This is a genomic window from Nocardioides proteolyticus, from assembly GCF_051280635.3.
In the GTDB taxonomy this organism is placed as follows: domain Bacteria; phylum Actinomycetota; class Actinomycetes; order Propionibacteriales; family Nocardioidaceae; genus Nocardioides.
Genome location: NZ_JBNBPO030000018.1, coordinates 1 through 90,147 on the forward strand (window position 1 = coordinate 1; position 90,147 = coordinate 90,147).

At 73.0% G+C, this 90,147-nt stretch carries 82 protein-coding genes and 1 tRNA gene; 50 read left to right on the forward strand and 33 right to left on the reverse strand.

The features are described from left to right. Positions 1-85: 85 nt before the first annotated feature. Both ACPOLA_RS11905 and ACPOLA_RS11910 read right to left on the reverse strand, forming a co-directional pair. On the reverse strand, positions 86-367 hold the full coding sequence (locus tag ACPOLA_RS11905) for a hypothetical protein (RefSeq protein ID WP_435770652.1): 282 nt from the start codon (positions 365-367) through the stop codon (positions 86-88). Positions 368-498: 131 nt separating this feature from the next. Continuing rightward, a complete protein-coding gene (locus tag ACPOLA_RS11910) occupies positions 499-1,263 on the reverse strand; it encodes a helical backbone metal receptor (RefSeq protein ID WP_435770653.1) in 765 nt (254 codons plus the stop codon). A 78-nt stretch (positions 1,264-1,341) separates the two neighbouring features. Here ACPOLA_RS11910 and ACPOLA_RS11915 point away from each other — a divergent pair, with 78 nt between their 5' ends. From ACPOLA_RS11915 to ACPOLA_RS11925, 3 genes are read left to right on the forward strand one after another with little or no spacing between them, the layout of a single operon-like run. Next, entirely contained in the window at positions 1,342-1,617 is a 276-nt protein-coding gene (locus ACPOLA_RS11915) for a ferritin family protein (RefSeq protein WP_435770654.1), read from the forward strand. A gap of 49 nt (positions 1,618-1,666) precedes the next feature. Next, entirely contained in the window at positions 1,667-2,014 is a 348-nt protein-coding gene (locus ACPOLA_RS11920; protein ID WP_435770655.1) for a DUF2568 domain-containing protein, read from the forward strand. Between the two features lie 31 nt (positions 2,015-2,045). Beyond that, positions 2,046-3,254, forward strand: coding sequence for a DNA polymerase IV (locus tag ACPOLA_RS11925; protein WP_435770656.1), 1,209 nt, complete (start codon positions 2,046-2,048; stop codon positions 3,252-3,254). Here the strand turns inward: ACPOLA_RS11925 and ACPOLA_RS11930 are convergent. Genes ACPOLA_RS11930 through ACPOLA_RS11940 form a run of 3 tightly spaced genes read right to left on the reverse strand, consistent with a single transcriptional unit; the run spans position 3,152 to position 4,777 of the window. Continuing rightward, positions 3,152-3,652, reverse strand: a complete 501-nt coding sequence (locus ACPOLA_RS11930; RefSeq protein WP_435770657.1) for a low molecular weight protein-tyrosine-phosphatase — start codon at positions 3,650-3,652, stop codon at positions 3,152-3,154. The genes ACPOLA_RS11925 and ACPOLA_RS11930 overlap by 103 nt on opposite strands. A gap of 10 nt (positions 3,653-3,662) precedes the next feature. Beyond that, entirely contained in the window at positions 3,663-4,058 is a 396-nt protein-coding gene (locus ACPOLA_RS11935; protein WP_435770658.1) for a phage holin family protein, read from the reverse strand. Positions 4,059-4,081: 23 nt separating this feature from the next. Then, positions 4,082-4,777, reverse strand: a complete 696-nt coding sequence (locus ACPOLA_RS11940) for a GntR family transcriptional regulator (RefSeq protein WP_435770659.1) — start codon at positions 4,775-4,777, stop codon at positions 4,082-4,084. 122 nt (positions 4,778-4,899) lie between these two features. Here ACPOLA_RS11940 and ACPOLA_RS11945 point away from each other — a divergent pair, with 122 nt between their 5' ends. The 13 genes from ACPOLA_RS11945 to ACPOLA_RS12005 all read left to right on the forward strand — a co-directional run bounded on the left by ACPOLA_RS11945 (position 4,900) and on the right by ACPOLA_RS12005 (position 17,795). Continuing rightward, on the forward strand, positions 4,900-5,838 hold the full coding sequence (locus ACPOLA_RS11945; RefSeq protein ID WP_435770660.1) for a dimethylarginine dimethylaminohydrolase family protein: 939 nt from the start codon (positions 4,900-4,902) through the stop codon (positions 5,836-5,838). Positions 5,839-5,921: 83 nt separating this feature from the next. Continuing rightward, positions 5,922-6,413: a hypothetical protein gene (locus ACPOLA_RS11950; RefSeq protein WP_435770661.1), complete on the forward strand. Its 492-nt coding sequence runs from the start codon at positions 5,922-5,924 to the stop codon at positions 6,411-6,413. Positions 6,414-6,578: 165 nt separating this feature from the next. After that, positions 6,579-7,334: a nuclear transport factor 2 family protein gene (locus ACPOLA_RS11955; protein ID WP_435770662.1), complete on the forward strand. Its 756-nt coding sequence runs from the start codon at positions 6,579-6,581 to the stop codon at positions 7,332-7,334. Between the two features lie 85 nt (positions 7,335-7,419). Then, the gene (locus tag ACPOLA_RS11960) at positions 7,420-7,755 is read left to right on the forward strand and encodes a hypothetical protein (protein WP_435770663.1); all 336 of its coding nucleotides are present in this window, start codon (positions 7,420-7,422) and stop codon (positions 7,753-7,755) included. 200 nt (positions 7,756-7,955) lie between these two features. Then, positions 7,956-8,873: a DUF2510 domain-containing protein gene (locus ACPOLA_RS11965; protein ID WP_435770664.1), complete on the forward strand. Its 918-nt coding sequence runs from the start codon at positions 7,956-7,958 to the stop codon at positions 8,871-8,873. Between the two features lie 6 nt (positions 8,874-8,879). Further along, on the forward strand, positions 8,880-9,767 hold the full coding sequence (locus ACPOLA_RS11970; RefSeq protein WP_435770665.1) for a hypothetical protein: 888 nt from the start codon (positions 8,880-8,882) through the stop codon (positions 9,765-9,767). 10 nt (positions 9,768-9,777) lie between these two features. After that, complete coding sequence (locus ACPOLA_RS11975) at positions 9,778-10,593, forward strand: hypothetical protein (RefSeq protein WP_435770666.1); 816 nt, start codon at positions 9,778-9,780, stop codon at positions 10,591-10,593. 179 nt (positions 10,594-10,772) lie between these two features. Further along, positions 10,773-11,711, forward strand: a complete 939-nt coding sequence (locus tag ACPOLA_RS11980) for a glutathione S-transferase family protein (protein ID WP_435770667.1) — start codon at positions 10,773-10,775, stop codon at positions 11,709-11,711. Between the two features lie 70 nt (positions 11,712-11,781). Further along, positions 11,782-12,699 (forward strand): cation diffusion facilitator family transporter, encoded by a 918-nt coding sequence (locus ACPOLA_RS11985; RefSeq protein ID WP_435770668.1) that lies wholly within the window; start codon positions 11,782-11,784, stop codon positions 12,697-12,699. Positions 12,700-12,843: 144 nt separating this feature from the next. Beyond that, positions 12,844-13,986, forward strand: coding sequence for a pyruvate dehydrogenase (acetyl-transferring) E1 component subunit alpha (pdhA, locus tag ACPOLA_RS11990; RefSeq protein ID WP_435770669.1), 1,143 nt, complete (start codon positions 12,844-12,846; stop codon positions 13,984-13,986). Beyond that, positions 13,983-14,960, forward strand: coding sequence for an alpha-ketoacid dehydrogenase subunit beta (locus ACPOLA_RS11995; RefSeq protein WP_435770670.1), 978 nt, complete (start codon positions 13,983-13,985; stop codon positions 14,958-14,960). Before pdhA ends, ACPOLA_RS11995 begins: the two co-directional genes overlap by 4 nt. An 11-nt stretch (positions 14,961-14,971) precedes the next feature. Then, positions 14,972-16,411 (forward strand): dihydrolipoamide acetyltransferase family protein, encoded by a 1,440-nt coding sequence (locus ACPOLA_RS12000; protein WP_435770671.1) that lies wholly within the window; start codon positions 14,972-14,974, stop codon positions 16,409-16,411. 85 nt (positions 16,412-16,496) lie between these two features. Beyond that, complete coding sequence (locus ACPOLA_RS12005; protein ID WP_435770672.1) at positions 16,497-17,795, forward strand: serine/threonine-protein kinase; 1,299 nt, start codon at positions 16,497-16,499, stop codon at positions 17,793-17,795. Positions 17,796-17,798: 3 nt separating this feature from the next. Here the strand turns inward: ACPOLA_RS12005 and ACPOLA_RS12010 are convergent, their stop codons facing one another. Further along, a complete protein-coding gene (locus tag ACPOLA_RS12010; protein ID WP_435770673.1) occupies positions 17,799-19,343 on the reverse strand; it encodes a hypothetical protein in 1,545 nt (514 codons plus the stop codon). 54 nt (positions 19,344-19,397) lie between these two features. Continuing rightward, complete coding sequence (locus ACPOLA_RS12015) at positions 19,398-20,918, reverse strand: M1 family metallopeptidase (RefSeq protein WP_435770674.1); 1,521 nt, start codon at positions 20,916-20,918, stop codon at positions 19,398-19,400. 55 nt (positions 20,919-20,973) lie between these two features. Between ACPOLA_RS12015 and ACPOLA_RS12020 the strand changes: the two genes are divergently transcribed. From ACPOLA_RS12020 to ACPOLA_RS12030, 3 genes are all read left to right on the forward strand, one after another. Further along, positions 20,974-23,568 carry a hypothetical protein gene (locus tag ACPOLA_RS12020; protein ID WP_435770675.1) on the forward strand — a complete coding sequence of 865 codons (2,595 nt, stop codon included), beginning with the start codon at positions 20,974-20,976 and terminating at the stop codon, positions 23,566-23,568. 188 nt (positions 23,569-23,756) lie between these two features. Continuing rightward, the gene (locus ACPOLA_RS12025) at positions 23,757-27,035 is read left to right on the forward strand and encodes a (Fe-S)-binding protein (protein WP_435770676.1); all 3,279 of its coding nucleotides are present in this window, start codon (positions 23,757-23,759) and stop codon (positions 27,033-27,035) included. Positions 27,036-27,355: 320 nt separating this feature from the next. Next, positions 27,356-29,287, forward strand: coding sequence for a CocE/NonD family hydrolase (locus ACPOLA_RS12030; protein WP_435770677.1), 1,932 nt, complete (start codon positions 27,356-27,358; stop codon positions 29,285-29,287). Positions 29,288-29,309: 22 nt separating this feature from the next. Here the strand turns inward: ACPOLA_RS12030 and ACPOLA_RS12035 are convergent, their stop codons facing one another. Together ACPOLA_RS12035 and dcd are read right to left on the reverse strand one after the other, a co-directional pair. Beyond that, a complete protein-coding gene (locus ACPOLA_RS12035) occupies positions 29,310-30,305 on the reverse strand; it encodes a siderophore-interacting protein (RefSeq protein ID WP_435770678.1) in 996 nt (331 codons plus the stop codon). Between the two features lie 75 nt (positions 30,306-30,380). Continuing rightward, complete coding sequence (gene dcd, locus ACPOLA_RS12040) at positions 30,381-30,956, reverse strand: dCTP deaminase (protein WP_435770679.1); 576 nt, start codon at positions 30,954-30,956, stop codon at positions 30,381-30,383. A 52-nt stretch (positions 30,957-31,008) separates the two neighbouring features. On the opposite strand from dcd, the gene ACPOLA_RS12045 reads away from it, so the two are divergent. From ACPOLA_RS12045 to ACPOLA_RS12055, 3 genes are all read left to right on the forward strand, one after another. Continuing rightward, complete coding sequence (locus ACPOLA_RS12045) at positions 31,009-31,794, forward strand: SGNH/GDSL hydrolase family protein (protein ID WP_435770680.1); 786 nt, start codon at positions 31,009-31,011, stop codon at positions 31,792-31,794. Positions 31,795-31,824: 30 nt separating this feature from the next. Further along, positions 31,825-31,897 (forward strand) — tRNA-Gly (locus ACPOLA_RS12050). Between the two features lie 63 nt (positions 31,898-31,960). Continuing rightward, a complete protein-coding gene (locus ACPOLA_RS12055) occupies positions 31,961-32,590 on the forward strand; it encodes a DUF2461 domain-containing protein (RefSeq protein ID WP_435770681.1) in 630 nt (209 codons plus the stop codon). Positions 32,591-32,702: 112 nt separating this feature from the next. Here the strand turns inward: ACPOLA_RS12055 and ACPOLA_RS12060 are convergent, their stop codons facing one another. After that, positions 32,703-33,155 carry a nuclear transport factor 2 family protein gene (locus tag ACPOLA_RS12060; RefSeq protein WP_435770682.1) on the reverse strand — a complete coding sequence of 151 codons (453 nt, stop codon included), beginning with the start codon at positions 33,153-33,155 and terminating at the stop codon, positions 32,703-32,705. Between the two features lie 265 nt (positions 33,156-33,420). On the opposite strand from ACPOLA_RS12060, the gene ACPOLA_RS12065 reads away from it, so the two are divergent. Next, a complete protein-coding gene (locus ACPOLA_RS12065) occupies positions 33,421-34,089 on the forward strand; it encodes a hypothetical protein (protein ID WP_435770683.1) in 669 nt (222 codons plus the stop codon). 21 nt (positions 34,090-34,110) lie between these two features. On the opposite strand, the gene ACPOLA_RS12070 is transcribed toward ACPOLA_RS12065, so the two are convergent. Further along, positions 34,111-36,723: a hypothetical protein gene (locus ACPOLA_RS12070; RefSeq protein ID WP_435770684.1), complete on the reverse strand. Its 2,613-nt coding sequence runs from the start codon at positions 36,721-36,723 to the stop codon at positions 34,111-34,113. Positions 36,724-36,865: 142 nt separating this feature from the next. Next, on the reverse strand, positions 36,866-37,324 hold the full coding sequence (locus ACPOLA_RS12075) for an RrF2 family transcriptional regulator (protein ID WP_435770685.1): 459 nt from the start codon (positions 37,322-37,324) through the stop codon (positions 36,866-36,868). 184 nt (positions 37,325-37,508) lie between these two features. On the opposite strand from ACPOLA_RS12075, the gene ACPOLA_RS12080 reads away from it, so the two are divergent. The 8 genes from ACPOLA_RS12080 to ACPOLA_RS12115 all read left to right on the forward strand — a co-directional run bounded on the left by ACPOLA_RS12080 (position 37,509) and on the right by ACPOLA_RS12115 (position 48,715). Then, positions 37,509-39,374, forward strand: a complete 1,866-nt coding sequence (locus ACPOLA_RS12080; protein ID WP_435770686.1) for an acyl-CoA dehydrogenase — start codon at positions 37,509-37,511, stop codon at positions 39,372-39,374. Positions 39,375-39,518: 144 nt separating this feature from the next. Beyond that, entirely contained in the window at positions 39,519-40,583 is a 1,065-nt protein-coding gene (locus ACPOLA_RS12085; protein ID WP_435770687.1) for a family 43 glycosylhydrolase, read from the forward strand. A gap of 85 nt (positions 40,584-40,668) precedes the next feature. Beyond that, complete coding sequence (locus ACPOLA_RS12090; RefSeq protein ID WP_435770688.1) at positions 40,669-41,331, forward strand: hypothetical protein; 663 nt, start codon at positions 40,669-40,671, stop codon at positions 41,329-41,331. Between the two features lie 26 nt (positions 41,332-41,357). Continuing rightward, the gene (locus ACPOLA_RS12095; protein ID WP_435770689.1) at positions 41,358-42,173 is read left to right on the forward strand and encodes a maleylpyruvate isomerase family mycothiol-dependent enzyme; all 816 of its coding nucleotides are present in this window, start codon (positions 41,358-41,360) and stop codon (positions 42,171-42,173) included. Positions 42,174-42,181: 8 nt separating this feature from the next. Then, positions 42,182-43,105, forward strand: a complete 924-nt coding sequence (locus ACPOLA_RS12100; protein WP_435770690.1) for an oxidoreductase — start codon at positions 42,182-42,184, stop codon at positions 43,103-43,105. 236 nt (positions 43,106-43,341) lie between these two features. After that, the gene (locus ACPOLA_RS12105) at positions 43,342-45,102 is read left to right on the forward strand and encodes a S8 family serine peptidase (RefSeq protein WP_435770691.1); all 1,761 of its coding nucleotides are present in this window, start codon (positions 43,342-43,344) and stop codon (positions 45,100-45,102) included. Between the two features lie 4 nt (positions 45,103-45,106). Next, positions 45,107-47,833, forward strand: a complete 2,727-nt coding sequence (locus ACPOLA_RS12110) for a putative bifunctional diguanylate cyclase/phosphodiesterase (protein WP_435770692.1) — start codon at positions 45,107-45,109, stop codon at positions 47,831-47,833. 147 nt (positions 47,834-47,980) lie between these two features. Continuing rightward, the gene (locus tag ACPOLA_RS12115) at positions 47,981-48,715 is read left to right on the forward strand and encodes an SDR family NAD(P)-dependent oxidoreductase (protein WP_435770693.1); all 735 of its coding nucleotides are present in this window, start codon (positions 47,981-47,983) and stop codon (positions 48,713-48,715) included. A 42-nt stretch (positions 48,716-48,757) separates the two neighbouring features. On the opposite strand, the gene ACPOLA_RS12120 is transcribed toward ACPOLA_RS12115, so the two are convergent. Then, positions 48,758-49,636, reverse strand: a complete 879-nt coding sequence (locus ACPOLA_RS12120) for an SGNH/GDSL hydrolase family protein (protein ID WP_435770694.1) — start codon at positions 49,634-49,636, stop codon at positions 48,758-48,760. A gap of 147 nt (positions 49,637-49,783) precedes the next feature. Here ACPOLA_RS12120 and ACPOLA_RS12125 point away from each other — a divergent pair, with 147 nt between their 5' ends. Continuing rightward, the gene (locus ACPOLA_RS12125) at positions 49,784-51,358 is read left to right on the forward strand and encodes an FMN-binding glutamate synthase family protein (protein WP_435770695.1); all 1,575 of its coding nucleotides are present in this window, start codon (positions 49,784-49,786) and stop codon (positions 51,356-51,358) included. A 35-nt stretch (positions 51,359-51,393) separates the two neighbouring features. On the opposite strand, the gene ACPOLA_RS12130 is transcribed toward ACPOLA_RS12125, so the two are convergent. Next, complete coding sequence (locus ACPOLA_RS12130; RefSeq protein ID WP_435770696.1) at positions 51,394-52,269, reverse strand: alpha/beta fold hydrolase; 876 nt, start codon at positions 52,267-52,269, stop codon at positions 51,394-51,396. A gap of 59 nt (positions 52,270-52,328) precedes the next feature. On the opposite strand from ACPOLA_RS12130, the gene ACPOLA_RS12135 reads away from it, so the two are divergent. Next, the gene (locus ACPOLA_RS12135) at positions 52,329-52,928 is read left to right on the forward strand and encodes a TetR/AcrR family transcriptional regulator (protein WP_435770697.1); all 600 of its coding nucleotides are present in this window, start codon (positions 52,329-52,331) and stop codon (positions 52,926-52,928) included. A gap of 20 nt (positions 52,929-52,948) precedes the next feature. Here ACPOLA_RS12135 and ACPOLA_RS12140 read toward each other — a convergent pair whose 3' ends face one another. Together ACPOLA_RS12140 and ACPOLA_RS12145 are read right to left on the reverse strand one after the other, a co-directional pair. Then, positions 52,949-54,046, reverse strand: a complete 1,098-nt coding sequence (locus ACPOLA_RS12140) for a sensor histidine kinase (RefSeq protein ID WP_435770698.1) — start codon at positions 54,044-54,046, stop codon at positions 52,949-52,951. Positions 54,047-54,062: 16 nt separating this feature from the next. Next, on the reverse strand, positions 54,063-54,758 hold the full coding sequence (locus ACPOLA_RS12145) for a response regulator transcription factor (RefSeq protein WP_435770699.1): 696 nt from the start codon (positions 54,756-54,758) through the stop codon (positions 54,063-54,065). A gap of 78 nt (positions 54,759-54,836) precedes the next feature. Between ACPOLA_RS12145 and ACPOLA_RS12150 the strand changes: the two genes are divergently transcribed. From ACPOLA_RS12150 to vanX, 4 genes are all read left to right on the forward strand, one after another. Next, positions 54,837-55,475, forward strand: coding sequence for a M15 family metallopeptidase (locus tag ACPOLA_RS12150; protein WP_435770700.1), 639 nt, complete (start codon positions 54,837-54,839; stop codon positions 55,473-55,475). Between the two features lie 91 nt (positions 55,476-55,566). Continuing rightward, positions 55,567-56,547 carry an NAD(P)-dependent oxidoreductase gene (locus tag ACPOLA_RS12155; protein ID WP_435770701.1) on the forward strand — a complete coding sequence of 327 codons (981 nt, stop codon included), beginning with the start codon at positions 55,567-55,569 and terminating at the stop codon, positions 56,545-56,547. Next, on the forward strand, positions 56,544-57,584 hold the full coding sequence (vanA, locus tag ACPOLA_RS12160) for a D-alanine--(R)-lactate ligase (protein ID WP_435770702.1): 1,041 nt from the start codon (positions 56,544-56,546) through the stop codon (positions 57,582-57,584). The genes ACPOLA_RS12155 and vanA overlap by 4 nt, the downstream gene beginning before the upstream one ends. Beyond that, positions 57,581-58,219, forward strand: coding sequence for a D-Ala-D-Ala dipeptidase VanX (gene vanX / locus ACPOLA_RS12165; RefSeq protein WP_435770703.1), 639 nt, complete (start codon positions 57,581-57,583; stop codon positions 58,217-58,219). The genes vanA and vanX overlap by 4 nt, the downstream gene beginning before the upstream one ends. Positions 58,220-58,222: 3 nt before the next feature. Here the strand turns inward: vanX and ACPOLA_RS12170 are convergent, their stop codons facing one another. Further along, positions 58,223-59,110, reverse strand: a complete 888-nt coding sequence (locus ACPOLA_RS12170) for an SGNH/GDSL hydrolase family protein (RefSeq protein ID WP_435770704.1) — start codon at positions 59,108-59,110, stop codon at positions 58,223-58,225. A gap of 4 nt (positions 59,111-59,114) precedes the next feature. Then, positions 59,115-60,299: a PucR family transcriptional regulator gene (locus tag ACPOLA_RS12175; protein ID WP_435770705.1), complete on the reverse strand. Its 1,185-nt coding sequence runs from the start codon at positions 60,297-60,299 to the stop codon at positions 59,115-59,117. 123 nt (positions 60,300-60,422) lie between these two features. Here ACPOLA_RS12175 and ACPOLA_RS12180 point away from each other — a divergent pair, with 123 nt between their 5' ends. Continuing rightward, complete coding sequence (locus ACPOLA_RS12180) at positions 60,423-61,601, forward strand: ferredoxin reductase (protein ID WP_435770706.1); 1,179 nt, start codon at positions 60,423-60,425, stop codon at positions 61,599-61,601. Positions 61,602-61,651: 50 nt separating this feature from the next. Then, a complete protein-coding gene (locus ACPOLA_RS12185) occupies positions 61,652-62,893 on the forward strand; it encodes a fatty acid desaturase family protein (protein ID WP_435770707.1) in 1,242 nt (413 codons plus the stop codon). Between the two features lie 16 nt (positions 62,894-62,909). Here the strand turns inward: ACPOLA_RS12185 and ACPOLA_RS12190 are convergent, their stop codons facing one another. Continuing rightward, positions 62,910-63,359 (reverse strand): VOC family protein, encoded by a 450-nt coding sequence (locus ACPOLA_RS12190; RefSeq protein WP_435770708.1) that lies wholly within the window; start codon positions 63,357-63,359, stop codon positions 62,910-62,912. A gap of 93 nt (positions 63,360-63,452) precedes the next feature. Here ACPOLA_RS12190 and ACPOLA_RS12195 point away from each other — a divergent pair, with 93 nt between their 5' ends. Then, the gene (locus ACPOLA_RS12195; protein WP_435770709.1) at positions 63,453-64,247 is read left to right on the forward strand and encodes a crotonase/enoyl-CoA hydratase family protein; all 795 of its coding nucleotides are present in this window, start codon (positions 63,453-63,455) and stop codon (positions 64,245-64,247) included. Here the strand turns inward: ACPOLA_RS12195 and ACPOLA_RS12200 are convergent. Together ACPOLA_RS12200 and ACPOLA_RS12205 are read right to left on the reverse strand one after the other, a co-directional pair. Further along, a complete protein-coding gene (locus tag ACPOLA_RS12200) occupies positions 64,207-66,075 on the reverse strand; it encodes a cyclic di-GMP-binding domain-containing protein, MshE-related (protein WP_435770710.1) in 1,869 nt (622 codons plus the stop codon). The two genes, ACPOLA_RS12195 and ACPOLA_RS12200, sit on opposite strands and share 41 nt — an antisense overlap. 192 nt (positions 66,076-66,267) lie before the next feature. Continuing rightward, complete coding sequence (locus tag ACPOLA_RS12205) at positions 66,268-66,480, reverse strand: hypervirulence associated TUDOR domain-containing protein (protein ID WP_435770711.1); 213 nt, start codon at positions 66,478-66,480, stop codon at positions 66,268-66,270. A gap of 101 nt (positions 66,481-66,581) precedes the next feature. Between ACPOLA_RS12205 and ACPOLA_RS12210 the strand changes: the two genes are divergently transcribed. Further along, a complete protein-coding gene (locus ACPOLA_RS12210) occupies positions 66,582-67,388 on the forward strand; it encodes a GTPase domain-containing protein (RefSeq protein ID WP_435770712.1) in 807 nt (268 codons plus the stop codon). On the opposite strand, the gene ACPOLA_RS12215 is transcribed toward ACPOLA_RS12210, so the two are convergent. Beyond that, positions 67,372-68,433, reverse strand: a complete 1,062-nt coding sequence (locus ACPOLA_RS12215) for an alpha/beta fold hydrolase (protein WP_435770713.1) — start codon at positions 68,431-68,433, stop codon at positions 67,372-67,374. The two genes, ACPOLA_RS12210 and ACPOLA_RS12215, sit on opposite strands and share 17 nt — an antisense overlap. A gap of 175 nt (positions 68,434-68,608) precedes the next feature. Here ACPOLA_RS12215 and ACPOLA_RS12220 point away from each other — a divergent pair, with 175 nt between their 5' ends. Further along, positions 68,609-69,211 carry an antibiotic biosynthesis monooxygenase family protein gene (locus ACPOLA_RS12220; RefSeq protein ID WP_435770714.1) on the forward strand — a complete coding sequence of 201 codons (603 nt, stop codon included), beginning with the start codon at positions 68,609-68,611 and terminating at the stop codon, positions 69,209-69,211. A gap of 17 nt (positions 69,212-69,228) precedes the next feature. Here ACPOLA_RS12220 and ACPOLA_RS12225 read toward each other — a convergent pair whose 3' ends face one another. Further along, the gene (locus tag ACPOLA_RS12225) at positions 69,229-69,585 is read right to left on the reverse strand and encodes a hypothetical protein (protein ID WP_435770715.1); all 357 of its coding nucleotides are present in this window, start codon (positions 69,583-69,585) and stop codon (positions 69,229-69,231) included. Positions 69,586-69,620: 35 nt separating this feature from the next. Beyond that, on the reverse strand, positions 69,621-71,405 hold the full coding sequence (locus ACPOLA_RS12230) for a DUF429 domain-containing protein (protein WP_435770716.1): 1,785 nt from the start codon (positions 71,403-71,405) through the stop codon (positions 69,621-69,623). Between the two features lie 68 nt (positions 71,406-71,473). On the opposite strand from ACPOLA_RS12230, the gene ACPOLA_RS12235 reads away from it, so the two are divergent. The 3 genes from ACPOLA_RS12235 to ACPOLA_RS12245 all read left to right on the forward strand — a co-directional run bounded on the left by ACPOLA_RS12235 (position 71,474) and on the right by ACPOLA_RS12245 (position 74,917). Next, complete coding sequence (locus tag ACPOLA_RS12235) at positions 71,474-72,034, forward strand: metallophosphoesterase family protein (protein ID WP_435770717.1); 561 nt, start codon at positions 71,474-71,476, stop codon at positions 72,032-72,034. 9 nt (positions 72,035-72,043) lie between these two features. Next, complete coding sequence (malQ, locus tag ACPOLA_RS12240) at positions 72,044-73,477, forward strand: 4-alpha-glucanotransferase (RefSeq protein ID WP_435770718.1); 1,434 nt, start codon at positions 72,044-72,046, stop codon at positions 73,475-73,477. A 99-nt stretch (positions 73,478-73,576) separates the two neighbouring features. Further along, positions 73,577-74,917: a DUF2254 domain-containing protein gene (locus ACPOLA_RS12245; protein WP_435770719.1), complete on the forward strand. Its 1,341-nt coding sequence runs from the start codon at positions 73,577-73,579 to the stop codon at positions 74,915-74,917. On the opposite strand, the gene ACPOLA_RS12250 is transcribed toward ACPOLA_RS12245, so the two are convergent. Further along, positions 74,918-75,190 (reverse strand): hypothetical protein, encoded by a 273-nt coding sequence (locus tag ACPOLA_RS12250; protein WP_435770720.1) that lies wholly within the window; start codon positions 75,188-75,190, stop codon positions 74,918-74,920. Next, positions 75,190-75,567, reverse strand: coding sequence for a DUF1622 domain-containing protein (locus ACPOLA_RS12255; protein ID WP_435770721.1), 378 nt, complete (start codon positions 75,565-75,567; stop codon positions 75,190-75,192). Before ACPOLA_RS12255 ends, ACPOLA_RS12250 begins: the two co-directional genes overlap by 1 nt. A 77-nt stretch (positions 75,568-75,644) precedes the next feature. Here ACPOLA_RS12255 and ACPOLA_RS12260 point away from each other — a divergent pair, with 77 nt between their 5' ends. Continuing rightward, entirely contained in the window at positions 75,645-76,718 is a 1,074-nt protein-coding gene (locus ACPOLA_RS12260; RefSeq protein ID WP_435770722.1) for a spore photoproduct lyase family protein, read from the forward strand. Positions 76,719-76,860: 142 nt separating this feature from the next. Beyond that, complete coding sequence (locus ACPOLA_RS12265; RefSeq protein ID WP_435770723.1) at positions 76,861-77,502, forward strand: hypothetical protein; 642 nt, start codon at positions 76,861-76,863, stop codon at positions 77,500-77,502. 93 nt (positions 77,503-77,595) lie between these two features. On the opposite strand, the gene ACPOLA_RS12270 is transcribed toward ACPOLA_RS12265, so the two are convergent. The 5 genes from ACPOLA_RS12270 to ACPOLA_RS12290 form a co-directional block, all read right to left on the reverse strand. After that, a complete protein-coding gene (locus tag ACPOLA_RS12270; RefSeq protein WP_435770724.1) occupies positions 77,596-78,768 on the reverse strand; it encodes a fatty acid desaturase family protein in 1,173 nt (390 codons plus the stop codon). Between the two features lie 162 nt (positions 78,769-78,930). Beyond that, positions 78,931-80,415 (reverse strand): amidohydrolase, encoded by a 1,485-nt coding sequence (locus ACPOLA_RS12275; RefSeq protein ID WP_435770725.1) that lies wholly within the window; start codon positions 80,413-80,415, stop codon positions 78,931-78,933. A gap of 87 nt (positions 80,416-80,502) precedes the next feature. Continuing rightward, complete coding sequence (locus ACPOLA_RS12280) at positions 80,503-81,375, reverse strand: HpcH/HpaI aldolase/citrate lyase family protein (RefSeq protein WP_435770726.1); 873 nt, start codon at positions 81,373-81,375, stop codon at positions 80,503-80,505. Between the two features lie 3 nt (positions 81,376-81,378). Beyond that, positions 81,379-82,479, reverse strand: coding sequence for an HpcH/HpaI aldolase/citrate lyase family protein (locus ACPOLA_RS12285; RefSeq protein WP_435770727.1), 1,101 nt, complete (start codon positions 82,477-82,479; stop codon positions 81,379-81,381). 106 nt (positions 82,480-82,585) lie between these two features. Then, positions 82,586-83,131, reverse strand: a complete 546-nt coding sequence (locus ACPOLA_RS12290; RefSeq protein WP_435770733.1) for a DnaJ family domain-containing protein — start codon at positions 83,129-83,131, stop codon at positions 82,586-82,588. Positions 83,132-83,216: 85 nt separating this feature from the next. On the opposite strand from ACPOLA_RS12290, the gene ACPOLA_RS12295 reads away from it, so the two are divergent. After that, positions 83,217-84,104, forward strand: coding sequence for an NAD(P)-dependent oxidoreductase (locus tag ACPOLA_RS12295; protein WP_435770728.1), 888 nt, complete (start codon positions 83,217-83,219; stop codon positions 84,102-84,104). On the opposite strand, the gene ACPOLA_RS12300 is transcribed toward ACPOLA_RS12295, so the two are convergent. Next, positions 84,101-86,020 (reverse strand): ABC transporter ATP-binding protein, encoded by a 1,920-nt coding sequence (locus tag ACPOLA_RS12300; protein WP_435770729.1) that lies wholly within the window; start codon positions 86,018-86,020, stop codon positions 84,101-84,103. The genes ACPOLA_RS12295 and ACPOLA_RS12300 overlap by 4 nt on opposite strands. Further along, positions 86,011-86,682 carry a nitroreductase family protein gene (locus ACPOLA_RS12305; RefSeq protein ID WP_435770730.1) on the reverse strand — a complete coding sequence of 224 codons (672 nt, stop codon included), beginning with the start codon at positions 86,680-86,682 and terminating at the stop codon, positions 86,011-86,013. Before ACPOLA_RS12305 ends, ACPOLA_RS12300 begins: the two co-directional genes overlap by 10 nt. Before the next feature lie 107 nt (positions 86,683-86,789). Between ACPOLA_RS12305 and ACPOLA_RS12310 the strand changes: the two genes are divergently transcribed. Both ACPOLA_RS12310 and ACPOLA_RS12315 read left to right on the forward strand, forming a co-directional pair. Continuing rightward, positions 86,790-86,945, forward strand: coding sequence for a hypothetical protein (locus tag ACPOLA_RS12310; RefSeq protein ID WP_435770731.1), 156 nt, complete (start codon positions 86,790-86,792; stop codon positions 86,943-86,945). Positions 86,946-87,012: 67 nt separating this feature from the next. Then, entirely contained in the window at positions 87,013-89,958 is a 2,946-nt protein-coding gene (locus ACPOLA_RS12315; protein ID WP_435770732.1) for a helix-turn-helix transcriptional regulator, read from the forward strand. Positions 89,959-90,147: the final 189 nt, after the last annotated feature.

Sequence of the window (90,147 nt, forward strand, 5' to 3'; positions counted from 1 at the left end):
CCCCCCCCCCCCCCCCCCCCCCCCCCGGCGGGCTGGGCGACGCGGGCGTGCCGCGGGCGGGTGGGCCCGCCCACGGCGGCCGCGGTCAGGCGGTCCAGCGGATGGCGTCGTCGACGAAGTCGGCGAGCGGGTGCACGCCGCGCAGGTCGCGGCGCTGGTCCATCAGCGTCGCCAGGCGCTGGGCGTGACGGTCGCGCAGCCGCGCGCGCCGGGCGAGGCTGGTGTCGGGGCCGTCGGGGCCGTCGGGGCCGTCGGGGCCGTCGGTGGCGGTCCGGTGCGCGGCCGTGCTCTCGGTGCTGTCCGTGGTGGGGACGCTGTCGAGGTGACGGCCGGCGGACTGGGTTGCAGCAGGGGTCGTCGTGTCCATGACACCATCGTGGAGTGGTGAGGTCGCCACAAGGTTGCCCGGCGGTTACGTCCCGGTGTCCGGCCGCGTGACGCGCCGCACACCGGCGGGGCGCGAGCAGCGCCGACGTACGCGTGCTCGGGGGAGCGGGCTCACGCCTGGGTCGGCGCGAGGGCGTCGTACGCCTCGACCATCGCCGGTCCGTACCAGGTGAGCAACCGGCCCGACACCAGCCGGGTCGGCACCCGGGCGAACGCCTCGGGGCCGTCCTCGGCGCTGAACTCGTACGGCTCGTCGGGGAGCAGCACCAGGTCGATTTCCGGCCGGTCCAGCTTCGCCAGCCCCACCTTGGGGTAGCGCTCCTCGCCCGTCCCGAACACGTTGTCCCAGCCCAGCCGCCGGAGCAGGTCGGTGGTGTAGGTCCGCGGCCCGACCACCATCCACGGGTCCCGCCAGATCGGTACGGCCACCCGGGCCCGCACCGGCGGCGGCGGCCGGTCCCACCGGGCCCGGGCGTCGCGCAGCCACCGCGGCCGGGCGGCGCCCAGCGCCTCGCGGTAGAGCCGGTCGAGCGAGTCGAGCGCCTGCGGCACGGTCTCGATGTCGGTCACCCACACCGGGACGCCCGACTCGCGCAGCCGCCGCACGTCGAGCTCCCGGTTCTCCTCCTTGTTGGCCACGACCAGGTCGGGCGCCAGGGCGCGGACCGCGGCGAGATCGGGGTTCTTGGTGCCGCGGACGCGGGCGACCGGATGCCCCAGCGCGTCGAGGTCGGGATGTGTGCACCAGTCCGTCGCTCCGACCAGGCGCTCCGGGGCGTCGGTGGCCAGCGCCTCGGTGATGGAGGGCACCAGCGACACGATCCGCTGCGGCGGCCGCGGCAGGGCGACGGGGTGGCCGAGGTCGTCGGATCGCACGGGCCCAGCCTAGGAGTGCCGCCCCCGGGCATGGGTACCGCGATCGGGTACGACGACCGACGACGAAGGGAGCCCCCGATGGCAACCGGTGAGACCGGATTCGACGACGTGACCTACGACCTGATCTCGGTGCAGTATCACGCGCTGAAGGGCGGGCACGACTACGGCCAGTACGTCCGCGACGCGGAGAACGCCGGGCGCGACGACATCGCCTCCTTCTTCAAGGAGGTCATGGAGCAGGACAGCCGGCGCGCGCAGCGATGCCACGAGTTCCTGCGCGAGCTCGGCGGCACCGACAACACCAGCCCCCAGGGCGACGTGTCCGGAGGCGCGGACCCCAACCGGACCGCCTGAGCCGCGCCGCGACCCGGGTCGGCGCCCGCGCTTCGGGCATGATCGAGGCGTGGGTGCCGTGCTGGGCTGGTTCGTGCTGTTCCTCGTCTTCGTCGACGAAGTGCTCGCCGTGGTGGCCCTCGGCGTGTGGGGGTGGTCGCACGAGCCGCGCTGGCTCCTCGTGTGGCTGCCGCCTCTCGTCGCGATGACGGTGTGGTTCCTCCTCGCCTCCCCGAAGGCGCCGTACGGCGGCCCGGTGGTCCGCCCGGTGACGAAGGTCGTCGTGTTCGGCCTCGCGAGCCTCGCCCTCTGGGACGCCGGCCACCCGGGGTGGGCGGCCGCGCTGCTGGCGTTCTCGGTGGTCGTCAACGCGCTGGCCATGCCGCCGGGCGTCCGGTTCCTCACCGAGGACACCTGACCGCCGGCCTGCTCCGTGGCACGCTCGCGGGGTGAGCACAAGGGCGGACGACGGCGGGTCCCCGCGGTGGGTCCTCCACGTCGACCTCGACCAGTTCATCGCGGCGGTGGAGGTGCTCCGCCGTCCGGAGCTGGCCGGCCGGCCGGTCGTGGTGGGCGGGCGCGGTGACCCGACCGAGCGCGGCGTGGTCGCCACCGCCTCCTACGAGGCCCGCGCGTTCGGGGTCGGGTCCGGGATGCCGCTGCGGGTAGCGGCACGGCGGTGCCCCGGCGCGGTCTTCCTCCCCGTCGACAAGCCGGCGTACGACGCCGCCTCGGCGGAGGTGATGGCCACCCTGCGCTCGCTGAGCTGGGACGGGTCGCCGGTCGTGGTGCAGGTCCTGGGCTGGGACGAGGCGTTCGTCGCGCCAGGCACCGTCGGCGGCGCGCTGCCGGTGCGGACGGAGGCGGACGCGGTCGCGTTCGCGCACCAGGTCCGGTCGTCGGTGCTCGGGGCCACCCGCCTGCGGTGCTCGGTCGGCATCGGCAACAACAAGCTCCAGGCCAAGATCGCGACCGACCTCGGCAAGCCCGACCCGGGCATCCACGTGATCACCGACGAGAGCTGGTTCGCGCAGCTGGGCGACCGGCCCACGCGGGCGCTGTGGGGGATCGGGCCGCGCACGGCCGCCCGGCTGGAGGCGCTCGGGATCCGCACCGTCCGCGACGTCGCCTCCGCCGATGCCGGTGCCCTCGCCGCCGCACTCGGGCCGACGACGGGCCCGTGGTGCCGCCGGCTCGGCCGCGGTGTCGATGACAGCCCCGTCGACCCGACGCCCTGGGTGCCCCGGGCGCACGGCCGGGAGGAGACGTTCCAGCAAGACCTCGAGGACTGGACCGAGGTGGAGGCGGCGGTCCGCCGGATCACGCGCCGGGCGCTCGAGGACATCGAGCGCGAGGGTCGCCCGGCGGCGCGGGTCGGGCTCAAGCTGCGCTACCGGCCGTTCAGCACGGTGAGCCGGAGCTCCACGCTGGCGCAGCCGACCTTCGACGCCGACGTCCTGGCCGACGCGGCGGTGGCCCTGCTCGACCGGGTCGAGCGGGACCGGCCGGTCCGGTTGCTGGGCGTCCGGCTCGAGATGGTGCCGCCGGAGGGTGGCTACGACCGGGACAGGGCGGCGGCCACCTCGGAGACCAGCGCCGAGGACGTCCGCTCCACCATCGCGAGCACGTCGGCGAAGCCCGCGTCGCCGCCGAAGTAGGGGTCGGGCACCTCGCCGCCCGGGTCCTGCGGGTCGTAGTCGCGGAACAGCCTGACCCGGCCGCCCTCGACAGGTCCGAGGGCTCGCAGGTCACGCAGGTTGGCGCGGTCCATCGCCAGCAGCAGGTCGGCAGTGGCCAGCCAGGACGCGTCGACCTGCTGGGCGCGGTGCCGCGCGGCGTCGTACCCCTGGGTGGTGAGGAGTGCGGCGGCCCGCCGGTCCATCGGCTCGCCCACGTGCCAGTCGCCGGTGCCGGCGCTGACGACCTCGACCACGTCGGCGAGACCGGCCTCCTCGACCCGCGCGCTCAGCACCACGTCGGCCATCGGTGAGCGACAGATGTTGCCCAGGCAGATCACTGCGATCCGGTAGCGGCCCGGCGACCGGGGGGCCGGCACGTCGACCACCTCAGTCGTCCTCCACGCCCACGACGGCGTCCAGCACCCAGGTGGTGAGGCTGATGATGACCGCGCCACCGACGGCCGGCCAGAACCCCTCGACGTGGAACCCGATGTCGAGCAGCCCCGCCAGCCAGGCGGTCAGGTGCAGGAGTAGGGCGTTGAGCACGATCAGGAACAGTCCGAGCGTCAGCAGGATGAACGGGATGGAGAGCAGCGTCAGCACCGGCTTGACGACCGCTGTCACGGCGCAGGAGATCAGCGCGACCAGCACCAGCGGCAGGATTTTGTCCTCCAGCTCGGCCCGGCCGGCGTCGGCGCCGCTGAACCAGATGCCCTCGATCAGCTGCGCGGCCAGGGCGAGGGCCGCGGCCGTGATCGCCCAGCGGGAGAGGAAGGCCAGCATGGTCCCAGTCTGCCCGGGCGGTGCTACTCCAGGTCCAGGGCCTCGATGATCTCCACCTCGGCGTCGTCGATGTGCCTGCGGAGGAACTCGTAGGCGCCGTCGGGCCCGTCGAGCGCGCCGGCCTCCAGCAGCTTCACCAGGCCCTCGTGGGACTCGGCCTCGTCGTGGGCGTTGCGCTTGATCCGGTCGACCTGGGCCAGGGCGAGCTTGAGCTCGTCCATAAGCGCCTCGGCCATCTGCACCAGACGGGGACTCCCGGTGAGCTCCACGAGCGAGACGTGGAACGCCAGGTGGCTCTCGTTGAGCGCCTCGTAGGTGGCGGCGCCGTCGTGCACGGCGGAGAGGTAGGCGGCGAGGGTGTCGCGGACCCGCTGGCGCCGCTCGGCATCCGCGGTCGCCCACGCCTGGACGCCGGCTCCCTCGAGGACCCACCGCGCCCGGCACACGTCGCGGACCGACTCGGCCCGCGGCGTGGCGACCGTGACGCCGCGGTGCGGCTCGCGCGTGGCGAGACCCTCGGCGACCAGCACGGTCAGCGCCTCGCGCACCGTCGGCCGGGAGACGCCCAGGGACTCCGCGAGGGCGAGCTCGCGCAGCGCGGTCCCGCTCTCCAGCTCGCCCTCGAAGACGGCGCGGCGCAGCTCCGCGGCGACCCGCTCGACGGTCGAGGCGTGCTCCACGCTGAGCGTCGCGAACGGGGCCTTGGCCGGGGCGGGCATGACGCCATTGTGCCGTGAGTGGCGCGGAGGAGGGAAAGAGCGCTATGGTCCGCGTTGTCAGATTGTCTGACAATATTCGTTGCCTCGATCCACGTCGGGGCCAGGACGAGGGAGGGGCCGGGATGACCGCTGCCGCCATCCGGTGGGGCCGCCGCTACGCGATGGTCGAGCCGTCGTACTTCCGCATCGACTACGCCATCAACCCCTTCATGGATCCGGCGGTCCAGCCCGACCCGGTCCGTGCTCGCCGCCAGTGGGAGGAGCTGCGCGACGTGCTCCGCGGGCTGGGAGCGGTGCTCGAGGTGATCCCGGCGCTGCCCGAGGCGCCGGACATGGTCTACGCGATGAACCTCGGCCTGGCCGTCGTCCGGCCGGACGCGCCCGGAGCGCCCGGAGCGCCCGGAGCGGTCGGCCGGTCGGTCGTGCTCTCCCACATGCGCTACGCCCAGCGACGGGTCGAGACGCCCGCGGCGCGGGCCTGGTTCGAGGCGGACGGGCACGCGGTGGCCTACGTCGGGCGGGACGGGGTGGGCGCCCACTTCGAGGCCGGGGACGCCTTCCCCTTCCGGGGTGAGCTGGTCGTCGGCCACGGTCCGCGCACCGAGGATCTCGCGCTGAAGCACCTCGCCACCGAGCTCGGCGTTCCCGTGCGGGGCGTGCAGATCACCCATCCGGGCATGTACCACCTCGACCTGGCCTTCTGTCCGCTGGACGACGAGCACGCGCTGGTGTGCCCGTCGGCGTTCGACGAGCGGTCGGCGGCCGCCCTGCTCGAGCTGGTGCCGCGGCCGATCGTGCTCAGCGAGGCGGAGGCGATCGGCACCTGGTGCGCCAACTCGGTCGTGGTCGGCCGCACGGTGGTGATGCCCGACTGTCCGGCGCGGGTGCGGACCGAGCTCGAGGCGCTCGGCTTCGAGGTCGTCGTGGTCGACGTCTCCGAGTTCCACCTCGGGGGCGGCTCCATCCGGTGCCTGACCAACCCGCTCGACATCGCGCTCGGACGCGACCTCGAGCAGGTGAGCGGCGGCCGGGTCCTCGGCGGCGGAGCGGTCGCGGCCTGAGGCTGGGGCGGCGGCGGGCGCGGCCTGCGGCTACGGTGGCCCCGACCTGCCATCCGCCCCGCTCCCCACCCGCAGGAGGCTCGGTGCCCGGACGTCCCCCCGTCCCGCCGGACGACGGTGCCTCGGACGAGCCGCACGTGCCGGTCCCCGATGAGCAGGACGAGCAGGGCCCGGGCGGGCAGGACGGCGACGGGGCCTCCGACCTGCAGCCTCCGTCCGGTCAGGGCGTCTGGGCGACCCTCGGGGTGATCGTGCTGATCGCGGTGGTCGTCGGCGGAGCGCTGCTGCTGTCCGAGCGGACCGCGGACGACGCGGACCGCTCCGAGGCGCCGGTCAGCACGCCCGCCTCGAGCACGACGCCGACCGGAGACGACGGCTCGACGAACGCCCCGACCGGACCGCCGACCGAGATCCCCACCGACCTGCCGACGATCCCGACCGGTGACTCCACCGGCACCGCCCCGACCGGGCCGCCGACGGAGTTCACCAACCTCCCTCCGGAGTTCACCGAGCTGCCGAGCCGGATCGGGCCCTCCTCGGAGCCTTCCGACATCGACTCGCTCTTCCCGCAGTAGTCCGCCGTAGCGCGCAGCAGCGCGCCGTCGCCGGTGTCCCGGGGCGCTACGGTGTCCTGGACCTGCCACCCCCCGTCCCGCAGGAGAGCCGGTGACCCGTCATCCGTCCGTTCAACCCGTCGACGGTCCGGTCGGCGCACCCACCGAGATGGAGCAGATGAGCCCGTGAGCGACGAAGACCGGCCCTACGGCGCAGTTCCTCCCGCGGGCGGTCCACCGGGTGAGCCGCCGGGTCAGAACCCTGGCCATCCACCGGGGTATCCACCGCCCGGCAGCGCCGGTGGCCCGCCCGGCTTCCCGCCGCTGCCTCCTCCCGGTGGCGGTGACGACCGCGGCAAGGGCCTGTGGATCGCGCTCGCGCTGCTCGGTGTGCTCGCGCTCGCCGGGGTGGTGACGGCGCTCGTGCTCCTCGTGGCGGCCGACGACGACGGCGACGGCGACGGCGAGGACCGCGCGACCGACGCACCCACCGCGTCGGCGGTCACGTCGGAGGGGGCCAGCGCGCCGCCGACCACCGGCTCGACCTCCGCGCCGCCGCTCACCGACCCCCCGTCGACCGACCGCGGCACCGATCCACCGCGCACGTCGGGTGCGCCCGGAGGCACCAGCACCGCCGACCAGGTGGCCAACGACCCCGAGTCGGTCGTCGCTGCCTTCATCGACTCCGTCCTCTCCGGCGACTGCGCGACAGCGGAGGACCTGGTGACGAAGGACTACCTCGCGGACGAGGGCGACTGCAGCGAGGGGATGGTGCCCACCGAGCTCGGCGACGAGATCGAGACCGAGGTCGGCACCGCCCGGGTGAACGGCGACAAGGCCACCGTCCCGGTGACGATCACCGCGTACGGCCAGAGCGAGAAGGGCGAGTTCTACCTGACCCGGGTCGGCGATCGTTGGCTGGTCAGCGGCACCAGCGAGTGATCCCGGCCGGCCCGCCCGGCCCGAGCAGTGCGCGGAATCGGCGGAATCGGTGGAGCGCCGCCGCGGGCACTTCTAGGCTGTCGCCATGACTCAGCCGCCGCCGTACGGCGTCCCGCCGCAGCAGGGCCAACCGCAGGGCTACCCCCAGCAGCCGCCGCAGCCGGTCTACGGCCAGCAGCCGGGGCAGGGGGCGCCTCCGCCGCCCTACCTCGGAGGCGCACCCGCTCCGGCCGCCCACCCGGCGGGTGCGGGCGCTCCCGGACCGGCGCCGGCGGCGTACGGGGGCGGCTTCGGCGGGCAGGGCCTGCCTCCCGCGCCGCCGAGCAAGCCGCGGACCGTCGGCCTCGTCGTGGGCCTGATCACCACCTTCCTCCTGGTCGCCTTCGTGGCGCTGGTCGCGATCATCAGCATCGCCAACTGAGCGCCCGGCCGAGCGTCCGGTAGTGCGCCCGATCGAGCGCCCGGCCGAGCGCCACCGCGCTCGGCGGCCGCTGCGGACAGGTCGTCCGGCCCGTCGGGTGACGCCCGCTGTGGCACCGTCTGCCGGGCCGTGGGTCCGTGACATGATGCCGCCCAGTTCGAGCGGAGCCCCCACTCGTGTGCCCTGAGGAGAGATCGCGGATGTCCGACCCCAACCAGCCCTCGACGCCTCCCGGTTGGTATCCCGACGGCCAGGGCAGTCAGCGGTGGTGGGACGGCACGCAGTGGACCGAGCACACCCAGCCGCAGCAGGACGCCGGGCCGCAGGGCCCCGAGGCGCCGCAGGCTCCCCAGGTGCCGGGTGCCGACCAGGCCACCGTCGTGGCGCCCAACCGCGCTGGCGGCCAGCCGCAGTACGGCCAGTCCGGCCAGCCCGGCCAGCCCGGCCAGCAGCCCGGCCAGCCGGTGTACGGCGCTCCCGCCGGCCAGCAGCAGTACGGCCAGCAGCAGTACGGCCAGCAGCAGTACGGCCAGCCCTCGTACGGCCAGCCGGGCGGCTACGGCACTGGCGGCGCGGGCGGTGCAGGTGGTGGGAGCAAGAAGCTGCTCCTGATCGCCGGAGGCGCGGTGGGCGGCCTGGTGGTGCTGCTCCTGCTCGTCGTCGTCCTGGTGAAGGTCGTGGGCGGCGGCAGCCCGGAGGACGTGACGCGGGACTTCCTGGCCGCCCAGTTCGAGGGCGACTACGAGAAGGAGTGCGAGCTCCGCTCCGAGGACTACCAGGACAACCTGCTCAGCGAGTACGACGTCGACGACTGCGCCGAGTACGCCGAGGAGCGCGCGGAGCGCGACGAGGAGGAGAGCGAGGAGTACGAGGACGAGTACGACATCTCGCTCGACGACATCCGCGGCAACTTCGACTACGAGATCGAGGTGACCGACGTCGACGAGAAGGGCGACGACGAGGCCGTCGTGGAGGTGAAGGAGAGCTACGAGTACACCGAGGACGACGAGTTCCTCGAGCAGGCGCTGGGCGGCGACGAGCGCAACTCCGAGACGACCGAGTACCGGCTGGTGAAGGAAGACGGCGACTGGAAGGTCGACGGCACGGGCGGCGAGTAGGCCTCGGTGCGCGCCACGACCGCCTTCCTGCTCGTCGTCGTCGCGACGCTGCTGGCGCCGCTGGCCATCGCCGCGACCTGGGTGACCGCCCGCGTGGACGACCGTGAGTCGTACGTCGCGACGGTGGCCCCGCTCGCCGAGGACCCCGAGGTGCGGCGGCTCCTGGCCGATGCCGCCGCCGACGCGACCGTCCAGGCGCTCGAGCAGCACGTCCCCGTCGGGCTGCCCGCCTCGGTGGACGACTGGGCCGCCGCGGCCGCTGCGACGGTGGTGGCCAGCCCGGCCTTCCCGGAGTTCTGGCGGGAGGCGAACGCGCAGCTGCACGCCGACGTCCTGGCCCTCGTCGAGGACCCGGACGCGCGGGCCGAGGGCTACGTGATGGTCGACGCCAGCCCGCTGGTCGGCCAGGTGCTCCTCTCCCTGGAGGAGCGGGGCCTTCCCGTCGGGCTGCTGCCGGAGATCCCGCTCAACGTCCCGGTGGCGCCGGAGTCGCGCCTGGTGGCGGTCAGCGACCGCTACCGGCTGGTCCAGACCGCCGCGCGCTGGCTTCCCGTCATCTGGCTGGCGCTCGTCGGCTGCGCGGTGCTGGTGGCCACCGGCTGGCGCGGACGGGTGCGGACCCTCGGGCTGGCCCTGCTCGGGGTCGCGGCCGCCGCCGTCGTGGTGCTCCTCGCCGCGGACCCGCTCGCGGAGCTCGCGGTCGAGCAGGCCGAGGTGGGGCGGGAGCGGCTCGCCGGCGTGATGCTCGACACGGTGCTGGAGTCGCTGTCGCCGTACGCGCGCGGATTCCTGCTGGCAGCGCCGGCGGGTCTGTTGCTGGTCGCCGCCTCGTTGTGGCCCAGGCCTCGCGAGGATTCTCCGATTCCGCGTACGGACGGGCGACTCGCTCAATAGGCTTCCGCTCGTGAGTCACCAGTACCCCAGCCCCGGACAGCCGGGCGAGCAGCCCCCGACCCAAGTCGCCCCGCAGGGCGGCCAGGCGCCGGGAGCCCCGCAGTACGGCACGCCCGGCGGCTACCCGCAGCAGGGCGGCTACCAGCAGAGCGGCTACCCGCAGCAGGGCGGCCCCGGCGGCTACCCCGGTGGCGGGGGCGGCTACCCGGGCGGTCCTGGTGGCCCCGGAGGGTTCCAGGCTCCGCCGACGGGCGGTGGCGGCAGCAAGAAGGGCCTGATCATCGGCATCGTGGCCGCCGTCGTGGTCCTCGTGCTGGCGGTCGGCGCCGTGCTGTTCTTCGTCCTCGGCGATGACGACGACGACAACAAGACCGCGAAGGACGACGAGACGTCGCAGTCGGCCAGCAGCTCGCCCACCAGCGAGTCGCCGACCACGGAGGCGCCGCCGACCACCGAGGTGCCCCCGACCACCGAGACCACCACCGACGGTGGCCAGACGCCCACCGACTCGCCGACGATCGCCTCGCAGGCGTTCCTCGACTCGCTGCTGGAGGGCGACTGCCTCGCCGTCGAGGGCCTGAGCACCCCGGAGTACTTCAAGCGCGAGTTCGGCGACCAGGCCGGCTGCAAGGCCAACGCCGGCAACCTGGAGATGTCCAACGCGGAGTACACCTTCGACGACCCGGTGATCACCAACACCACCGCGCTCGTCACCGGTGACGTCTACGCCCCCAACACGGGCAAGACGCTCAACTCGATCTGGACCCTGCAGGCCAGCGGCGGGCAGTGGCTGGTCGACGGCTTCACCTACACCGAGGGCGGCTGACGGCCCGCTTCTCGTGAGCTCCGGGGGCAACTGACCCCACAACAGCTGCCCTCGGACGGTCGGGCCGCGGTGACCGTGTGTCGCCGCGGCCCGACTCGCATCTCCAGGCCCCCGGCGCGCCGAGTGCGTCGGTGCGTCGGGAGGAGGCTGGCCCACCACCGCGCTCCTACGCTGGGTCCATGGCTGAGCCGACGAAGGCGTTCGAGCGCGACATGAACTATGTGCCCGACCGGATCACCCGCGACGGCCGGACGCCGGAGTTCGGCCCGGTGCACGGCGAGCTGTGGCCGGTGGAGCCCGGTCGCTACCGGCTGGTGGCCGCTGCAGCGTGCCCGTGGGCCAACCGCTCGATCATCGTCAGGAAGCTGCTGGGCCTCGAGGACGTCATCTCCCTCGGGATGCCGGGCCCCACCCACGACGAGCGGAGCTGGACCTTCGACCTCGACCCCGGCGGCAGGGACCCGGTACTGGGCATCGAGCGGCTCCAGGAGGCGTACTTCGCGCGCTTCCCCGGCTACGAGCGGGGCATCACGGTGCCGGCGGTGGTGGAGGAGGCCACCGGCAAGCTGGTCACCAACGACTTCCCGTGGATCACCCACGACCTCTTCCACGAGTGGCGCGACTTCCACAAGGAGGGTGCGCCCGACCTGTGGCCCCGCCGGCTCCGCGAGGAGATGGAGGAGGTGATGCAGCGCGTGTTCACCGAGGTCAACAACGGCGTGTACCGCTGCGGCTTCGCCAAGTCGCAGGAGGCCTACGAGGAGGCCTACGACCGGCTCTTCGTCGCGCTCGACTGGCTGGAGGAGCGGCTGACGCACCAGCGGTACCTGATGGGTGACGCCATCACCGAGGCCGACGTCCGGCTGTTCACCACTCTCGCCCGGTTCGACCCGGTCTACCACGGCCACTTCAAGTGCAACCGGCAGAAGCTGACCGAGCTGCCGGCGCTCTGGGGCTATGCCCGCGACCTGTTCCAGACGCCCGGGTTCGGCGAGACGATCGACTTCGAGCAGATCAAGCAGCACTACTACGTGGTGCACGCCGACATCAACCCCACGCAGGTCGTGCCGAAGGGGCCGGACACCGACGGCTGGCTGTCCCCGCACGGTCGGGGCTGACCCCCGGGTCCGCCTGCCCGCCCCGCCCGCCCCGTCCGGCAGGCGCCGGGCCGGTCGCTACGGTGGACCGGTGGGTGCAGGTCACGGTCATGGGCATGCCGCGAGCAGGGCCGCCGACCGCTCGCGACTCCGCAGGGTGCTCGCCGTCACGGCGGCGATCCTCGGCGTGGAGCTGGTCGGCGCGTGGCTGACCGGCTCGCTGGCGCTGCTCGCCGACGCCGGCCACATGGCGACCGACGCCGGAGCGGTGGTGCTCGCGCTGGGAGCGTCGTACGTCGCCTCGCGGCCCGGCCGTGGTCCCTCGACGTTCGGCTACCACCGGATCGAGGTGATGGCCGCGCTCGTCAACGGCGCGGTGCTGCTCGGGGTCTGCGGCTACCTGGCTTGGGCGGGGGTCTCGCGGCTGGCCGATCCGCAGCCGGTGGAGGCCGGCGCGATGGTGCTCTTCGCCCTGGTCGGGCTGTCCGCGAACGCGGTGTCGATGCTGATCCTGCGGCGGGCCGACGCGTCGTCGCTCAACATCCGAGGGGCGGTCAACGAGGTCCTCGCCGACCTGCTCGGCTCGCTGCTGGCCGTCGTCGCGGGCGTGGTGGTGCTGCTGTGGGGCTGGCACCGGGCCGACCCGGTCGCCTCGCTGCTGATCGCCGCGCTGGTGCTGCCCCGCGCCGTCCTGCTGATCCGCGACGCGGGACGGGTGCTGCTGGAGATGGCGCCGGCCGACCTCGACCTGGCGGCGGTGCGGCACCACCTGCTCCACGCCCCCGGAGTCGTGGACGTGCACGACCTCCATGCCTGGACGATCACCAGCGGCATGACCAGCCTCTCGGCGCACGTCTCGGTCACCGACGAGATGCTCGCCCAAGGCGTCGGCGAGGTGCTCGACGCCCTCTGTGACTGCGTGGCGGCGCACTTCGGCGTCGAGCACACGACCTTCCAGGTGGAGCCCGTCGGGCACCGGAGCCACGAGCACCTGGGGGAGATGCACTGAACCGGGCGAGGAGCGCTATCGTGTGAGATGCGTGTGGGCCGCATCACAGTCACGCCACCCCTGTGACCGTGCCGGACCACCCAGATGACCCCGACCCATCCCGCGGAGACCCCGTCGGGGGTGGAGGCAAGGAGTGGTGTGGCGATGACCGACCCCGTGTTCGGACCGGCCCCGGCGGCCGCCGACCCCGAGCTGGTGCAGCTCCTGACGCCCGAGGGCGAGCGCGTCCAGCACCCGGAGTTCGACCTCGAGGTCACTCCCGACCAGCTGCGGGGCTTCTACCGCGACATGACGCTGGCGCGGCGCCTCGACACCGAGGCGACGGCCCTCCAGCGGCACGGCGAGCTCGGGCTGTGGGCCCAGCTGCTCGGCCAGGAGGCGGCACAGGTCGGCGCCGGTCGCGCCCTCGCGCCGCAGGACTTCGTCTTCCCGACCTACCGCGAGCACGCCGTCGCGTGGTGCCGCGGCGTCGACCCGGTCCAGCTGCTCAGCCTGTTCCGCGGCGTCGACCACGGCGGGTGGGACCCGATCGAGCATCGGTTCAACCTCTACACGATCGTGATCGGGGCGCAGACCCTGCACGCCACCGGCTATGCGATGGGCGTGCAGCGCGACGGGCTGGTCGGCACCGGCGACCCCGACCGCGACACCGCGGTGGTCGCCCACTTCGGTGACGGCGCCTCCTCCCAGGGCGACGTGAACGAGGCGTTCGTGTTCGCGGCGTCCTACAACGCGCCCGTGGTGTTCTTCTGCCAGAACAACCAGTGGGCGATCTCCGAGCCGATCGAGCGGCAGTCCCGGATCCCGCTCTACCGCCGGGCCCACGGGTTCGGCTTCCCCGGCGTGCGGGTCGACGGCAACGACGTCCTGGCGACGTACGCCGTCACGCAGGCCGCGCTGCAGCGCGCCCGCGACGGGCAGGGCCCCACCCTGATCGAGGCCTACACCTACCGGATGGGCGCGCACACGACCACCGACGACCCGACCCGCTACCGGCTGAGCGAGGACGTCGAGCACTGGAAGCTCAAGGACCCGATCGCGCGGGTCGAGGTCCACCTGCGCCGCAACGGGCTCGCCGATGAGTCGTTCTTCGAGGAGGTCGCCGCCGAGGCCGACCAGCTCGGCGAGCGGATGCGGCGCGAGTGCCACGCCCTGCCGGATCCGTCCCCGCTGGGCATCTTCGACCTGGTCCACGCCGAGAAGACGCCGGAGCTCCAGGAGCAGCAGGAGGGGTACGCCGCCTACCTCGCGTCCTTCTCCGACGAGGCCGAGGAGGTGCCGGCATGACCACGATGACGCTCGCGAAGGCGCTCAACGCCGGCCTCCGCCGCGCCATGGAGGACGACGGCAAGGTCGTCGTGATGGGCGAGGACGTCGGCACGCTCGGCGGCGTCTTCCGGATCACCGACGGGCTGCAGAAGGACTTCGGTCCGGACCGGGTGATCGACACCCCGCTCGCCGAGTCCGGCATCGTGGGCACCGCCGTCGGCCTGGCCATGCGCGGCTACCGGCCGGTCGTGGAGATCCAGTTCGACGGCTTCGTCTACCCCGCCTACGACCAGATCGTGTGCCAGGTGGCCAAGCTGCACTTCCGCAGCAAGGGCCGGATCAAGGTGCCGATGGTCATCCGGATCCCGTTCGGCGGCGGCATCGGCGCGGTGGAGCACCACAGCGAGTCGCCGGAGGCGCAGTTCGCGCACACGCCGGGGCTCAAGGTCGTCGCCTGCTCCAATCCGGCCGACGCCTACGGCATGATCCAGCAGGCGATCGCCAGCGACGATCCGGTCGTCTTCCTCGAGCCCAAGCGGCTCTACCACTCCGCGAAGGGCGACGTGGACGAGTCCGCGGCCCCGCCGCCGCTGTGGGAGTCGCGCGTGGTGCGCCCCGGCTCCGACGTGACGCTGGTCGGCTACGGGCCGACCGTGTCGACCTGCCTGGACGCCGCCGCGGTCGCCGGCGAGGAGGACCGCTCCGTCGAGGTCATCGACCTGCGCACCCTGTCGCCGCTCGACCTCGGCCCGGTGGTGCAGTCGGTGCAGCGCACCGGGCGGCTGGTGGTGGTCCACGAGGCGCACGTCAACCTCGGCATGGGCGCCGAGATCGCGGCGCGGGTGACCGAGCAGTGCTTCCACCACCTCGAGTCGCCGGTGCTGCGGGTCGGCGGCTTCGACACCCCCTACCCGCCGGCGCGGATCGAGGAGGCGTTCCTGCCCGACCTCGACCGGGTGCTGGATGCCGTCGACCGGACCTTCGGGTTCTGAGGAGGCTTCGAGTGACTGCGAACGAGTACAAGCTTCCCGACGTCGGGGAGGGCCTCACCGAGGCCGAGATCGTGGCCTGGCGGGTGAAGGAGGGCGACGTCGTCGCCGTCAACGACGTGATCGTCGAGATCGAGACCGCGAAGTCCGTCGTCGAGCTCCCCTCGCCCTATGCCGGGGAGATCGTCGCCCTGCTGGTGAAGGAGGGCGACACGGTCGAGGTCGGCACGCCGATCGTCCGGATCGCCGAGCCGGGGGCGGCCCGCGCAGCCGCACCCGAGGCCGCCCCCGCCGCCCCGGCACCCGCGGAGGCCCCGCGCCGCACGGAGGTGATCGACACCAACATCCCGCCCGCGGGCAACGCCACGCTGGTCGGCTACGGCCCCAAGCAGCGCTCCCTCAAGCGGCGCCCCCGCAAGGGCACTGCCCCCACCGAGCCCGCCCCGGCCGGGTCCGCCTCAGCCGCGCCGGTCGAGCCGGTCCAGCCGGTCGCGCAGGCCCGGTCGGCCGCGCCGCCCGTCGAGGAGGTCGCCTCGCGGCCGTCGCCCGACCCCGCCCAGGCACGTGCCCTGGCCAAGCCGCTGGTCCGGCGCCTCGCGCGTGACCTCGGCGTCGACCTCACGGCGGTGACGCCCACCGGCCCCAAGGGGACGGTGAGCAAGGAGGACGTGCTGGCGGCCGTCGACGGCGCCGGCGCGCGGGTCGAGGAGGTCGCCCACCCGTCGCGCGACCGCGGCGCGGAGCGCCCCGACGGCGCCCGGGAGACCCGGGAGCCGGTCAAGAGCGTGCGCAAGCAGATGGCGGCGGCGATGGTGCAGTCGGCGTTCACCGCGCCGCACGTCACCGAGTGGGTGACGATCGATGCCACCGCCACGGTCGACCTGGTGGAGCGCCTCCGCCAGCACCGCGAGCTCCGAGAGGTCAGGATCAGCCCCCTGCTGGTCGTCGCCCGCGCGGCGCTGCTCGCGCTGCGTCGTACGCCGCTGGTCAACTCGAGCTGGGACGAGGCGGCGCAGGAGGTCGTCGTCAAGCATTACGTCAACCTCGGCATCGCGGCCGCGACCCCGCGCGGGCTGGTGGTCCCCAACGTCAAGGACGCGCACGACCTGTCGCTGGCGGACCTCGCGCGCGAGCTCGAGGCGCTCACCACGACCGCCCGGGAGGGCCGCACCCAGCCGGCCGCGCTCGCGGGCGGCACGTTCACGATCACCAACGTCGGCGTCTTCGGCGTCGACGGCGGCACGCCGATCATCAACCCCGGCGAGTCCGCCATCCTCTGCGTGGGTGCGATCAAGCCGCAGCCGTGGGTCGTCGGCAACCAGGTGGTGCCGCGTCAGGTGATGACGCTGTCGCTCTCCTTCGACCACCGGCACATCGACGGCGCCACCGGCTCGCAGTTCCTGGCCGACGTCGCGTCGATCGTGGGCGACCCCGCCACGGCGCTGCTGTTCTGAGCACGCGGGCGGACCGCCCGGACCCGCAGGCGCGGGCTGGGGACGACGGTTCGCCCGCGTCCGCTCCGGCGGGTAGAACGGCCGGGTGGCCTCCGCTCCGCAGCACCACGTCCTCGCGCCCGGTGACACGCTCGGCGGCTACCGGATCGTGCGCCGGCTCGGCGCGGGCGGGATGGGGACGGTCTTCGAGGCGGTCGACACCACCCTCGGTCGCCGGGTGGCGCTCAAGGTGATCGCCGGCGAGCGCCTCGGCCACGCGGGCGTCCTGCGCGAGGCACAGGCGCAGGCGTCGCTGGACTCCCCGCACGTGGTGCCGGTCTTCGCGCACGGCGAGGCCGGCGGGCGGCTCTACATCGCCAGCCAGCTCATTCCCGACGGCGACCTCGACGCGATGCTCCGTCGCCAGGGCCCGCCGCCGGCCGCGCAGGCGATCGACCTGGTCGCCCAGGTGGCCGACGGGCTGGCCGAGGCGCACCGGGTGGGTCTCGTGCACCGCGACATCAAGCCGGCCAACGTGCTGCTCCGCAACCGGGGCACCCATCTGGTGGCCTATCTCGCCGACTTCGGGATCGCCGCCCCGGCGGACGCGGGCACCGGCCCGGCCGGGCGCGGACCGGTCGGCACACCGGCCTACCTGGCCCCCGAGCTGCATGCGGGCGACCGGGCCGACGCGCGCAGCGACGTCTACTCCCTCGGCTGCCTGCTCTGGGCGACGCTGACCGGCGCGGCGCCGTACGCCGGCAGGGGTGAGCAGGTGGCGTCGGCACACCGGTCCGCGCCGGTGCCGCAGCTGCCCGGGCGCACCGCCCTCGACCGCGAGGTCAACCGGGTGCTCCGCACGGCCCTGGCCAAGCAGGCGAGCGACCGCTACCCGTCGGCCGCGGTCATGCGCGACGACCTCCGAGCCCTGCTCCGCAGCGCCGGCCGGGCGGGGCCGCGGCGGCTGGGCCGGCTGGGCCGGCTGGTCGGGCGAGGGGGTGGGGTGGCGGCCACTGCAGCGGTCGCTGTGGTGGTGCTGGTCGCGGTGGCGCTGCTGCTGGTCGCCGGTGGTGGGAAGGCGCCGGCGCCGCGCTCGCAGCCGACACCCAGCCCGGTGCGCGCCTCGGGCATCCCCGACCAGCACCCGGCGGACGAGGCGGTCGTCGTCGCCGGCCTCGCCCGAGGCCTGCGCGTCCACGGCGGCCTGGATGCGGCGAGTGCGGAGTGCACAGCCCTGCGGCTGGTGGGCGAGCGCGGGGTCGACCGGCTCGTGCGCGACGGCGTCCTCGACGGGGACCTGGCGCTCGCCACGGGTCGGCGAGGCACGGTGGCACCGCCGGTCCTCGCCGACGTGTTCGCGGCGGCCTTCGGCTGCCTGTGGCCTCCCTCGGCGGCACCGCGCTGACGGCTACCCGTCGGCCATCCGGATCAGGCCGGCGACGGTCGCGACGTAGAGGGCGCCGTCCGGACCGAGGTAGATGGACGCGTAGTGGTTGTTCCACTGCGGGCCGGTGCCGGTGAGCCGGCTCCAGGCCGTCCGGCCGGTGCGGATGTCGATCGCGGTGACGTACCAGGCGTCGATCAGGTCCGCGCGCGGCGGCTTGGTGTAGGCGTAGACGAGGCCGTTGCCGAGCGACGCCTTCGGCACCGACGTCGGCGCCACCGACGGGTTGGTCCAGGCCACCCGGCACCCGTCGGGCTCGATCAGCACCCGGGAGAGCCCCGGCGTGGTCGAGCGGCCGAGCAGGGTCGACTGGAACCCCTCGTAGCCGTAGTTGTTCTCGATGATCAGTGAGTCACCGGCGGCCACGAGGCTGTTCTCGGTCGTGCTCGCGCCGCTGGGCAGCACCGGCACGCGGCAGTGCTCCCGGCCGCCGACGCCGCGGCGCCGGTCGTAGACGATCACGTGGCTGCGCGGGTCCGCGTTGTCGGCGATCGCGATCCAGCGCCGGCCGATCAGCGTGGGAGAGGTGCCGGACCCCTGCGAGAGCATGCCGGGCTTCACCCGGCTGCCGCGGTCGTACTCCTCGCTCCAGGTGATCTCCGGCTGGCCTGACTCGCCGACGTCGAGCCGGTAGAGGCGGTGGGTGGTGACGACGTACATCGCGCCGGTCTCGTCGCCGGAGATCGAGTTGAAGATGCCCTCGCCCTCGCCGAGCCGGATCTTCCGCACCTCGCCGGTCTCCCGCGACAGGGTGCCGGCGAGGCCCTGCTGGCTGAACCACCACAGCCGCCCGGACCAGTCCACGCCGGTGGCCACCAGGCAGTCGCCCTCGCCGAGATGGGGAGCGAGGGGCCACCGTCGGCCGGGCTGGAGGCCGCCGTCGGGCGTGACGGTGACCTCGGCGATGGCGGAGTCGGTCGTCGTCGCGTAGGCGCGATCGTCGGGGTCCAGGAAGAAGTACGTCCCGCCGCAGATGTCGGTGAACGGGTTGGCGCCCTTGGTGAGGTCGCGCTGCGAGAGCTGCCGCTGCGAGATCGCACGCAGGGTGACCGGGTCGATCACCATCATGGTGAAGCCCTCGAGCCCGCCGCACAGGCCCACCAGCCGGTCGCGGGAGTCGAAGGCGACGGTGGCGCACTCCCGCACGCCGTACGACGCGGTGCGGACGCGCAGCGAGCGGCCGGTCGGTCCGGAGACGTCGTAGGCATCGGTGCTGTAGGGGTCGTTGTGCATGCTGCTGCGGCCGTTGCGCGCGAGGTGGGGGTTCTGCGGGACCTCCGGTGCGGCGAGCGGCTGCGGAGCCACCGGTGCGCCGACGAAGCCCGGGACCAGCAGGTCCGTCGGCAGCGACGGGATGGGCAGCCCCGGCACGGTGGGGAGGGCGGACAGCCCGGGAAGGCCGGGCAGGGCCGGGTCCTCGCCGGCCACGGCGGGGGCGGGGGCGGTGTCGAGCGCGGCCGCGAGCACGGCGGCCGTGCCGACGACCCCCAGGGAGCGGAGGAGGCGCATCCTCGGAGAGTAGAACCAGTTCTAGTCCCCGGGAAGGCCCGGGCGGGCAAAGCCTCAGCGCGGGGGCGTCCGCTTGCCGAGCAGCCAGTCCTCGAAGAACGCGGTGAGCTCCTCGCCGGTGTGCTCCTCGACCCAGGTCCAGTACTCGTCGCGGTCGGCGGTGCCGTTCTCCTGCTGCTCGGGCCAGGCGCGCATCATCGCGAAGAACCTCCGGTCGCCGATCCGTTCCCGGAGCTCCTGCCACATCAGGGCGGGGCCGTAGTAGATGTTGCCGGAGCCGAAGTGCTGCGGGTGGTAGGCCCCCGGCGGGCCGGCGGTCTCCCGCTCGTGGCCCTCGAACTGGGCCCACTGGTCCATCTTCTGGGCGACGGTGATGCCCTCCTGCTCGGCCTCCCACATCCCCTGGAGGTACATCGTCATGCCCTCGTTCATCCACACCTCCGACCAGTCGGCGGGAGACACCGTGTCGCCGTACCAGTGGTGGGCCGTCTCGTGCACGACGACGGCGGCGGACAGGCTGTACTCGGTGTCGCCGAGGGTGACCATGGTCTGGGTCTCCATGCCGCTCTCGTTGTCGACGACCACGATCCCGAAGCTGTCGAACGGGTAGGGGCCGAGGATCTCCTCGAGCCAGTCGATCGCCTTCGGCGCGTACTCGGTCTCGCCGGGCAGCGGGTCGCCGTCGGCGTCGGTCCAGATCTGGATCGGGACGCCGCTCTCGGACCTCAGGTCGGTGTGCTGGAAGTCGCCGAACGCGACGGTGACCAGGTACGACGACGCGGGCTCGGCCAGGTGCCACACGTTGGTGCGCATCCCGTCGCTCTCCGAGGAGTCGGTGAGCTGCCCGTTGGCCACGCCCTGCCAGGGGGCCGGGACGGTGAGCGTGAAGTCGTAGAGCGCCTTGTCGGCCGGCTGGTCGTTGACGGCGTACCAGGTGTGGGCGCCGTACGGCTCCTGGAGCGTCCAGGTCTCGTGCTCGTCGGTGATGCTCCAGCCGAGGCCGCCGGCGAAGTCCGAGCGCTGGCTCGGCGCCGGGGTCGGCCGGGGCGTGCCGGCGTAGGAGATCGCCACCTCGTACTGCTCGTCGGCCACCACCTCGTGGGCGATGGTGAGGTCGTTGCCGGACACGTCGAACTCCGCGGCCCGGCCGTCGACGGTGATCTCCGAGATCGCCAGGTCGTCGTTGAAGTCCAGCGGCACCCGCGGTGCGTCGGCGGTGGCGCGGAAGGTGAGCACCTGCCGGCCGGTCAGCTCGTCCTCGGCCGGGTCCCAGGTCAGGCCCAGGTCGTAGTGCAGGGCGTCGACCAGCGGGTCGCCGACGTCGGGGTAGACGGAGTCCTCGCGGGTCTCGCTCCGTGCGACCGACAGGTCGTCCGGCGTGCGCGCGTCCGGCCCGTCCGGGTCGGCGACCGTGCTCCCGGTCGCCGACGGCGGTGCCGAGCTGCTGCGGTCGGCGTCGGGACCGGTGCCGCCGCCCTGGCCGCAGGCGGCGACGCCCAGGCAGGCGGCGAGCCCGATGACCGGCCCGATGACCGGCCCGATGGCCGGGGCGAGAAGGCGGCGAGGTCGCGGCATGGGGACATCATGCCGTCCACCGTCACCTGGAACAGGTTCTTGTCGTTGCTCCCTCGTGCAGCCGAATCGGGAGCCGCAAGCCGTACGACGCCTCGGGGTCGCCGGCGCGCTCGCCCTGGCGCTGCTCGGGGTCGCCCTCGTCCTCCCCGGTGGCGCCGGCGGGACGGGCGGGTCGGGTGGGACGGCGACCCTGGAGGTCGCGGCCGAGGCGGAGAAGTCCGCCGCCGGCGTGCCGCACGACGACTCGCTGCTCGACCCGCACAGCCACGACCACGGCGACCCGGCCACGAAGAACGAGATCTCTCGGGGCCTCGCCGTCGGGGAGGACGTGGCCGACCCCACCGGCGCGGCGGAGCGGCGGGCGGCCGAGCGCTACGTGGATCGCGAGCGCGCGCTGCCCGACCCCACCCTCACCACGGTGCCCGCCTACGCCCCGCGCTCCGCGGTGCCGGGTGACCGCTACGCGATGGCCGGCGGCTGCTACACCCTCCAGGAGGCGGCCACCGGGCGCTTCGTGACCCGCTCCGGCACCAGCCTCGCGGTGGCGGCGGTGCCGCGCGGGTCCGCGGCGGCGTTCTACTTCAAGGCGACCCGGCTCGGCGGCTACCTGCTCCACACCGACGCCGGCGAGGTCGCGCTGGGTTCGGACGGCGCGGTCGGGATCGCTGCCGAGCCGAGCAGGCAGGCGGACTGGACGGCGCGGCAGTCGGGCGCGGGGCTCACCTTCGAGCTGGCGCCCGGGCGAGGCATCCGGGTCGTCGACGGCGGCCGGCTCCGCGGCGGCGTACCGACCCCGTTCCGGCTTCGCGTGGCCGGCGCGTGCCCGGCGTATCCCGAGGCCGAGGTCAACGTGACCGGTGACCCCCACGCTGGCGTGACGTCCTACCAGGAGGTGCGCGGCTTCGTCGACGCCCACACCCACGGCATGGCCTTCGAGTTCCTCGGCGGCCAGGTGCACTGCGGTCGCCCGTGGCACGAGTACGGCGCGCCGTACGCACTGCAGGACTGTGCCGACCACAAGCTCACCGGGGGCAAGGGGGCGCTGCTGGAGGCGGCACTCTCCGGGGAGCTGTCGCACGACCCGGTCGGCTGGCCGACCTTCAAGGACTGGCCGGCGCCGGAGTCGCTGACCCACGAGGGCACCTACTGGAAGTGGCTCGAGCGGGCGTGGCGCGGCGGGCAGCGGCTCTTCGTGAACCTGCTGGTCGAGAACAACAAGCTCTGCCAGATCTACCCGCTCAAGCGGAACTCCTGCGACGACATGGACTCGATCCGGCTGCAGGCCAAGCAGATGTTCGCGCTGCAGGACTACATCGACGCGCAGTTCGGCGGGCCCGGGAAGGGCTTCTACCGGATCGTGCGCGACCCGTTCGAGGCGCGGCGCGTCGTCAACGCCGGGAAGATGGCCGTGGTGATGGGCATCGAGACCTCGGTGCCGTTCGGCTGCACGTTCAAGGCCGTCCTCGGGACAGACGTCCCCGCCTGCACAGCGGCCGAGATCGACGCGAACCTCGACGAGATGCACGCCCTCGGCGTGCGCCAGATGGAGCTGGTCAACAAGTTCGACAACGCGCTCGCCGGTGTCGCCGGCGACGCCGGCGAGGTCGGCCTGGTGGTCAACGCGGCGAACTTCCTCGAGACCGGCACCTTCTGGGCGATGCGCCACTGCGAGCCGGCCGACGGCGAGTCGGCCGACAACCCGCAGATCGCCCTCCCCGACGTGGGCGGGCAGCAGCAGGACGCGCTGTTCGGCGCCATCGGCGAGGTCTTCGGCGGCCTGCTGCCTGCGATCCCGCTCTACGGACCGCCGGCCCACTGCAACAAGCGGGGCCTGACCGCGCTGGGCGAGCACACGGTGCGCGGGCTCGCCGAGCGGCGGATGATCTTCGACCCCGACCACCTCTCGGTCAAGGCGCGGGTCGCGGCGATGGACCTGATCGAGGAGCTGCGCTACCCGGGCGTCATCTCCAGCCATTCCTGGTCCACGCCCGACGCCTACCCGCGGATCTACGAGGCCGGTGGCTTCATCACTCCCTACGCCGGCGACTCCACCGGCTTCGTCGACAAGTGGCGCCGGCACCTCGGTTGGGCCGACCCCCGCTACTACTTCGGCTTCGGCTTCGGCGCCGACATCAACGGCCTCGGCGCCCAGGGCGACCCGCGCGGCGCCGCCGTACCGAACCCGGTGCAGTACCCCTTCCGGGGCCTCGGCGGGGTCACCGTCGACCGGCAGCGCGCCGGCGAGCGGGTCTGGGACATCAACGTGGACGGCGTCGCGCAGTACGGCCTCTACCCCGACTGGGTCGAGGACCTGCGCAAGGTGGCCGATGCCACGAACCCCGGGGACGGGCCCAAGATCGTCGACGACATGGCGCGCGGCACGGAGGCCTACCTCCAGATGTGGGAGCGGGCCGTCGGCGTCGCGCCGGACAGCTGCCGCAACCCCGAGCTGCGCAGGAGCGTGGTGAGCGTGCGCCGGCTGGTGACCCCGGGGATGACCACCCGGCAGGTGCTCGGCGTCGTCGGTCAGCCGCACCAGCGCCTCGGTGCCTCCTACCGGTTCTGCGCGAAGACCGCGACGCGGGCGAAGGTGCCGGTGACCGTGCGGTTCACCGCCGCCGGGCGGGTCTCCTCGGTGTCATTCGCCTGAGACGCGCTGAGGCGAGCGTCACCCTCCACCCGAAGTTACCAGTGGGTAGGATCGCCGGACGCCTGTTGCTCCTCCACCGCCCGGGTAAGGCATGCCTGCCCCGCCCGGAACCGTGCGCTGGCAATAGGCTCGACGCGCGCACCGCCGTGTGCGCACCCTGACTCCCTGCGGATGAGGAGCTGTTGGAGATGTTGCAGACCGTCCTGATCGTGGTCTCGCTCGGTCTCACCGCCGTCACCATCGCGGTGGTCGGCAAGGCCGTGATGTCGATGCTCGGCGTCCTCCGGCGGGGTCAGGCCGCCCCCGGGCGGGCCGAGAACCCGGGGGCCCGCACGCTCACCATGCTCAAGGAGACGTTCGGGCACACCCGGATGCTCCAGTGGACGTGGGTCGGCATCATGCACTGGTTCGTCTTCATGGCGTTCATCTTCCTGAGCACCGCCGTCGCCGCCGCCTACTTCCAGCTCTTCGACCCCGAGTTCGTGTGGCCGTTCGTCGGCCACTGGTACCCCTACGAGTGGTTCAGCGAGGTCATCGGCCTGCTGTCGACCATCGGCGTCGTCGTACTGATCGTCTACCGGCAGAAGCACCACCCCCGGACCGAGGGACGCGACAGCCGCTTCTACGGCTCGCGGATGTGGCAGGCCTACTTCGTCGAGTTCCTCGCCCTCTTCGAGGGCGCGGCGATCCTGTTCGTGCGGGCGGCGGAGTACAACCTGCTCGACGCGACCGGGCACACCGAGCACGCCACCCGCGCGCACTTCCCGATCGCGTCCTGGCTGGGCGACGTGCTCTACCCGAGCGGTGCCGACTCGGTCGGCACCCTCGAGAACATCATCTACGCGATCGCGACCTTCAAGATCGTGCTCGCCATGGTCTGGCTGCTCGTGGTGGCCCGCAACCTCACCATGGGCATCGCCTGGCACCGCTTCACCGCCTGGTTCAACATCTGGTTCAAGCGCGAGCCCGACGGTCGGCAGGCGATCGGCGCGGTCAAGCCGCTGACCTCCGGCGGGAAGCCGATCACCCTCGACGACATCGACGACCTCGACGAGGACTCGTCGCTGGGCGCCGGCACCATCTGGGACTTCTCCTGGAAGGACATCCTCGACTTCACCACCTGCACCGAGTGCGGCCGATGCCAGTCGCAGTGCCCGGCCTGGAACACCGAGAAGCCGCTCTCGCCCAAGCTGATGATCATGGCCCTGCGCGAGGAGGCCTTCGCCGCCGCGGGCGGGTCCGAGCAGCGGGCGCTGGTCGGCAAGACCGAGCACGAGCAGGCCGACGGGGTCGACGACTACTTCTACTACCCCGAGGGCGGCGACTTCGTCGTCGACGCCGACGCCCTCTGGTCCTGCACCAACTGCGGCGCCTGCGTCCAGCAGTGCCCGGTCGACATCGAGCACGTCGACCACTTCGTCGACATGCGCCGCTACCAGGTGCTCGTCGAGTCGAACTTCCCCTCCGAGCTCAACGGGCTGTTCAAGGGCCTGGAGAACAAGGGCAACCCGTGGAACATGTCGCCCAACGCCCGCCTCGACTGGGCCAAGGGCCTGCCGTTCGAGGTCAAGGTCGTGGGCGAGTCGATCGAGTCGCTCGACGAGGTCGACTGGCTGTTCTGGGTCGGCTGCGCCGGTGCCTACGAGGACCGGGCGAAGAAGACGACCCGCGCCGTGGCCGAGCTGCTCGACCACGCGGGCGTGTCGTTCGGCGTACTCGGCAACGGGGAGACGTGCTCGGGCGACCCGGCGCGACGGGCCGGCAACGAGTTCGTGTTCCAGGGCCTCGCCCAGCAGAACATCGAGGTGCTCACCGAGGCGAAGGCGAAGCGGGTGGTCTCCACCTGCCCGCACTGCATGAACACGCTGAAGAACGAGTACAAGCACCTCGGCATCGAGCTCGAGGTCATCCACCACACGCAGCTGCTCAACCGCCTGGTCCGCGACGGCAAGCTGACGCCCGTCACCGACGGTGCCGGCGCCCACCAGCGCAAGATCACCTACCACGACCCGTGCTTCCTGGGCCGGCACAACCAGGTCTACACCCCGCCCCGCGAGCTGCTGCAGATCATGCCCGGCGCCAAGTTCGCCGAGATGGAGCGCAACTCCGAGCGCTCGTTCTGCTGCGGTGCGGGCGGTGCGCGGATGTGGATGGAGGAGACGATCGGCGAGCGGATCAACCTCAACCGCACCAACGAGGCGGTCGAGACGGGCGCCGACCAGATCGCGGTCGGCTGTCCCTTCTGCCGCGTGATGCTCTCCGACGGGCTGACGAAGATGCAGGCCGACGGCTCGGCCCGCGAGGAGGTCGAGGTCCTCGACGTCGCGCAGATGCTGCTGGCGTCGGTGAAGGGCGAGATGGCCACCAAGCTGGCGCCGGGCTCCGGCACCGTCGCCGCGCCCGCCGCGAAGCAGGGCGCGGACGAGCCCGCTGGGCAGTCGGCCGGGCAGTCGGCTGGGCAGTCGGTGGAGACGAAGGCGGAGCCCGAGCCGGGCGACGTCACGGTCACCGAGAACACGGTGGTGGAGACCGAGGACGCCGGGGCCGCCGCCAAGGCCTCCACGGCCGGAGGATCCTCGCTGTTCGACGACCCGGGCTCGATGCTCGACGACTCTGCCGCGCCGGCCGAGGCGAAGGCGAAGTCGGCGGAGGAGGAGCCGGCGGCGAAGCCGGAGTCGGGTGGCTCGCTGTTCGACGAGGGCGGCGGATCGCTCTTCGACACCCCCGCCGATGCGGCGCCGGCGGCGGAGAAGCCGGCGGACAAGCCGGCGGACAAGCCGGCGGACAAGCCGGCGGACAAGCCGGCAGACGCCATGGGCTCGGGTGGCTCGCTCTTCGACATCGGCGGGAACGAGACCCCGGCTGCCGCCGAGCCCGCTGCGGAGAAGCCGGCCGCCGAGGAGAAGCCGGTCGCCGAGGAGAAGCCGGCCGCCGAGGAGAAGCCGGTGGCCGACCTGTCGGGCGGCTCGTTGTTCGACATCCCTGCCCAGGAGACGCCTGCGAAGGCCGAGCCTGACAACAAGGCCGAGCCTGAGGGGAAGGCCGAGCCTGAGGGGAAGGCCGAGCCCGCTGCCGACAAGGAGCCTGCACCGCGGCCCGCCGAGGAGCAGGTCGTCGAGGCGGAGGTCGAGGGCGGTGTCGCCGCCGCGGCTCCGCGCGCGGAGATCCCCGAGGGCGGCTCGCTCTTCGACATCGCTGCTCCGGAGGAGCCGCCGGGGAGCGCTGCCGCGGCGGCCGAGCCCGCCGACGCGCCCGTCCCCGGCCCCACCCCGGAGGACGAGCCCGTCGACGACGACGCCCGCGACGAGGAGGCGGCGACCGTCGGCGACGCCCCCGCCGCCGAGCCCGTGGACCAGCCTGAGGTCGAGGACAAGAAGCCGGCTCCCGCCCCGAAGCCCTCCGGCGACACCCACCAGCCGAAGACGGGCGTGGACATCAACGAGTCGGACTCCCTCTTCGACCTCTGAGACACCCACGAGGTGGGAGGTTTCGGCGCGCGAGGTGGCAGGTTTTGTGCCACGTCGTACGCCGGAATCTCCCACCTCGTACGCCGAAACCTGCCGCCTCGCGCGCCGGGACCTGCCACGTCGTACGCCGGAACCTCCCACTTCGCGCGCCAAAACCCGCCACTTCGCGCGCCGGAACCTCCCACTTCGCGCGCCGAAACCTGCCACCTCGCGCGCCCGAACCTGCCACTTCGTGCGTGACGTGGCGTGGAACACGTTGCACTGAGCCGTGACGGTGGTCACCCTTCCGTCGTTGGCAGCGCAGGGAGAGAGGGAGACCCATGAACCAGCGCACCCCCCGCCTGGCCGTCGCGCTCGCCAGCGTGACGGCCGTCGTGTCCACCGCTCTGCTGCTGCCGACGCCGGTGGCCGAGGCCGTCTCCGTGCCACCGACGCGGAATGCGCCAGCAGCGCCCCAGGTCGCCGCCGCCGAGCCCCGGGCGAAGTCGGACCCGGCGCCGTGGCGCCCCCGCGGCGAGCAGTACGACGCCACGGTGTCGACCACCGACATCCCGATCCGGATGGACGACGGCGTGGTGCTCCGCGCCGACCTGGTGCGCCCCGTCCGCGCCGACGGGCAGCCCGTGGGTCGCCGGCTGCCGGTGATCGTCACCATCACCGCCTACAACAAGACGGTGCTGGCGAGTGGCGGTGAGGCCGTGCTCTCCGGCGGTGACAGCAACTATCTCGTGAAGCGCGGCTACGCCCAGCTCACGGTCGACGCCCGCGGCACCGGCACGTCGGAGGGGCGCTGGGCGGCGTTCAGCGCGCGCGAGGGCAAGGACGCCGGCGCGGTGGTCGAGTGGGCGGCCCGCCAGCCGTGGAGCAACGGCAGCGTCGGGATGAGCGGCGCGTCGTACATGGGGATCTCGCAGCTGTTCGCCGCAGCCCACCAGCCGACGGGGCTCAAGGCGATCTTCCCGCAGGTGCCCGCGGCGGACGTGTACCGGGACGTCGTGGCCTCGGGCGGCCAGATCGACGTCGGCTTCATCCCGCTGTGGATGGGGCTGGTCACGGGGACCGGCGTCCTCCCGCCCGCCTACGGCCCGAAGGAGCCGGCGGCCGGCTTCAAGATGCTCACCGACCACCTGGCCGGTGCGACCGGGTTCACCCTGCCGCTGATGCTCCAGGCGATCCTCGGCGGCGACCCGGCCTTCGACGGGCCCTTCTACCGCGAGCGGTCGCCCATCGCCGTGCTCGACAACGTGCGGGTGCCGACCTTCCTCATCGGCGGCGAGTTCGACCTCTTCCAGCGCGGCACGCCGCTGGTCTTCGAGCGGCTCCAGCGCAACGGCGTGCCGACCAGGCTGATCTTCGGGCCGTGGGACCACCTGCAGGGCTCGTCGGGGGCCGAGGTCGGGAAGGCCGGCTACGGCTCGCTCAACGAGCTGCAGCTGCGCTGGTTCGACCACTACCTCAGCGGCCGCGACGGCCGGCTCGACCAGATCGCACCGCTGACCTACTACGAGCAGGGCTCGGGCCGGTGGGTCCGCAAGAACGAGTGGCTGGCGTCCGACCTGGCGGCGAAGAAGTACAGGCTGTCCGGGTCCGCGACCGTCGGCGGCCGGGCCGGCCGGCTGACGAGTACGACGACGCCGGTGACCGGGCGCTCGGTCGTGCCGCCGCTGCCGGTCACCGGGCTGTGCACCCGCTCGGCGAGCCAGTGGACGGCGGGGCTGCCGGCGGCGATCCTCCCCGACCTGCCGTGCTTCCACGACAACCGGCTCAACGACCTCGGCGGTGTCACCTTCGACACTGCCGCGGTACGGCGGCCGATCCGGTTCCAGGGTCCGGTCAACGCGCGGCTCTACGTCTCCAGCCCCACCGGCGACGGAATGCTCTCCGTCGCGATCGAGAGCGTCGCCCCCGACGGCAAGGTCACCCGGCTCACGGGCGGGTGGCAGGTGATCTCCCACCGGGCGCTCGACACGGCGCGGTCGCGCTACCTCGACGGCAAGCTGCTGCAGCCCCACCACCCGTTCACCCGGGCGGCCAAGCGGAACGCCGGCCCGGGACAGGTCGTGCCCGTGGACGTCGAGGTGTTCCCGACCGGCGCGATGGTGCGGAAGGGACACCGGCTGCGGATCTCGGTGCAGGCCTTCGACGTGCCGCACCTGCTCTCGCCGCTGCCCGACCTGCTCGACCAGCTGGTGCCGCTCACCGTGCACACCGGGAAGGCGCATCCCTCGGCGATCACGCTGGCGGTGCGCTGACCGGCGTCGCGCGGCGGCCTGGTCAGGACCGCATGGCGACGCCCTCGCGCCAGTACCCCATGAAGGCGACCTGGCCGCGGTCGAGGCCGAGGTCGTTGACCAGCTTGCGGCGCAGGCCGGTCACCACCTTGGACTCGCCGGCGATCCACGCGTAGAGACCGGCGTACGGCGTGCCGGCCTCGGGCACCGCCGTCGACGCGAGCACCTCGTCGCCGGCGGAGGAGTGCACCGGCGTCTCCCACAGGTTGGGGTCGACCTCGGTGTCGTCGACCGTCGGCAGCGCCTCGGCGGGCGGCGTCGACCCCGTGAGGTGCGCCAGTACGGCGGCATGCAGGTCGACGCCGCGCGGGCGGCCGTTGCGGGGGAGCCAGGTGACCTGCACGCCCGCCGGGGCCGTGACGTCGTCGAGCACGTCGGCGTCGTACGGCACCTCGACGAAGGCGGCCCCGACCGCGTCGGCGGGCAGGTCGCGGAGCACGCCGCGGATGGCCGGCACGGCCGTCTCGTCGCCCACGAGGAGCAGCCGGGTCGCCGTACCGGGGGACCACTCGATGCCGCCGTAGGCGTGCCCGCGCCGGGGAGCCAGGATGACCAGCCGGTCGCCCGGTCGCGCCTGCAGGGCCCAGCGGTTGCCCGGCCCGTCGAGGGGATCCGTGCTCGGGTGGTCGTCCTCGTGGACCACGATGTCGACGACCAGCCGGGTGCCGGCCCCGTCGCCGAGCACGTCGCGGACGGTGTAGGTGCGCATGGAGCCGCGCTCCGCCTCCGGGATCTGCAGCCAGGTGGTCCACCACGACTCGTCCATCCCGGCGAACGACGGCAGCTCGCCGGCGAGGTTGGGGAACACCAGCTTGATCCGCTGGTCGTAGACCGGCCCGTCGACGCCGAACTCGGCCAGTGCCGACCCGCCGAGCTGGACCCGGACGAAGGAGGGTGAGACGCGCTGGACGTCGACCACCTCGACCTCGTCGAGGATCATGGGGAGGCTGGCGACGTACTCGTTCCGGGTGGCGGTCATAAGGGCAGCCTAACCTGACCTAGCGCCGACTGCCGAGCCCCGGGGCAGCGTGCGCCGAGCGGTCGGGCCCGGGGGTCAGATCCGGGTGCGGTGGAAGTTCTGGAACGAGCGCGACGGAGTGGGGCCGCGCTGTCCCTGGTAGCGGGAGCCGTACTTCTCCGAGCCGTACGGGTGCTCGCTCGGCGAGGTCAGCCGGAAGAAGCAGAACTGACCGATCTTCATCCCCGGGTACAGCTTGATCGGCAGGGTGGCGACGTTCGCGAGCTCGAGCGTGACGTGGCCGGAGAAGCCCGGGTCGACGAAGCCGGCGGTCGCATGGGTCAGCAGCCCGAGCCGGCCCAGGGACGACTTGCCCTCGACCCGCGCAGCGACGTCGTCGGGCAGGGTGACGACCTCGTAGGTGCTGCCCAGGACGAACTCGCCGGGGTGGAGGATGAACGGCTCGTCCCCGGTCGTCTCGATCACCCGGGTGAGGTCCGACTGGTCCGCCGCGGGGTCGATCGAGGGGTACTTGTGGTTGTCGAAGACGCGGAAGAAGCGGTCGAGCCGCACGTCGATCGACGACGGCTGGAGCATGGCGGGGTCCCACGGGTCCAGGGCGATCCGCCCCCCGTCGATCTCGGCGAGAATGTCGCGGTCGCTCAGCAGCACGGACGGCACCCTACCTGTCGGCCGGCGCCGGCGACCGCGCGACAATGGCGCGATGAGCACCCCCCAGCCCTTCCAGAGGTACGTCGCGCTCGGCGACTCGTTCACCGAGGGGGTCGGTGACCCCGACCCGAGCCGCCCCAACGGCCTGCGTGGCTGGGCCGACCGGGTCGCGGAGGTCCTGGCCGTGGTGGCGGCGCGCGAGGGGGCCGAGCTCGGCTACGCCAACCTGGCGATCCGGGGCCGCAAGCTCCCCCAGATCATCGACGAGCAGCTGGAGCCCGGGCTGGCGCTCCAGCCGGACCTGGTGACCGTCCACGGCGGCGGCAACGACGTGCTCCGGCCCAAGGTCGACATCGACCGGCTCGCGGCGTCGTACGACGAGGCCGTCGGTCGGCTGCGGGCGGGCGGCGCGCACGTCGTGGTGTTCACCATCGCCGACCCCGGGATCAACCCGGTGTTCCGGATGATCCGCGGTCGCACCGCCGTCTTCAACGAGTGGGTCCGCGAGATCGCCGACAACCACGGCGCCACGCTGGTCGACATGTGGCGGATGCGCGGCTGGAAGGTCGCGGAGGTGATGGACGAGGACCGGCTGCACCTCAACGCCGTCGGCCACCAGGCCATCGCGATCGCCGTACTCGACGCGCTCGGCGTGCCGCACGACCTCGAGCACCTGCCGCCCGCGGAGGTGCCCGTGCTCACTCCGCGCGAGGCGCGCCGCCAGAACCTCGCCTGGGCCCGCACCCACGCGGTGCCGTGGGTGCACCGCCGCGTCACCGGGCGGTCCTCGGGCGACGGGGTGGAGCCGAAGCGACCCGTGCTCAGCCCGATCGGGTAGCATCCTCCACGCTCCGGGAGACCGGCGCATGCGGGCGTAGCTCAGTTGGTAGAGCGCGACCTTCCCAAGGTCGATGTCGCGAGTTCGAGTCTCGTCGCCCGCTCTCATCCGGCCAGGCGTGGGCCGCCCGGGACGCCGGCCGACCGGACGCCCCTAGGCTGCTCGGGTGGACTTCACAGGCTTCCCCGTCGCCGCCCTGGACTTCTACGACGACCTCGAGGTCGACAACACCAAGTCGTTCTGGGAGGCCAACAAGGGTGTGTACGCCGAGCAGGTGCGCGCGCCGATGGTGGCGCTGACCGACGCCCTGGCGAAGGAGTTCGGCGAGGCGAAGGTGTTCCGGCCCTATCGCGACGTGCGGTTCGCGAAGGACAAGACGCCGTACAAGACCCACCAGGGGGCCTTCGTCGGCGTCGGACCGGCGACCGGCTGGTACGTCGAGGTGGCCGCTCCGGGCGTGCGGGTCGGCGGTGGGATCTACGAGGCGTCCGGCGAGCGGCTGCACGCCCTCCGGGAGGCGATGGCCGACGACCGCACGGGGCCGCTGCTCGAGCGGATTCTGCGCGACCTCGAGCGCGCCGGCTTCGAGCTGGGCGGCGAGCGGCTCAAGAGCACGCCGCGGGGCTACGACAAGGACCACCCGCGCATCGAGCTGCTGCGGATGCGGACCGTGCTGGGCATGCGGTCCTACGGCTTCGAGCCGGTCATCCACACTGCCGAGCTGGTCGACCGGGTGCGCGCCGACTGGCGCAGGCTGCGCCCGCTGGTCGGCTGGATCGCCGAGGCGACCGGCTGACTGCCGTCGTACCTGATCTGCGGGTGGGTGGGTCGTCGTACCTGACCTGTGCGTTGGTCCTGAGCGGCAGACCCAACGCATTCCTCAGGTACGACGCCCGGCCGCGCCGGCCTCAGCCCTTGGTGAAGCTGGCCATGGTCCGCTCGGGCTCCCAGAACGCCTTCATCGACTTCACTCGGCCGTCGTCGTCGACGACGTAGACCATGATCAGGTCGGTCACGGTGGAGGAGCCGTCGGGGAACGAGGTGCGGATCCGGCCGATGTTGGCGCAGGTGTTGGACTCGGGATTGGCGAAGGAGTCCTCGATGGTGAACTCGAACCTGTCGATCGGCGCGATCGCCTTCTCCCAGAACGCCGAGATGCCCTCGTGGCCGTGGTGGCCGGTGCCCTCGGGATCGAACATGGATCGTCCCACCGGGTCCTCGAGCACGCAGTCCTCGGCATAGACGGTCAGCCACTCGGCGAGGTCGCCCTTGGCGACGGCGGAGTAGGAGCGCTGGGAGGCGGCCCGTGCCGGATGCGGGTCGTCGGGCGCGTTCCAGACGATGGCGTCGGAGGTGATCATGCTGGCATCGTAGGGCGGATCTAGAACGTGTTCTAGGGTGCGGCCACCTTGCGCGGCCCGCCCTTCCCTTTCACCTCGTGCGCCGAATCCCGCCACTTCGCGCGCCATATCCCGCCACCTCGTGCGCCGAATCCCGCCACTTCGCGCGCCATATCCCGCCACTTCGCGCGCCGAATCCCCCCACCTCGTGCGCTGCGGGCGGGCTTTCGCGGGGGCGTCACGCCGGGTTCACCGGCTGCTCACCGGCGCGGGTCACGGTGGGGGCATGGCGAAGAAGCGGAAGGTGTGGCTTCACGTCGGGGTGACCGGTGCCGGGGACGTCCTCGAGGCGGCCCTGGCCCACCACCACGACGCCCTGGTCGAGCTGGGGGTCGCGTCGGTCGCGCGGACGACGGCCGAGGGGTTCTGCGCGGCGGTGGAGGTGATGCGGACCCACAAGGAGTGGGGACTGCGTCGCTCCGACGTCGAGGGGGAGTGGGCCCGGCTGGTCCGCCGCGCGGAGAAGTCGCGCGCCGACCTCGCGTTCAGCCAGCCACTGCTCTCGGCCGCCACCCCCGAGCAGATCGACCTCCTCGTCGACGCGCTGACCGGCCACCAGGTGCACGTGGTGGTCACGACCGGCGCGGACGACGAGGCGGACACCGTCGAGCGCTGGGGCCGCGCGGTGCGCAAGCCCGAGCGGCTGCACGTGATCGAGACCGACGGCATGGACCAGGCCGACGTGTGGAAGGCCTTCGGCAAGCTGGTCGGGTTCGGTACGGCGTCGCTGCGCCTCGACGCCGTGCCCCGGCCGGTGCCGGCGTGCCAGTCGCTGCCGGAGGCCATGCGGGAGCTGGAGCGGCTGGCGCGCCGGACCGCGTCGCTGGAGGTCCGGCTCGAGGAGCTGGACCGCAAACGCCGCAAGCTCAAGCGCCGGCTGCGCCAGGCCGCCTGACCGCTCCGCCGACCGCCGGGATCACCCCACGTTCACCGTGAGCGGCGCGGCCTCGCTGTCGGCATGCCCGGGCACGCCGACCATCGCGACCGTCCAGGTCCCGGTGCTGCGCGGATAGACCCGCAGCGCGTAGGTCCCGGTCGCCGTGGTCGTGGCGTAGCCGACCACCGTGGACGTGCTGGCGCCGCTCGCCCGGAACAGCACCCGGACCCGCAGCCTCGGTGCCGGCTCGGTGGTTCCCTGGTAGGTGCGGGTGACCGAGCCGGACAGGGTGAGCGCGGCACCCGGGGACACCGAGGCGGCCGACGCCCGCGAGGTCACCGTCGTGCTCCAGGTGCCGGCCGTCACGGCGCCGAGGTCGACGCTCGCCGCGGGCTGCCCGGCCGCGCCGGCGTAGCGCACCGAGAGCGCCCCGCTGAGCCGGAGCGGCACCGCGGCGACGTACGTGCCGTCGGTGGCGGTCGTGGCCGCCCCGACGCGGACCGGCGCCTTGCCGGGGACGGTCACGAAGACGCCGACCGACCTGCGCGACAGCGCGGTCACGATGGTGCCGGCGACCCGCTCCAGCCTGCCGGTGACGCGCACCGTGCCGCCGTAGCCGACGTCGGTCCGGTCGGCGGCGGCCGTCAGGGTGGTCTGCGGCAGCGAGACCGTCACCTGGCCCGCCGCGGCGGTGGCGGCGAGGTAGCCCGTGGAGGCCGCCAGGGCGACGGAGACGGTCCCGGACGCGGTCGGCCGGGTCACCAGCGAGTACGACCCGTCGGCGGCCGTGCGCACCGTGCCGAGGGCCAGCACCTTCCCGGCGGGCGTGGTGAGCCGCACCGTCAGGGAGAGCCCACCGGCGACCACGCTCGCGCCGCCGGCGGTGGCGGTGAGCCGGCCGGACACGGTGACCGGGTCGGCGTAGAAGACCGACGTCCGGTCGGTGGTCGCGGTCAGTGCCGTCGCGCACCGCGTCGGTACGGCGACCAGCGAGGTCGGCGTGGCGGCGGCGTACACCTTGCCGGCCGCGGTCCGGCCGCGGTAGGTCGTCGACACCTTGACGATCTGCTTGGACGTGGCCACGCCGTCGGCGCCGGTGAGCGGCGCGCCGGCACTGGTGGGCGACGTCATCGTCGCGGTCTGCTTGGTCAGCGCGGTCGACAGTCCCTTCACGGGCTGGCCGCTGGCGACGTCGACCACCGTGGCCGTGAGCGGGAACCCGGCGCCCGTGCAGACGTTGGCGGTGCCGCCGTCCGCCGGCGCCTGTCCGGCGGCGCCGAGGCGCAGCGTCACCGGCCGGGCGGTCCCGGTCGCGAAGGTCAGCGGGCTGGTCACCGTCTTGGTGGCGCCCGAGGAGTCGACGAGGGTCGCGGTGACCGTGGTGGGCAGCGCGGCCGCCGCCGAGCAGGTCACGTCGGTCTGCAGCTCGGTGGGGGCGCTGAACGAGCAGTCGGCCCGCGCCGACTTCCACCGGACCGAGGTGACGGTGCGGCCGGCCGGCAGCGACGGCGCCACCGACGCCTGGGTCGCCAGGCCGGGCACCGCCGGGTTGTTCACGGCGATGGTCGCGCCGAGCACCGTCGGTGTGCCCGGGGTCCCGCCGCCGGACCCGTCGCCGCCGCCGATGAGGAAGCGGGAGTCGGCGGCGTTCCAGTGGCCGTCGAGCCAGCTGCCGGGGTCGGCGAAGGTCGAGAAGTAGTCGTCGTTGTTGCAGTCGAGGAGGTACTCCTGCTGCGGCGCGCAGATCTGCTGCATCGCGAAGCCACCGCCGTCGGCGTAGCACATGGTGTCCGACTCGTCCCAGCAGTGGCCGGCGCGGGTGCCGTGCGGCGCCGTGCTCATCACGCCGCCGAGGGTGTGCAGGAGCTCGTGGGCCTCGACGGAGTGCTGGGCCGCCCCGTCGCCGAACCCCCAGCAGCCCGCGTCGATCCGGGCGTACTGCGCGTAGCTCCCGTTGTTCGGGTTGGCCTGCGTCTCGCCGTCGTTGGGATACATCGAGGCGACGCCGCAGAGCACCGTCGCGTCGGTCCACATCAGGTACTTGCGGGCCGGGTCGGTGTAGCCGAGCGCCTGCACCGCGGAGATGGTGGCGTTGAAGGAGCTCATCGAGCCGGCGGGCACCGTCACGTTGAGCACCTTGGCCAGGCAGGTGCTGCCGTCGGTCTGGGTGACGAACCGGACGCGGCGCACGCCTCCGGTCAGCGCGGCGGAGCGGTTCACCACGTCGTCGACCCCGGCCGCCCACAGTTGGAGGCTGGACTGGAGGGCGGCGAACCGGTTGGTCTTCCCCGCCTCGACGACGTACATGGCCTGGGTCCGGTAGCCGCTGGTCCCGTCGCCCTCGCAGGTCACGGCGGGGGAGGTGGCCGCGGCCGTGGTCGGTGCGGGCACGCCGAGGTCCTCGGCCGCCGCGTAGGCCGCCTCGCTGCCGCCCTCCCGTGCGCGGAGCTCGGTCGTGCTGACCGGCTCGGTGGGGTCGACGCCGGGTGGCGCCTCGTCGACGTGCGCGCAGGCTCCGGGCAGCACCAGCGCGAGGTCGGGTCCCTCCGCGCAGCGCTCGGGATAGGTCGGCGAGTCCGACAGGGTCAGCCCCGCCGGTACGACGATGAGGATCCCGAGCGCGAACGAGACGAGCATGCGGCGCAACGCCATCTGCGTCACCTTCCTGGCAACGGGCCATCCGGGCGTCCTGCTCCGGCGGGTCCCCGCGGGACCCACGGCCGATGTCCCGACGTTCGGCCCCGCGCCGCGCTGCCTGAGGCACCCGCGCAGAGTCAGGCGGGGGTCCCAGCGGTCAGTGCGGCTGCCAGGCGTCCTCGTCGGCGGTGCGGGAGGTGACCGCGTCGGGCAGACGCCCGTCGGCGAGGTCCTGGATGGTGACGTCCTCGAACACCTCGCGCAGCGCCCGCCGCGCGGCGATCCAGACGTGCTGCAGCACCTCGGCGCTCTCGTTGTAGCTGACCGACTCCGGGCGCAGGCCGTAGACGGAGACCAGCGGCCCGTCCGCGGCCCGGATGACGTCGGCGACCGACACCGCGTCGGCCGGGCGCGCCATCCGCCATCCGCCGGCCTGGCCGCGCTGGGACAGCACGATGCCGGCGCGGCGAAGGTCGGCGAGGATGGCCTGGAGGAAGCCGTGCGGGATCTCCTGGAGCCGGCCGAGCTCCTCGGCGCTGATCGCCTTCGCGTCGGGCCGGCTCGCCATCGCGATCAGCGCGCGGAGCGCGTAGTCGGACTTGGCGGAGACTCGCATGGGTCCAGTGTCTCAGACGAGTCGATCGACTCACTCGACCTAGGTGCGCGTGCTCTGCCGGGTGTGAGGGATCCCCTCCGCCGTCTGCTTGCAGCGGCTAGCACCCCGCCGTATGATTAAGTTACCGACGAGTAGCACACAGCCGCGCTCGTCCCGGTCCGGCAACCTAGGAAGCGGTGGAACAGTGAGCCACTACAAGAGCAACCTGCGCGACATCGAGTTCAACCTGTTCGAGCTCTTCAACGTGCAGGAGTACCTCGGCACCGGCATCTACGAGGAGATGGACGCGGACACCGCCCGCGAGATCCTCGCCGAGGTCGAGCGGGTCGCGCGCGAGGACCTCGCCGCGTCGTTCGTCGACTCCGACCGCAACCCGCCCGTCTTCGACCCGAAGACCAACACCGCGCCGCTCCCCGAGTCGTTCAAGAAGTCCTACGACACCTGGATGGAGTCCGGCTTCTGGGCGCTCGGCCTCCCGGAGGAGATCGGCGGCACCACGGCGCCGCCGTCCCTGGTGTGGACGACCGGCGAGATGGTGCTCGGCGCGCACGCCCCGATCTGGATGTACTGCACCGGCCCCTCGATGGGCTCGGTCGTGTTCAAGAACGCCAACGGCGTGGAGCGCGACATCAAGATCTCCAAGATCATGGTCGAGCGCCAGTGGGGCGCCACCATGGTGCTCACCGAGCCCGACGCGGGCTCCGACGTGGGCGCCGGCAAGACCTTCGCCACGCCCAACGAGGACGGCACCTGGAACATCTCCGGCGTCAAGCGCTTCATCACCAGCGCCGAGTCGGACCTCCAGGAGAACATCATGCACCTGGTGCTGGCCCGCCCGAAGGGCGTCGAGGGCGCCGGCGGCCCCGGCACCAAGGGCCTCTCGCTCTTCCTCGTGCCGAAGTACCACTTCGACGTCGAGACCGGTGAGCTCACCGGTGAGCGCAACGGCGTCTACGTGACCAACGTGGAGCACAAGATGGGCATCAAGGTGTCCAACACCTGCGAGCTCACCTTCGGCGACCCCCAGGTCGGTGGCGGCGAGCCGGCCCGCGGCTGGCTGCTCGGCGAGGTCCACGACGGCATCCGCCAGATGTTCGACGTCATCGAGAACGCCCGGATGATGGTCGGCACCAAGGCCATCGCCACCCTCTCCAGCGGCTACCTCAACGCCCTCGAGTACGCCAAGGAGCGCGTCCAGGGCGCCGACCTCACCCAGTCGGCCGACAAGACCGCCCCGCGCGTCACCATCACCCACCACCCCGACGTGCGTCGCTCGCTGATGACGCAGAAGGCGTTCGCCGAGGCGATGCGCTCGCTGGTCGTCTACACCGCGACCTGGCAGGACAAGGTCCAACTGGCCAAGGCCGGCGGCGAGCACGACAAGCTGGCCGAGGCGGTCAACGACCTGCTGCTGCCGATCGTGAAGGGCTACGGCTCCGAGCGCTCGTGGGTGCTCCTCGGCACCGAGTCGCTGCAGACCTTCGGTGGCTCCGGCTTCCTCCAGGAGTACCCCGTCGAGCAGTACGTCCGCGACGCCAAGATCGACACCCTCTACGAGGGCACGACCGCGATCCAGGGCCAGGACTTCTTCTTCCGCAAGATCGTCAAGGACCAGGGCAAGGCGCTGGGCCACCTCGCCGGCGAGATCAAGGCGTTCATCGAGGCGGAGGCCGGCAACGGTCGCCTCAAGAACGAGCGCGAGCTGCTCGCCACCGCCCTCGCCGACGCCGAGGCGATGGTCGGGATGATGATCAACGACCTGATGTCGGCGCAGGAGGAGATCCGCAACATCTACAAGGTCGGGCTCAACACCACCCGCCTGCTGATGGCGCTGGGCGACGTGGTCTGCGGCTGGCTGCTGCTGCGCGGTGCCGAGGTCGCGCTGGAGAAGCTGTCCTCCGACGCGGGTGCCGACAAGGCCTTCTACGAGGGCAAGATCGCCGCGGCGCAGTGGTTCGCGCAGCTCAACCTCCCGCGGGTCTCGGCCGAGCTCCGGATCGCCGAGGCGACCGACCTCGCGGTGATGGATCTCGACGAGGCGGCGTTCTGACCACGGGCTGACCCCGGCTGAGACGCACGACGGCCGCTCCGGTGCTCCGGAGCGGCCGTCGTCGTACGTCGGCGGGGGACACGCCGGCGATCGGGGATCGGTGATCGACGGGCGCCGCCGTCGCGGGCGACCTACCCTGCCCGGGTGACCCATTCCGGCGCCCGGCGCGCCCTGCTCGCCGCCCTGCTGCTCGGACTGGTGGCGGCGCTGCCGGGTCCGCCGTCGGCGGGCGCCGCGCAGGTCGCCGTCGACCGTCCCCGGCCGCTGCTGTGGTCAGGCGCGGTGGGCGATCCGAGCGTGGTCCGTGTCGGCGACCGCCGGGTCGTGGTCGCCACCGGGCCCGACGTCACCCGCGCCTACAAGGACCCGGGGCGCGGCTGGCGCTGGACGGGTCAGGCGCTGGCCCGCCGCCCCGCTTGGGCACGTGCCCGGGGCGACATCTGGGCCGCGGACCTCGCCCGCATCGGGACCCGCTGGGTCATGTACTACTCCGTGCCGGTGGCCGGTCTCGGCCGCCACGGCAGGTGCATCGGCGTCGCCGTGGCCCGCCGCGCGCTCGACGCCTTCCGTCCGGTCGGGACCCGGCCGCTGGTGTGCCCGGCCCGTGCCGACACGCCGCGGGCCGCCGACGCCATCCACGCGCCCGGGCTCCCGCGCACCGGCGCGATCGACCCGTCGTACTTCACGCAGGGAGGGCGGCGCTACCTGCTCTACAAGACCGACGGCGTGCCCTCGTCGATCCGGCTGCTGCCGCTGAGCAGCGGCGGCCTGCACGTGCGGCGCAGCGCGGACCCCGACCGGCCGAGCCGTGAGCTCGTGCGCTCGGACGGGGTGATCGAGAACCCGGTGCTGCTGCGGCGGGACGCCGACTACTACCTGTTCACCTCCGAGGGCGACTTCGCCCGGTGCAGCTACCGTCAGATGTGGCGCCGCTCGACGTCGCTGACGGCGTGGGACGGCGTCCCGGGCGGCTACCTGCTGACCCGGCACCGCACCGGGGGCCTGTGCGGTCCCGCGGGTGGCGACGTGCTGGTCGACGGCAGCTCCACGACGATCTACTTCCACGGCTGGGTGCGCACCGGGACGACGACGCCGCCGGGCCGCAGCTTCTGGGCGTGGGAGGGCAAGACCGATGCCATCCGGGCGCTCTACGCCGCCCGGCTCCGGTTCCCCGGCAAGGTGCCGACCGTCGCCCGCTACCTGGGCTGAGTCGTCGTCGACCGGCGGGCCGGCCCCGGGCCGGCGCGCGCACCCGGTGGGGTTGCCGCGCGGGGCCGGCGGGTAGGAAGGTGCCGTGACTCAGCCTCCCGACCAGCCCCCGAACCACAGCGGCTCCGGCGAGCATCGCGGGTTCCGCCCGCCGGCGGCCGGCCCCACGGCTCCCTATCCCGGCGGGGGCGGGTACCCGCCGTACGGCGGTGCTCCTGGGGCTCCCGGCTCCCACGGGCCCGCGCCGTCGCCGTACCAGCCACCGAGGGGCAGCACCGGCAGGACGGTCGCCATCGTGGTCTCCGTCGTGGTCGTCGTCCTGCTCGCCATCTGCGGCGGCGTCGTCGGACTGGTGGTGTGGGCGGTGAACAACGTCGGCGACGCCCTCGACGAGTACGACCCCGAGCGCGCCGGCGGACGGGACAACCCGATCAGCGTGGAGGTGGGGGAGGCCTTCGAGATCGACGGGGTCGAGTACGCCGACGGCTGGCGGGTCCAGCCGTCGACGGACACCGCCTCGGGCACCACGATCGTCGGCCTCCGTGGCGAGAACGACCGGGACGACGGGTCGAGCGAGACCGTCTACCTCAACTTCACCTTCGTCGGGGACGGTGACACCGAGGTCGGGCGCGTCACCTGCACGTCGAGCGGTTTCATCGCGCACGGCAACACCGAGGAGCTGGAGTGCCAGGGGTACGACGAGATCCCCGAGTCCTTCGACCACATCGAGGTCGCGGCCTCGCTCTGAGCGCACGAGCCCCTACCATCGGCGACATGAGCGACCGCGAGCTGCTGGCCGGCTACGTCGAGACCTGGTGGTCGGCCGTGAACGACCTCGTCGCACTCCTGGAGGAGCTGTCGCCCGACGACTGGACGAGGGCCACCGACCTGCCCGGGTGGGACGTGAAGGCGGTCGCCTCGCACACGGCGCACCTGGAGTCGGTGCTCGCCGGCGCGGGCGAGGAGACCGCCGACGTGGGGGAGCCCGCCCACGTGACGACGCTGATGGGCGCCTACACCGAGATCGGCGTGGTCAACCGTCGCGACCGGGCGCCTGCGGAGATTCTCGACGAGATCCGCACCGCGACGGCGAAGCGGTACGCCGCTCTGCAGGCCGACATGCCCACCGACGGCAGCGCGAAGCCGGACGTCGTCTTCGGCGGCGTGCCGTGGGACTGGCGCACCCTCCTGCGCAACCGTCCGCTCGACGTGTGGATGCACGAGCAGGACGTACGACGGGCCACCGACCGCCCGGGCGGCATGGACACGCCCGCGGCCCAGCACACGGTCGACTACATGTGCGAGGCGTTCGGCTACGTCGTCGGCAAGCGCGTCGCGCCGCCCGCCGGCACCACGGCGGTGCTGTCGGTGGAGGGGAGCACGCCGGTCGCGGTGGAGGTCGGCGAGGATCGCCGCGCGCGCCGGCTCACGGTGGAGCCGGACGCCCCCACCGTGCGGGTGGTGATGGACCGCGCCAGCTATGTCGTGGTCGCCGGCGGCCGCCGCGCGCCCGAGCCCGGCTCGATCACCCTCGAGGGCGATCGGGAGCTGGGCCAGCAGATCCTCGACCAGCTCGCCACCACCCCCTGAGGCCCACCATGAACTGGAACGTCGCAGACCTGCCCGACCAGACCGGCAGGACCGTCGTCGTGACCGGCCCGACCCTCGGCGGTCTCGGTCACCACACCGCCCTCGAGCTGGCCCGCCACGGCGCGCGCGTCGTGCTCGCCGGGCGCAATCCGGAGAAGGTCGCGCAGACCGTCGCGGCGATCACCGACGAGGTGCCGAAGGCGGAGCTCGAGACGCTCCACCTCGACCTCGCCAGCCTGGCGTCGGTGCGCCACGCGGCGGCCGCGGCCGCGCGGATCGGCGCGATCGACGTGCTGGTCAACAACGCGGGCGTGATGGGGACGGCGTACTCCCGGACGGCCGACGGCCTCGAGCTGCAGATGGCCACCAACCACTTCGGCCCCTTCCTGCTGACCGGCCTGCTGCTGCCCCAGCTCGTGCAGAGTGCGGACGGCCGGGTGGTGACCGTCTCCTCGATGTTCCACAACTGGGCGGGCAAGGCGCCGCTGGGGGACCCGCGCGAGCAGACCGGCCGCTACAGCAGGTGGCGGGTCTACGGACAGACCAAGCTGGCCAACCTGCTCTTCACCGCAGAGCTCGACCGTCGCCTCCGCGAGGCGCAGCTGCCGGTCACCGCGCTCGCTGCCCACCCGGGCTTCGCCGGCACCCACCTCGCCGCCAACGGCCAGTACGGGCGGGCGTCGGGTGGCATCGCCTCGGTCCTCGACGCGGGCATCCGGCTCGTCTCCCAGTCCGCGGCGGCGGGAGCGTGGCCGACCCTGATGGCGGCGACCGACGACCTCCCGGGCAACACCTTCGTCGGCCCCAGCGGTCTGCAGCAGATGGCCGGGACGCCTCGGGTGGTGGGCCGCAGCAGGCTGGCGCGCGACGAGGCCTCAGCGCGCCGGCTGTGGGAGATCAGCGAAGAGGTCGTGGACCTGCGCTATCCCTGAGCCCTCGGTGGGCTGGGCCTGAGCCGTCTCGGGCCGTCGCCCGGCCGACTCGGTGCGGCCACACCACCGCCGTGGGAGCCGGTGCCGCGATTCCGCTCAGGACGGGCCTCGCGGTGCCGATCAGGACCAGGACGTGTTGGTGCGGCCCGCCGATCCGGCGGCCGAGCAGCCAGGGCGTCGGTCGTCCGACCACCGTCGCCGCCCCGATGGTGCCCGACAGAAGAGTGGATCCCCCCATGAGCTCTCGCTCGAACCGGCTGAAGATGGCCGTCGCCTCGCTGCTCACCGCAGTGGCCTCCGTCGCGGCCGCGCCGATGCTCGGCGCCCCCGCACCCACCGCCGCGCACGTCCCCGCGGTCGCCCACGTCGCGAGCGACGCGGACACCCGCGCAGGCACCCAGCCGGTGCTCGTCACCGGCTCCCGCGCCGCCGTGCGGGACGGGCAGGCGCTGGTCCGGGAGGCCGACGGCTTCGTGAGCCTGCCCCTGATCGGTGGCTTCGCGGCAGAGGTCACCCGTCAGCAGGCCGACGCCCTCGTCGGGCAGGGCCTCCGGGTGTCGCCCAACGCGCCCGTCGCCGTCACCGACGCGGACTGGGGAGCCGACAGCCACGTGGCGTCCGCGATCTACCCGCAGGTCGACGGAGCCCCGAGCGCCTGGGCGGCCGGACTCGACGGCAAGGGCGTCGGCGTCGCCGTGGTCGACACCGGCATCAGCAACACCGGAGACCTCGACGGCAAGGTCGTCGCCGGTCGTGACTTCTCCGGGGAGGGCGACCACACCGCCGACAGCTTCGGCCACGGCACGTTCGTCAGCGGCATCATCGCCGGCTCGGGCTCCGCCTCCGGCGGGGCCGTCAAGGGCGTCGCGCCCGGGGTGCACCTGGTCTCCCTCAAGGTGGCCGGCGCCGACGGCTCCAGCGACGTGATCCGGGTGATCTCGGCGATCCAGTGGGCGGTCAACAACGCCCAGAAGCACAACATCCGGGTCCTCAACCTCTCGCTGGGCACCGACTCGACGCAGAGCTGGCGGATCGACCCGCTCAACGCCGCGGTCGAGGGCGCGTGGCGTGCCGGTCTGGTCGTCACCGTCGCGGCCGGCAACTCCGGCGCCGCCGGGATCGCCAAGCCGGGCGACGACCCGTACGTCGTCACGGTGGGCTCCACCGACGACGCGACCACCCTCGACCCCGGCGACGACGCGGTCGCCTCGTTCTCCTCCACCGGCCCGACGGTCGACAACGTGGCGAAGCCCGACCTGGTCGCGCCGGGCGCCCACGTGGTCGCCGCTCGCGCGTCCGGGTCGACGGTCGACACCGCCTTCCCGTCCGCACGGGTGGAGCCGGCGTACTTCCGCGGGTCGGGGACGTCGTTCTCCGCGCCGCAGGTGGCCGCCGCCGCCGCGCTGCTGCTCCAGCAGCGCCCGGGGCTGACCAACAACGAGGTCAAGGCGCTGCTGACGACCAGCGCCTCCGCTCTGCCGGACGTGCCGGCCACCGCCCAGGGGGCGGGCGTGCTGGACATCCGCGCGCTGCTCGCCGCTCCCACGGGCCCGGTCGCCAACCAGGGCTTGGCGCGCTCCGACGGCTCCGGGTCGCCGTTCAAGTCGGAGGGCTCCCTGGTGCATGCCGGACCTCCGCCGTCGGACAAGGTGGCATGGAGCGCGGCTCCGTGGCAGAACGCCGCGTGGACGTCGGCCGCGTGGAACAACGCGGCGTGGAACTCCGCGAGCTGGAACAGCGCTGCCTGGAGCTCCGCGCCCTGGCAGGCCCAGGCCGGGACCACCTCCGCGGCCTGGAACGCCTACCGCTGGGCGAGCGCCGCCTGGAACGGCTATGCCTGGCACTCGGCCGCGTGGAACAGCGCCGCGTGGAACTCCGCGGCCTGGAACTCGACCAGCTGGAACTCGGCCGCGTGGAACAGCGCCGCCTGGAACTCGGCCGCGTGGAACGCCGGTGGCTGGGCGTCGACCGGGTTCTGGTCGGCGGCCTGGAACTGATCCGATGGAGCCACACGCGCCCGGCCCGGACGCGGAGGAGGCGTGCCCGCCGCCGTCACCCGCCAGGCGCCGGGTCCTCCCGCCCGGGGGTGTGACCGCGGTCTGCCTCGCCGTGGCGGCCGCCGCCGTGGCGGCGACCGTCGTCGCAGCCGTGGCCGGGGGCACGCCGGTCCTCGCCCATCCCGTCGTGTTCCTCGTGCTGACGGCACTGCTCGTGTACACCCACCTGCGCCCCACCCGCCTCGTGCACCGGCACGGCAGCGTGGAGTCCGATCACCTGGACGAGGCGCTGGTGCCGCCCATGATCCTCATGCTGGGCCCGGTCGAGGTGGCGCTCGCCGTGGCGGTCGCCGCGGTCGCCGGCAACCTCGCCGCCCGGCGTGCCCCGCTGAAGACCGCCTTCAACGTCGGTCAGACGGTGCTGGCGGGCCTCGCCGGCTATGCCGCGGCCGCACTCATCACGTCCGACACCGCAGCTCCCCTCAGCCCGGCCGCGATCGTCGCCTGTGGCGTCGGCGGCCTGGTGTTCGCGCTGGTGTCCTCGGCCGCGGTGGCCGGCATCGTGCGGCTCGCGGTCGGGGAGCCCGTGCTCGCGAGCCTGCGGGACCAGTGGCGCGCGAGAGGGCTCGCGTCCTTCGGTGCCCTGCTCCTTGGGGTGGTCGCCGGCGTGGCCGTCCGGGAGCACCCGGAGGCCGCCCTGCCGGCGATCGCGCTCGGCTGGACGATCGAGGCGGCCTACGGTGCCGTCGTCGTGCAGCGGCAGGGACGCCTCGCCGCCGAGGAGCTGCAGCGGGGCGTGGTGGCGCTGCGCCGGTCCGGCGACCCGGACGCCGTGCGCAGCCACCTCCTCACCGCAGCCAGGGACGTCCTCCACGCCGGCACGGCGTCGTACGTCGCCCGGCGGGAGCCCGGCGCCCCCGGCCAGCTGCGCGTCGCGATCGACGACGAGACCGACCTGCTGGTCGACGACCGGGTCGGCGGCGGCTCCTGGCTCGCCACGGAGCGCGACGCCCTCACCACGCTCGCCAGCGTCGGTGCCGAGGCGCTGCGGAGCGCCGAGCTGCTCGCCCACCTCACCGCGATCACCGACGCGCAGTCCGAGGGCGTGCTGGCGCTCGACGCCGGCGGTGTGATCACCTTCGCCAACCCGGCGGCGTGTGCGCTGCTCGGACACCGCTCCGACCTCGTGGGCCGGAGCGCCCCGGACGTCTTCTCGGTCGAGCGGGCGGGCGGCGTCCTGAGCCTCCCCGAGCTGTCCAGCTCGGTCGAGCCGGTCCGCGACGACGACGCGGTGCTGCGGATCGGGGAGCGCCGGGTGCCGGTGGCCCTCACCGCCAGCGGGTTGGCCGCACCGCAGGCGGGAGCCGTGCTGGTGGTGCACGACATCACCGAGCGCAAGGTGTTCGAGGAGAAGCTGTCCTTCCTCGCCTTCCACGACCCGCTCACCGGCCTGCCGAACCGACGGCTCTTCCAGGACCGGGTCGAGCACGCGCTCGTCAGGTCCCAGCGGAACCCCGCCCGCCACGCGCTGCTGATGCTCGACCTCGACCGCTTCAAGCTGGTCAACGACTCCTACGGGCACCCGGTCGGCGACGACCTGCTCGTCCACGTCGCCGCGCTGCTGCGCCGCAACCTGAGGCCCGAGGACACCTGCGCTCGGCTGGGCGGCGACGAGTTCGCCATCCTGTTGGAGGACGTCGCCGACGCGCGGCACGCCGTCTCGGTCGCGGAGCGGATCCTGGCCGATGCCGCGTCCGGCGCCGTCATCGGTGACCACGAGGTGTTCATCAGCGCGTCGATCGGGATCGCGACCACCGATCACGGCGGCTCCCGAGAGGCCCTCGTCGCAGCCGCCGACCGGGCGATGTACGCCGCCAAGGCGGCGGGCAAGGGCACCTATCGGCTGTTCGCCCCCGAGTCCGGCGAGGACCCGCGGGCCCGGCTGGAGCTGGAGGCCGCGCTGCGCCGGGCGCTCGACGACGGCGAGTTCGAGCTCCACTACCAGCCGGTGGTCGACACCGTGAGCGGCGAGACCGTCGGCGCCGAGGCGCTGGTGCGCTGGAACGCGGCGGGCGGCGTCGTCCCGCCGCTGGACTTCATCCCCGTGGCCGAGGAGACGGGCCTGATCGTCCGGCTCGACGCCTGGGTGCTGGAGGAGGCCTGCCGGCAGACCCGGGCGTGGACCCTCGCCCACCCGGACCGGCCGCCGCTGAGGATCAACGTGAACCTGTCCGCGCTCCAGTTCAGCCGGTCGAACGTGGTCGCCGAGGTCGCCGACGTCCTCCGCCGGACGGGGCTCCCGCCTGCTCAGCTGTGCCTGGAGATCACCGAGACCGCGATGATGGCCGACACCGAGCTGACCATCAGCACCCTGCTCGGGCTGAAGGCGCTGGGCCTGAGGATGGCGATCGACGACTTCGGCACCGGCTACTCCTCGCTGTCCTACCTCAAGCGCTTCCCGGTCGACGTCGTCAAGATCGACCGGGCGTTCACCGCGGGCCTGGGCCAGAACCTGGTCGACTCGGAGATCCTCGCCGCCGTCGTCCGCCTCGCGGCCGCCTGCGAGATCGCGGTGGTCGCCGAGGGAGTGGAGACCCCCGCGCAGCGCGGCGCCCTGGCCGAGCTGGGGTGCCCCTTGATCCAGGGCTACCTGATCGCGCGGCCGCAGCCGGCCGAACTCTTCGCCGACCGGTGGCTGGACCGGCCGCCGTTGCAGCCGCAGCCTGCGTGAGGCGCCGCGGCGCGGGTGCCCGACGAGAGGCTCCGCGCCGTCCTCGACGCGACGTCCGATTGCCGCGAGAAGGCGCCGCGGATCCCTGGTGCGATGGGGTGTCGAGCCGCCCGAGCGGGCGGCCGACACCGTGCGAAAGGCACCCAGATGAAGATCGCTCTCGTCACCGGCGCCAACCGGGGCATCGGCCTGGCCTCGGCCCGCCGGCTCGCCCGCGACTGCGGCCACGTCGTCGTCGCGGCCCGCAAGGCCGATGCGGCGGAGGAGGCGGCGGACCGGCTGCGCCGTGAGGGGTACGCCGTCAGCGGCCTGGCCATGGACGTCACCGACTCCGCAGCGGTGCGCCTGGCCGCGGAGGAGGTGTCCCGGCGGTTCGGGCACCTCGACGTGCTGGTGAACAACGCCGGCATCCTCCCCGAGGCGACGAACCCGGCGCCACGGGAGGTGCTGGACCTCGCGATGTTCGAGCAGACCTACGCCACCAACGTGCTGGGCGCCGTGGCGGTGACGGAGGCGTTCCTTCCCCTGCTGCGCGCGAGTGCCGCAGGCAGGATCGTCAACGTCTCGAGCAGCGTCGGCTCGCTCGCCCACCAGACCGACCCCGAGTCGCCGTGGTTCGCCATGGTGGTGCCGGCCTACCAGTCCTCGAAGGCGGCGTTGAACGCGGTGACCGTCGTGCTGGCCAAGGCGCTCGCCGACACGCCGATCAAGGTGACCGCGGTGTGCCCGGGCTGGGTGCAGACCGACCTCGCGCCGGGCAACCGGGAGCAGGCGCCGACCACGCCGGAGGAGGCGGCCGAGGTGGTGCATCGCGCCGCGACGCTCGGAGCCGACGAGTCGTCCGGCACCTTCATCGACGCGGCGGGCCCGGTGCCCTGGTGACCCGGTCGAGCGGGCCGGTGGCTCACCGCGAGCGGCCAGCGGTCAGCTGACCTTCTCCACGAGCAGGTCGGCGACGGCCCGCTGCTCCTCCGCGTACGGGTGGTACGGCGTCGCCGGCCGCTCCGGCTTCGCGCCCGCGACCCACGGCTCCACGGCGCAGATGTCGTGCCCGTCGGTCGCCGACCACACGTCGACGTACTCGGCGCGGGTGCGGTCGGCCGCCTCCTTCATCGCCAGTGTGAGCTGGCGGATGATCTCGTGGGCGAACGGCACGTCCCCCTCGGCGAGCGGCAGGCGGTCACAGGTGCCGCTCGCCGGGAAGATCTGCGGATAGCCCACCACGACGATCCGTGCCTCCGGCGCCCGCTCGCGGATCTCGCCGAGCACGTCGACGATCCGCTCCTCGATGGCGTCGAGCACCTCGGCGGTGCGCCCGTTGCTGACCTGGCTGAGCTCCTGGCACGGCGCGCCGTCGGGGTTCTCCCGCGCGAGGCGCACGCACGTGGTGACCAGGTTGCCGAAGACTCCGGAGTCGTTGCCGCCGATGCTCAACGTGACCAGGTCGGTCTTCGGGGAGACGGCGTCGAGCTGGGGTGGCACCGGACGGCCGGCGACAGGGTCCTGCGAGCCGGTCAGGTCGGTCGTCTTCGCCCCGCCGCAGCTGACGTCGGTGAGCTCCAGGTCGAGCTGCTCGGCGAGCAGGTGCGGGTAGTTCAGGTCCGTCTGCAGGCAGCTGCGCGGCCCGGTCCGGACGCCCACGCCGGGGGCGGACGTGTAGGAGTCGCCGAGGGCGACGTACTCGTCCCCCGCCTGAACGGGCTCGATCCTCACGTCGCCGACGTCGATGTCACCGCCGTCGTTGCACCCGCCGGCGAGGAGGGCGAGGAGCAGCGCAGCGGCCACCGGGACGGCACGCCTCATCCCGCCACCTCCTCGGCCGACAGCGATCGCGAGCACGCTATCGACATCTCCCAAACGGTGCCCGGCAAACCCGCCGGCCGCTCGCGCCGCGGGGAGCCCACGGGCCGTGGCGGCATGCCACTCCGCTCGCCGGGTACCGACCGGCACATGAGGCGAAGCTCGTGGGCCCTTCCCGCCGCCGCGCTGGCTGGAGTCGCCGGTGTCGCGGCGCGCGACCTGCTGCAGAAGCAGCACGCGCTGCTGCGCAACTTCCCGGTGCTCGGTCACGCGCGGTACTGGCTGGAGACGATCGGACCCGAGCTCCGGCAGTACATCGTGGCCGGCAACGACGAGGAGCGGCCCTTCACCCGCGACCAGCGACGGTGGATCTACGCGTCGTCGAAGCTGCAGAACAACTACTTCGGCTTCGGCACCGACAACGACGTGGAGCACACCGAGGGCTACACGATCATCAAGCACCGCACGTTCGCCGACATCGTCCCGCCCTCGCACTCCCGCGCCGGCGAGGAGACCCCGGTGCCGGCGGCGAAGGTGATCGGTGAGGCCCGAGGCAGACGGGGCGCCTTCCGCCCCTCGTCGGTGGTGAACATCTCCGCGATGAGCTTCGGGTCCCTCTCCCACACCGCCATCGAGGCGCTCAACCGAGGAGCGGCGCTCGCCGGCTGCCTCCACAACACCGGCGAGGGCGGGTTGTCGCCGTACCACCGCAACGGCGGGGAGCTCATCCTCCAGGTCGGCACCGCCTACTTCGGCTGCCGTGACCGCGACGGCAGGTTCGACCTCGCCCGGTTGAAGGACGTGGTGGCGAGCGCCCCGGTGCGGGCGATCGAGATCAAGCTCAGCCAGGGTGCCAAGCCCGGCCTCGGCGGCCTGCTGCCGGGCGCGAAGGTCACCCCGGAGATCGCCGAGATCCGGGGCATCGAGGTGGGCAAGGACTGCGTGAGCCCGTCGCGGCACGCGGAGTTCTCCGACGTCGACAGCCTGCTGGACTGGGTGGAGCTGCTGGCGGGCGAGACGGGCCTTCCGGTGGGCATCAAGTCGGCGGTCGGCGACCTCCGGTTCTGGAGCGAGCTCGTCGCCCAGATGACCGCGACCGAGCGCGGCGTGGACTTTGTGACCATCGACGGCGGCGAGGGCGGCACGGGGGCTGCCCCGATGATCTTCAGCGACTCTGTGTCCTTGCCGTTCCGGGTCGGCTTCCCCCGCGTGTACGCCGAGTTCGCCCGCGCCGGCCTGGCCGACGGGGTCACCTTCATCGGCGCCGGCAAGCTCGGCCTGCCCGACAACGCGATCGTCGCGCTGGCGCTCGGCTGCGACCTGCTCAACGTCGGCCGCGAGGCGATGCTGTCGGTCGGCTGCATCCAGGCCCAGAAGTGCCACACCGACACCTGTCCCACCGGCGTCGCGACGCAGAACCCGTGGCTGGCCCACGGCCTGGACCCCGCGTTGAAGGCGGTCCGCTGCGCCAACTACGTCAAGACCCTGCGCCGCGACCTGCTCCGGGTGGCCGAGACCTGCGGCGTGCTGCACCCCGGCCTGGTCGACGCCGACGACATCGAGGTGCTCTTCGCCCAGCGCGACGCCGTCCCGCTGCGCGACCTGGTGGGCTACGAACCGGGCTGGGGCTCGGTGTCCCGCCGCGACGAGGAGGCGATCACCGCGCTGATGTCCGGAGCGCCCGTCGGCGGTACGGCGCCGGAGTCCGCCACGGCCACGGACTGACGTCAGGGCCGCCGGCACGGGCCGTGGCGCCGCCCTCAGCCGAGGCCGTCCCAGAAGCGCCGGACGTGCGAGGCGAGCGCCTCGGGCTGCTCCAGCGGCACCAGCGTGCGTGCACCGCTGATCGTGACGGCCTCGGCGAGGGGCGTGCGGGCCGCGGTGCGCGCAGCATCCTCAGGACTCCAGTCGCCGCGGTCGTCGGAGGCAACGAACAGGCTCGGCACCCGGATGTCGGGGATCTCGCCGGACACGTCGACCCGGTTGAGGATGAACGAGCGGACGGCCAGCGCCATGCTCCGTCGCGTCGGACGACGAAGCGAGGCCAGGACGACGCGCCGGACGGCATCGTCGGCGGCGGATGCGTCGGTGACCATCCCGTCGAGGATCGCCTGGCGCACCGGGCCGACGGCGCCCGCCGCCCGCAGCAGCGGCAGCAGCATCCTGATCTGCCGGCGCAGCGCCGGTGGCACGGGCTCGGCCGGTGAGCTCACGGCGACCAGGCTCCGCAGCACGCCCGGCTCGGTGGCCAGCTTGAAGCCCACGTGACCGCCGAAGGCGTTGCCGACGAAGTCGACCGGCTCGCCGACCCCGAGGCCCTCGAGGAGGTCCGTGGCGGCGACAGCAGCGGTGGCGATGTCGCTGGCCTCGCGCAGGGGCTCGCTGAGTCCCAGCCCGGGCGGGTCGACGAGGAGGTACTCCCGCCCGGACGGCAGCAGCGGCACCACCGGGTCCCAGGTGTGGCTGTCGACGAACATCGACGGCCACAGGATCGTCGGGGTCCCGCGCCCGACGACGCGGACGTGCAGCTCACCGAGGCGGGTGCGGACCCGGCGGGTGCGCTCGCCGTCGGCGTCGGCGTCGGGGTTGGGGCGGGCCGGTGCCGCGGCCGCGGGCGAGGGGTCGAGGGAGGTCATTCCAGTCCTTCTTTCAAGTTAGTCGGAGTAACGTCAATATTCACGTTAGCATCGCTCACGTGAAAAGCAACAGCCCTCGGCCCTACCGGATGACGGCCCGCGCGGAGGCGGCCGAGCGGACCGGCGAGCGGATCGTCGACGCGATGCTCGACCGGTACGCCACCACGCCGTACGACCAGATCCGGCTCGAGGACGTCGCTGCCGACGCCGGCGTCAGCACCCAGACCGTGATCCGGCGCTTCGGTGGCAAGCACCAGCTGCTCGCCGCCACCGTCGAGCGCGAGCAGGCTCGGCTCGCCGCCGACCGGGCCGCTGCCATGGGCGAGGACCCGAGGAGCACCCTGCACCGCCTGGTCCGCTTCTACGACGACTACGGGCTGCTGATCCTCAAGGTGTACGCCGAGGCGCACCAGGCGCCGGGGGTGCCGGAGCTCGCCGCCCGCGGCCGTGCCTATCACGTGGACTGGTGCCGCCAGGCGTTCGCCGAGGTCCTTCCCGCCGAGGACCACGAGGCTCGCAGGCGGCGGCTGGCGCAGGTGGTCGCGGTGTGTGACGCCACCACCTGGCGGATCCTCCGGTACGACGGCGGGCTGACGCCCGAGGAGACCGAGCTGGCGCTGCTGGAGCTGATGCTGCCGCTGCTCGAGCCCCGAGGGTGACCGGCGACGGATTCGTCACGTCACTGGCGGAGGCCGGCCGGAGCTGGTCCGGCCGGCGGCAGCTGCACAGCGACGCGGAGCCCGCCGCCGTCCCGCGGCTCGAGGACGAGGGTGCCGTCGTGAGCCTCCACGATGCGCTTGACGATGGCGAGACCGAGGCCGACGCCGGCGTGGTCGGTGCGGATGCGGCGAGCACCCCGCTGGAACGGCTCGACGAGGGTCGCGACGAGGTGGGGCGTGAGCTCCCTGCCGGTGTTCTCGACGACCAGCACCACGCCTCCGGCATCGACACCGGTCCCGACGCGCACGACTCCCCCCTCGGCGACGTTGTGCACGATCGCGTTGTGCACCAGGTTGGTCGCCATCTGCAGCAGCAGCGGGTACGACCCGACGGTGGTGGCTATCTCCCCGAAGCACTCGAGGCTGACCCCGCGCTCCTCGGAGAGGGGGAGAAGTGTCTCGGTCGCCTGCTCCGCCACCAGGGAGAGATCGACGCCTTCCCGGACGAAGGATCGCTGGTCGGCGCGGCTCAGCAGCAGCAGCGCCTCGGTCAGCTCGATCGCCCGGGCGTTCACCACCTGGAGGCGCTCGACCAGCTCTCCCCGGTCGTGCTGGGGGTCCTGTCGGGCGACGTCGAGCAACGCCTGCGTGACTGCCAGGGGAGTTCGCAGCTCATGGGACGCGTTGGCGGCGAACCGCTGCTGCTCGTCGATGTGCGCCTCGAGCTGCCCGAGCATGGCGTCGAACGCGTCGGCGAGCTCACGGAACTCGTCCCTCGGCCCTTCCAGATCGACTCGCACTCCCAGAGATCCGTTGCCGACCCTGCGCGTCGCGTCGGTGATGCGGACCAGCGGAGCGAGCATTCGGCCGGCGAGAACCCAGCCGCCCAGCAGCCCGAACGCCAGCAGGAACCCGAGGACGATGGCCGCCTTCGGTGCGAACGCGTCGAGCAGGTCGGACCTGCTGGGGAAGTGAGGCGCGGGCCGCCCGGCCGGCTGCGGAGCGACGACTACACCGTCAGGGACGTACCGCAGCAAGAAGAGCCACACCACGGCCAGCAGCAGGAATCCGGCGACCAGCAGGAAGGCGGCGTAGCTGAGCGTGAGCTTGAGGCGCACGCTCAGGCCGGGTTCCCTAGTCGACGTCTCCGCCACTCGCCGCCTCCGCGAAGGGTGCCTCGATGCGGTACCCAGCACCGGGCACGGTGGTGATCAGCCACGGCTCGCCGAGGCGCTTGCGCAGCGTGGAGACCGTTATCCGAACCGCGTTGGTGAAGGGGTCCGCGTTCTCGTCCCAGGCCCGCTCCAGCAGGTCCTCGGCACTGACGACGCCGCCTTCAGCCCCGACGAGGACCTCGAGCACGGCGAACTGCTTGCGGGTGAGCCCGACGTAGCGCCCGTCCCGATAGACCTCGCGACGGAACGGGTCCAGGCGCAGACCGGCGATCTCCCGCACCGGTGGTCGGTTGTGGGCCCGCCGGCGGTCGAGTGCCCGCAGTCGAAGCACCAGCTCCCTGAGCTCGAAGGGCTTGGTCAGGTAGTCGTCTGCGCCGAGCTCGAACCCGGACTCCTTGTCGTGGAGGCGGTCGGCGGCGGTGAGCATGAGGATGGGAGTCCCGCTCCCCGTGGCGACGATGTGCCGGGCGATCTCGTCGCCGGACGGGCCCGGGATGTCGCGGTCCAGGACGGCGATGTCGTAAGGCGTGACGTCCAGCATCGCCAGGGCCGTGTCGCCGTCACGCGCGATGTCCGCCGCGATCGCCTCCAGGCGCAGCCCGTCGCGGATCGCGTCGGCCAGGTAGGGCTCGTCCTCCACGATCAGCACGCGCATAGCCCTACCGATGCTAGGCCCGGCCGGGTATCGCCGGCGTATCGAAAACCGGATACGGCTGGACAACGCCGTGTTGCTTTGACTGACGGCATGTCTCGCAGCAAGCCAGCACGTGGCACCTCCGATCCCCGCCGAGCCGCCATCCGGGTCTTCTTCGTCATGGTGGGCGTCGCGTCGGTCGCGGTCTTCGCGATGTTGTCGCCTGCGTCTCTCTCTGCCGGCTCGCACGTCGACCGCCTCCTCGGCAACGGCCTCGACCGGCAACAGCTGGCCGAGGGGGCCGTGCCGGACGGAGCGACGGTCTTCGACGACCACCTCCCGGCCGTGGCGCGGCTGGATCCGGCGCTTGCCGAGGCACTGAGAACGGCCGCCACGGATGCGGCGGAGGTAGGTGTCCAGCTCGTCATCAACAGCGGGTGGCGGTCCGCTGCGTACCAGGAGCGGCTCTTCTCCGAGGCGGTCGATGAGCGCGGGTCGGCAGACGCTGCCGCACGTTGGGTCGCGACTCCGGAGAGGTCGAGCCACGTGTCCGGCGACGCGGTGGACATCGGCGATGACGGAGGCCGCACGTGGCTGTCCGAGCACGGAGCCCGATATGGACTGTGCCAGGTCTACGCCAACGAGCCGTGGCACTTCGAGCTTCGTCCTGCAGCAAAGCGCGAGGGCTGTCCGCCGATGTACGAAGATGCGTCGTCCGACCCACGGACCGCACGGTGATCGGGGGAAGGGCTGTGGACCTCCAGCCGGCTCTGCACCCCGCCTCGCGCCTCTGTCGGCGACTCCGCCGTCGATCCAGCGGGCACGCCCGATGACTCGGGAGGCGCTGCGTCCGGCCGCACCGATCGGCGTCACCGCGTATGGGTGCGATGCCCTCGAGACCGCATTGTTCCGACGGCTGGCGCCGCGTCGGGGCGTGACCCCGACGGTCACGGACGCGCCCGTCACCGAGTCGAACGTCGGGCTGGCAGCCGGCAACCGGTGCATCAGTGTCAGCCACCGGGTCCCCGTCGCGAATCGCACGTTGCGCCAGCTCAGCCGAGCGGGAGTCACCTACGTGTCGACGAGGAGTGTCGGATGCGACCACATCGACGTCGAGTACGCCGCCCGGCTGGGCGTCGAGGTCGGCAACGTCGCGTACGCGCCCGACAGCGTCGCCGACCACACGCTCATGTTGATCCTGATGGTGCTGCGGGAGGCGAAGAGCACCGTCCTGCGCGTCGAGCAGCACGACTACCGGCTCAGCAGCGCCCCGGGCAGGGAGCTGCGCGGCCTGACCGTCGGGGTCGTCGGCGCGGGAAGGATCGGCGCCGCCGTCGTGCACCGCTTACAGGCCTTCGGGTGCCGCATCCTGGTGCACGACAGGCGCGCCATGACCGCCGCTCATGTGCCGCTGGACGACCTGCTGCGGCGCAGCGACGTCGTCACCCTGCACACGCCGCTGAGCGACGAGACACATCACCTGCTGGATCGGCGGCGCATCGGCCAGATGAAGCCCGGCGCGATCGTCGTGAACACCGGGCGGGGTGCCCTGGTCGACACTGCCGCTCTCGTCGACGCGCTGGCCAACGGGCGATTGGGCGGCGCGGCCCTGGACGTGGTCGAGGGGGAGGAGGGCGTCTTCTACGTCGACTGCCGGGACCGCCCGCTACCCGATGACCTCGTGCGGCTGCAGCGGCTGCCGAACGTCGTCGTCACTCCCCACACGGCGTTCCACACCGAACGAGCCGCGAGGGACCGGGTCGAGCACTCCCTCCTCAACTGCCTGATCCACGAGAGCGGGACGCGATGAACAGGATGAAGATCGGAATCCTCTTCGGTGGAGCGTCTGAGGAGCACCAGGTGTCGGTGAGGTCGGCGCAGCAGGTGGCGGCGAACCTGGACCACGCGAAGTACGAGCCGCACTGGGTCGGAATCACCCGCGACGGCGGCTGGCGCCTCTGCGACGGGCCCCGGGCCGGCTGGGAGGAGAGCCGAGGGCGGCCGGCCGTGCTGTCTCCCGACACGAGCGTCCACGGCCTCGTCCTGCCGGGACCACGACGGTTCGAGACGGTGCGCCTGGACGTCGTGCTACCGGTCCTGCACGGACGGTACGGCGAGGACGGCGCGATCCAGGGGCTGCTCGCCCTGTCGGGCATCCCCCACGTCGGGTGTGACATCCAGAGCTCGGCGTTGTGCATGGACAAGTCACTGACCTATGCCGTCGTACGGGATGCAGGGATCGCCACACCGGCGTTCCGGATCCTCGGTCCGGGGGAGGAACCGGTGACGGCGGGTCTCCGGTACCCCGTCTTCGTGAAGCCGGCGCGGTCGGGCTCCTCCTTCGGGGTCAGCAAGGTCGAGCAGGAGGGCGAGCTGTCGAGCGCCGTCGAGGCGGCACGACGGTACGACGCGAAGGTGCTGATCGAGGAGGCCGTCGCAGGCGCCGAGGTGGGCTGCGCGATCCTCGGCACCGGCAGCGATGTCATGGTCGGAGAGGTCGACCAGGTCCGCCTGTCCCACGGGTTCTTCCGTATCCACCAGGAGAGCGAGCCGGAGCGGGGATCCGAGAACGCCACGGTCGTCGTGCCCGCGTCACTCGCCCCCGAGGACCGGATGCGCGTGCAGGAGGCAGCGCTGAGGGTGTACCGCGCCCTGGGCTGCGCCGGCCTGGCGAGGGTGGACATGTTCCTGACCGACGACGGCGGCCTGGTGCTCAACGAGGTGAACACGCTCCCCGGGCTGACGTCGTACAGCCGCTATCCCCGCATGATGGCGGCGGCCGGCCTGCCGCTGTCCGAGGTGATCGACCGGCTCGTGGCCCTGGCGCTGCGGCGGGCAGGGCGGTGAGCGGCGACTTCGTCTTCCTCGACGAGGTGGTCCCAGATATCCGATGGGATGCCAAGTACGCCACCTGGGACAACTTCACGGGGAAGCCGGTGGACGGCTACGCGGTCAACCGGATCGTCGGAACCCGGGCGGTCTGTGTAGCGCTCGACGCCGCGCGCCGGGACGCCGCGGCGCTCGGTCTCGGCCTGCTGATCTGGGACGGCTACCGGCCGCAACGTGCGGTGGACCGATTCGTGCGGTGGGCGACGGAGCCGGAGGACGGCCGGACCAAGGCCCGCCACTATCCCAGCATCACCAGGGCGGAGATGTTCGAGCAGGGGTACGTGGCAGCCAGGTCCGCGCACAGCAGGGGGAGCACCGTCGACCTCACCATCTACGACCTTGCCACTGCGGAGCTCGCTCCGATGGGAGGTCACCACGACCTGATGGATCCGGTCTCCCATCACGGCGCGACCGGCATCACGGCTGCCGAGGCCGCGAACCGCCGCCGTCTGCGCTCGATCATGGAGCTGAGCGGCTTCCTGGCCTACGAATGCGAGTGGTGGCACTACACCCTCGAGGATGAGCCGTACCCGAACAGCTACTTCGACTTTCCTGTCCGGCGGCTGGACCAGCCGCCTTGGCCCGCCTGCTGATCGTCAGTTGCGGCCCTGTTCGGCGAGCAGGCGCTCGAGCGCGTCGGCCACCGCCACCTGGTGCTCCGCGTAGGGGTGGAACGGCGCGGCGCCCCGCACCGGGCGCAGCCCGGCCACCCACGGCTCCTCCGCGCAGATGTCGTGGCCCTTCGAGAGCGACCACATGTCGACGTACTCGGCGCCGGCCTCCGCGGCACCCTCCTCCAGTGCGGCGGCGAGCCGCTCGTTGACCTCGCGGACGAACGGGTAGTCGGCCTCGGCGACCGGGAGCTCGGGGCAGGTCCCGGAGGCGGGCACCAGCTGTGGATAGCCGACGACGACGACGCGGGCGCGGGGCGCGCGGTCCAGGATGGCGCCGACGTTGTCCACCGTCTGGTCGGCGATGTCGTCGAGCTGCTCGGTGATCCGACCGTTGTCGTGCCGGGCCAGCCGCGTGCAGGACGCGCCGCCGGGGTTGTTCATGCCGGCCCGGACGCAGTTCACGATGAGCGAGGCGAACAGGTCGTCGTCGTTGGCGCCGATGCTGACCGTGACCAGGTCGGTGTCCTCGGTGAGCGCGTCGAGCTGCGGCGGCACGCCGTCGCCGCCGTCGAACTGCGGTTCGGTCAGGTCCTCGCTCGTGGCCCCGCCGCAGCTGACGTCGACGAGCTCCAGGTCGAGCCGGGTCGCCAACAGGTGCGGGTAGTTCGCGTCGGTCCGCGTGCAGACGCCCGGTCCGGTCTGCTCGCCGACGAACGGCGCCGCGGTGAAGGAGTCGCCGAGGGCGACGTACTGCTGGCCCTCCTCGACGGGCTCCGCCCGGTTCGCCCGCGCGTCGACGGGCGAGGAGCAGCCGCTCAGCAGCACGCCGCCGAGCGCGAGCGACAGCAGTCCATGGCCTGGTCGGCCCATCCGGTCACTCCTCCTGCACGCCCAGCGCGATGGTCAGGGCGAGGACGGTATCCGGGTCCTCCAAACGGTCGCCGAACAGGTCGCGGAGCTGGGTCATCCGGTAGCGCACGGTCTGCGGGTGCACGAACAGCGAGGCCGCGACCTCGTCCCGCCTTCCCTGGTGCAGGAGCCAGGCGCGCAGCGTCTCGCGCAGCTTCTCCGCGGCTGCCGGCCTGAGGTCGGCCAGCGGTGCGAGCACCGCGGACCGCAGGTCCGCCAGCGCCGCCGGGTCCGCGGTGAGCACGAGACGGGGCAGATGCGCCTCGGTGTCCCCGGCGAGGCCCAGGGCCTGTGCCCGGAGCGCTCGTTCGTACGACGACCGTGCCTCGAGCCACGGACGGGCCGGGCCGACGAAGCAGTCGCGGTCGCCGACCGCACGCAGCAGCGCCGAACGGCGCCGGCCGTGGCTGTCGGGCACGAGAAGGAGCGCCGCGGAGTCCAGCTCGGGCAGGTCGGAGACCTGGAGCGTGCCGCGGTGCAGCGAGTGGAGCAGCGGGCCGACCTGCGACTCGGGCGCGATCACGGCGGTCAGCGTGGTCGGCACCGCCCAGTCGGCACGCTCGGCGGCGACGAGCACGGTCGCCTCCGGGGCGCCGCCGAGCAGGTGCCGGCCCAGCCGCTCGAGCATGCGCTGCCGGAGCCTGCCCTCGGTCGCGGTCTCGTCGCGGTGGCCCGCGACGCTCGCCGCGCTGAGCTCGTCGATGTAGGCGAACACCAGCTCGGCGAACGACGCCATGGTGGCAGGCTCGATGCCCTCGTCGACGGCCCGGGCGGACAGGTGCTGCCACGACACCCGGGCGCCGATGCGGTAGGCGGAGAGCAGCGCGTCGCTGGTGCGGCCGCTCCGCGCCTCGCCGCGGCCCAGCTGGTAGGCGCCGTCCATCGCCGAGGCCTGCGGTGCCAGGGCGTTGGGGCCGGGGCGGTCGCTGACGAGGGAGAGGAAGCCGCCGAGGGCGACCTGCACCGCGGTGCGGATGGTCTCGCCCATCGGCCCCTCGAAGGCGTCGCGGTAGGCCGGCACCTCCTCGATGATCTGGGCGACGACGTCGTCGGCGACGGCCGGCAGCTCCGCGCGGATGGTGGCGACCGTGCGGGCCGGCAGCAGTGCGGCGCGGGCCGACCGGGGGGCACGGAGGATGCGTCGCGGCACGGTACCCCTCCTGGTGGTCGTCACTCGGCCAGCCGCTGTTTTTGTCCCCCGCGCACAAAACGAGGCGCTCGATTCACCGGCTGCGGTCATGAGTTTAGCGGCGCGGAGTGTGAGTCTGGAGGCGTGAGTACGACGCAGGCACAACCCACCCGGCCGGCCGGCCCTACCCGTCCGGCGCGGCGACTGCTGCGGGCGGGCGTCGTCCGCAACCTGCTGGACGCCGCCGTCACCCCGCTGACCGTCGACGACATCCTCGACCACTTCGCGCCCCTGCGGCCGGGAGCCGCGGCGGGCCTCCAGGGTCGCATCGAGGCGGTGCGGCCCGAGACCAGGGACGCCGCGACGATCGTCATCAAGCCCGGCAGGGACTGGGCCGGCCATGTCCCCGGCCAGTACGTCCGGGTCGGGGTGGACGTCGACGGCGTGCGGCTGTGGCGCACCTACTCGCTGACCCACGGCCCTCGCCGGGACGGCCGGATCTCGATCACGGTGAAGGCGATCCCCGACGGCACCGTCTCCAACCACCTCGTCCACCGCGCGCGTGTGGGCCAGATGGTCCGCCTGGAGCAGGCGGAGGGCGACTTCGTGCTTCCGGAGCCGTCGGCCGACCCGGCCGCGCCCACCAGGCTGCTGCTGGTCACCGCCGGCTCCGGGATCACCCCGGTCATCGGCATGCTCCGCAACCTGTACTCCCGCCGCGAGGCGGACACCTCCTACGACATCGTGCTGGTGCACTCGGCGATGAGCCGCGACGAGGTCATCTTCGGACCCGAGCTGCGGGCGCACGCCGACGCCGGCAGGCTGCGCCTGATCGAGCGCCACACCGACACCGACGGGCTGATGACCACCGCCGACCTCGAGGAGTGGATCCCCGACCTGGCCGACCGCGCGGCGTACGCCTGCGGGCCGGCCGGACTCCTCGACACCCTCGAGGAGTACTACGGCGAGCGCGGTCTCACCCTGCACACCGAGCGGTTCCGGCCGGCGGTCGTCGCGACCGAGGCGGAGGGCGGCACCCTCACCTTCCGCACCGGCGCCGCGGACGACACGGTCGTCGATGCCGACGGCGCCACGCCGATCCTCGACGCCGGCGAGTCCGCCGGCGTGCTGATGCCCAGCGGCTGCCGGATGGGCATCTGCATGGGCTGCGTCCTGCCGATGAGGTCCGGCGCCGTGCGCGACCTCCGCAACGGCGAGCTCACCGTCGCCGTGCCGGGCGAGACCAACCCCGACGGCGTGCCGATCCAGACCTGCATCAGCGCCCCTGCCGGCGACTGCCATCTCGACGTCGGAGTCCCGTGACGGTCGCCAGCGCGACCTCCTCGACCACCGCGTGACGAAAGGAAAATCCCATGACCACGGTGACCAAGAAGGCCCAGAACCCGATCGCCCACCTCACTCCCGAGGACATCGAGGCACTCGGCGCCGAGCTCGACGCCATCCGCCAGGAGGTGTTGGACACGCGCGGTGAGCGCGACTCCGCCTACATCCGCAAGGTGGTCGACGTGCAGCGCAAGCTGGAGCTCGGCTCGCGGGCGGTGCTCCTGGTCAGCGCGTTCCCGCCGGCGTGGGTGCTCGGCACCGTCGGCCTGTCGGTGGCCAAGATCCTCGAGAACATGGAGATCGGCCACAACGTCATGCACGGCCAGTGGGACTGGATGCGCGACCCGAAGATCCACTCGACCACCTGGGAGTGGGACAACGCCTCGACGGCCGAGGGCTGGAAGCACTCGCACAACCAGATCCACCACACCTACACCAACATCGTCGGCAAGGACAACGACCTCGGCTACGGCATCATGCGGGTCGACGAGGACCAGCGCTGGTACCCGATGTACCTCGGCCAGCCGCTCTGGAACTTCATCAACGCCTGCTTCTTCGAGTACGGCATCGCGGCCTACGACCTCGAGCTCGGCAAGAACCTCAGCAAGCCGAAGGACAAGCGCCCCGAGTCGTTCAGGAAGGCCGCGAAGGCGACGCTGCGCAAGATCCGCAAGCAGGCCACCAAGGACTACGTCGTCAACCCCCTCCTGGCGGCGCCCACCGGCTCGTTCCTTCCCGCCCTGGCCGCCAACTTCACCGCCAACCTGGTGCGCAACCTGTGGTCGCACTCGGTGATCATGTGCGGTCACTTCCCCGAGGGCGTGGAGACCTTCGAGCTCAACGCGATCCCCGAGAAGGAGACCCGCGGCGAGTGGTACCTCCGGCAGATGCTCGGGTCGGCCAACATCTCCGGCTCCAAGGCGATGCACATCATGACCGGCAACCTGTCGCACCAGATCGAGCACCACCTGTTCCCGGACCTTCCGAGCAACCGCTACGCCGAGGTCGCGCCCAAGGTGCAGGCGGTCTTCGAGAAGTACGACCTGAACTACCTCAGCCGCCCGCTCCCGCAGCAGGTCGCCAGCGCATGGCACAAGGTCGTCCGGCTGTCGTTCCCCAACGGCTGGCTGGAGACCACGAACGCCAGGAACCTGCCGCGGCAGCTCGGGCTGCTCTACAAGCTGGCGACCGCCGACCGCCGCACGCGCAAGGTCATCCAGATGGACCTGGAGCGCAAGGCGAAGCGGCAGGAGCTCGCCGCCGCGGCCTGAGGCCTGCCTCGGTGGCTCACGGGCTGAAGTGCCCGGGAGCCAGGCTGCGCAGCACGCAGAACTCGTTGCCCTCGGGGTCGTGCATGACGACCCAGCTCGCCCCCGGGGGTGCGAGGTCCGTACGCCGCGCACCGAGCCGCTCGAGGCGAGCCACCTCGCCGGCCTGGTCGGAGTCGACCGGTGAGACGTCGAGGTGCAGCCGGTTCTTGACCGTCTTGCCCTCGGGCACCCGGAGGAACAGCAGGGTGGGGACGATCGGCCCCGAGCGGATGGCGTCGACCTGCTGCTGGTCGCTCAGCGCCGCGGGCGCGATCTCGACCAGCTCGACCAGCTCGACCGGTTCGCCCTGTTCGCCCGGCTGGACCTGCTCGTCAACCACGACGTAGTCGAGCACCGCGGCCCAGAACCGGGCCAGGGCGGCAGGATCGGCGCAGTCGACGACGCATTCGGTGAGGCGGGACGTCATCCCCCTGTTGTGTCACGTCGGCGGTGCCGCCGGCCACCGATTTCCCTGCGGGCGGCGGGGTCGCGCCGCGCGGCCCCCCGTACCCTTCTGCGCATGAGCAACGTGACCTGCACGATCGAGGACGGCATCGCGCACGTCCGGCTGGACCGGCCCGACAAGCTCAACGCGCTCACGCTCGACATCCTCGACGACCTGGTCGCGACGGCGAGGTCGCTGCGCAAGGACAAGCACCTGCGGGCGGTGATCCTCAGCGGCGAGGGCGACGCGTTCTGCGCCGGACTGGACTTCGCGACCGTGCTGCGCAACCCGGCCCGGATCGCGAAGCGCTTCGTCCCGCACCCACTGCGCGGCACCAACGTCTTCCAGGAGGCCCCGTGGGCCTTCCGCCGGATCCCGGTGCCGGTGATCGCGGCCGTGCACGGTCACTGCCTCGGTGGCGGGCTGCAGATCGCGCTGGCCGCCGACTTCCGCGTCGCCACGCCCGACTCGCGGTGGTCGGTGCTCGAGGGCAAGTGGGGGCTGATCCCCGACATGTCGGGCGTCCAGGCGCTGAAGGAGCTGGTCGGCATCGACCAGGCCAAGCTGCTCACCATGACGGCCGAGATCTTCGACGGGTCGCGGGCCCAGGAGCTCGGTCTGGTCACCCGGCTCGACAACGACCCGGTCGCCGGTGCCCGCCGGCTCGCCGAGGAGCTGTCGCACCGGTCGCCGGACGCTCTCGCCGCCGCCAAGCGGCTCTTCAACGACACGTGGAGCGCCTCGCCGCGCAGGACCTTCGCCCGGGAGCGGATGGAGCAGGTCTTCCTGCTGGTGGCGGCCAACACCAAGGCCGCCCGCGAGGCGGCGTTCAAGAAGAAGGACCCTGCCTACGGTCCTCGCGGACGCTAGCCCGCCCGCTCGGCCCACGTTGTTGGGTTGCCGGGCTGGGCCCGGCGTCCCGGGGCAGCACGGCGATCACGGCGTACCACGCCGCCGCGGCGTGGAGGAGCCAGTGCAGCGGCACCAGGAGGGCGTGGAGACAGCCCGTCCAGCTGCACCGCATCGCACCGAGGGCGCTGCCCACGACCACCGCCAGCGCCAGCGCCAGCACCACCGAGCCGCTGCCGGCCAGGCCGAACCGGGACACAGCCGAGTCCTCGACTCCCACGCGCGCGGCGAACGCGGCCGTCGCGGCGAGCAGCACCGGATAGGCGAGGAACATCGCCGGCATCGTGAAGCCGCGGATGACACGCCGCGCGAGGGGGACGTCGCCGCGGAACGGCACCCCGAGCACCGCTGCCCGCGCTCGCGCCGTCGCGATCCGCACCGCGAGCGCGATCTCGTCCGCGCGGCGGCGCAGCCGCCCGTCGACGCCCGGAACGGTGCTCCGGCACGACGTGGACGGGAGGGTCCGCATCCGTGGACCCACGCCGGGCTCGGCCCAGACGCTCCCGAGTGCCACGGCGACCGTCCAACCGCCGAGGCGGCGCAGCACCGCGGTGTTGTAGTGCGTGGAGGTCAGGTGCCGCCGCAGGTCGTCGTCGGACCCAGGGCCGTGACCGGCGCGGTGCAGGGCCAGCGCGTCGTCGAGCACGGCGCCGCCGGTGGCGCCTGCGCCGCGCCGGCTCCCGTCCCGGTGACGGACCCGGAGCCCGGCCAGCGGGGTGCGATCCGGGAACCGCTCGAGGCTCTCGGCCAGGTCGGACTCGAAGACGCGTACGGCGCGGCGGAGCTGGTCGGGTGCGGGCACCTCGTCGGCGGCGTACGCGACGACGTACCGCCCGCGCGCCAGGGTGAGCCCGTCGTCGCACGCGAGGGCCGGGTGCCGGAGGCGCTGGCGGGGGACAGCGGCGACCCGCACCCAGTCCGGCGGTGCCGCCAACCGCACGGCGGCGAGCGTGCGCTCGTCGTCCTCGGCGACGAGGAGCACCGCGTCGAGGCGACTGGTCGGGTAGTCCAGGGACGCCAGGTTGCGCACGACGCGCCGGACCGCGTCGGGGCAGGCGGGCACGGGGACGAGCACGGAGTAGACGGGCAGCACCGCGTCGGCGCGGTCCGGCTCGCTGCGGAAGGACGGCTGCGACGCGCGTTCGCGCGCGGCGACCCGCAGCGCCGTGCCGCACTGCAGGGCGACGGCCAGCAGGAACAGCGGCCCGAGCACCACGAGGATGCCCGCGAGGAGGCCCGCCGGGACCAGGGCCACCGCGGTCAGGCCGACGGTGGCGCCAAGGGCCGCGACCAGCAGGTGCGAGACCAGGGCGGCAGGTGCGTGGTCGGCGGGTGCCTCGTCGGTGCTGCCGAGCAGGCCGCGCTGCTGGCGGACCCGAGCGGCCAGGTGGTCGAGGTCGCGACGGGTGCAGGCGACGAACGACACCGGGGAGCCGGGGAAGCGGTCGCGCACCTCCTCGACCAGGTCGACGTCCGGCCGCACCGAGGTCGCGACCACCAAGGTCCCGTCGTCGGTCATCTCGCAGGGCACCCAGCCCAGGGCGATGGTCTCCTCGATGTCGAGCAGGCCGGTGAAGCGGCCCTCGGGAGGGTCGGTGTCGAGGTTGCGGGTGTGCAGGTGCCACTGGTGGGCGAGGGCGGCGTGGAGCTCGCCGCGCGTGATCCCTCCGGCCTCGAGCAGGTGCTGCCCGAGATAGCCGCCCACGGCGCGCTGGCGGTCGAGCGCGGTCTGGAGCTGCGCCCGGTCGATGCGCCCGTCGCTGACGAGCTGGTCGCCGATGCGGTTCATCGGTCCTCGTTCCCCTGGCGCGCGGTGGAGCGTGTCCCCGTGACCGCCCTGTGGCAGCGCCTCCCTGGCCGCAACGCTAGCGGCGCGATCGGCCGGCCGCGCGCGGTTCGCGGTGGCTTTACCTCCACCCGGGCGCTCGGCCCGGGCCTGCGGCGGGACGACCGCGAGCATCCCGCCGGGGTGGACGGCGCGCTACTTCTTCCTCAGCGCGTCCGGCTTGTGGACCGCCTCACCGCCGCTCTTCTCGCTCTTCACCAGGTACTGCGGGTCGTCCTTCGACGCCTTGACGTCCCGCTTGGCCGCGTGGGTGTCGGTGGTGATCTCCTCCTTCACGGTGCCCTCGGCGGTGCTGCCGTGGCTGTTCCACTCGACCTTGTCGCCCTTGCTCAGCCTCTTGTCCGTCATGGGGGAGCGGTACCCCGCGCCGGGGCCGACATGCTCGGGCCGGCCCAGCGGCCGGAACGTAGGCTCGGGCATGGCACAGACCGACGAGTCCAGGAGGCGCCGTGTCCCGTCCAGGAGCCCGAGCCCGGGCGATCCTGCCCGGCTCCAGCCGCGCCGCGCTCGGAGCCACCGTCGCCGGCGGCGTGCTGACCGGCCTGGCGTCGGCGCCGGAGCGGGTGGGTCGGATCCTCCGGCGCCGCTTCCCGACGGTGGCGGTCACCGGCATGACCGGAGTCGGCAAGACACAGCTCGTCGACCGGCTGGCACGGCGGACCTCCGGCGACGGCGGCGCGGAGGTCGGCTCGGCGGTGATGGAGCGTCGCACCCGCCGGTCCGCCCGCCTGCGCGGCTTCCGGTTCCTCGTGGTGCCGGGCGACAACGCCGCGACCCGGCTCGGGGCGCTCGACGAGGTCTTCCACGACGAGCCGGTCGACGGGGTGATCCACGTGGTCGCCAACGGCCACGCCACCCCTCGGCGCACCGCGGGGACCACCGGCGCCGCGACCGCGACCCGCGAGGAGCAGCTGCGCACCGAGCTCGAGGACTGGACGATCACCGCGCACCGCATCGCCTCGATGGCGGTGCGGCGCGACAAGCCGGTCTGGCTGGTGATCGCGGTGACGAAGGCCGACCTGTACGCCGACGAGCTGGACGACGTCGTGCGCTACTACTCACCCGGCAGCGGCTCGCCCTTCGGCGACAAGGTCGACGAGCTGCGGGCGCTGGCCGGCGGGGCGCGGCTCTCGGTCGACGTGCTGCCCGTCTCCAGCCAGGCGGGCGACGCCGGCTCCGCGATCTCCGCCAAGCGGGCGAGCGCGATGGTGGACGCCCTCGCCACCCGGATGGCCCAGCTCAGCGGCCACCTCTGACCACCCGGGCGACGGCCGCGGCGACCTCGGCGGCCCGGTGCTCCTCCACGAAGTGGGAGACGCCCGCCAGGACGCTGGTGTCGTCGCGCACCTGCGGGAGCGCCGCCGCCCACTGCGCGAGCACCGCCAGCTTGGCGAGCGGGTCCCAGGCGCCGAAGACGGCCGCGACCGGGATCGCTGAGCCGGCGGACCCCCACGCCTCCGGGAGCCGCTGCTGGATCGACCGGTAGAACGGCGTGTTGTCCTGCGGACCCAGCCGCGGGTCGTCGTACCGGTAGCCGTGGCCCCAGACCGGTGTCTGGCGGACCATCCGCTTGGAGCTGCGCACGTTGGCGGTGGAGGCGAACTGCTGGCGGAACACCGCCTCGGCCTCCGTCCCCCCACCCGGCCGGAGCTGCGCGGCGGCGCGGACCGAGGCCGTCGTGAGACCGGTGACGCCGGTCCTCGGCATCGTCACCACCGCGGCCGCCATCGCGCCCCAGAGCCGGTCCGGCACGAGCGTCGGGGTCCGTGCCCAGGGCAGCAGGCGGAAGGGGTAGGTCTGGTAGGTGGGGCCGTCGGAGGGGATCGGGAACACGGTGCTGTTCAGCACCACGAGGCCACGGACCCGGTCGGGGTCGTCGAGGAGCGCGCCGATGCCGATCGGGCCGCCCCAGTCGTGCACGACGAGCGTGACGTCCCGCAGGTCGAGGGCCCGGACGAGGGCCCGCAGGTTGGCCGCGTGGTGCATGTCGACCATCTCGAACCGGGCCTGGTCGGACCGGCCGAAGCCGAGGTGGTCGACCGCCACGACCCGCGTCCCCGGTGGGAGGTCGGCGGCCCGGAGCCGCTGCACGACGTGGCGGTAGGTGTAGGAGCACTCGGGGTTGCCGTGCACCAGGAGGACGACCGGACCGTCGCCGTCGCCGAGCCGGCGCTCCCAGAAGTAAAGCCGCCGTCCGGCGTCGGGGCCGTCCGGCAGCAGGAACCAGCGGCCGGTGCCGCCGCCGTCGTAGTCGGGAGGTACGGCGGTCAGCGGCGAGTCGCCCGGGGCATCGGTGAACACCTCGACATGGTGCCCGCCGCGGTGGGCGTCATCCGTCCCGTCTCGGCGACGTCACCCATGGCCGGTGGCGGCGGACGTCCAGACCGGGCATGGCGCCGGTTCCGTGACAGGCGTATGCAGGGAGCCAGCGGCGATGCCGTCCGGGCACCGCCGGCGTCCGGAGAGGAGCAGGTCCGTGTTCGCACGCTCGATCACCTTCCACGGAAGGGCCAGCAGCATCGATGACGGTATCCGGTTCGTCGAGAACGAGGTCGCGCCGATGGTCGACCAGCTCGAGGGGTGTCGCGGCCTCTCGCTGCTCGTGGACCGCGCGGCGGGCCACGGCATCACCACGAGCTCGTGGGAGAGCGAGAAGGCCATGCGGGCCAGCGACGAGCGGCTCCGCCCGCTGCGCGACCGTGGGCGCGACATCCTCGGCGCGACGATGGAGGTCGACGAGTGGGAGATCCGCCTGATGCACCGCAGCCACCACGGCGAGTGCTGTCGGGTGAGCTGGGTGGAGGGCGACGTCGACACGATGGCGGAGGCGTTCCGCACCGGCATCCTGCCGCAGCTGGAGCAGATGCCGGGGTTCTGCGGTGCCAGCCTCCTGGTCGGCCTGGGCACCGGACTCGGGTGCGCCACCACGGCCTGGGAGTCGCGCGCCGCCATGGAGGCCAGCCGATCGGCGGGCGACGACATGCGCAACCGGGTCGCGAGCGAGGCGCAGGGCGCGATCGTCGACGTGCACGAGTTCGACCTGGTCTACGCGCACCTGCACGTGCCCGAGATGGCTTGAGCGCGTAGCGCTCCGACCTATCCGATGCCCGCCGCCCGGTCGAGCTCCTGGAGCAGCTCGTGGGCGGCGAGCTCGACCTGCTTGTGTCGCCACTCCGCCGCGCGGTAGACGCACGCGATGAGCCCGGACCGGTGGACGCGACGGAAGTCGCCGTACACGAAGGCGTAACGGGCCTTGGTGCCCTCGTTGGCGCCGTCGGTCAGGCCGAGGTGCCACGCGGCGTAGTCGTCCCACGAGTGTCGTTCGAGATAGGCGTTGCCGGCGTCGGCGTCGGGCTGGACCGCCCCCCAGTCGCTGTCCAGGACGTACTGCCGACCGGCGATCAGCGCGCGCGCCCTCTCCACGGCGGCGTCGTTGACGGCATAGCGGGCCATCCCTCGAACCTAGCCGCGGGCGGTGGCCGGGGTCATCAGCCGGCGCCGCGCATCTTCGCCAGCCTCGCCCGGAGCGCGGCCGCGCGGTGGGCGTTCGCCCGGAGGTCGACGTACGCCTCGCCGCAGGCCCACAGCAGCGCGTCGTCGAGGCGGCGTACGGCGCCGGGTGGGTAGCGGTAGTCCATCCGCTCGGCCAGCGTCGCCTCGTCGACCGTCCGCAGCGTCTCGCCGAGCTCGGCGAGCGAGGTGATGCCGAGCTCGAGCACCAGTCCCGCGATCCACGCGTAGTGCTCCGTGCGGGACCAGCCCGCGTCGGCGTACTGCCCGGCGAGGAACGCGGCCAGCTCGCGGGGGCTCAGCCGCGGGTCCTCGTCCTCGATCTCGCTGGTGGGCCCGGCCATCCCATCGCGGAGCCGGTCGCGGATCGTGGAGAACTCCCGGTCGGCCAGCTCGAGGAGGCCCGCGGCGAGGGTGAACCGCCGGTCGAACTCGGGGACGTGCTCGTCGGGGATCGACCCCTTGTAGCGGATGTCGTGCTCGAACTCGGCCCACGCGTGCTGCAGCACGGTGCGGATCTGGACCTGGGCCTGGCGACCGCGCAGCAGCTCGTAGGGCGGTTGGTCCTCTCGGGCCGGGTCCAGCCCGATGAGCAGGTGGCGGCTCGCGTAGCCGAAGCGGCCCTCGCTCGCGGTCTCGAGGCCGAGGTCACGGTCGTCGTGGACCACGACCTGGTCGCTCAGCAGGTCGACGACGGCCTGGACGTCGCTGTGGACGTAGGTGATCACCCGGATCCCGATCTGGTCGGTGATCTCGCGGAGCGGGTCGGCGAAGACCGGCCGGTCGCCCCTCGTGCGGGCCGCCTTCGCCGCGAAGGAGGCGACGGACTTCGCGCGGCCGGCGACGGTGAGGTAGTTGATGCCGGCGTCGTCGAGGATCGAGGTCACCAGGCGGGCGTACTCGTCGGCGGCGAGCCGCAGCCGGGGCTGCAGCTCGGCGTACTCGCGCACCGCCGACTGCGGGTCCCGCACGACCGGGGTGATCCGCCGGCCGCGCGGCGTCGGGACCAGGTCGTCCGGCAGCGTCGGGGTGACGATGTAGCCGCTCTCGAAGTCGCCGTAGGTGGTCACGTCCGCCGGCCGCCGGTCGGCGAAGAGCGCGACGTAGGCGCAGAGGACGGCGTCGACCTGGTCCTCCACGACCCGCAGCTCACTCTTGCGGCCGGCCTTCTCCACGGCGTTGCGCAGGGCCCGCCACGCCGTGCGCCCGCCCGGACCGCCCACCTGGCCGTCGAGGAGGAGCGGCGGATCGGCACTGGCGAGGCCTTCGAGCAGGCCGAGGAGCACGCTGAGCTCCGAGCGCAGCTGCTCCAGGTCGCGGCCGGGCTTGTGCTTGTACTTCAGGGTCCGGCCGAGGCGGAACAGCGCCACCGTCGCGGGGTGCGGGTAGACCTCGATCGCGCGGCGGGCCCGCCCCGAGCGCGGGTTCATGTCCAGCCCCAGTCGGCTCGCGATCCGCGCCCCGCGCGGCTGCCCGGCCAGCTCCGGCTTCCCGGTGTTGGACGGGTGAGCGCCGGCGTCGAACCGGGCGAAGTGCTTGTTGAGCGCGGCCTCGGCGGGTCGGTTGCCGGTGGTGTTGGTGACGATCAGCGGTGCGTCGACCGCGACCAGGCACTCGCCCTCGACGTACGGCGCCAGGGCCGCGACGATCTCGTCGTCGGTGGTCGCCGCCGACACGTGCAACAGCCGGCCCGCGTCGTCGAGGACGGCGAGCCCGGTGGGCCTCCGGTCGCCCCAGGCGAGGTCGATGCCGACGAAGTGCATGGAGGCAGCCTGCCCTACCCGCAGGCGGGCCGGCACCTCCGTCGCGCCGCGGCTGCTTCACTGGGGCGATGGCGACCCGGCTGCTGATCCTCGCGGACACCCACGTGCCCAAGCGGGCCCGGGACCTGCCGGAGCAGGTGTGGCGGGCGGTGGACGACGCCGACGTCGTCGTCCATGCCGGCGACTGGGTCGACGTGGCCCTGCTCGACCGGCTCGAGGATCGTGCGCGTCGGCTGGTCGCGGTCTGGGGCAACAACGACCACGGCGTGCTGCGGGAGCGGCTCACCGAGGTGGCCCGGGTGGAGGTCGAGGGCGTCCGCCTCGGCGTGGTGCACGAGACCGGCCCGGCCAAGGGACGCGAGGAGCGGTGCAGCGCCCGCTACCCCGACCTCGACGTGCTGGTCTTCGGGCACAGCCACATCCCGTGGGACACGACGACCACGACCGGCCTCCGCCTGCTCAACCCGGGCTCGCCGACCGACCGCCGCCGCCAGCCGCACTGCACCTACCTCACCGCGGTCGCCGACGAGGGCGCCCTCCACGACGTCACGCTTCACGCCGTCCCGCGGCAGCCCGGCGGTGGTCCGGCCGGCCGTCCGCGGCCCGGCGGCGGTGGATCGCGTCGTTAGGCTCGGCGCATGGGGGAGAGCGCCGATCGCACCGACACCACCCAGCTCCGCGGGCCGCTCGCCGTACGACGGGCCGGGGTGCTGCTCCACGTGACGTCGCTGCCCGGCGGCTCCGGATCGGCGGGCGACCTCGGCGAGGAGGCCTACCGGTTCGTCGACTTCCTGGCCGCGGCCGGCTGCACGGTCTGGCAGGTGCTGCCCCTGGTGCCGACCCACGAGGGCGACGGCTCGCCGTACAACGCGCTCTCCTCGATGGCCGGGAGCCCCGACCTGATCAGCCCTCAGCGCCGGGCAGCCGACGGGCTCGAGGACCTCTCGGGGCTCGACCCCGACCGGCAGGCGGCCTTCGCGGCGTGGTGCGCGGAGCAGGCGGCGTGGCTCGAGCCCTACGTGGAGTTCACCGCGCTCCGCGAGCTGCACGGCGGCGCGCCCTGGCACGACTGGAGGCCCGCCCTGCGCGACCGCGAGCGGGACGCCGTGGCCGACGCGCTGGCGCCCGTCGCCGGCCGGGTGGAGGAGCTCCGGTTCGAGCAGTGGGTGTTCGCCCAGCAGTGGCAGCGCCTGCGCGACCACGCCGCCGCGAAGGGCGTCCTGCTCTTCGGTGACATCCCGATCTTCGTCTCCCTCGACAGCGCCGACGTCTGGGCGCACCGGGAGCTCTTCCACCTCGACGAGGCGGGCCGGCCGGTCACGGTGAGCGGCTGCCCGCCGGACTACTTCGCCGAGGACGGGCAGCGCTGGAACAACCCCCACTACGACTGGGACGCCATGGCCGCCGACGGGTACGCGTGGTGGCGGCGACGGATCGCCCGCCAGCGCGACCTCTTCGACCTGATCCGGATCGACCACTTCCGCGGGTTCGAGGCGGCCTGGCACGTGCCGGCCGACGCGCCGACCGCCCGTGAGGGCGAGTGGGTGCGCGCGCCGGGCCGGGAGATCCTCGCCGCCCTGCTGGACACCGCAGGTCCGGGCACCCTGGTCGCCGAAGACCTGGGGCTGATCACGCCGGAGGTCGACGAGCTGCGCGAGGAGTCCGGCCTGCCCGGCATGAAGATCCTGCAGTTCGCCTTCGACGGCGAGGCCGACAACCCCTACCTGCCGGAGCGGCACGGGGAGCTGAGCGTCGTCTACACCGGCACCCACGACAACGACACGACCCTCGGCTGGTGGCGGCAGCTCGACGCCCGCGCTCGGGCCCGGGTCCGCGCCCACCTCGAGGATCCGGACGAGCCGATGCCCTGGGCCCTGATCGGCCTCGCCCTGGCGTCGACGGCCCGGTTGGCCGTCGTGCCGGCGCAGGACCTGCTGGGCCTCGACAGCGACAGCCGGATGAACACCCCCGGCACCGACGAGGGCAACTGGACCTGGCGCGCGCCCGCCGGCGCGTTCGACGACGACCTCGCAGCGCGGCTCCGCGACCTGGTGGCGGCCGCGGGCCGCTGACCGGGTGGCCGGGTTGAACGGCCGGTTGATCGGCGGGGTCGAACGTCCGCTGATCGGCTGGGTTGATTGGCGGGCACCCTCCCGGGGTACCACCGGCACATGACGGCCACCCCCCGCGTCCTCGCGCGCTCAAGGCGTGCGGAGCGCCGGGTGCAGCCGATGTGGGTGTGGCCGACGGTCACCGGTGTGGTCGCGTTCGTCGTCGGTGAGCTGGCTGCGCGCATCAGGCTGCCCTCCGACCACTGGCTGCGTGACCTGGTCTGGCCCGGCGACACCTCCGCCGCCTCGGCGCTCGTCCAGACCGTCGCCACGTCCGCGGTCACGGTCACCACGCTCACCTTCTCGGTCACCGTGGTAGCCCTCCAGCTGGCGTCGCAGCAGTTCTCACCCCGGCTGCTCCGCGAGTTCACCCGTGACCCGATCACCCGGGTCGTGCTCTCCGTGCTCGTCGCCACCTTCGTCTGCTCGCTGACCGGCCTGCGTCACTTCCGGACCGACGAGCCGCCGCCGGTGCTCAGCGTGCTGCTCGCCTTCCTGCTGGGCCTGCTCGCCCTCGCCAGCGTGCTGGCGTTCATCACCCACATGATCCGCACGCTGCGCGTCGACTCGATGATGCGGGCGGTGCATGACGACACGAGCCGTGCGATCGAAACCTTCTACCCGTCGTACGACGACGACAGCCGGACCGCGGGCGAGGGGATCCTGCCGCAGGTCGCCGGCATCCCGGTCGAAGCCCGGAAGAGCGGGTTCGTCCGGCTCGTCAACGTGGACGGGTTGGTCGCCGCGGCTGCCGCTGCGCACGGCGTGGTGCGCGTGGAGGTGCGGCCCGGCGACCACGTCGTCCGCGGCACCCCCGTGGCCACGGTGTGGGCCACCGACGAGGAGGACCTCGCCGAGGCGGTGCACGGCTGCGTCGACCTCGGCTTCGAGCGGACCTTCGAGCAGGACGCCGCCTTCGGATTCCGCCAGCTCGAGGACATCGCGGTCAAGGCGCTGTCGCCTGGCATCAACGACCCGGTCACCGCCGCCCACGCCGTCGGCCACCTGAGCGACCTGCTGGTCCGGCTGCTGGGCTGCCGGCTCGGCGCCAGCGAGCACCGCGACGACGACGGCGCGGTGCGTGCCGTGGTGCCGGACCGCGACCTGCGGTACTACCTCGAGCTCGCCTGCGGCCAGCTGCGGCGCTACGCCAGCGGCGAGCCGACGGTGCTCGTCGCGCTGCTGCGGATGCTGCGCGACATGGCCGCTGCAGCCCGTGATGACCGCCAGCGGGAGGAGATCGCCCGGGAGGCCGCCCTGGTGCGCGAGACGGCCTCCAGCGACCTCCTCCACCACGACCTGGCGCCGGTCCAGGACATGGAGCGACGGGTGCGCCTGGCCCTCGCCGGCGACGTCGCGGCGGCTTTCGGCGACCGCTCGGGGGAGACCCGCTCGATCTGATCATGCCGACGACATCGTCGTACGACGCCGGACGGAGGCGGCGCGGCCGATCCCCCCTGCGACGACCTTGCGGAGCACGACGACCAGGGCTGCCGCCCCGATGGCCTGCCAGTCATGGTGGACCGTCAGCCGCAGGAGCCCCGCGGCCAGCAGGAAGTCGATCAGCAGCGGAACGGCGGGGCTGTGGCTGCGGGTCAGGGCCCAGGCGGCGATCGCGACGAGGACGCCGGCGGCGGTGACCAGGAGGGCCGCCGCGTCGACCAGGTCGGTCATCACGAGTGCTGCTCCTCGCCGACCTCCCGCTGCTCCGCAGCGATCTCGCGGGACAGGAAGTAGTTGAGCGCGGTCCGGATGGCGGCGACCGCGGCGAGCTTGCCGAGCTCCTCGAACGTCGGCGCGACGGCGGTGCTGAGGATGTCGGCAGCCAGCAGGAACTCCAGACCGAGCGCGAGGAACCGACCCAGGGTCAGCCGGACCCTCGTGAAGCCGGCGACGTCGCGATGGACGAGAGCGCGGACGAACATCACCACCGCGACCACCGTCCCGGTGAAGACGATGCAGGCGCCGGCGGCCTCGACGAGCCGGATCAGGGTGTCGACGGCAGCGCTCAGGTGGCCCTCGGGGAGGATCTCGATCGCTCGTGCGGTCACGCGGATCCGGTACCCACGGCGGGCGGGCGAAGTCCGGAGCCACGGAACAGCCCCCTCCCCGCGGTTGTTGTGCCGGTGTGCCGAGCGTGCCCGCCGAGCGACTCCTGGACGTCGCGACGATCTACCACGAGCCCGACATCGAGCAGCACCAGCGGGCGGTCGAGATCCTGGAGCGGTTCCCAGGCGCCCAGCGGATCGAGGTGCCCGCCCACCACGACATGCCCGGCCTCTACGGCAACGAGGGGAACGTCGCCGACTGGGTGCGCAACAAGCGCAGCGTCCTGGTCCTCGGCGTGAAGAAGAGCCTCACCGCGCGGCCCAACGGCCGGTCCAGCGACTTCATCGCGCCCTCGACGTCCAACGGGTGCGCCATGGCGTGCTCGTACTGCTACGTGCCCCGGCGGAAGGGCTACGCGAACCCGATCACCGCCTTCGTCAACATCGAGCAGATCGTGGGCTACCTCGGGCGGCACGCCGACCGTCAGGGGCTCAAGCTCGAGCCGAACCAGTGCGACCCCACGGCCTGGGTCTACGACATCGGCGAGAACGGCGACTGCTCGGTCGACGCGCTCGTCTCGGACAACGTGCGCGACCTGGTGGGGCTCTTCGCGGGCCTGCCGAACGCCAAGGCGTCCTTCGCCACCAAGTTCGTCAACCGCGACCTGCTGGACTACGACCCTCGCGACGGCACCCGGGTGCGGTTCTCGCTGATGCCGCAGGAGACGAGCCGGCTGGTCGACCTGCGCACCTCGCCGGTGGGGGAGCGGATCGCCGCGGTGAACGACTTCGTGGCGGCCGGCTACGAGGTGCACCTCAACTTCAGCCCGGTCATCGTCCACGACGGGTGGCTGGAGAGCTGGGCCGCGCTCCTCGACGAGATCGACGACGTGCTGGACGACGCGGCCAAGCGGCAGCTGGCCTGCGAGATCATCTTCCTGACCCACAACCAGGCCCTCCACGAGGTGAACCTGGGGTGGCACCCACGCGCCGAGGAGCTGCTGTGGCGGCCGGACCTGCAGGAGCGCAAGCGGAGCGAGAGCGGCCAGTCCAACGTGCGCTACCGGTCGGCGAGCAAGGGCCGGTACGTCGCCCAGCTCACCGAGCTGCTCGCCGAGCGGCTGCCGTACTGCCGCGTGCGCTACGCGTTCTGAGGAAGCCCTATCGCGAGCCGGGCACGACGCAGGTCACACGCTCCGCTGCGTAGCAGGTGCTCGATCGGGTACCGGACAGGTCGAGGATGCGGGCGTCCCGCGCCCGACCGAACGGACCGGACAGCAATCGAAGGGACCAACCGTGGCTCGCAAGAACCCGCTGGGCAAGATCAAGGACGTCGCCGTCGGATCGGTGAAGGCGCCGGTGACCGCTGCGGGGTCCGCGGTCGGTCTGGCCAAGGGGGCCGCCTCCGCGGGCGGCCACGTGACCAAGACCGTCACCGGGAAGGCCGCCGGGGCGGTCACCGCGCTGGTGCCCGGGCGCAAGGGCTCCGACCCCGCGACCCCGGGGCAGCAGGCCGAGACGCCGTCCCCGGCGAAGGAGGACTCGGCGGGCACCGCGGAGGCGCCCGAGGTGCCGGCGGCGAAGAAGTCGGCGGCGAAGAAGCCCGCGGCGAAGAAGCCCGCGGCGAAGAAGCCCGCGGCGAAGAAGCCCGCGGCGAAGAAGCCCGCGGCGAAGAAGCCCGCCGTGAAGAAGTCGGCCGCGAAGAAGGTCGAGCCGGCGAAGATCGATGTCACGCCGGACGAGCCGGTGAACGTGACCGAGGAGCTGGGCCTCGATCCGGCCCCGGTGGAGAAGCCCAAGCCCGCGAAGAAGGCGGTCTCGAAGCCGGTGACAAAGATCGACGCCGAGGCTGACGCCGGCGATGTCGACGTCACGCCGGCCGACGTGGCCAAGGCGGCGGCCAGAAACGGGTCCGCCGACGAGGCATCCGGGAGCTGACGCCAGCGTCACCCTGCCCGCGATCGGGGCAGGGTGACGCTCGCGTGCCGCGGGAGAGTCGGACGGCTGTCGACCCGGCTCGTCGACGGACTGTCAACCGGCGGGGCGGGCGGCGAGCTTGCGCAACTGCGGGACCAGGTTGTGACGGTTCGTCTCGGCGAGCCAGCCGTTGGGCAGCGAGAGCCGCACCACCTTGTGCCAGGCGCTGCCCACCTGCTGGACCAGCGGCCGTGAGCAGTAGTTGAGGCCGAACTTGTCGAAGACCTCGCGCACCCGCGGTGCGATCTCGGCGTACCGGTTGCTGGGCAGGTCCGGGAAGATGTGGTGCTCGATCTGGTGGGACAGGTTGCCGGCGAGCACGTGGAACACCGGCGAGCCCGAGATGTTGGCAGAACCGAGCATCTGCCGGACGTACCAGTCGCCGCGGGACTCGTCCTCGTCGAGCTCGTCGAGCTCGAAGGCCTCGACTCCCTCGGGGAAGTGCCCACACATGATGATCGAGTGGCTCCACAGGTTGCGCACGAGGTTGGCCGTGGCGTCCGCGGACAGCGTCGACCGCCAGCCGCGGCCCGACAGCAGCGGCCACACGACGTAGTCCTTGGCCGCCTGGCGCAGGGCCCGCTTGAGCGTGACGACCGCCTCCGCTTTCTTCTCCGGGCTCATCGTCCGCTTGTCGCGCAGGTGCTCGCCCAGGTCGAGGTCGTACATCGCGATGCCCTGCTCGAAGATGCAGGCGGTGACGAAGTTCCACAGCGGCTGGACGAGGTGTCGCGGCCGCCACTCCTGCGCCTCGTCGACCCGCATGATGCCGTAGCCGAGGTCGTTGTCCTTGCCGATGATGTTCGTGTAGCGGTGGTGGACCTGGTTGTGGGCCCGTTGCCACTGCTCGGGCGGCGAGGCGTGGTCCCACTGCCACGTGGTGGAGTGGATCTTCGGGTCGCGCATCCAGTCCCACTGCCCGTGCAGGACGTTGTGGCCGATCTCCATGTTGTCGAGGATCTTCGCCAGGCTGAGCGCGGTGGTCCCGACAACCCAGGCGGTGCGGTTCCGGCCGGCCAGCAGCACCAGCCGGCCGCTGAGCTCGAGCCCGCGCTGCACCCTGATCAGCCGACGGATGTAGGCGGCGTCGCGCTCGCCGCGGTCGTCGAGCACCTGCTGCCGGATCGCGTCGAGCTCGTGTCCGAGGGCTTCGACGTCCGAAGGGCTCAGCCGTAGGGGCGCGGGTGCGGTGTGGCCGTTCCCGCTAGCCATGCTGTCTTCGCTCACGACGTCCACCTTTCCGGATACGCTGCCAGGTCTCTGCGCCGATGCCATGAAGTGCAGTACCCACCCCGGGGGTTCGCAGCCGAGCGGTCCGGGCGTGGGTTGGCCGAGATCGGCCGCGAGGAGGGTGACGACCGACCGGCGTCGGTCGGTGAGCGGGCTCGCTCACCGGCGGACCCCCGGCGCGGCGTGGAGGATCCGTCCGGCGACGGTCGTGAATTCGACCCCTGGACGCGGAACCTCCATCGGGTCGGCGTCCAGAAGGACGAGATCGGCGGGCGTCCCGACCGCCACCATCCCGATCCCGCCGGTCGATGCCGCCAGCGCCTCGCGCCGGCTCAGCGCCTGCTCGGGGTGCCAGGCCGGCCGGTCGTCGCCGGTGCGTCGTACCGCGCAGTCGACGGCGAGCCAGGGGTCGAGCGGCGACACCGGCGCGTCGGAGCCGAGGGTGAGCGGCACCCCAGCGTCGGCGAGCCAGCGGAGGGCGAAGCACCGGTCTGCGCGGCCCGGCCACACCGCCTCGGTCAGGTCACGGTCGTCGACGAGGTGGTGCGGCTGCACGCTAGCGCGCAGGCCGAGCCGGGCCATCCGGTGGACGTCGGTGGAGGTGACCAGCTGGACGTGCTCGATGGAGCCGCCGGCGCCGGTGGCCTCGTAAGCGTCCAGCGCCTGCGCGACAGCAGCGTCGCCGATGCAGTGGGTCGCGACCTCGAGCCCGTGTCCGTCGGCACGGGCGAGCAGGCCGACCAGCTGGTCGCGCGGCAGGTTGGGCGCCCCTGCCGGGTGGTCCTCCGGTGCGCCGTGCGCGTAGGGCTGGTGGCACCACGCGGTCCGGGTGTTGAGCGACCCGTCGCTGATGATCTTCAGCGGCCCCATCAGCAGCCGGTCGTCACCCGCGACGAGCGGGTCGCCGGTGCCGAGACCCTCGTCGAGCACGGCGTCCAGCTGGTCGGCGTACACCGCCACCCGCACCCGCAGTCGGTCGCAGCCGGCCGCCCACCGCTCGCGCCATGCGTCGACGGTCCCGGCGAACTCGAAGTCCACGAGTCCCACCACGCCGAGGGCGGCCGCCTCGTCGAGGCTGCGCCGGTACGACGCGGGGTCGGTGCCGGCTTCGGTCAGCGAGGTGAGCCGCTCGTAGGCCTCGAACCACTCGTTCTCCGCGACCATCCCCTCGCGCAGCGGCAGCCCGAGCGCCGCCTGCGCGGCACGGTTGAGCCAGGCGTGGTGGGCGTCGCCGGCGATCAGCACGACGGGCGTCACGCCGGCCGCGACGTCGAGGTCGGTGGTGGTCGGCTCGCGGGCCCAGGTGCCCGGCCGGTGGCCCCAGCCGATCACCGGCCGGCCGGGCTGCTCCGCGACCCACCCGGCGACCAGGGTCGTCGCCTCCTCCGGCGACCGGAGGCCGCTGGTGTCCAGCCGCTGGCGAGCGAGCGTCCACTGGCCGAGGTGGACATGGGTGTCCCACAGGCCGGGCATGAGCCAGCGGCCGCCGGCGTCGTACTCCTCGACGGCCGGAGGGCGCGCCAGCCGCTCGCCCACCGCGGTGACCCGGTCGCCCTGCACGAGCACGTCGATGGGCGCGTGGGGCGCGCGGTCGGCGGGGCTCAGCGGCACCAGCCGGACGTCGCGCAACAGCAGGCCGGTCACCGGGTCAGCCTAGGAGGCGGCGCCCCAACAGATCTTGTCGGGTCGGACGCTCAAAAGCGACAAAATCTGTTGTGGCGCGCCGCCGACTCAGCCCTGCAGAGCCTGGATCGCGTCGTGGATCGACAGCGTGCGGCGGGCGGACTCGACGTGGAGGTTCTCCACCATCTTGCCGTTGTGGGTGACGACGCCCTTGCCGGCGCCCTCCTCCCAGGCGGCGATCAGCCCGCGGGCGTTCTCGACCTCGGCGTCGCTGGGGGCGAAGCCGCGGTTGGCGCCCTCGATCTGGCCGGGATGGATGATGGTCTTGCCGTCGAAGCCGAGCTGGCGGCCCTGCTGGACCTCGGCGAGGTAGCCGTCGGTGTCCTTGACGTCGTTGTAGACGCCGTCGAGCACGACCTTCCCCGTCGCCCGCGCCGCGAGTACGGCGAGCTGCAGGCTGGTCACCAGGTTGGTGCGGCCCGGCACGTGGTCGACGAACAGCTCCTTCACAAGGTCGTTGGTGCCGAGCACCAGCACGTTGAGCCGGTCGGAGGCGGCGGCGATGTCGGCGGCGTGCCAGATCGCGTACGGCGACTCGATCATCGCCCACAGCGTGGTCGTCTCCGGCACGCCGGCGCGCTCGAACGCGGCGACGAGGTCGCGCACCGCCTCCGGCGAGCTCACCTTCGGCACCACGATCGCGTCCGGGCCGGCCTCGGCGGCGGCGGCGAGGTCGTCGGCGTGCCACTCGGTGTCGGCGCCGTTGATCCGGATGGTGAGCTCCTTGGCGCCGTACTCGCCGCTGCGGACGGCTGCGGCGGCGTTGAGCCTGGCCTGGGGCTTCGCGTCCGGGGCGACGGCGTCCTCGAGGTCGAGGATCAGCGCGTCGACCGGCAGCGTCTTGGCCTTCTCCAGCGCCCGCTCGTTGGAGCTGGGCATGTAGAGGACCGAGCGGCGGGGGCGGAAGGTCTGCTCGGGCACGGCTCAGGCCTCCTGGGTCTCGACGGCGTCGTACTGCTTCTTGAGCTCGGGGTCGATCGCCGCGAGCTTCTCGGCGAGCTCCACCATCACCAGGCACTGCTTGAGGGAGGCGTCGTCCTCCATCTTGCCGTCGATCATCACCGCGCCGGTGCCGTCGCCCATCGCGGCGACCACGCGGCGGGCGTGGGCGACGTCCTCGACGCTGGGGGAGAAGACCCGGTTGGCGATCGCGATCTGCTTGGGGTGCAGGCTCCAGGTGCCGACGCAGCCGAGGAGGAAGGCGTTGCGGAACTGGTCCTCGCAGGCGACGACGTCGGCGATGTCGCCGAACGGGCCGTAGTAGGGGTAGATGCCGTGGGTCGCGCAGGCGTCGACCATCTTGGCGATCGTGTAGTGCCACAGGTCCTGCTGGAAGACCGAGCGCTGGGCGTCGATCTGGGCGGTGCCCTCGGCGTCGCGGGGCGGGTCCTGGCGGACCAGGTAGCCCGGGTGGCCGCCGCCGACCCGCGTGGTCTTCATCTTGCGGTCGGCCGCGAGGTCCGCCGGGCCGAGCGAGAGACCCTGCATGCGGGGGCTGGCGCCGCAGATCTCCTCGACGTTGGCCACGCCGCGGGCGGTCTCGAGGATGGCGTGCACCAGGATCGGCCGGTCGAGCCCGGCCTTCGCCTCGAGCTGGGCGAGCAGCCGGTCGACGTAGTGGATGTCCTCGGCGCCCTGCACCTTCGGGACCATGATCACGTCGAGCTTGTCGCCGATCGCCGGCACCAGCGTGGTGAGGTCGTCGAGCACCCACGGGCTGTCGAGGGCGTTGATCCGGGTCCAGAGCTGGGTGGGCCCGAAGTCGGTGGACTGGGCGATCCGCACCAGGCCCTCGCGCGCGGCCACCTTGTTGTCGGCCTTGATGGCGTCCTCGAGGTTGCCGAGCAGCACGTCGGGCGAACCGGATCCGGGGCCGACCATCCCGGGGATCTTGGCGGCCATCTTCTCGTTCGACGGGTCGAAGAAGTGGATCGCACGGCTCGGCCGGGCGGGGATCTCGCGCAGCGGGGCGGGGGCGCCCACCGCCAGCGGTCGGAAGAAGTCCTTGGGGCTCTTGTGCGTCACGCCCGCCGACGTTACCGGCGCGTCACCTCGGTTGGGTATGACGGATGTCTCGCTGCGTCGTACCTGACCAACGCGTTGGTTCCGCCGCCGTGATCCAACCGGTTGGTCAGGTACGACGACCGCGGGGCCCCCACCAGCGGCGTCGCGGAGCGGGCGGAGGCTGCGCCGCCGCCGCGGCCGTACGACGCCGGGCGGCGCGCCGCTCCTGCCACTGCGCCACGGTGGCGTCGACGTCGCGGGGCATGGTGATCAGCGGCGGACCGTCGACGGGGGTGTAGCGGGCGCGGATGACCCGGGCGTTGAAGTCCTCCACGAAGGAGCGGACCTCCGGCTCGGAGGGGAGCTCGTCGATCCGGTCGTCCAGCTCGGCGTCGTCGCGTCGCAGCTGCAGGGCGGCGGGCAGCACCGTGATCCGCTCCCGCTCGACCAGCTGCTTGACCCACCAGTCCGGGTCGTGCTGGTCGCCGAGGCCGGCGATCGGCTTCCCCGCGCCCGGCAGGTCGTCGAAGTCGCCGCGCTCCATGGCCTGCTGCACCTGCAGGTCGACCCAGGTCTGCTGCTGGGCGATCCGCGCCCGTGCCGCGGCCCGCTCGGCGCCTCGCCTGTCGCGGGCGCCCGCCGGGTCGGGGGTGCTGTCGTCGGGATCGGGCATCGTGCTCACCTGCCGACCACGATATCGACCCTCGGGGAGCTCGGTCATTGACCTCAACTACACTTGAGGTTCTACGGTCCCGGGCATGACTGCTGCCACCGAAATCAGAACACCGGTCTCCGTCCTCGGACTCGGCGCGATGGGCTCGGCCATCGCGCGCGCGTTCCTCGACGGCGGCCACCCCGTCACCGTCTGGAACCGCACCCCCGCCAAGGCCACGCCCCTCACGGCGGCCGGCGCCGCTGCCGCTCCGACCGCGGCCGAGGCGGTGGCCGCGAGCCCGCTCGTCGTGATCTGCCTGCTGGACTACGAGGCCGTGGACGAGGTGCTCGACCAGGTGGGCGACGCCGTCGCCGGCGCAGCGCTCGTCAACCTCAGCAGCGGTTCTCCGGCCCGCGCACGCCGGACCGCCGAGTGGGCGACGAGGCACGGTGCCTCCTACGTCGACGGGGGGATCATGGCGGACCCTCCCGACCTCGGGTCCCCCCATGCACAGCTCTCCGTCAGCGGCTCCGAGGGGGCCTTCGACGCGCACGAGACGACGCTGCGGCGGCTCGGCACCGTCACCTACTACGGCGCCGACCCCGGGCTCGCGGCGGTGGAGTTCATGGCCCAGGTCGCGACGGCCTACGAGCTGCTGATCGGCCTCCTGCACACCCTCCGGCTGGTCCACGTGGAGGGCGCGGACGTGGCGGAGTTCGCGGACCGGGTGGCCGCCTCCCTCGGCGAGAGCTACCCGCCGCTGGTCCGGATGATCGGCAAGGCGGTCCGCGACGGCGACTTCCCGCCCGACATGGGCCCGCTCTCGGTGCAGGCCGCGCTGATGGACGACCTGATCGACCACCGCCGGTCGCTCGGCGTGGACGTCACCCGGATGCTCGAGGTGAAGCGGCTGATGGACGAGCGGATCGCCGCCGGACACGGCGACCAGGGGTTCTCCGGCCTGTTCCCCCTGCTGACGCCCAGCGACTAGAGGGGCACGTCCGCGCGGCGGGGGTCCGGCGCGGTTCTCGCGGTGCGCGAGAGCTGCTCCTCGTACAGCCGCTTGTACAGCCCGCCCGAGGCGAGCAGCGACTCGTGGTCGCCCTGCTCGACCAGCCGGCCGTCCTCCAGACCGAAGATCACGTCCGCGGAGCGGATGGTGGAGAGCCGGTGGGCGATGGCGATGGTGGTGCGCGAGCGGGTGGCCCGCTCCAGGGCCTCCTGGACGAGCCGCTCGGTCTCGTTGTCCAGCGCCGAGGTGGCCTCGTCGAGGATCAGGATCGGCGGGTCCTTCAGCAGCACCCGGGCGATGGCGAGGCGCTGCTTCTCGCCGCCGGAGAGCCGGTAGCCGCGCTCGCCCGTGATCGTCTCGTAGCCCTCGGGGAAGCCGACGATCCGGTCGTGGATGTTGGCGTCGCGGGCTGCCTGCTCGATCTCCGCGGCGCTGGCGTCGGGCCGGGCGTAGGCGATGTTGTCGCGGATCGTGCCGTGGAAGAGGTACGGCTCCTGGGTGACCATCCCGACCGCGTCGGCGAGCGAGGCGAGAGTCAGGTCGCGGACGTCGTGGCCGTCGACGAGCACCACGCCCTCGGTGGCGTCGTAGAACCGGGGCACCAGGTAGGTCGCGGTCGTCTTGCCGGAGCCCGACGGGCCGACGATGGCGGCGAGCTGGCCCGGCTCGACGACGAGGGAGACGTCCCGCAGCGCCCACGCGGGCCCGTCGGGGCGCGCCTCGCTGTCGCCGACCGGGATCCGCACGCCGGTGTCGCCGAACCGGTCCCGGGTGACGGTGCCGGTGAGGGTGCGCGGCTCGGGATAGCGGAACCACACGCCGCGGAGCTCCACCCGGCCCCGCAGCCGGTCGGGCTCGAGCGCGACCGCTCCCGGGCGCTCGCGGATGGCCGGCTCGAGGTCGAGGTACTCGAAGATCCGGCGGAACAGTGCCAGCGAGGTCTGCACGTCCAGGGTGACCCGCATCAGCTGCATCAGCGGCATCTGCAGCCGCCCCTGCAGCGTCGTGAAGGCCACCAGGGTGCCGGCGGTCAGGGCGCCGCCGCCGACCGCGAGGCGGTCGGTCATCAGCCACCCGGCGACGAGGTAGATCAGCGCCGGCGTGATCGCGAAGAAGGTCTGCACGACCGCGAAGAAGGTGCGGCCCGTCATCGCCTGCTCGACCTGGAGCCGGGTCTGGCGGCGGTTGGCCTCGCGGTAGCGCTCGACCTCGTTGGTGGACCGGTTGAACACCTTCGCGAGCAGGATGCCCGAGACGCTGAGCGCCTCCTCGGTGATCGCGGTCATCTCCGACAGCGACTCCTGGGTGCGCCGCGCGAGCCGCTGCCGCCGCCGCCCGACCCGCAGCTGGAGCCAGACGAACAGCGGCATCAGCACCAGGGTCAGCACCGTCAGCTGCCAGGAGAGGATCACCATCGCCACGAACGCCGCGGCGACCGTCACCGAGTTCTGCACGATCGTGGTGGCGGTGTCGGTCAGCACCGTGCGGACGCCCGCGACGTCGTTGGCCAGCCGCGACTGGATGGCGCCGGTCTTGGTGGCGGTGAAGAAGGCCAGCTCCATCTTCTGCAGGTGCTGGAAGAGGTCGCCGCGCAGGTCGGCCATCGCGGAGTTGCCGACGGTCGAGGTCAGCCAGTTCTGCCCGATGCCGATCAGGGCGGTGGCCACCGGGATGGCGCACATGCCCGCGACCAGCCACGCCAGGAGGTCCAGGTCGGGCGGGCCGCCGTCGAGAGGGAAGAGGGCACGGTCGAACACGGCCCGGGTCAGGAACGGCACCAGCGACTGCAGGACCGCTGAGGCCACGACCGCCACGAGCACCAGCGCGATCTTGGCGCGGTAGGGCTTCAGCAGGCGCGCCACCCGCGGCACCACCCGGCGGTCGGTCACCGCCATCCGGCACCCCAGCGCCCGCGGTGCGCCACCTCCGTCCAGGGCGTACGACGCCGTCGGCTCGCCGACCCCGCCGCCCCCGCGGCGCGGGGAGCGGGGTGTCCGATCGTGATCGCCCCGATCGGGTGCGGTGCCTCCTCCTCGTCGGTGTCGACGAGGCCGAGCAGCTCCTTGACGGCGTCGACCCGGTCGGGCACCAGCCCGAAGAAGCAGCCGCCCAGGCCCGCCGCGGTGACGCTCTGGAGGATCAGCAGCGAGGCCATCGCCGTGTCGAGGTGCCAGTAGGGCATGGCCCAGCGGTCCGCGTCCCGGAGCCGGTCGGTCCCGAGCCGGGCTCGCGCCGGGCCCACCTTGTCGGTCTCGGCGTAGCGCCTGAGGTAGGCCGACTGCCGGCTGCACGGGACCACCACGACCGGCGCGGTCATCATCCCGGCGAGCCAGCGGTCCGGGCGCCCCCCGGGCCGCGCGGCCGGTGCCTGCGCCGCCCAGAAGCCGTGCACCGCCTCCGGGGTGTCCAGCACGACGAACGCCCAGCCCTGGCTGAAGCCTGCGCTGGGTGCCCGGGTCGCGTGGTCGAGGGCCTGCTCGACGACCGCGGGGTCCACCGGATCGGGGGTGTAGGCGCGCACCATCCGGCGGCGTCGTACCACCTCAGCGAACTCCACCCGGTCACCTTAGGACTCGCACCGAGCAGCGAACCGGCCGGACTCCGTTCACACATAAGGCACTTGCCCGATGTCCCGGCCTACCTCAGAGGCCCAGCCTTGAGGACATGAGCAACGACCTCTTCATCACCGCAGAGAACGAGTACCGCCGCCAGCGGACCGCTCGGGCCGTGGCCGCCGCCAGCCGCTCCGGACGCAGCCGCAGCTCCTGGCTGCGCCGCCTCGCCGCGACCGACCCCGCAGTCGAGCGCCGCTCGCGCTGAGGCGGCGCCGGTGGCCGTGCGCCCCGCTCGCCCACCGATGTCGGTGGGCGACGCCACAATGGTGCCCGTGGCCGCACACGCAAGCCTGACCATGGTCGGGCGCGACGCCGAGCTCGAGCAGCTGGGCGCCGTCCTCGGCGACCCCGACCAGCGCTCCATGCTGCTCTCGGGCGACGCCGGCGTGGGCAAGACCCGGCTGCTCCGTGCGCTGCGTGACCAGGCGCTGGCCGCCGGCTGGCGCTGCTTCGCCGGGCACTGTCTCGACTTCGGCGACAGCGCACCGCCCTACCTCCCGTTCAGCGAGGTGCTCGGCCGCGTCGGGACCGACCTGCCGGAGCTGGTGGAGTCGGTCGCCGACGAGCATCCCGCGCTCCGCCGCCTCCAGCCGGGTCGCCGCACCCGCGTCGTCACCGACGCCGGCGACGACGGGGAGGTGTCCCGGGCCGACCGGGGCGACCTCTTCGCGGCCGTCCACGCGCTCGTCGACGCCGCTGCCGCGGACGCGCCGGTGCTGCTCGTCATCGAGGACCTCCACTGGGCCGACCAGTCGACCCGCGACATGCTCGGCTTCCTCTTCACCCGGCCCTTCGCCCATCCCGTCGCGATCGTCGGGTCCTACCGCTCCGACGACCTCCACCGCCGCCATCCGCTCCGCCGACAGGTCGCCGAGTGGTCCCGGCTCCCCCAGGTCGGCCGGCTGCCGCTGGGCCCGCTGTCCGAGGCGGCGGTCCGGGCGCTGGTCCGCGAGCTCGCGCCGGGCGGGCTGGCCGAGGACGCGGTCGCCAGCATCGTCGACCGCGCCGAGGGCAACGCCTTCTTCGTCGAGGAGCTCGTCGCCTCCAACTGGGCCTGCGACTCCCAGGAGGTCCCCGACGAGCTCGCCGACGTGCTGCTCGTCCGGCTCGACCAGCTCTCCGAGGAGGCCCGCCACGTCGTCCGCGTGTCCAGCGTCGCCGGCCGCCGGGTGACCCACGACCTGCTCGCCGCCACCACCGACCTGGCCCCCGCCGACCTCGAGTCCGGCATCCGCCAGGCCGTGGAGATGAACGTCCTCGAGGCCGGCGCGCAGCACTACTCCTTCCGCCATGCCCTGCTCGGCGAGGCCGTCTACGACGACCTCCTGCCCGGTGAGCGGGTCCGCCTGCACGCCCGCTACGTCGAGGCGCTCAGCGAGGGCACCGGCCGAGGCACCGCCGCCGAGCTCGCCCGCCACGCCCGCCGGGCCAACGACCTCGACCGGGCCGTCACCGCGGCCGTCGAGGCCGGCGACGAGGCGATGGCCGTCGGCGGCCCCGAGGAGGCCTCGCTGCACTACCAGCAGGCGCTGGAGCTGCTCGAGGACGCCGGGCGTGTCCAACGGCTCGACATCGACCCCTCCAAGCTGGTCGTCAAGGCCGCCGTCGCCCTGGTCACCGGCGGCGACCCTCCGCGTGCGGCGCAGCTCCTCGCCGAGCACCTGCGTCGCCTGCCCGCCGACGCGCCGTCCGCGGCCCGCTGCCGGCTCCTGGGGGAGTACTCCGAGGTGCTCACCATCACCGAGACCGACCTCGACCCCGCCGAGCTCTCCACCGAGGCGCTGCGGCTGGCGCCGCCGGGCGACAGCCCGCTGCGGGCCAAGCGCCTGGCCTCCCACGCGCGGGTGCTGGCCAGCATGGGCCGCGAGGACGAGGCCGAGGGGTTCGCCACCGAGGCGCTCGCCCTCGCCGAGCTGCTCGCGATGCCCGTCCTGGCCTCGGAGGTGGTGACCACGCTGAGCGGCCTGCGGGTCAAGACCGTGGCCGGCAGCGAGCAGGAGGCGCTGCGCGCGGCGCTCGAGACGGCCGTGCGCAGGGCCGCGGAGATCGGCGCCCTCCAGGCCGAGCTCCGTGGCGGTTGGCTGCTCGGCCGCTCCTACCAGGAGGCCGGCGAGTGGCAGCTCGCCCTCGACTGGCTCGGCACCACCATGCGACGCGGCGAGGAGACCGGGCTGCGCTGGGCCCCGTTCAGCATGGAGTCGCGCTGGCAGCTCGCGCTCAGCCACTACCTCCTCGGCAACTGGGACGAGGCGCTCGCCGTCTCCGAGGCTGCGCTTGACCCGTCGGGCCCGGTGCTGCCGCGAGCCATCCTCCAGCCCACCAGGCTCGCGATCCTCGCCGCGCGCGGCGAGGACGTCCTCGACGCGCTGCGCGCGCTCCGCGTGCACTGGGAGGACGAGGGCGGCGTCGCCGTCTACGCCGCCGGCGTCGAGATCGAGCTGCTCGGCTCCCGCGGCGGCGCCGCCGGCGCGCTGGCCGTCTACGACGACGCGATGACGGTGCTCACCCGGATCTGGCAGGAGCACTTCGGCGGTCGGGTGCGGCTCGCCGCCCAGACCGTCGCCGCGCTGGCCCGGGCCGTCCCGTCGGCGAGCGCCGCGGGCCGGCGCTCGCTCGTCGACCGCGCCGACCGGCTGCGGGCCGACGGCGACGCGGTCGTGGAGTGGATGCGCCAGGGGCACGGCCCGTGGGGCGTCGAGGGCCGGATGTGGGAGACCCGGCTCGTCGCCGAGCAGCAGCGGGTGCACTGGCTGGCGGGCGTGGAGCCGGTCTCGCGCGAGGAGCTGCTCGACGCGTGGTCCGCCGCCGTGGAGGGCACCACGAAGTACGGTCACGTCCCGGAGCAGGCGCGGGTGCGGGCGTCGTACGCCCAGATCCTGCGGCTGGTCGGCGAGGCCGCCGCGGCGCGCGAGGAGGCCGAGGCCGCCCGCGAGATCGCGCGGCGGCTGCGCGCCCCGGGCCTGGTCGGTGAGCTGGGGACGCCGGACGCCCGCGGTGCGGCGGCGGCTGTCGGCGGCGCTCCGGCCCAGCTCACGCCGCGGGAGCTCGAGATCCTCGCGCTGGTCGCCGAGGGCCGCTCGAACGGCGAGATCGGCAAGCAGCTCTTCATCAGCACCAAGACGGTGAGCGTGCACGTCTCCAACATCCTGGGCAAGCTCGGCGCGGCCAGTCGCACCGAGGCGGCCGCCATCGGCCGGCGCGACGGCCTGGTCGGCTGACTGTGAGGATTCCCTTCGCAGCCTGATGGTGCTGGGCTGTGGGCAGGCAACTGCGAGCGTGCCCCTTCGGCTGACTGGCTCAGTGCCTTTGACGGGACTTGTCCGCTCGTGGTTACCGGCCCCGGCCCGGTCGGAGCAGCTGGCCTGATCAGGAGCTTGACCGACCGGTGTTCGCGCACCGGTCGTGTC

Excerpts from the sequence above, each read along its gene's own strand:
- ACPOLA_RS12230 (WP_435770716.1), bottom strand. The coding sequence starts at position 71,405 with ATGCACTTCGTCGGCATCGACCTCGCCTGGGGCGACCGGAGGCCCACC.
- ACPOLA_RS12015 (WP_435770674.1), bottom strand. The coding sequence starts at position 20,918 with ATGCCGCGACCTCGCCGCCTTCTCGCCCCGGCCATCGGGCCGGTCATC.
- ACPOLA_RS11995 (WP_435770670.1), top strand. The coding sequence starts at position 13,983 with ATGACCACGATGACGCTCGCGAAGGCGCTCAACGCCGGCCTCCGCCGC.
- ACPOLA_RS12075 (WP_435770685.1), bottom strand. The coding sequence starts at position 37,324 with ATGCGAGTCTCCGCCAAGTCCGACTACGCGCTCCGCGCGCTGATCGCG.
- ACPOLA_RS12195 (WP_435770709.1), top strand. The coding sequence starts at position 63,453 with ATGAGCAACGTGACCTGCACGATCGAGGACGGCATCGCGCACGTCCGG.
- ACPOLA_RS11945 (WP_435770660.1), top strand. The coding sequence starts at position 4,900 with ATGACCGCTGCCGCCATCCGGTGGGGCCGCCGCTACGCGATGGTCGAG.
- vanA (WP_435770702.1), top strand. The coding sequence starts at position 56,544 with ATGAACAGGATGAAGATCGGAATCCTCTTCGGTGGAGCGTCTGAGGAG.
- ACPOLA_RS11965 (WP_435770664.1), top strand. The coding sequence starts at position 7,956 with ATGTCCGACCCCAACCAGCCCTCGACGCCTCCCGGTTGGTATCCCGAC.
- ACPOLA_RS11905 (WP_435770652.1), bottom strand. The coding sequence starts at position 367 with ATGGACACGACGACCCCTGCTGCAACCCAGTCCGCCGGCCGTCACCTC.
- ACPOLA_RS12035 (WP_435770678.1), bottom strand. The coding sequence starts at position 30,305 with ATGACCGCCACCCGGAACGAGTACGTCGCCAGCCTCCCCATGATCCTC.
- ACPOLA_RS12245 (WP_435770719.1), top strand. The coding sequence starts at position 73,577 with ATGACGGCCACCCCCCGCGTCCTCGCGCGCTCAAGGCGTGCGGAGCGC.
- ACPOLA_RS12205 (WP_435770711.1), bottom strand. The coding sequence starts at position 66,480 with ATGACGGACAAGAGGCTGAGCAAGGGCGACAAGGTCGAGTGGAACAGC.
- ACPOLA_RS12200 (WP_435770710.1), bottom strand. The coding sequence starts at position 66,075 with ATGAACCGCATCGGCGACCAGCTCGTCAGCGACGGGCGCATCGACCGG.
- ACPOLA_RS12060 (WP_435770682.1), bottom strand. The coding sequence starts at position 33,155 with ATGATCACCTCCGACGCCATCGTCTGGAACGCGCCCGACGACCCGCAT.
- ACPOLA_RS12095 (WP_435770689.1), top strand. The coding sequence starts at position 41,358 with ATGAGCGACCGCGAGCTGCTGGCCGGCTACGTCGAGACCTGGTGGTCG.
- ACPOLA_RS11940 (WP_435770659.1), bottom strand. The coding sequence starts at position 4,777 with ATGCCCGCCCCGGCCAAGGCCCCGTTCGCGACGCTCAGCGTGGAGCAC.
- ACPOLA_RS12155 (WP_435770701.1), top strand. The coding sequence starts at position 55,567 with ATGACTCGGGAGGCGCTGCGTCCGGCCGCACCGATCGGCGTCACCGCG.
- ACPOLA_RS12295 (WP_435770728.1), top strand. The coding sequence starts at position 83,217 with ATGACTGCTGCCACCGAAATCAGAACACCGGTCTCCGTCCTCGGACTC.
- ACPOLA_RS12225 (WP_435770715.1), bottom strand. The coding sequence starts at position 69,585 with ATGGCCCGCTATGCCGTCAACGACGCCGCCGTGGAGAGGGCGCGCGCG.
- ACPOLA_RS12310 (WP_435770731.1), top strand. The coding sequence starts at position 86,790 with ATGAGCAACGACCTCTTCATCACCGCAGAGAACGAGTACCGCCGCCAG.
- ACPOLA_RS12025 (WP_435770676.1), top strand. The coding sequence starts at position 23,757 with ATGTTGCAGACCGTCCTGATCGTGGTCTCGCTCGGTCTCACCGCCGTC.
- ACPOLA_RS12145 (WP_435770699.1), bottom strand. The coding sequence starts at position 54,758 with ATGCGCGTGCTGATCGTGGAGGACGAGCCCTACCTGGCCGACGCGATC.
- ACPOLA_RS12170 (WP_435770704.1), bottom strand. The coding sequence starts at position 59,110 with ATGGGCCGACCAGGCCATGGACTGCTGTCGCTCGCGCTCGGCGGCGTG.
- ACPOLA_RS11915 (WP_435770654.1), top strand. The coding sequence starts at position 1,342 with ATGGCAACCGGTGAGACCGGATTCGACGACGTGACCTACGACCTGATC.
- ACPOLA_RS11980 (WP_435770667.1), top strand. The coding sequence starts at position 10,773 with ATGGCTGAGCCGACGAAGGCGTTCGAGCGCGACATGAACTATGTGCCC.
- ACPOLA_RS11960 (WP_435770663.1), top strand. The coding sequence starts at position 7,420 with ATGACTCAGCCGCCGCCGTACGGCGTCCCGCCGCAGCAGGGCCAACCG.
- ACPOLA_RS12110 (WP_435770692.1), top strand. The coding sequence starts at position 45,107 with ATGGAGCCACACGCGCCCGGCCCGGACGCGGAGGAGGCGTGCCCGCCG.
- ACPOLA_RS12120 (WP_435770694.1), bottom strand. The coding sequence starts at position 49,636 with ATGAGGCGTGCCGTCCCGGTGGCCGCTGCGCTGCTCCTCGCCCTCCTC.
- malQ (WP_435770718.1), top strand. The coding sequence starts at position 72,044 with ATGGGGGAGAGCGCCGATCGCACCGACACCACCCAGCTCCGCGGGCCG.
- ACPOLA_RS12250 (WP_435770720.1), bottom strand. The coding sequence starts at position 75,190 with ATGACCGACCTGGTCGACGCGGCGGCCCTCCTGGTCACCGCCGCCGGC.
- ACPOLA_RS12070 (WP_435770684.1), bottom strand. The coding sequence starts at position 36,723 with ATGGCGTTGCGCCGCATGCTCGTCTCGTTCGCGCTCGGGATCCTCATC.
- ACPOLA_RS12010 (WP_435770673.1), bottom strand. The coding sequence starts at position 19,343 with ATGCGCCTCCTCCGCTCCCTGGGGGTCGTCGGCACGGCCGCCGTGCTC.
- ACPOLA_RS12065 (WP_435770683.1), top strand. The coding sequence starts at position 33,421 with ATGGCGAAGAAGCGGAAGGTGTGGCTTCACGTCGGGGTGACCGGTGCC.
- ACPOLA_RS12235 (WP_435770717.1), top strand. The coding sequence starts at position 71,474 with ATGGCGACCCGGCTGCTGATCCTCGCGGACACCCACGTGCCCAAGCGG.
- ACPOLA_RS12190 (WP_435770708.1), bottom strand. The coding sequence starts at position 63,359 with ATGACGTCCCGCCTCACCGAATGCGTCGTCGACTGCGCCGATCCTGCC.
- pdhA (WP_435770669.1), top strand. The coding sequence starts at position 12,844 with ATGACCGACCCCGTGTTCGGACCGGCCCCGGCGGCCGCCGACCCCGAG.
- ACPOLA_RS12105 (WP_435770691.1), top strand. The coding sequence starts at position 43,342 with ATGAGCTCTCGCTCGAACCGGCTGAAGATGGCCGTCGCCTCGCTGCTC.
- ACPOLA_RS12300 (WP_435770729.1), bottom strand. The coding sequence starts at position 86,020 with ATGGCGGTGACCGACCGCCGGGTGGTGCCGCGGGTGGCGCGCCTGCTG.
- ACPOLA_RS12115 (WP_435770693.1), top strand. The coding sequence starts at position 47,981 with ATGAAGATCGCTCTCGTCACCGGCGCCAACCGGGGCATCGGCCTGGCC.
- ACPOLA_RS12045 (WP_435770680.1), top strand. The coding sequence starts at position 31,009 with ATGAGCACCCCCCAGCCCTTCCAGAGGTACGTCGCGCTCGGCGACTCG.
- ACPOLA_RS12030 (WP_435770677.1), top strand. The coding sequence starts at position 27,356 with ATGAACCAGCGCACCCCCCGCCTGGCCGTCGCGCTCGCCAGCGTGACG.
- ACPOLA_RS12290 (WP_435770733.1), bottom strand. The coding sequence starts at position 83,131 with ATGCCCGATCCCGACGACAGCACCCCCGACCCGGCGGGCGCCCGCGAC.
- ACPOLA_RS12185 (WP_435770707.1), top strand. The coding sequence starts at position 61,652 with ATGACCACGGTGACCAAGAAGGCCCAGAACCCGATCGCCCACCTCACT.
- ACPOLA_RS12125 (WP_435770695.1), top strand. The coding sequence starts at position 49,784 with ATGAGGCGAAGCTCGTGGGCCCTTCCCGCCGCCGCGCTGGCTGGAGTC.
- ACPOLA_RS11935 (WP_435770658.1), bottom strand. The coding sequence starts at position 4,058 with ATGCTGGCCTTCCTCTCCCGCTGGGCGATCACGGCCGCGGCCCTCGCC.
- ACPOLA_RS12130 (WP_435770696.1), bottom strand. The coding sequence starts at position 52,269 with ATGACCTCCCTCGACCCCTCGCCCGCGGCCGCGGCACCGGCCCGCCCC.
- ACPOLA_RS12100 (WP_435770690.1), top strand. The coding sequence starts at position 42,182 with ATGAACTGGAACGTCGCAGACCTGCCCGACCAGACCGGCAGGACCGTC.